Here is an 81651-nt window from a genome sequence, read left to right as displayed (position 1 = left end):
AAGCACGCCGCCAGCGTTCGTCCTGAGCCAGGATCAAACTCTCCGTTGAAGACTCACAACCACACCCCCGAAAGGGTGCAATCAAAAGTATTTGAACCAGAGTCCGAAAACCCAGCAAAACAAAACGCCAACACAAAACATGTTGACTAMAATGTCCGACCTTCCAACCGGGGGGAAAGAAAGGCCGGAACCAAAATAAATTTGGCACTGACATTCATCGACACACTATTGAGTTCTCAAAGAACACACGCACACACATCCAGACCGAAACAATTCGGACTTTCCGTAAGGCAACYTATCAAGCTTAGCTCAACCGTTCACCCGATCAAAATCGGGACTCGATCGAACCAGTGTGAGCGTCAGGCGCTCCTCGTCCTACCTCGTTTCCCTAGCCTCTCGCTCAGCGTTTCCGCTCAGCTCCTCGGCCCCGGGTCGGTGTCCGTGTCGCTCTGACCTGGATAAAGTTACGTGTCTGTGTGAACGATGTCAAATCGCCTGGTCAGAAAGCATTTTCGGGAATGCTTTCGGAAAGCGGCACGCACTCGAGATCAATCCGCCGCGCCGACACGCTCCACCTGACCGCCCAAGGACTGCAACTGCTCGACGAAATTCGGGTATCCGCGGTCGATATGGAAGACGTCGTGCACTTCCGTAGTTCCGTCGGCGACCAGACCCGCAAGGACCAGACCGGCGCCGGCCCGGATATCGGACGACCACACCGGCGCGCTCGACAACCGAGGAATACCGCGCACCACCGCGTGGTGCCCATCGGTCCGTGCGTCGGCACCGAGCCGGATCATCTCCTCCACGAACCGGAAACGCGCCTCGAAGATGTTCTCGGTGATCATCGAGGTGCCGTCGGCGATGGCCGCCAAGCCGATCGCCATCGGCTGGAGGTCGGTCGGAAAACCCGGGAACGGCAGCGTCGAGAAGTTCACCGCGCGTGGGCGCTCGGCCTGGATCACACGGAATCCGTCCTGTTCGAACGAGATCCGCGCACCCGCGGAACGCAACTTGTCCAGCACCAGCGAAAGATGCTTGGGATTCACTCCGGTCACGCGTACGTCACCCATCGTCATCGCCGCGGCGATGCCCCAGGTCGCGGCCACGATGCGGTCACCGATTACGCGGTGGGTCGTCGGCGAGAGCCGCTTGACGCCCTGGATGGTGAGCACCGAGGTGCCCGCGCCGCTGATCCGCGCGCCCATCTGAACGAGCATGTGGCACAGGTCGACGATGTCGGGTTCGCGCGCGGCGTTGTCGATCACCGTCTCGCCCTCGGCGAGCACCGCCGCCATGAGGATGTTCTCGGTCGCGCCGACGGAGGGGAAGTCCAGCCGGATTTTGGCACCCTGCAGTTCGTCGGCGCGCGCGACCACGCAACCGTGCTCGATCTCGCTGGTCGCGCCGAGCAACCGCAGGCCTGCCTGATGCATGTCGAGCGGGCGCGAACCGATCGCGTCACCGCCGGGGAGTGCGACGACGGCGCGCTTACACCGCGCCATCAGCGGACCGAGCACGCACACCGACGCGCGGAACTGGGTGACCGCGGGGAAATCCGCATGGTACTTCGGCTCGGCGGGAGTGGTGATGGTGACCACCCCGCCGTCGATCCCGACGTCACAGCCGAGACCGCGCAACACATCGCCCATCAGCGGCACATCGAGGATGTCCGGACAGTTCGTGATCGTGGTGGTGCCCTCGGCCAGCAACGCAGCGGCCATCAGCTTGAGGACGCTGTTCTTGGCGCCCCCCACCGTGACCTCACCGACGAGTCGATTCCCGCCAGTAATCAAAAACCGTTCCATGCCGCCTCTCCGCGTATTCGGCGCACTGTTGGTGCAAGGATAGTTGCGGCGGCCCGCTATGGTGCCGCCTCCTCGCGACTCCTCTCGCCTCTCCGCATTATTTGCCGAGCGACAGGTGCCGCGAGGTGGGCATCTTTGTGGGCGACGGTTCGATCCCGTCACATTTCCGGCATACCCGGTGGGTTGTTCGTGTACTCGCGTGTCTTCACTGCACGATCAGGTGCCCGTCCGGTCTCCGCCGGGCTTCCACAGGATATCGCCGCCGGGATTGGCCGCTCGGCTCAGGATGAACAGCAGGTCGGAAAGGCGATTGAGGTACTTGGCCGGCAGAACGCTGGTGTCCTCCCGGTGCGCTTCGATCGCGGCCCATGCGGAACGTTCCGCGCGGCGGGCAACGGTGCGCGCCGTGTGCAGCAGTGCCGCAAGGGGCGTCCCGCCGGGCAGAATGAACGAATTCAGCGTCGGCAGTCCGGCATTGAACTCGTCACACCAAGCTTCGAGACGATCGACGTACGGCTGGGTGACGCGCAGCGGTGGGTATTTCGGCTCCGACACCACAGGTGTGGAGAGGTCCGCGCCCGCGTCGAACAGATCGTTCTGTATCTGCAGCAGCACCGCGAGCATCGCCTTCTCCGGCTGCCCGAGTGCGATCGCCACACCGATGGCGGCGTTGGTCTCGTCGCAGTCCGCGTAGGCGACCAAGCGCGCGTCGGTCTTGGCGACCCTGGAGAAGTCGCTCAACCCCGTGGTTCCGTCATCGCCGGTCCGCGTATAGATCCGCGTCAAATGCACGCTCACGACTGCACCTCGCTGACACTCGGCTCCGTCGTGCGCGGGTGCGCGCTGTGTTTCCGGTTCACTCGCTGACGCTCCCTCACGACTGCACCTCACTGACACTCGGCTCCGTCGTGCGCGGGTGCGCGCTGTGTTTCCGGTTCACTCGCTGACGCTCCCTCACGACTGCACCTCACTGACGCTCGGCTCCGTCATGCCCGAGCGATACTCGGCTGTGCCCATGATTTGCTCGCTCCGCTCGCTCACAGGACAACCTTATGCGTTCAGAGACCAGGCATCCGGCGGGTGCGATCGGAGGGGCGGGATTCCACCCAGGAAAGAAAAGCGGTCAAGGAGTCGCGGTCGAGGGCCAACTCGAAGCCACCGGTTCGATCCGACACCCCGATCACCGCGATGGCGTCGGTCATGATGTCGTACTCGTCGCCGCGTGGACTGCGGCGATCACCGATTTCGATGCCCTGGCGCCGAATCGTGGAATCGGGACCGAGTTTTAGGCTGGTGAGCTTGAAGAAGACGAGCCGGTCCTCGTCATAACGGATCAACCCGTGCCGCCAACCCTGACCACCGCGAGCGGGCAGCACCCGCAGAATCGCGGCAGTTCCGCCGCGGCGCAACATGATCAGGCGATAGGTCGAGGCAAGCGCGAGGAAAACGAGCGTCAGCACCAGAATGATCAGGAGAACCATCCCGGTCTGCAATGCAGTTCGTCCCTTCGCTCCGCCGCTGTGTCGTCGACACCTCGCGGTCATTCAACCACGGCCCCGAGTTTACAAATGGCCCGGCCGTGTCCGACCGCTGCGGCGCGATCCGGCAGTACCTCGACAAGTGCGATCACCGTGCGTCTACAAAGACGCTGTCGGCGGTGAAGAAGTCTCCACCGCCGACAGCCGTCGTGCTCAATGACAGATTGTTGCTTACGCGTTCGCGTTCTGCTCGACCGCGCGCACCCGGGCCTGAGCAGCCTTCTGCTGCTCTTGGCTGGCCTCCGAGTCGGCCAGCACCCGGCGAGCCGCCTCCACATCCACCTCGTCGGCGAACTCCGCGGACTCGGCCAGAACCCGGACCGAGCTCGCGGTCACCGAGAAGAAGCCACCGTGCACCGCGGCGACGATCCGCTCACCGTCGGTGTCCACGATGGCGACGGTGCCGCCCTCGACCAGCTGGCCGAGCAGCGGCTCGTGCCCCGGCATGATGCCGATCTGGCCCTCGGTGGTCTGCGCGCTGACGAACGACGCCTGGCCGGACCAGAGCAGTCGCTCGACGGCGACGAGATCAACTGACATTTCCGCCATCGACGACTACTTTCCGGCGATCTTCTTCGCGGCCGCCTCGACATCGTCGAGACCACCGCAGCTGTTGAACGCCTGCTCCGGGAAGTGGTCGAACTCACCCTTGCAGACACGGTCGAAGTCATCGATGGTCTGCTCCAGCGGCACGACCGAGCCCACCTGCCCGGTGAACTTTTCGGCCACGATGAAGTTCTGGCCGAGAAACTTCTCCAGTCGACGGGCGCGGCCCACGAGAACCTTGTCCTCCTCGGAGAGTTCGTCCATACCGAGGATTGCGATGATGTCCTGCAACTCCTTGTACTTCTGCAGGATCCGCTTCACCTCGTTGGCCACCGCGAAGTGCCGATCGCCGACGATCGAAGCCTCCAGGATGCGGGAGGTCGAGGTCAGCGGGTCGACGGCCGGGTAGATGCCCTTCTGCGAGATCGGGCGGGAGAGCTCCGTCGTCGCGTCCAAGTGGGCGAAGGTGGTCGCCGGCGCCGGGTCGGTGTAGTCGTCGGCGGGCACGTAGATGGCCTGCAGCGAGGTGATGGACCGACCACGGGTCGAGGTGATGCGCTCCTGCAGCTCACCCATCTCGTCGGCCAGCGTCGGCTGGTAACCGACGGCCGAGGGCATGCGGCCGAGCAGGGTCGACACCTCGGAACCGGCCTGGGTGAACCGGAAGATGTTGTCGATGAACAGCAGCACGTCCTGGTGCTGCACGTCGCGGAAGTACTCGGCCATGGTCAAGGCCGAGAGAGCGACGCGCATACGGGTGCCCGGCGGCTCGTCCATCTGGCCGAAGACGAGGGCGGTGTCCGGGAGGACGCCCATCTCTTCCATCTCCAGCCGGAGGTCGGTGCCCTCACGGGTGCGCTCGCCGACGCCGGCGAACACGGAGGTGCCGGAGAACTCCCGCGCGATACGGGTGATCATCTCCTGGATCAGAACGGTCTTGCCGACACCGGCGCCACCGAACAGACCGATCTTGCCGCCCTTCACGTACGGGGTGAGCAGGTCGATGACCTTGATGCCCGTCTCCAGGATCTCGGTCTTGCCCTCGAGCTGGTCGAACGACGGCGGCTTGCGGTGGATGCCCCACTGCTCGCCCTCGCGTCCGAGGCCGGGAGTGTCCAGGCAGTCGCCGAGGGCGTTGAAGACGTGTCCCTTGACGACGTCACCGACCGGCACCGAGATCGGCTTGCCGGTGTCGGTGACAGTGGCGCCACGGACCAGGCCGTCGGTCGGCTGCATCGAGATGGTGCGCACGATGTTGTCGCCGAGGTGCTGGGCGACCTCAAGGGTCAGGGTCTTGGCCACCGAGGTCAGCGTGATCTCGGCGTGCAGAGCGTTGAACAGCTCGGGGATGGCTCCCCGCGGGAACTCGACGTCCACGACGGGGCCGATGACCCGGACGACGCGGCCTGCGGCGGCGCCCGTCCGGCTCGTGTTGTCTCGAGTAACAGCTGCGGTCATTGGTTGGTTCTCTTCCGTGTCGATTGGCGGCATTCGCGGGGCTCTTCGTGGTTACGCATGCTTCCGCCTCCGTGCCCGTCTCTCATGCCGTGTCGATTGGCGGCATTCGCGGGGCTCTTCGTGGTTACGCACGCTTCCGCCTCCGTACCCGTCTCATGCCGCGGCGCTTAGTCGCGGTCCGAGTTCGACGCCAGCGCGTTCACGCCGCCGACGATTTCGCTGATTTCCTGCGTGATCTGGGCCTGACGCACCGAGTTGGCCTGGCGTGTGAGCACACTGGCCAGTTCGTTGGCGTTGTCGGTGGCGGCCTTCATTGCGGTGCGCCGAGCCGCAGACTCGGATGCCGCTGCCTCGAGCAACGACGCGTAGATACGCGTATTGACGTACTTCGGCAGCAGCGCCGCCAGCAGTACATCGGCGTCGGGCTCGAATTCATACTGCGCGTGGACGTCCGCGGTCGCGGAATCCGAGAGGCTGTCCTCGCCCAAGTCGAAGTTCTCGTCGACGAAGCTCACCTGGATCGGCGCAAGACGGCGCACCTCCGGGTTCTGGGTCAGCATCGACACGAAACGGGTGTACACGATGTGCAGTTCGTCGACACCTGCGATAGTGCCTGTCCCGTTCGGTGCGGGGACCTCGCCGTCCGCACCGGCCATGAAGGCGTCCACCAGGTGGTGGCAGGCGGCCGAAGCATCGGTGTACTTCGGCTGCTGCGAGAACCCGGTCCAGGCCGACACGAACGGGCGATTGCGGAAGGTGTAGTACGTCAGGCCTTTGTTGCCCATGACGTAGAGCACCGGCTCCTTGCCCTCGTCCCGCAAGGTGGTCATCAGCTCTTCGGCGCGCTTGAGCACGTTCGAGTTGTAGCCACCGCACATGCCGCTGTCGCTGGTGATCACCAGCACCGCGGCACGACGGGCGTTGGGCCGCTCGGTCAGCAGCGGGTGCGCGAGGTTCTTCGACGCACCAGCCAGCTCGCTGAGAACCTTGGTGATCTCCTCCGCGTACGGCTTCGCAGCGGCAACCCTGGCCTGGGCCTTGGAGATTCGCGAGGTCGCGATCAGCTCTTGGGCCTTGGTGATCTTCTTGATCGAATTCACACCACGAATGCGGGAGCGCAATTCACGCAAGCTTGCCATCAGCGGTTCACACTCCCTTCCTTCGCGGCAGCAGATTGGCAGCATTCACGGGGCACTTCGTGGTGACGGACGCTTCCGCCTCCGTGCCCGTCGCTCCTGCCGCGGATCGAATAGCACATTGCAGGCCCGCGTTACTTCTCGATGTGCTTGCGGGTTACCGACAGCGACTCGACCTCTTCGTGGTCGAGCTCACCACCATCCTCCTCAACCACGCGACTACCGTCGGAGGCGAGGAAGCCCTGCTTGAACTTGTCGGTCGCCGCCTTGATCGCGTCGGCCGCGTCACCGGCGAGCACCTTGCCGCCCGCGATGGCCTTGAACGCGTCGGCCGCGGTGCGGTGCAGGTCCTCCAGCAGCTCGGTGTTGAACCGGCGGATGTCGGCGACCGGAACCGAGTCGTAGTAGCCGCCGTCGACCAGGTAGATCGAGACGATCTGGTCCTCGACCGCGACCGGCGAGTACTGGTCCTGCTTGAGCAGCTCCACCCAGCGGGCACCGCGCTCGAGCTGCGCCAGCGACGCGGCGTCGAGGTCGGAGGCGAAGGCGGAGAACGCCTCCAGCTCGCGGTACTGGGCCATCTCCAGACGCAGCGAACCGGCGACCTTCTTCATGCCCTTGGTCTGAGCGGCGCCACCGACGCGGGAGACCGAGGTACCGACGTTGATCGCCGGGCGGACGCCCTTGTTGAACAGGTCGGACTCCAGGAAGACCTGGCCGTCGGTAATGGAGATGACGTTGGTCGGAATGAACGCCGAGATGTCGTTGGCTTTGGTCTCGATGATCGGCAGACCGGTCATCGAGCCCGCGCCCATCTCGTCGGACAGCTTCGCGCAACGCTCCAGCAGACGCGAGTGCAGGTAGAAGACGTCACCCGGGTATGCCTCGCGGCCTGGCGGGCGACGCAGCAGCAGCGAGATGGCGCGGTAGGCCTCGGCCTGCTTGGTCAGGTCGTCGAACACGATCAGGACGTGCTTGCCCTGATACATCCAGTGCTGGCCGATGGCCGAACCGGTGTACGGAGCCAGCCACTTGAAGCCGGCGGAGTCCGACGCGGGGGCCGCGACGATGGTGGTGTACTCCATCGCGCCGTGCTGCTCCAGCGCGGTCTTGACGCCCGCGATGGTAGAACCCTTCTGGCCGATCGCGACGTAGATGCAGCGCACCTGCTTATTCGAGTCGCCCGTCTCCCAGTTCGCCTTCTGCGCCAGGATGGCGTCGATGCAGACCGCGGTCTTGCCGGTCTTGCGGTCGCCGATGATCAGCTGACGCTGGCCGCGACCGATCGCGGTCAGGGCGTCGATGGCGGTGATGCCGGTGGCCAGCGGCTCCTCGACCGGCTGGCGCTCCAGTACGGTCGCGGCCTGCAGCTCGAGCACGCGCTGCTCTTCGGCCTCGATCTCGCCGAGACCGTCGATCGGCTGGCCGAGCGGGTTCACGACGCGGCCGAGGAACTTGTCGCCGACCGGAACCGAGAGCACGTCACCGGTCCGGCGAACCTCCTGGCCCTCCTCGATCTCGGCGAACTCGCCGAGGATGACCGCACCGATCGCACGGTCCTCGAGGTTCAGCGCGACGCCGAGCACACCGCCCGGGAATTCGAGCAGCTCGTTGGCCATCGCCGAGGGCAGGCCGCTGACATGCGCGATGCCGTCGCTGGTATCGGTGACCACACCGACTTCTTCGATGGAGGTCTCGGGGGTGTAGCTCTGGGTGTAGCTCTCGATCGCGCTACGGATCTCGTCGGAGGAGATCGTCAGCTCCGCCATGTTCTTCCTGCTCTCGCTGTCTGGGTCTGGAATGTCGGTGGGTGGTGGTAGCGCGCTAGGTCAGGGCCCTGCGCAGCTTTTCCAGTCGGCCGATGGCGCTTCCGTCGATCACATCGTCGCCGATGTGCACGACGAGTCCGCTCAGCAAACTCGGGTCGACCTGAACGTGCACCGTGATCGCCTTGTTGTAGATGCGCCGCAGCGACGCAGCCAGCCGCTCGCGCTGCCGCTGGGTAAGCGCGATCGTGGCGCGGACATGCGCGACGATCTGCTCGCGACGACCCGCTGCCAGGTCGGACAGCTCGTCGAAGGCGGCGCCGATGCTCGACCGCTGCCTGGTCACCACCTGCTCCGCCAGGGTGAGGGTGATGGGCTCCGTCTTGCCCGTCAGCAGACGGGCGACCAGATCGCGCTTGGCCGAGGCCGACTTCGCCCGATCCGACAGTGCCTGCTCCAAATCGGGGTTGTCGCTGATGATCCGGCCGAGCCGGAACAGCTCGTCCTCGACCGCGTCGAGCCGACCGCTGTCGGCCGCCGACTCCAGCAATGCCTCCTGACCGAGCAGCACCAAGGTGTCGACCAAGTCCGAGGTGCGCGACCAGTTCTGGGCCACCGCAGTGGTCAGCACCGCCAGCGTGGCAGCGCTGACCTTGCCGCCGAAGACCCGCTCGCACAGCTCCGCGCGCACGGACCCCGGCACCGACACGTCCGCGAGCGCCACACGCAGCGAACGCTGGTCGTCCAGCACGGCGACAACGGCGAACAGTTCCGACCCCGTCGTGGCCGCAACACTGTCGCTTCCGGTCAGAGCGGCCCGAAGCGCCTCCCGGGACCGGGAGCTGGCCTCGCGGCTCGCTGCGTACATGCTTCTCACTTTCGCGTCGTTACCTTCCGACCCCGATGCCTGCATCCGACTCGTCGAGTTCGTCGAGGAACCGCTCGATCGATGCCGCCTGCTTGGCTTCGTCCGAAACCGACTGCCCGATAATCTTTTCGGCCAGATCGACGGCCGTGCGGCCGACCTCGGAGCGCAGCTCGGTCAGGATCTGCTGGCGCTGGGCTTCCAGCTGGGTGTGGCCCGCCGCGACGATGCGGTCGCTTTCGGCCTGGGCCTCGGCGCGCATCTGCGCGAGGATCTGCTGGCCTTGGGTGCGCGCGTCCTCACGGATGCGCGCGGCCTCTAGCCGGGCCTCGGCCAGCTGCTGCTGGTACTGCTGCAGGGTGAGCTGAGCTTCTTCCTGCGCGGCCTCGGCACGAGCGATGCCGCCCTCGATCTTGTCGGAGCGCTCATCGAGCGTCTTCATCAGGCGCGGGATCACGTACTTGTAGAACAGGATCCCGATGATGACGACGCAGACGACCGACCAGACGATGTCATACGTTTCGGGGATGAGAGGATTCACTTCCTCTCCCTCCACCGCCGCGAGCAAAGCTGACTCGTACATCGGAATCAGAAAATGAAGCCGGCGACGAGGCCGATCAGGGCCAGCGCCTCGGTGAACGCGATACCGAGGAACATGTTGGTCCGGATGGTGCCCTGCAGCTCAGGCTGGCGAGCAATACCCTCGATCGCCTTGCCGACGACGATACCGACGCCGATGCCGGGGCCGATCGCGGCGAGACCGTACCCGATGGCACCGAAACCCTTGAACTTGTCGGGGGTCGTCGCGGCTTCCTGGGCCAGGTAAGCGAGGCTCATGAGTCTTCCATTCCCTTTCTGTTGCTCACCCGCCGGTCGGCGTGGTGTAGCAGGTTTCCGGTAGTTGTGTCGGTCAGGTCAGTGATCGTCGGCGTGCTGCGCGAGCCCGATGTAGACGGCGGTCAGCAACGCAAACACGTAAGCCTGCAGGAAGATGACCAACAGCTCGAACAGCGTGAATCCGAGCCCGGCGAGCAGCGAGAACGGTGAGAACACCTTCATCCACGCCGCAGCGTCGAACAGGAAGAACCAGGTCGCGCTGAAGAACAGCACCAGCATGATGTGGCCGGCCAACATATTGGCCAGGAGTCGGACGGTCAGCGTGAACGGGCGCAGGATGAAGGTCGAGACGAACTCGATCGGAATCAGCAAGCCGTGCAACGCGAGGGGGACATTCGGAACCACGATGCTGCTGCGCATGTAGGTGAGGAATCCGTACTTCCGGATACCGACGTAGTTGAACGTCAGGTATGCGACAACGGCCAGCACCAGCGGCATGCCGACTCGGGCGTTCGACGAGATGTTCAATCCAGGAATGACGCCGGAGAAGTTCAGAAAGAGGACCGTGAAGAAGATCGTCGCGATCAGTGGGAAGAATTTGCGACCCGATTCCTTACCCAATACCTCGTCGCAGATCTGCTCCTTGACGAAGACCAGGCCGATTTCCGCGACATTCTGCAGACCGCGCGGAACGATCCTGGGCGAGCGGAATGCCAGCGCCATGACCAGGACCAGGGCACCCGTCATCAGGATGCGAATCAGCATCAATCGATCGAGTTCGAACGGCGTCCCCTCGAACAGCACGGCTGGAGGGAAGAAGTCGGTAATCGACGGCGCGTGGAACTCGGCCGCCAGAGTGGTGACGCTCAGCGTTCTCTCCCGTGTTCGGGCCGCGGGTACGGTCATTCCCGCGGTTCGATCGGACATTGACGATCAAATTGGGTCGACTCAGGTCGGCTCGAAGTTCGTCAGCAGCTGTGCGGCGGTTTGGACTCCACCCGGCGTCTGTACGTGTGTCGGCGACATCGTCGACATGCAGAACCGGGACCCTCGGAGCCCGGCACGGCAGTAAGCATAGCGGCACTCGCAGGGATCTGGGCGATCCCCCCTCGCTTGGCTGCTTGCTTACCAACACTTTACCAAGCTATCTACGACAGCGTGTAGGTGGGTGGGGTTTGTTACTCGCCGGTACCCGGCGCATCTTCCGTGTCGGTAGTCGTCACGTACGGAACCTTCTGGCGCAGAACGCCATATGTCTCCGCTCCCAGCACGATGACCAGGGCTCCGACCACCGTGAGGAACAGGACGACCCGGTCGTAGAACTCGAACCGGTTCAGGATCGCGATAACCACCAAGGCCACCAGCACTTTGCCGACCCAACTGGCCAGCATGACCAGCCCCGCAGTGCTCGGCGGCAGCTTCGCGCCGAACAGCACCACGGCCGCGGTGGTCAGGATGAAGCCGCCGCCGATCGCGGCGCCGAGCAGCGCACCCCACACTCCGGACATCCCCGCGACGGCGGAGCCGAGCGCGACGGCCAGGACCACCAGCACACCGAGCCCGATCAGGCCGTAGCGCAGCGCTGCCCGCAGCGGCGCATCAGGACCTGGTATCGGGGTGGGAGTGAAGCTCACGACGTCACCTCGCCGGCGCTCGGCGCCGCCGTGCGCTTGGCGCACTGTGTTGATGGTTCGCTCGCAAGCTCGCTCACAGTCGTCGACTTTACCCGGACGGCGTGCGGTCGCCCGCGGGATCCCCACGTCGCAGCCCCGGAATCGCGGTGATGACCAAGGCGAAAACGAGCCCACCTGCCATCAGCAGAACAACCAGCCTGCGGTCCATCAGCGAGGTACCGACGGCGCCGAACGCGAGCACCCCGACCCACAAATAGATCACCAGCACGACGCGACGGTGCGAATGTCCGATCTGCAACAAACGATGATGCAAGTGCATTTTGTCCGGGGTCGAGAAACTTACGCCGGCGCGCACCCGCCGCACGATGGCCAGCAGCATGTCGAGCACCGGAATGAACATCACCGCACCCACCAGCAACAGCGGCGAGAGCAGACCCACGATGTCGCGCGGCCCGTATCCCTGCAACGGGATTCGACCGGATGCGCCGGTCGATACCGCGGCAAGCATCAGGCCGATCAGCATCGAGCCGGAGTCTCCCATGAATATTCGCGCGGGTTGAAAATTGTGGGGCAGAAATCCGAGGCAGGCGCCCGCGAGCGCGGCGGCGAGCAGCGAGGGCGGATAAGTGTCGACCGATCCGCCCTGTTCGTTCATCAATCCCAGACAGAACACGAAAACGGCGAGCGCCGCGATCAGGCCGAGGCCCGCGGCGAGCCCGTCGAGCCCGTCGACGAAGTTCATGGCGTTGATCAGGGTGACGGTCACCGCAACCGTGACCAGACCACCTTGCAACCCATCCAAGACCACCGTGGTGTTGCTGAACGGGTTGTAGATGACGTACCAGCCCAGGCCCATCACGGCCATCACGCCTGCCGCCGTCACCTGCCCGGCGAACTTGGTGAGCGCATCAAGTCCCCAGCGATCGTCGACGATCCCGACCAGCACGATCAGCGTGCTCGCCACGAGCACCGCGACCGGGATGTTCGGCTTGTAATCGAAACCGCTCCGCAGCGCGGGTAGCTGGTGTGCGAACAGTACGGCCGCGACGACCCCGATGTACATCCCGACGCCGCCCATGCGAGGAATCGGTTTGACATGCACGTCCCGATCGCGCGGCACGGCGACCGCGCCGAACCCGATCGCAAGTACCCGAACTCCGCCGGTGGCCAGGAACGTCACGACCGAGGAGATGAGAAGAACGACCAGCAGCTCACGAAGCGGAACGACAGCGCTCGAACCGATCATCCGAGATTCGGCCCGATCATCCGAGCCGCTGCTGGGCCGCGGCGCCGGTCAGTGCCTCCGGCGGCATCCCGAGCACCTCGGCGATCTCGGCGATAGGGACCGCACCCTCGCGCAGGATCCGCGGCTGGTCGGCGGTCAGATCGACGATGGTGGACGCGACGGCGTGCGCGGCGGGGCCGCCGTCGAGGTAGACGCCGACCAGCTCGCCGAGCTGGTCGCGGGCTTCCGCCGCGGTGCGCGCCGGTGCCTGTCCGGACACATTGGCGCTGGACACCGCGAGCGGGCCGACCTCGCGCAGCAGCTCCAGCGCAACCGGGTGCAGCGGCATCCGCAACATCACTGTCCCCCGCGTGTCGCCGAGATCCCAGGCCAGCGAAGGAGCTTGCTGCACAACGAGACTCAGACCGCCGGGCCAGAACGCCCGGATCAACTCACGCGCCTGCGGGCGCACCGAGAACACCAGGCCGTCGATAGTGTGCCAGGAACCGACCAGAACCGGTACCGGCATGTCCCTGCCGCGGCGCTTGGCCGCGAGCAGCGAGCTCACCGCGGTGGAATCGAACGCATCGGCGGCCAGGCCATACAGGGTGTCGGTGGGCAGCACCACTAATCGCCCGGACTTCAGGGCGCTGGTGGCTGCGGATAGTCCGGCGGCACGCGAGTCGGGATCCGCGCAGTCGTAGACGGTACTCACAGCACCCATCCTGGCACCTGTGCCGCCTCTCCGAGAATTCAGGCCGTACCAGTCGGGTAGCGCAGGATTTGCGTTCAGGTCCTGCGTCGAGTGCTGAGCAAGGTTTTGGGCGTGAGACGGCACCAAACGCAGGACCTGAACGCGAATCACGCGTCACCCGACTGGTACGGCCTGAATTCTCGGAGAGGCGGCACAGTGCGGGTGGCGGCTACGAAGCGGGGTCTGCCTGCCAGGTCCGGGTGTTCGATGACATCGGTGAATGCGCCGGTGGCGGTGAGGAGGGCTGCTACCCCGGAGCCGTTGGTGTCGTCGTGTTCGATGGCGGTGGTGCCGCCCGGGCGAAGGACCCGGGTGATGTTCGGGAGCATCGCGCGGATGATGTCCAACCCGTCCGGACCGCCGAACAGGGCGATGTGCGGGTCGTGCTCGGCCACCTCTGGATCGAGGCGGGCACCCTCGGGTATGTAGGGCGGGTTGGACACCACGACGTCCACCCGGCCGTCGAAATCGGCGAGCAGCGCGGGATCGGTGACGTCGTCGGCGTAGAGGGTGATCGGGGTGTCGCCGGCCGCGATGCGGTCGTCGGCGTTGCGCCGCGCCCACAGCAGCGCGGCGGGATCGAGCTCGATCGCGTGCACATCGGCGTCAGGACGCGCGTGCGCGATAGCCAGCGCAAGCGCTCCGGACCCGGCGCACAGGTCGACGACGATCGGGGTGTGGTCGTGCGGCAGCGCCTCCAGCTGGGCCAGCGCCCATGCGAACAGCAGCTCCGTCTCGGGGCGGGGCACGAAGACGCCAGGCCCGACCGCGAGATCGATCGCGCCCATCGCGGCCGTCCCGGTCAAGTGCTGCAACGGAATACGCTGCGCGCGGCGGGCGACCAGCTCACGGTACTCGGCCAACTTGTCCGGCGACACGAGCGGAGTCAGCGCCAGCCTGGTGCGCGCGACGCCGAGAACGTGCGCCGCCAGTTGCTCGGCGTCGGCCTGCGGGCTGTGCACACCCGCCGTCCGCAACGTCTCGACGGCGTCGTTGATGGCGGGGCGCAGCGCGACTCGAGTCGTAGACATGGCACCGACTCTGCCCGAAACGGGTTTACTCCGCGGCCATACGCGCTTCGCGATCCGCTTTCCCCAAAGCATCCAATAGCGCGTCCATGTCACCATCGAGCACGGAGTCCAGGTTGTGCGCCTTGAAACCGATCCGATGATCGGTGATCCGGTTCTCCGGGAAGTTGTAGGTGCGAATCCGCTCGGAGCGGTCCACGGTGCGGATTTGGCTGGCCCGGCCCGCGGCCGCCTCCTGGTCGGCCTGCTCTTCGGCCAGCGCTTGCAGTCTGGCCGCGAGCACCTGCATGGCGCGGGCCTTGTTCTGCAGCTGCGAGCGCTCGTTCTGGCAGGTCACCACGATGCCCGAGGGCAGATGGGTGATGCGCACCGCGGAGTCGGTGGTGTTGACGCCTTGACCACCCTTGCCGGAGGAGCGGTAGACATCGATGCGCAGATCGGACTCGTCGATCTGCACCGCCTCGACCTCGTCGGGCTCCGGGTAGATCAGCACACCCGCCGCCGACGTGTGGATGCGCCCCTGCGACTCGGTCACCGGGACGCGCTGCACACGGTGCACGCCGCCCTCGAACTTGAATCGCGACCACACGCCGTCGCGCGCGGCATCACGACTCTTGATCGACAGCGTCGCCTCTTTGTACCCGCCCAGATCGGACAGGGTGACGTCGAGAATCTCGACCTTCCAGCCGTGCCGTTCGGCATAGCGCACGTACATACGCGCCAGATCGGAGGCGAACAGCGCGGACTCCTCGCCGCCCTCACCGGACTTCACCTCCAGCACGACATCGTCCCCGTCGTGCGGGTCGCGCGGGGCGAGCAGGTCGGCGAGCGTCAGCTCCAACTCCTGGACCTCTCGCGCCAAATCGGGAACCTCGGCGGCGAAGGCCGTATCGTCTGCGGCGAGCTCGCGCGCGGCGGACAGATCGTCACGTGCCGCCGCCAGCTTGTTATAGGTGGCCATGATCGGGGCCAACTCGGCGAACCGCTTGCCGACCCGACGCGCGGCGCCCGCATCGTTGTGCAGCGACGGATCGGCCAGCTGCGTCTCCAAGCCCGCATACTCGGCCAGAATGTCGTCGATGGCGGACGGTTGCGTCACGGTGCTTCCTTCTCCTGATACCTGTCCATACAAAACACCGACGCCCGGCCTGCACAGCAGGACCGGGCGTCGGCGAGGAAGCTACTTGGCGTCGGCTTTCTTGCCGGCACGCTTGCCGTAGCGCGCTTCGAAGCGAGCCACGCGCCCACCGGTATCGAGGATCTTCTGTTTGCCGGTGTAGAACGGGTGGCACTGCGAGCAGACCTCGACGGTGATGTGCCCCGACTCCTTGGTGCTGCGAGTCTGGAAGGTGTTGCCGCAACCACAGACGACCGTGGTCTCGACATACGCCGGGTGAATTCCTGCCTTCATGGATGTCCTCTCGGGTTTGGTCGCCGGGTCGCTCGAGCGCGGATTCGCCAGAACGTGAACCGGAACCGACTAGGCGGGAGGTCTGCTCAACTGAGCAGACGCAACGACCGTTCAGTATGCCAGAACCGCCGTTACGCTCCCAAAACGCCCCGGGCACGTGGTTTGTTCCCGTCCCAAGGTAACTCCCCCATCGTCGTCGTCCTGAAAGCTCGGGCACGCGAATCGCGTGCCGTGTCAGGAACCCCTGAAGTCGGGTAGTTCGCTACTCGCGAATGCGAACAGCTCCGTTCATAGGGTTTGCATACCTGATGCACATCGGCGTGCCGTGACAGGACGGAGACCCTGTGAACATCCGAATCGCGTCCACGATTTTCGCTCTGCTGATTCTCGCTGTCGCGGTGGGCTGGTACGCACTCCCGGCGCCCTCAGACTCCGCGACACTTGCGAACGCTGTGCATACCGAAACGTCCGACACCACCACGGCGGACTCCTCGATCGCTGCCTGCGCGGTTATTTTCGGCTTCCTGATCAGCGGCGCGGCTGCGATCGGAATCATGTTCTTCGGCCCATGCATGCCGAAAGGGTCCCGCACAAGCGGGACCCTTTCGGCCATTGCCACAGCGACAACTGATTTCACGAGCACATGGGTAACTCGTCGGGCACGCCCAGAGCGGAACCGGCCACACACCGCAGGCCCTGTGCGCGACCTCCGCCGCACCGAACCTGTACGGCCTGAATACCCGGAAAGGCGGCTCAGCCTATTCGTCGAGCGCGCCCGGCGCGGTCTTGCTGACCGACATCAGGAACTCGAGGTTGTTCTTGGACTTCTTCAGACGGTCGATCAGCAGATCGATCGCCTGATGCGAGTCGAGGCCGGACAGTACGCGACGCAGCTTGTGCAGCACAGCCGCCTCGTCGGGGCTGAGCAGTAGCTCGTCCTTGCGGGTACCGGACGGGTTGACGTCCACCGCGGGGAACACCCGTCGCTCCGCGATCTTGCGGTCCAGCTTGAGCTCGGCGTTGCCGGTGCCCTTGAACTCCTCGAAGATCACGGTGTCACCGGTCGAACCGGTCTCCACCATTGCGGTGGCCATGATCGTCAGCGAGCCGCCGTTCTCGATGTTGCGCGCCGCGCCGAGGAACCGCTTGGGCGGGTACAGCGCGGTGGAATCGACACCACCGGAAAGGATTCGACCCGACGCGGGCGAGGAGTTGTTGTATGCGCGACCCAGTCGGGTGATCGAGTCGAGCAGCACTACGACGTCCCTGCCCATCTCCACCAGGCGCTTGGCGCGCTCGATGGCGAGCTCGGCAACCGAGGTGTGGTCCGACGGCGGGCGGTCGAAGGTCGAGGCGATGACCTCGCCCTTCACCGAACGCTGCATGTCGGTGACCTCTTCCGGACGCTCGTCGACCAGCACGACCATCAGGTAGCACTCGGGATTGTTCGTCGCGATCGCGTTCGCGATGTCCTGCATGATCGTCGTCTTACCCGCCTTCGGTGGCGAGACGATCAGCGCGCGCTGGCCCTTGCCGATCGGCATGATCAGGTCGATCACCCGGGTGGTCAGCTTGTTCTGCTGGGTCTCCAAGCGCAGCCGCTCATTGGGGTACAGCGGGGTCAGCTTGCTGAAGTCGGGACGACGCCTGGCCGCCTCGACGTCGCCGCCGTTGACCGTGTCCAGCCGCACCAGCGGATCGAACTTCTGCCGCTGATTGCTCTGCTCGCCGTCGCGCGGGGCCCGCACCGCGCCGGTGATCGCGTCACCACGGCGCAGGCCGTTCTTGCGGACCAGGTTCATCGACACGTAGACGTCGTTCGGCCCGGCCAGGTAACCCGAGGTGCGGACGAAGGCGTAATTGTCCAGCACATCGAGGATGCCTGCGACCGGCTGCAGCACGTCGTCTTCACGGATCTCCAGCTCGCGGGCCTCGCCGCCACCGCCACCGCCATCACGATCACGTCCCCGACGACGTTCACGGAAGCGGCGCCCGCGCCGACCACGACCGCCTTCCTCCTCGTCGCCGCCACGGCTGTCTCCGCCACGGCTACCGTCCCCGCGGCTACCGTTCTGATTCTGGCCGCGCTCGCCCTGGCCGCGCTCGCCCTGGCTACGCTCCCGACGACGCTCGCCGCCCTGTTCGGCCTCCTGTTTCGGCTCGTCACCACGCGTCTCGGCGTTCGTGGTCTCGCCGCCGGATCGCGCCTGGTCACGGCCGCGCCGCTGCCGACCGCGACCACGCTGGCCGCCCTCGCGACCAGAATCCTCGGTGGGCTCGGTGGCGGTCGATGACGCCTGATCGGCCGCGTTCGTGGAAGCGGGCGCGGACTCGGCGGGGGCCGCCTTCGCCGGGGCGGGAGCCTCGGTATCCGTGGCCGAAGCCGCGGGCGTCACCTCGAGGGTCGCCTGCACGGCCTTGGCCGGCGCCGACTTGGTAGCCGCCGACGCGGCGGGGGCATCGGCCTCGGTGGCAACCGCGGACTTGGCCTCGCCCTTGGCGGGCTTTTCCACCTTCGCCGGTTTTCCGGCCTGATTTTCCTTGATGGCGGCGATCAAATCGCCCTTGCGCATTCCGGAGGTGCCTCGGATACCGAGCTCCCCCGCGAGCGCGCGCAACTGCGGCAACAACATTCCAGTCAGCCCCGATCGTGCGACGTCGGTTTTTTCGCTCATCTTCGAAATCTGTCCGGATTCACTTTCGCGGTCGCCCATCGGGTTGGAATCCACCCCGGGTGTCGCGAGCAGGTCCGTATCTGTCACGGAAATCCTTTCCTTCCCTCGATTGCCGTGTGCTGTTTCGAGGGTTCGTCCCGCAGCCCGGGCATTCTGCCGGACTCGGATGCGTCCGTCCGGGCGCTATGTGCCGTATCACCTGCCCCGCCGGACCGGCGGCTTCTCCACCGATGGTGAAAGGTGGGGAGAGATCATTCCAGTTGCGCAGCTACGCAGCACCCCCATGGCCTGGAGGCTCGAGCCTGGAGCCTGCTGGAGCGATTGCCCTGATGAAGCACCGGCGTCTGATGCGCACGATGTACGGACTCGCTCAGGATAGCTGCCTATTGTGAATCTCGGCAAGGCGGACGCGCCATCAGTCGACCAGGACGCCCTCGGCAAGTCCCGGCTCCACCACGCGCAGGCCGTCCGCGGCCGCGAGTTCACGGAGCTCCGCCGGGAATTCGCTGGTCCCCAGGGCCAGGACAGTCGGTCCCGCGCCGGAAACGGTGGCTGCGATCCCCGCAGCGCGCAGGCGGGCGATCCAGGTGGTGGTCAGCGGTAGCGCGGGGGCACGCTGGGTCTGGTGCAGGCGGTCCGCGGTAGCGGGCATCAACAGGTCGGGCCGCTGGGTCAGCGCCACCACCGCGAGCGCGGCCCGGCTGACGTTGAACGCGGCGTCGCCGTGCGGCACGACTTCGGGCAGCAGGCCGCGGGTGTGCGCGGTGGACGAGCGCTCCTCGGGGATCAGGACGACCGGATGCAGCGCGGGATGCGGTTCGAGACGCACGGCGCGGTAGACCCGGCCGTGGAACTCGGCCATTGCAGCGCTGTCGCGTCCCAGGTCCGCGACGCGATCGGTCTCGGTCCATGACACGACGATCCCACCGAGCACGCTGGCCGCCGCGTTGTCCGGGTGGCCCTCGAATTCCGAGGCGAGCTGCACCAATTGATCGGCCGAGGTGGCCGACTCCGGGTCCAGTTTCGCCGCGAGGGCGCACCCGGCGGCCAAGCCGCCGACCACGGCGGACGCCGACGAACCGAGACCACGCGAATGTGGAATCACGTTGCGGCACACCACATCGAGGCCATCAGCCCACACACCCGCCGCTTCCAGTCCGCGCTCGATCGCGCGGACCACGAGATGCGAAGGGCCCCATGGCACGTCGTCGGCGCCCTCACCTTCGACCCGGATAGTGAGCCCGGAATCGGTGGTGTGCACCTCGATCTCGTCGTAGATCCCCAATGCCATACCGAGCGAATCGAACCCGGGACCGAGATTCGCGGTGGACGCGGGTACCCGTGCGGTCACCGTGAGTCCGACGGGCAGCGTAGTGCTCATCAGCTGACTGTCGCGCGAATTCAACTCAGGCCAGCTCGAGTTCGGCGGCGACCGCGACCGGGTCGACCGGAATCGCCTGCACCTGCGGCATTCCCGACAGCGCGGTGTCGGGATCCTTGAGGCCGTTGCCGGTCACAGTACAGACCACGGTGAGACCGGAATCCAGCCAGCCCTCCTTACGCGCGGCGAGCACGCCGGCCACGCTGGCGGCCGACGCGGGCTCGACGAACACGCCCTCGGTGGCCGCGACCAGGCGGTACGCCTCCAGGATCGCCTCGTCGGTGGCGGCACGGAATGCGCCGCCGGACTGCTCCTTGGCCGCCACCGCGCCGTTCCAGGACGCGGGCGCGCCGATCCGGATGGCGGTCGCGATGGTCTCCGGGTCCTTCACCGGGGCACCGTTGACCAGCGGCGCGGCGCCGGCGGCCTGTACACCGAGCATGCGAGGCAGCTGGGTGGTGACACCGTCGGCGTAGTACTCGCGGTAGCCGCGCCAGTACGCGGTGATGTTGCCCGCGTTTCCGACCGGGAGCGCGTGCACGTCGGGCGCCTTACCGAGCACGTCGCAGATCTCGAAGGACGCGGTCTTCTGGCCCTCGATACGTGCCGGATTCACCGAGTTCACCAGGCCGATGCTGGGGAAGTCCGCGGTGACCTTGCGGGCGAGCTCGAGGCAGTCGTCGAAGTTGCCCTGCACCTGGATGATCTTCGCGCCGAGCATGACGGCCTGGGCCAGCTTGCCCATCGCGATCTTTCCCTGCGGGATCAGCACCGCACAGCTCATGCCCGCACGCGTGGCGTACGCCGCGGCGGATGCCGAGGTGTTGCCGGTGGACGCGCACAGCACCGCCTGCTGGCCGCGGTACTTGGCATCGGTCATCGCCATGGTCATGCCGCGGTCCTTGAACGAACCGGTCGGGTTCAGGCCCTCGACCTTCAAGTAGACCTCGCACCCGGTCAGCTCGGACAGGTGCGGCGCGGGCACCAGCGGCGTACCACCCTCGTACAGGGTGACCGGCTCCCAGTCGGCTGCGCCCGCGAGCCGGTCGCGGTAGGCCGCGATCAGGCCCGGCCAGCGGGAGTGCACTCCGTTCTGCGGCGCGACGCCAGTCATAGGTCCGCCCGTCTCCCGGCCACCGCCCCTCATGGCGTCGCTGCGCGACACAATACTCATTCTTCGGTGCCTTCCAATCTCAGAACGCTGGTCACGGATGTGACGGATGCCATTTTCGCCAAGGCGGCCACGGTGTCCGCGAGCGCCGATTCCACCGCGTGGTGCGTTACCACGACCAGGCGTGCTCCCGAGCCGTGCCCTTGTTGACGGACGGTCGAGATGCTCACCCCGTGGTTGGCGAATTCGCCGGCCACCTTGGCCAGAACTCCAGGACGGTCCTCGACCTGCAGGTTCACGTGGTAGCGGGTGGGCGTATCACCGATCGGCGCGATCGGTAGCTCAGCATAAACCGATTCGCCCGGTGCGCGACCGCCGTAGAACTTGTTGCGCGCCGCCATCACCAGATCGCCCAGCACCGCGGAGGCGGTCGGCGCGCCACCTGCTCCCTGGCCATAGAACATCAGCCGTCCGGCGTTCTCCGCCTCGACGACGACCGCGTTGAAGGCGCCGGTCACCGCGGCGAGCGGATGCTTGCGCGGGATGAGGGCTGGGTAGACCCGCACCGAGACGCGTTCCTTGCCCCCCTCGTCGGGACTCGGCTCGCCAGGGCCCGCGTCGACGCGTTCGCAGATGGCCAGCAGCTTCACGGTGCAGTCCAGCGCGGATGCGGTCTCCAGATCCTCCGCGGAGATCCGCGAGATGCCTTCGCGGTACACGTCTGCGGCGGTAACCCGGGTGTGGAAGGCCAGCGACGCGAGGATCGCGGCCTTGGCCGCGGCGTCGTAGCCCTCCACGTCGGCGGTCGGGTCGGCCTCCGCGTAACCGAGCCGGGTGGCCTCGGCCAGCGTGGCTGAGTAGTCGGCGCCGGTCTCGTCCATCGCGGAGAGGATGAAGTTGGTGGTGCCGTTGACTATGCCGACGACCCGGTTCACCCGGTCACCTGCCAAAGACTGGATCAGCGGACGCACCACCGGGATGGCACCGGCGACGGCGGCCTCGAAATACAGGTCGGCTCGGCTGCGCTCGGCGGCCGCGGCGAGTTCGCCGGTGTAGTCGGCCAGCAACGCCTTATTGGCGGTCACCACGGATTTGCCCGCGTTCAACGCGGCCAGGATCAGCCTGCGCGGCGGATCGATGCCACCGATCACCTCGACGACCAGGTCTATGTCGTCGCGGGCGACGAGAGCGTCGGCGTCGGTGGTCAGCAGCTCCGCGGGGATGCCGCGGTCGGTGTCGAGGTTGCGTACGGCGACGCCGCGCAGCACCACCGGGACGCCGACCCGGGAACGCAGGTCCTCGGCGTGGTCGCGCAGGATGCGCACGACCTCGGTGCCGACGTTGCCCATGCCGAGCACCGCGACGCCGATCGGACGATCGATCCCCCAGACACCGTTCTTCGCGTTCTCCGTCACGATTCCACCTCCAAGCTCAGCAGGTCCGCCACCGTCTCCCGGCGCAGAATGAGTCGTGGCTGTCCGTCACGCACCGCGACCACCGCAGGGCGGGTCAGCTGGTTGTACCGGCTGGACATCGAATAGCAGTAGGCGCCGGTCGCGGCAACGGCCACCAGGTCGCCAGGGCCGACGTCGGCGGGCAACCAAGTGTCGCGGATGACAATATCGCCGCTCTCGCAGTGCTTTCCGACGACACGCGCGACCACCGGCCCGGCCTCCGAAGACCGCGAGACCAGACGACAGTCGTAGTCGGCCTGGTACAGCGCGGGGCGGATGTTGTCGCTCATGCCACCGTCGACGCTCACGTAGCGCCTGCGCAGACCTCCGTCCAGTGAGACGTCCTTGGTGGTGCCCACCTCGTACAGCGTGACCGTTCCCGGGCCCGCTATGGCGCGGCCGGGCTCCACGGCGATGGTCGGCTCGGGCAGACCTGCGCGGGCCGCCTCCGCCGCGACCAGCTTGCGCAGGTTCGCGGCGAACTCGTCCAACGGCGGCGGATCGTCCGACGGCAGATACGAAATGCCAAGTCCGCCACCGAGATCCAGCGTGGCGATCTGTGCGGTGCGTTCGACGCCGAACTTGTCGATGGCCTCCCGCAGCAGGCCGAGCATGCGACGCGCGGCAATCTCGAAGCCGTCGATCTCGAAGATCTGCGAGCCGATATGGCTGTGCAGGCCCACCAGACGCAGGTTGTCGGCGTCGAAGACACGCGCGAGCGCTTCCATCGCGTCACCGCCCGCGATCGAGAAACCGAACTTCTGGTCCTCGTGCGCGGTCGAAATGTATTCGTGGGTATGCGCTTCCACGCCGACCGTGACCCGGACCAGCACGTCCTGCACCACCCCGGCACGACCCGCGATGGCTTCCAGGCGCTCGATCTCGATCAGCGAGTCGACCACGACATGGCCGACACCGGCGGATACCGCGGCATCCAGCTCAGCCACGGATTTGTTGTTGCCATGCAACGCGATTCGCTCGGCGGGAAAACCCGCGTGCAGCGCCACGGCGAGTTCGCCGCCGGAGCACACGTCCAGCGACAGACCCTCGTCGCGGATCCAGCGGGCGATCTCACCGCACAGGAACGCTTTGGACGCGTAGTGGACTCGCGCGTTCGGACCGAAGGCGCGGACCATGTCGCGGCAGCGGGAACGGAAGTCGTCCTCGTCGACCACGAACAGCGGCGTGCCGAACCGAGCCGCCAGATCGTGCACCGGCACGCCGGCCAGCCGGACCACACCGTCGTCGTCGCGCGCGGCGTTGCGCGGCCACACGTTCGCGGGCAGGTCGATCATCTGCTTCGGATCGCTTGGACGCTCCGGCAGATTCGGGGCATGTGGGATCTCGGCGTGCCGGGGACCAGCGGGATGCGCGGTCATACCTTCGCCTCGCTGACGCTCGACTCCGGCACGACCGCCAACGCGGCTGCGCCCACAATTCGCTCGCTCACTGGTGTTTCCTTCCGCACGCTGCTCGACTGGGACACCTTCGGCCCGTTCACATGCGCTCCGGCGCGCCGACGCCGAGCAGGCCGAGACCGTTGGCCAGGACCTGACGCGTGGCGTTGACCAGGACCAGCCGGGCGGCGTTCGTCGTCGAGACGGGCTCGTCACCCAGCGGAAGGACACGCAGGTTCTTGTTGGTCTGGAAACGGTGATAGGCGCCGGCCAACTCCTCCAGGTAGCGGGACACCCGGTGCGGCTCGCGCAGGCTCGCCGCGCTGACCACGACGCGCGGGTACTCACCAAGGGTGCGGATCAGCTCGCCCTCCTCCTCGGCGGTCAGCAGCGCGAGATCCGGTGTGACCGAGTGGTATTCGAACTCGGCGGCGTTACGTGCGATGGACGCGGTCCGCGCGTGCGCGTACTGCACGTAGTAGACCGGGTTCTCGTTGCTCTGGCTGGTCCACAGGTTCAGGTCGATGTCGATGCTCGAGTTCACCGACGAGCGCACCAGCGAGTACCGCGCCGCGTCCACGCCGATCGCCTCGACCAAGTCGTCGAGCGTCACCACCGTGCCCGCCCGCTTGCTCATCTTCACCGCGACGCCGTCTTTGAGCAGATTCACCATCTGCCCGATGAGCACCTCGACAGTGTCCGGGTCGTCGCCGAACGCGGCGGCAGCGGCCTTCAGCCTGCCGATGTAGCCGTGGTGATCGGCGCCGAGCATGTAGATGCACAGATCGAAGCCGCGTGCACGCTTGTTCTGGAAGTAGGCGATGTCGCCCGCGATATAGGCGGCCTTGCCGTCACTTTTGATGACCACCCGGTCCTGGTCGTCACCGTATTCGGAGCTGGCGATCCACCAGGCTCCGTCCTTCTCGTAGAGGTCGCCGGAGTTCTTCAAGTTCTCCACGGCCTGCTCGACCGCGCCGGACTCGAACAGCGAGCTCTCGTTGAAGTAGACGTCGAAGTCGGTGCCGAACTCGTGCAGCGACTCCTTGATGTGGGCGAACATCAGCTCGACGCCCTCGGCACGGAACAGCTCGAGCCACTCGGCCTCCGGCTTGTTCAGCACGTCAGGGTATGTGGCCACGATCTTCTCGGCGATCTCGCCGATGTAGGCGCCCGCATAACCGTTGTCCGGGGTCGGCGCGCCGGTCGCCGCGGCGACCAGCGAGGCCGCGAACCGGTCGATCTGCGCGCCGTGGTCGTTGAAGTAGTACTCGCGGACCACGTCGGCGCCCTGCGCGGCCAGGATCCGGCCCAGCGCGTCGCCCACCGAGGCCCAGCGGGTGCCACCGAGATGCACCGGGCCGGTCGGGTTGGCCGACACGAACTCGAGATTGATTCGGGTGCCCTTCAGCGTCTCCCCGGTGCCGTACGCGGCGCCCGCGGCGAGCACCTGCTCGAGGATCGCGCCCTGTGCGGACGCGGCGAGGCGGATGTTCAGGAAGCCCGGCCCGGCGACCTCGGCGGTCGCAACACCGTCCGCGTCGGCCAGCGCGTCGGCCAGCCAGGCCGCCAGCTCACGCGAGTTCGTTCCGGCCCGCTTGGCCACCTGCAGCGCCACATTCGTGGCATAGTCGCCGTGTTCCGGGTTACGGGGACGCTCCACCTTGACCTCGTCGGGCAGGACCGCAGGGTCCAGGCCACGTTCGACAAGCACCTTCGCCGCAGTCGCGCGAAGGAGATCTGCAAGGTCAGCTGGAGTCACGAGTCTCTATCCTATGGTCTGAGCGGGTGTACACCTCGGGTGGGCACTGCGCAGCCAGTGGATCCATCACGTCGAAAGAGCACAACGAGCGATGCCGAGCAGTCCCAGCGCCAAATCGGCCAAGGCCGCCAAGGCCGCGGCGAAGTTGTCGGCTCCCCGCAAAGGCGGCGGACGTGGGCAACTTCCGAAGAAGAATCGCCAGATCCCCTGGCCGGCCATCGGTGCGGCCGTAGTCATCATCGCATTGATCGGTGCGCTGGCTTACAACCTGGTCCCCAAGTACCAGGAGAAGGCCGACCTGGACAAGTTCACGCCGAGCGCACAGAAGAAAGACCCCTCGGACGACATCTCGGGCGTGGTGAAGAAGGAGTACCCGGCCGGTCTGCACATCGGCCCGACCCAGCGTGTGGCCTACGACCAGTCGCCACCGTTCGGCGGTCCACACGACCAGTCCTGGGCAACGTGCACCGGCGTGGTCTACAGCAAGCCGATCCGGGTGGAGAACGCGGTGCATTCGCTCGAGCACGGCGCCATCTGGATCACGTACAACCCGGACAAGGTGAACGCCGAGGGGATCGAAACGCTGAAGGCGAAGGTCCAGGGCAAGCCGTACACGTTGATGTCGCCCTACCCCGGGCAGGACTCCCCGGTGTCACTGCAGGCATGGGGTCACCAGTTGAAGTTGGACAGCCCCGACGACAAGCGCGTCGGCCAGTTCATCACCGCGCTGCGGCTGAACTCCTACACCTACCCGGAGGTCGGGGCGGACTGCTCGACGATCGTCTTCGATACCGACAACCCGCCGCCATTCGACCCGACGCCGCCCGGACCCGACGCGGTGCCGATGGACGGCAAGGGCCTGCAGCCCGACCCGTCCGAGCTCGGCGGCGGTATGCCCGGTGGCCTGCCGGGTGTGCCCGGCGTCCCCGGTCTCCCCGGGCTGCCTGGCGCTCCGGCGCCGACGCAGTCCGCACCGGGGGCGGGACAGTAGTGGCCTCCGACCTCGATATCCCCGATGCCGCGGCGAAGCCCGCATCCGGTCCCGGCGGACAGGTCCGCCACCAGCGCACCGCGCTGGTGATCCTCGGCACGATCGGTGCCATCCTGATCGGCTTCGCGGTCGGCGTGCTGGCACGGATCCCACTGGACACCTCGTCCGAGCCGGACCCCGGCATCGTCGACGTCGGTTTCAGCCAGGACATGTCGGCGCATCACGCTCAGGCCGTGGAAATGGCGGGCGTTGTGCTGGTGCGTTCCACCGGCACCGACGTGCGCCGCCTCGCCTACGACATCCTCACCACCCAGCAGAGCCAGATCGGCCGCATGCAGGGCTGGCTGCAGCTGTGGGGCAAGTCGGCGCAGAGCGTGGACGGATACATGGGCTGGATGACCGAACCGTCGAGCAGTCACGACCATTCCGGTGCGAGCTCGCCCGGCCACAGCATGCCCGGCCCGATGGCCACCATGCCCGGCATGGCAACGTCCGCCGAACTCGCCGCACTGCGCCAAGCCACCGGGCCCGAGCTCGACACGATGTTCCTGCATCTGATGCTGCGCCACCACCAGGGTGGGCTCCCGATGATCGACTATGCCGCCCAGCACGCCGAGACAACCGCGGTACGCACGCTCGCCGAGACCATGTCGGAGACTCAGCGCGGCGAATCCGACCTGCTGACGACGATGCTCAGCGCGCGGGGCGCCGCTCCCCTCCCAGCGGGCTGAGCCCGAAGTCCCCGGCCCAGCGCACTTTTTGGCGGACGGCGACCGATACGATAGGCTGACCCAGCCCGATCGGAACCGCCATCCCGGCCCCGACCGAGTCCTATCCCGCCCTCGTAGCTCAGGGGATAGAGCGTCTGCCTCCGGAGCAGAAGGCCGCAGGTTCGAATCCTGCCGAGGGCACCAAAGGCCACCTACCGAAATCACTGGTAGGCGGCCTTTTTCGTGCCCGATCCGGGTGCTGCGCAGTTACCGTGAGTACCCGCGATTTGCCGCCTTCATCCTGTGTGTGTCACACGTATGTCGCACGTCGGACACACGGGACGTTAGGGTGAGGTATGGCCTCTCCCTCACCACTGCCCGAACCAGTGATGGGTGTCCCCGCGGCTGAACCGGCGGCGATCCGCGCGGCACTGACCCGCACAATGCTCGCTGAGTTCGACCGCGAGTGGGAGATCGTGCTGGATCAAGCCAAGAACAGCAAAGAACTTTCCGGCGTCCTCGAACTGCTCACCAAATGGCGGCACATCGCCGCCACCGAGGCGCGCGAGCCGGGAGCCTACTTTCGGTTGCAAGCCAAAGCCGAGCAGATCCAGCGTGCCGGCGCGAACCTGGGCGCGGGTTCTATCGAGGACATGCGGGCATTGATCGCGCGGCGGCAGGCCAGCTGAGGTTGTACCGAATCATCCCAGACCCGGAAACGTTCGAGCAGGTCGCGGCCCTTCCGGCTGAAGCGCTGGCGGACTATGCGGAAGTGTTGACTGTGCTCGAGGTCCAGCCGTGGGCGGGGCAGCCGCAGCACACAGCCAATCCCGACGGTGCCGTCCGCTACTGATTGTTCGGCACCGACTCTGCCGGGCAGGTCGTCTACCTCGTGCTCGAGCAGCAACGCGAGGTTCATTTGCTGCTGGTGCAATGGCTGGGCTGACCGGCATCGACACTTTTCGCTGAGCTGGCCTGCCCGTCGCGCAGCAGGAATGCCGCGTCTTCGGATTGCGAATTGACGGTTTGTCTCGCAGCTGTCCCGAAGACGTTTAGAGGTCACGCAGTCGACCACGAATCTGCTCGCCCCCGGCCCGGACAACTGCTTGCGGTCCCGGCTGTCCGCCTCCACCGACCGGACGTAAGTCTCACCCAGACCGCGCCGAAACGGTTGTCGCAGAAGTCTGTCCATCCGATTTAGTAATCCCCGGCCATGGAGTAGCTCAGAAGGTAGAGCACCCATACGACTGGATTGGTCGCGGGTTCGATCCCCGCCTCCATGGCCGATGGCTCCACTTCGTGTGGTCCGAACCCTGCTGAGGCACATCGCGCGAAGGCCCCCGACCAGCGGTCGGGGGCCTTCTTGGGTGGAGTGGACGGATTGCGGGTTACGGCAGGGGCTCGGTCGACTTGGGGGTGCCGGCGAGGACCCCGGCGCGCGAAAGGTAGGCGAAGGCGGAGGCGGTCAGGTCCGGGTGGAGGAAGTAGAGGTGGGCGTTGGTGACGGTTCCGGTCTCGGTGGCGTCACACAGGGCGTTGAGGGCGCTGGGGTCGACAGTGAGAGCAGTCAGCTTGCCTGCCTCGTAGTCCATCTCTACCCACTTCGCGTGAATCGCCGCGCTCATGATGCCCCCGGCGAAGCCTTCGCGGTCGGCCGCGGCGCTCAGACTCATCTCGAGGCCGTCGTCGAGATCCGTTGAAGTGTGCTGCCAGCGACCGTCTTCCCACCAGCGCACGAAGGTGATCGGACGGTCGCCGGGACGGTTCGCCGTCAAGTCCACCGCGTGCACCCAGGTGGGCGCTGCGGCCAGCGGATCGTAGGCCGTACCCGCGACCTCGTTGTCCTCGTCCGTACCGAACAACAGCGCGCGGTCACCGGAGTACCTGATCAGCGTGTACCAATTACCCGCGCCGTCGTCGTTGATCAGCCGAGCACCCTCCACTCTGGCCGATTGCCCGATCTCCTCTCCGCTCGCGACCCGATAGTCGTCGTCGGCATGGGTCGCGGAAGTGATCACGTCGAAGACGGTCACCCGCGCCCACAGCACCTCGGGATGCGGCAACTGAAATCCCATGCCCGGCAACGTATCACCGGCCCCCCACCGCGACAACCGGACCGGCAACAGGCGGGACGGCGCTCCCGGTAGCGGCCGCACCTCAGAGCAAACCGAATTGGCCGGGCCCACTCAGGGGACTCCGAAAAGACGGCAGGTCAGGCAAATTAACAGCTACAGTTCATGGCAACGTTTCCATGCACCGACTTCCGCGAGTCACGTCGATCGACGCTCGGATTCCCGGGCGCGTCGCGGGCGCAGGGCGTAGGCGGGGACCAATTGGTCCCGCAGGTGGAGATCTGGGCGACCATCGGCGAACTGGACGCTGTAGGTCACCCGGCCCATCCAGTCGCCGTCGACGGTGGGCAGCCAATGCGTCAGCGTGCCGGGGCGCTCGCCACGCATGATGACCCCCGCGCCGTTCACATGTCGCGGGATTCCCGGATCGCGGATCAGGATCGCGTCCAGCCGTACCCACACCGGCCGCGGCGGGTAGGTCAGCGTCCGGTAGTAGTGGCCGACTTTGTTCGGGTAGACCAGCTCCGGTTGCGTGCCATCGGTCCGCGGCGGCCCCTCGCTTGTCGAACTCATGTTCGAATGGTAGCTCGCATCCATGGCAAGCAACAGGCAACCGGGTCCGCGAGCGCTCGGACACAAACTTTCCTCGAGAGGGCGACCACGGTCGATGGTCAACGCAGGGATCGTTCTAATATGATTATTCTAGAATGAGCATATTAGAAGGAGTGTGCGATGTCCGCGAAGTTCGAGGTTGTCAGAGGTTTCTACGAGGCCACACAGGCAGGCGACGGTCGGGCCATACTGTCGCTGTTGCATCCGGAGTTCCAGGCGCGGACCGCACCGGGCATGCCATGCGGGGCGGGCGGCACCTTCCATGGCCCGCATGAGGCGATGACCAGGATCTGGGGCGCGGTCGCCCAGGAATTCGACACCGCACCGTACGACGAGAGCTGGCAGGAGACCAGCGACGGCACGGTGGTGGTGACCGGCCACTATCGCGGATCGGCACGCGCCACCAAGCGCGCATACGACGCCGAGTTCGTCCACCTCTGGCAGGTCGTCGACGGCCGCATCACGCGACTGCACCAATACACCGATACCGCCCGGTGGCACGCTGCGCTCGAGATGTGAGCCGCGGTGCCGGGTTCAGCGGAACTCGAACCGCGGCTCGAGCACAACGTCGAGGTGGGCGATGGCGCGGCGTGCCTGCGTAGGGGTGGATTGTTCCCCGACCTGCGACGACACGCCGGTGTCGGTGTTTCGTTTCCGGTCACCCGGGCGCGCCGTTGCCGTAACGTGCCAATACCGGGGGTAGACCGGAGGCGAGACGATGACTTATCCGCCGGGCGGGCAGCCGCCGCAAGATCGACCGCACTACCCACAACAGCAGCCCACCAGCGACCCGCCGCCTATAGGTCAGGGCAGCCCGCTGCTCGGCCAGGGGCATGCGCCGCCGGGCCAGGGCTATCCGCCGCCGGGCTATCCGCCGCCCGTGGGCTTACCCGGCGGATACCCACCGCGGCCGAAGAAGAGCTGGGCCGGTCTGATCGCCGGATTGGTCGCGATCGTGGCGCTCGGCATCGCGGGCGCGGCGATCGTGGGTGCTTTGCTGACCTCACAGGGCAAAGGCCCGCTCAGCTCGGACCAGAAGAAGATCGAGTTGGCCATCCGCGACTTCTACGAAGTGCTCGGCGCGCAGGGCTTCCGCGCGGCGGCCGAGAAGGCGTGCGCGGCCGACCGCGCCGAGTTCGACGCGATGACCGAGGAGCAGAAGAAGGAGTTCGATGCGGCGACGGTCTCGGTCACCATCGAGAAGATCGAGGGCATCGCAGTCACCGGCCGCAGCGCGACCGCGAAGATCACCGGCAAGCTCACGGTCGTGATTCCCGGTGAGACGCCCGATTCCGATACCAGCACCACCGAGCACCTGAGGAAGGAAGACGGCCAGTGGAAGGTCTGCTCCGCGCCGGGATCGACCTGACCGAATACATCCACACATGAGTTGCTGCGGATCGTCTCGCCGGACCGCGCTCGGAGCCCTCGCCAACGACGTGCACTGCGGCGAGCAGATCAGCGGCCTGATCGTCGGCGAGCTGCGGCCGGCTCCGGCATTACCTCGGGCTTCCGCCCTACTCCTAGGTGATGTCGGCCGCGGCGCTGGGCGATCTGCGCCGCCCGACCGCGGTGCCCAGCGCCCGCTCCGCACGGACGACCTCACCGCGGAAGCGTCCGAGCGCGACACCCGCACGGTGCACGCGATCGACGCATGGGCTCGGTCGGCCGGATTACCTCGCGGTGCGCGCAATCACGTTGTGTTGCACGACTTCTCGGATCCAACCTGACGAGCCGGAGAATCCCCGGGTATCGCCGCGGGACCGAGACCGTTCGGGCACGTCGGACGCGGTATGTTACTTAGGTAAGCCTCAACATACGCACAGGGATATCGGCGCGTCGGAAGGATCAGGATGAAGCCGGTCAGATGGAAATCGCTCGCCGCGGGACTGGCGGTCGCGGTGGCGGCGCTCGGCTCGACGGCCTGCTCGAATTCCTCGGACGACGCGAACGAGATCACGGTCTACAACGCGCAGCACGAATCGCTCACCAAGGAGTGGGCGGACGCGTTCACCAAGCAGACCGGTATCAAGGTGACGTTGCGTCAAGGCGGTGACACCGCATTGGGCAACCAGCTCGTCGCCGAGGGCGCGGCGTCGCCTGCCGACGTCTTCCTGACCGAGAACTCCCCCGCCATGGCCCTGGTGGAGAACGCGGGACTCTTCGCCGACCTGGACAAGCAGACCCTGGACCAGGTACCCGCGCAATTCCGCCCCTCCACCGGCAAGTGGACCGGCATCGCGGCGCGCTCAACGGTTTTCGTCTACAACAAGAACAAGGTATCGGCCGACCAGCTGCCCACCTCGCTGCTCGACCTCGCCCAGCCGCAGTGGAAGGGCCGCTGGGGTGCGGGTGTGTCCGGCGCCGACTTCCAGGCCATCGTGGCGGGACTGCTCGCGCTGAAGGGCGAGGACGCCACCCGTGCGTGGCTGAAGGGCATGAAGGAGAACGCGACCGCCTTCCCGAACAACGTGGCCACTATGAAGGCGGTCAACTCCGGTAGCCCGGACGGCGGCGTCATCTACCACTACTACTGGTACCGCGACCAGGCCAACACCAAGGAGAGTAGCGCAGACACCGCGCTGCACTACTTCAAGAACCAGGACCCAGGCGCCTTCGTCAGCATCTCCGGCGGCGGCGTGCTGAAGTCGAGCAAGAAGCAGGAGGCGGCGCAGAAGTTCTTGGCGTTCGTCACAGGCAAGGCCGGGCAAGAGGTGCTGCGTGACGGCACCTCGATGGAATATCCGGTCGCGAGCGATGTCGCCGCCAACCCGGCGCTTCCGCCGCTGGCCGATCTGAAGGCGCCGGCGATCGACCCGTCCCAGCTCGACGCCAAGAAGGTCACGGCGCTGATGACCGAGACTGGTCTGCTGTAATCGTGGCGCTCCGGACCGTTGTCGCTGCGTCCCGGATCGGCAGGCCGGGGCCCCTGGTCACGATCGTCGCCCTGCTGCTGGTCGCGGCGACGTTCGTGCCGCTGGGCTATATCGTGTCGACGGTCTTCTCCACCGGCCTCGATCAGACTGCCGAGCTGGTGTTCCGCCCGAGAGTCGGTGAGCTGCTGCGCAATACGGTCGGCCTGGTGGTGTGCACCGTGCCGATCTGCGTGGTGCTCGGTGTCGGGCTGGCCTGGGTTGTCGAACGCACCGACGTTCCCGGGAAGTCCTGGTGGGGGCCGGTTTTCGCGGCGCCGCTCGCGGTGCCCGCGTTCGTCAACAGCTACGCCTGGGTCAGCGCCTTCCCCACCATGCACGGCCTCTGGGCCGGCGTGGTGATCGCCACCATGTCCTATTTTCCCCTGGTGTACCTGCCCGCGGCGGCCACGCTGCGCCGCCTGGATCCCGCGGTGGAGGAATCGGCGCGGTCGCTGGGCTCCGGTCCGGTCGCGGTGTTCGCGCGAATCGTGCTGCCGCAGTTGCGATTGGCCGTTCTCGGCGGCGGCCTGCTGATCGCGCTGCATCTGCTCGCCGAGTACGGCGCCTTCGTGATGGTCCGGTTCGACACCTTCACCACCGCCATCTTCGAGCAGTACCAGTCCAGCTTCGCCGGTGCGGCCGGCAGCATGCTCGCCGGAGTTCTCGTGCTGTGCTGCCTGGCACTCCTGGCAGCCGAGGCCACACTGCGCGGCCGCGCCCGCTATGCGCGCGTCGGCGGCGGAGCGCCGCGCGCCGCGACCCGGATCCGATTGGGAATCGGCGCGATACCGGTCCTCGCCGGGCTCGTCGCGGTGACCGCTGCCGCACTCGGCGTCCCGCTGTGGACCATCGGACGCTGGTTGCGCATCGGCGGCGCGACCGTCTGGGATTTCACCGAGATCGGCACGTCGCTGGCGCAGACGACCGGGCTCGCGCTGATCGCCGCGCTGCTCACCACGCTGTGCGCGTTTCCGGTCGCCTGGATCGCGGTTCGCTCCACCTGGGCGTTCGCGCGGATCATCGAGGGCGCCAACTACATCACCAGTTCGCTGCCCGGCATCGTGATCGCACTGGCCATGGTGACGGTGACCATCCGCTGGGCGCCGCCGCTCTACCAGACAGTAAGCATGGTGGTCGCGGCGTACGTACTGCTATTCCTGCCCCGGGCACTGGTCAGTGTGCGGGCCGGGCTCGCCCAGGTGCCGGTGGGCCTGGAGGAGGCCTCCCACGCGCTGGGTAAGTCGGGACCCGCCACCTTCTTTCTGGTCACCGTTCGGCTCACCGCACCCGCCGCGTCCGCCGCGTCCGCACTGGTGTTCGTCGCCGTGGCGACCGAGTTGACCGCGACACTGCTGCTCGCGCCCAACGGAACTCGCACGCTGGCGATGCGGTTCTGGGCGCTGTCGGGCGAATTGGACTACGCGGCCGCCGCGCCGTACGCCCTGATCATGATCGTCGCCGCGGTGCCGGTGACGTATCTGCTGTTCACCCACTCTCGGAAGGCGGCTGGGGTATGAGTCGGCTTGTCGTCGCCGATGTGTCGAAGACGTTCGGCCACACCCGGGTGCTCGGCGGGATCACCCTCGATGTGCCCGACCGCAGCGCGACCGCCGTGGTCGGCTCGTCCGGCTGCGGCAAGACCACGCTGCTGCGGGTCATCGCCGGATTCGAGTCCCCGGATGCGGGTTCGGTCTCGATCGGATCCGAAACCGTTGTCGGCGAACACTTCTCGGTGCCACCACAGCGCCGGAACATCGGCTACGTCGCGCAGGACGGCGCGCTGTTCCCGCATCTGACCGTCGGCCAGAACGTCGCCTATGGTCTGCGCGGCCTGCGTCGTCGCCGCGGCCACCATCGGGTGCACGAACTGCTGGAGATGGTGTCGCTCGACCCGTCCTACGCCGACCGGCGGCCACACCAGCTCTCCGGAGGCCAGCAGCAGCGCGTCGCGCTGGCCCGCGCACTGGCCCGCAAGCCGGACGTGATGCTGCTGGACGAGCCGTTCAGCGCGCTCGACGCGGGCCTGCGCGCGGCGACCCGGCAGACCGTGGCCGACACTCTGCGCGCGGCAGGGATGACCAGCATCCTGGTGACCCACGACCAGGAGGAAGCGCTGAGTTTCGCCCAGCAAGTCGCCGTGATGCGCGAGGGACGATTCACCCAGGTCGGCACGCCGGAGGAGGTCTACGCCGCGCCGCAAGACCTGTTCACCGCTCGGTTCCTCGGCGACTGCGTACTGCTCGACGCAGTGGTCGAGGCCGACGTAGCCAAGTGCGTACTCGGACGGATCCCGGTGCAGAAGTCCGCCCCCTCCGGGCCGGCGACCATCATGATGCGACCGGAACAGCTTGTCGCACATACGCTCTCGAATGGCGAGCCGGACAGCGGCATAGTTCGCGACGTCGAGTTCCGCGGCGCTGATGTGATGCTGACGATCGATCTGGACGGCCATGGCGCCCCGGTGCGGGTGCGCAGGGCAAGTGTCGCCGCGCCCACCGCAGGACAGCGGGTGCGTCTCGAGGTGCTCGGCTCGGCGGTGGCGTACACCGAGCCGAGCGCGGCCGTGTAAGGGGCGCAGCCGGTCGAAGTCCGTCCACAGCCCCGCGCCGGGCCGAGCGAAGGCGAGGCAGCCGCCTGGCTAGCCCGGCCTTACCCGACACACCTTTGAGCGAGCGGCGGGAATCGAACCCGCGTAAACGGCTTTGCAGACCGTTGCCTCAACCACTCAGCCACGCCCGCCTCGACATATATAGTGCCGGCGGCGTCCGGCGGCGCATACCCTTGTGCTCACGGTGATCCGAAGCCGCGCTGGATGTCCCCGACCGGTGCGCAGTCGACATGGAATGATCGAAACATGTCTCGGCCACGCCCGCTTCCGCTCGACCCGATCGAGGAGGCCCACCGTCAGTGGGTCGGCCACGGCTGGGGGGATGTCGCCGACGGCATGGCCGCGGTGACGTCCCTCGTGCGGGCTCAGCAAATCGTGATGGCGCGGGTCGACGAGGCGCTGAAACCGACCGGTCTGACCTTCTCCCGCTACGAATTGCTCATGCTGCTCGCCTTCAGCAAGGCCGGCGCGCTGCCGATGGCAAAGGCCAGCGCGCGATTGCAGGTGCACCCCACCAGCGTGACCAACACCGTCGACCGCTTGGAGGGCGCGAAGCTCGTCGAGCGGGTGCCACACCCCAGCGACCGGCGCACGACCTTGATCGAGATCACCGATGCCGGAAGGGAATTGGTCGCGAGGGCGACCGAGGATCTCAACGCCAAAGTCTTCGCGGTGCCCGGGCTCCCACCGAATCGGCTGCACACCCTACTGCAGTTGCTAGCGGAATTCCGCCACGCCGCAGGCGATTTCGACACTGGAGAGGGGACGGCGCGCTGGTCGACGACCGGCGCGGAATGAGATGCCATACCGGTCGGTTGCATAGTGGGCCCAGCCGGAAGAACTCCGTCCATTGCCCGCGCCGGGCCGAGCGAAGGCCGAAACAGCCGCACCTCCAACACAGCCGGACGAAGTCCCTCCACAGCCCCGCGCCGGGCCGAGCGAAGGCGAGGCAGCCGCACAATAGGCGCAGCCGGACGAAGTCCCTCCACAGCCTCGCGCCGGGCCGAGCGAAGGCGAGGAAGCCGCATACTGCGAATGGCGCGACTGAAGAGTGACGGCCGGGCATACAACTAGCGAATTGCCGGGCCCGGCGTCTTGGCAGCGGGAGCGAAAGGGTCCACCATGTAATTCATGGTGCTGGTCTTGGGGGTATCGGCGGGCGCTGGTGGCGCTCGCGCGGTGCTGACGCATTCCGATCAGCCCCATCTACCTCCGATCGATCACTGTCAGGTGCCTCGACGCGCGGGCGGCGGCGTCGAGGAGCCGGTGTTCGAAGCGATCCGCCAGATGAACGGAGCCGCCGACCGGCGCGACGAGTTGATCTCCGTAATGGCCGTGACCTGCCGTTGTCCGCTGCATGCTGACACGATCCGGGCGGGCGCGGGTGGCCGGCGGGTGACCATCGTCGACGAACCGCTCGCCCAGCTGCGCTATCTGCGCTTCACCGGGCAACTCCCGGACAGCGGTTCGGTGATCCTCTACGACCTGGGCAGCTCCGGACTGACCATCACCCACGCCCACTGTCGCACCGACACCATCCTGTCCAGCAAGCGGAGCACGGTGCTCGGCGGCGACGGCTACGACGCGCTGCTGCGCTGGCGGCTCGCCCGCGGCGGCGTGCTGACCGACAAGCCGACGAGTCGACACCACCGTGAGGAGCTGAGCAGCGCCAGGGTGGTCACTGCCATCGACACCAGCACCGGCGGCCGGGTTGTGGTGACCCGCAGCGACCTTGCCGAACTGTGCGCGGCGGGCATCCATCACTCGGCGTCCTTCGTCCGCCAGATCATCGAGGAGGCCGGGGTCCGGCCCGAGGCCATGGTGCTGCTCGGCGGCTGCAGCCGAAACCCCAGCATCCGCGAGGAACTGGCCGAGCTGGTCGATCTCCCGATCATCTACGACCCGGAGCCGGACTACGTCTCGGCGCGTGGCGCTGTCCTGTTGGCCGCCGAACGACCAGGCGGCGATGTCCGAATGGCCAGAGCCCGTTGCGGCGCAACGCTGGTTCCGACCACCGTCGACCGCCGCAAACTCGTCGCGGCCGTCGCGGTCACCGTCGCCCTCGGCGCCACCATCGCCGGGCTGCTCGCCACGAACAAGGGCTCGACCAAACCGGAGGAGGGCGCGCCGACGCCGGTCGAAATCATCGCCCCCTTTCGCGGACCCTTCAGATAGCTGCGAGCCGATACAGCTCAGCACATGCGACTCAGCGGTGGGTGAACTTCGCGGGACGCTTCTCCACGAAGGCGCTCATGCCTTCCTTCTGGTCTTCGATCGCGAAGAGCGAGTGGAAGACCCGGCGTTCGAAGCGCAGTCCCTCGGCCAGGGTGGTCTCGAAGGAGCGGTTCACCGCTTCCTTCGCGATCATCGTGACCGGTAGCGACATCGACGAGATCGTCTCGGCGACCTCGAGCGCGGTGTCGAGCAACTCGGCTGCGGGCACGACGCGCGAGACCAGCCCGGCGCGCTCCGCTTCCTCGGCGTCCATATTGCGCCCGGTGAGCACCAGATCCATCGCCTTGGCTTTGCCGATCGCGCGAGTCAGGCGCTGTGAGCCGCCGATGCCGGGGATGACGCCGAGCTTGATTTCCGGCTGCCCGAACTTCGCGGTGTCCGCCGCGAGCAGGATGTCGCAGATCATGGCCAGTTCACAGCCGCCGCCGAGCGCGTAGCCCGCGACCGCGGCGATGGTCGGCTTACGGAACTGCACCAGCCGGTCCCAGCGGGCGAAGTAGTCGTTCAGGAACATGTCCATGTACGACTTGGGCTGCATCTCCTTGATATCGGCGCCCGCCGCGAAGGCCCGCTCCGACCCGGTGATCACGATGGCGCCGATCTCGTCGTCGTGCTCCAGTTCGTCGAGCGCGGCGATGACGTCGTCGAGGACCTGCGCGTTCAGTGCGTTCAGCGCCTCGGGGCGGTTCAGCGTGATCCAGCCGACCCGGCCCTTGCGCTCCAGCAGAATCGTCTCGAAGTCGGGTTCTCCCGTCACCCGGCCGCCACCCCCTGCGGAATCGCTTCGCGATGCGTCCATCTTCAGGCACCCTCCTCGTCGGAACGGTTACGGATATCGGTGACGATAGCCGAGAAGTCCCGCCCGGCGTCCGTCTGATTGAACCGGGTGTAGATCTCGGCGGCGAGCGATCCGAGCTGACCATCGATGTTGTTCTCCCGCAATGCATTCGCCGCCAGGCCAAGGTCCTTTGTCATCAGCGCGGTGGCGAAACCGGGCTGGTAGTCGTTGTTGGCTGGGCTGGTCGGCACCGGTCCGGGAACCGGACAGTAGCTGGTCAGCGCCCAGCTCTGACCAGAGGCGGTGGAGACCACGTCGAAGAAGGACTGATGGCTCAGCCCCAGCTTCTCGCCGAGCACCAGCGACTCCGACAACGCGATCATCGAGATGCCCAGCAGCATGTTGTTGCAGATCTTCGCTGCCTGGCCGACACCGGAGCCGCCGCAGTGCACCACCTTGCCGCCCATCACCTCGAGCACCGGCAGCGCGTCGGCGAAGTCCTCGGCGCTGCCGCCGACCATGAAAGTCAGCGTGCCCGCCGCGGCGCCCGCGACACCGCCGGATACCGGGGCGTCCAGCGCGCGATGGCCGGCACCGACGGTGAGTTCGGCCGCGGACTTGGCGTCGGCCACATCAATGGTGGAGCAGTCGATGAACAGTGTGCCCGGCTTCGCGGCCGGGAGCAGTTCGGCGTACACATCGAGGACGAGTGTGCCGTTGGGCAGCATGGTGATCACGATGTCGGCGGCGGCCGCCTCGGAGACCGCGCCGACCACGGTGGCTCCGTCCCGCTCGGCCTGGTCCCGCGCGGCAGGCACTGGATCGAAGGCGAGTACCTCGTAGCCGGCCCGCACCAGGTTGGCCGCCATCGGAGCGCCCATGTGGCCGAGGCCGAGGAAACCGATCTTTGCGCTCATTGCGCCACCTCCGGGGCCACCAGACCCAGTTCCAGCTCGCCCAGTCCGGCGAAGTATGTGTCTACCTGCGCGTCTGTTACCTCGGCAACGGTAGGGGGCGACCATCGCGGGTTACGGTCCTTGTCGATCACCTGGGCGCGGATGCCCTCGACCAGATCATGCGACGACAGCGATGCGATGGACACGCGGTACTCCTCGTTCAGGACCACCTCCAGGCTCGGCGCGGTCCGCGCCGCCCGCAATGACCGCAGCGTGACCTTCAGGGCGACCGGCGATTTCGACAGGATCTCGGCGGCCGCTGCCTGCGCCTCGGGTGCTTCATGAGCTTGCAGGCGCGCGACGATCTCCTCGACCGAGTCGGTGTGGTAGCAGGCGTCGATCCAATCCGATCTCGCTACCAGCGCGGATTCCGGTGCGTCCGTGGCGAATTTGGCGATCGCGATATCGGCGCTCTCGGTGCGCAGAGTCTCCAGTAGGGCGGGGAGATGTTCGGAGGCGACGAAATAATCGGCGAAGCCCGCCGCGATGGCATCGCCCGCGGTCATCCGCGCGGTGGTCAGCGCCACGTGCGTGCCGATCTCGCCTGGGGTACGGGCGAGCAGATAGGTGCCGCCGACGTCCGGGACGAAGCCGATGCCCACCTCCGGCATGCCGATCTTGGATCGTTCGGTGACGATTCGGTGGCTGCCGTGCCCGGAGAGGCCGACGCCGCCGCCCATCACGATGCCGTCCATCACCACTACGTAGGGCTTCGGATAGCGGCCGATCAGCGCGTTGAGTACATACTCGTCGCGCCAGAACCTGCCGGTCGCCGAATCAGCGGTGGTGGCACCGCTTTTCGCGTCGCCGTGAATGGCGACGATGTCGCCGCCCGCGCACAGACCGCGTTCGCCCGCTCCGGTGACGACTACGGTGCGCACTTCGTCGTCGTCCGCCCAGACCCGCAGGGCTTCCGTAATGGTAAGGGCCATGGAATGATTCAGAGCGTTGATGGCCTTCGGTCGGTTCAGCGTGACGAGGCCGAGCCCGTCGCGCCGCTCGATCAGAACTTCCGGTTCGGTCATGCTGTTTCCCTTTCCGGTGTGAGCAGAGCCCTCCGTGGTCACGCTGCGCTGCCGCCTCCTGGCCTGACCACTCATGACCGCGTCTCGCCGGCGCTCGGCTCCGTCATGCGCGATGTGCGCTGTGTCGACGACTCGCTCATGCCGCTCCTACCACCGAGCGGGCGACAACCACCCGCATGATTTCGTTGGTGCCCTCGAGGATCTGGTGCACCCGTAGATCCCGGACGATCTTCTCCAGGCCGTACTCGGCCAGGTAGCCGTAGCCGCCGTGCAGCTGAAGTGCCTTGTTGGCCACCTCGAAACCGGCGTCGGTGGCGAATCGCTTCGCCATGGCGCACAGCTCGACCTTGTCCGGCGCGTCGGCGTCCAGCGCCGACGCGGCCCGCCACAGCAGGGTCCGAGCGGCCTCCAATTCGGTACGCATATCGGCGAGTTCGAATTGCAGCGCCTGATTCTTCAGCAGCGGCGTCCCGAACGCGTGCCGCTCGGCCAGATACGGCACCGTTTTCTCCAGCGCCGCCTGGGCACCGCCGACCGAGCAGGCGGCGATGTTGAGCCGACCGCCGTTGAGCCCGTTCATGGCGATGCGGAACCCGTCGCCCTCCGCGCCGAGCAGATTTGCCGCCGGAATCCTGGCGTCGGTGAAGATCACCTGGCGGGTCGGCTGGGCATTCCAACCCATCTTCTTCTCGTTGGCGCCGAAGGTGACGCCCGGGGTGTCGGCGGGCACGATGAACGCCGAGATCCCCCGCGCCCCCGCATTCCCGGTGCGCGCCATGACGACGTAGACGTCGGTGGCGCCCGCCCCGGAGATGAACTGCTTGGCGCCGTTGAAGATGTAGTCGTCACCGTCGCGAACGGCCTTGGTGCTCAAGGCTGCCGCGTCCGAGCCGACGCCCGGCTCGGTCAGCGCGTAGCTGGCCAGCAGTTCCATCGTGGTCAGCCGCGGTAGCCAGCGGTTGCGCTGTTCGTCGTTGCCGTAGCTGTCGATCATCCACGCCGCCATGTTGTGGATGGAGATGTAGGCGGCGATGGCCGGGCAGCCGGTAGCAAGCTGCTCGAAGATCCGCACGGCGTCGAGCCTGCGCAGACCCGAGCCGCCCACATCCTCACGCACGTAGATGCCGCCGAGACCGAGTGGGCCCGCCTTGCGCAGCACGTCGACCGGGAAGTGCTTCTGCTCGTCCCATTCCAGCGCGTTCGGGGCGAGGAACTCGTCGGCGAAGCCGCGCGCGGCGTCGCGGATCGCCTTCTCGTCGTCGTCTAGAAAGAACATTCGTCAGTCCATCGTCGGTATGACAAAGGCGTTGGGCGCGGAGCCTGCAAAGCGCTCTACCGGCACGCCCCTCCGCACGCTTGACGGCCAACGCTGGGTCACCGTCTTGGTCTTGGTGTAGAAACGGATCGAGTCCGGTCCGTGCTGGTTCAGATCGCCGAATCCGGAACGCTTCCAGCCGCCGAAGGTGTAGTACGCGATCGGAACCGGGATCGGGACGTTGATGCCGACCATGCCGACCTGTACGCGCGCCGCGAAGTCACGGGCAGTGTCGCCATCCCTGGTGAAGATCGCGACACCGTTGCCGTATTCGTGCTCGTTGGCCAGCCGCAACCCCTCCTCGTAGTCCTTGGCGCGGACCACGGTGAGCACCGGACCGAAGATCTCCTCGCGGTAGATCCGCATCTCGGGGGTCACCTTGTCGAACAGCGTCGCACCGACGAAGTAGCCGTCCTCGGCGCCCTGCACCACCAGTCCGCGTCCGTCTACCACCAGCTCGGCACCCTCATCGATGCCGACCTGGACGTAGTTGTTCACCCGGTGCACGCCGTCCTGGCCGACCAGCGGGCCGTAGTCGGCACCGGGGTCGTCGGAACGACCGACGTTCAGCTTGTGCACCCGCTCGGTCAGCTTGGCCACCAGGCGGTCCGCGGTCTCCTCGCCGACCGGGACGGCCACCGAGATGGCCATGCAGCGCTCGCCCGCGGAACCGTAACCGGCGCCGATCAGCTGATCGGCGACGTCGTCGAGGTCGGCGTCCGGCATCACGATCGCGTGGTTCTTCGCGCCGCCGAAGCACTGGGCGCGCTTGCCGTTCGCGGTCGCGGTCTCGTAGATGTACTGCGCGATCGGGGTGGAGCCGACGAAGCCGACGGCCTTGATCCGTGGATCGTTCAGCAGCGTGTCGACGGCTTCCTTGTCCCCGTTGATCACGTTGAACACACCATCAGGCAGACCGGCCTCGAGGAACAGCTCGGCCAGTCGCAGCGGCACCGAGGGGTCTCGCTCGGACGGCTTGAGCACGAATGCGTTGCCGGTGGCCAGCGCGGGACCGGCCTTCCACAGCGGGATCATCGCCGGAAAGTTGAACGGGGTGATGCCCGCGACGACGCCGAGCGGCTGGCGCATCGAGTAGACGTCGATGCCGGTGCCCGCTCCCTCGGTGTACTCGCCCTTGAGCAGGTGTGGGATGCCGGTGGCGAATTCGACGACTTCGAGACCGCGTTGGATGTCACCTTTGGCGTCGGCGATGGTCTTGCCGTGCTCCGAGGACAGCAGGGCGGCGAGCGAATCCATTTCGTCCTGCACCAGGGTCAGGAACTTCATCAGCACGCGCGCCCGCTTCTGCGGGTTGAACGCGGCCCACTCCGGCTGGGCTGCCTCGGCGTTGGCGATGACCGCCTCCACCTCGGACTTGCTCGCCAGCGGCACTCGCGCCTGCACCTGACCGAGGTTGGGGTCGAAGACGTCGCCGAAGTTGCCGGACGTGCCCGGCACATGCTGTCCACCGATGAAATGAGTGAGCTCGCGAACCATGCCAGTCCTGTTCTGTAGCGGATCGGATCACCGCCATGCGGTATACGGTCATCCTATAGTTGGATGTCCAAGCATTAACAGAGTCTTCACTGCGATGTGATTCATCCCACGACTCGGAGCGTCTCCGAGAGCCACACGGCTGCGATAAAGGGGAGAAGATCTCCGCCGCGAGCCACACGGCAGGCGCTTGACGAACGCAGCCGGACAAAGTGTGCCCGCAGCCCCGCGCAAGGCCGACCGAAGGCGAGGCAGCCTCAGCTGGGCCTTTTGTGCGATCGAGTGAGCTGGAACGCGCCGATAGCGAGCATGATCGCACCGATCGCCACGACCACAGCCGCCGCGCCGAGCGCGTCGTCTGTCCATTCGGAGACCGCCTCACCCGAGGCCAGGGCGATCGACACCCCACCACCGATGACGAGCACCGCCGACCGCTCGGTCGCATACAGCGCGAAACAGACGACCGCGACCAGCGCCGTGAGCCCATACGCCCAGGTCCGGCCTCCGACGTCGATGCTCTGCGCGGCCGCGACAGAAGTGACGATCGCGATCAGGTATCCGGCCCGGTTTTCGAGCAGAGCGCCGATTCTGGTCAGCGCGAACCACGCGCCACCGAGCACCAGTACGGCTACGCTGCCCCACGCGTCGTCGAGGTCGAACACATCAGTGAGCATCCCCGCGACGGCCGCAGGCACGAAGCACGCGCAGACGAGCATGCCGAGCACCGAGGGCAGCGCGAGGTAGCCGAGCACCGCAATCACCGCTCCCGCTGCGCACGCGAAAACCCAAGCGGCGTCGAAATTTCCGCCCTCGAGCGCGGTGCCGACGGCCGCGGCGAGCGCGATGGAAGCGAGGGCGAACAGCACCGTCGCAAGCCTGGCGCGCGGGCTGTGCACGCTCGGCCGGGTGAACAACGCACCCGCGAGCAGGACTCCGCCGAACAGGAGACCGGCCGCGACGACGGCGAGCACACCCACCCGGACCGGCCGGCCGAGGTCCTCCCAGGACGAGGCCAGCACCAGGAAGATCCCGCCGAATAGCAGACCGGCGCCGAGATAAGCGGCGATCTCGGCGAGCACCTTCCCACGGGTCAGCACCGACGCGCGTTCGACAGCGAGCGCCGCGAGCACGGCGTCGGCCTGCTCGCGAGACAGCACACCGTCCGCAACCAGCCGCCCTACCGCGGCCCCCGCCCTGTCGTCGCTCACCACTCGCCCAGTATGCGGGGTTATGGCAGCGCTTGCGGCGCTGCGTGTTCACGGCCCCGGGAAGCCTCGCGCTGTGTTGGTTTTGCCGGCGACTGCCGGGTGTCCACGAAGCGGGGCGCAGCCACCTCGCCTGGCGCTGTGATTGCCGTCACCGTACGATTAGTTTGACGTCCTATTATCAGGCGGCATTGAACTCGCCGGAGGAATCCCGTGGCCGACCGCAGCGCGCTCTACACGCCTACCCACCCCGTTCGCTTCGTCACCTCCGCAGCTCTGTTCGACGGGCACGACGCGGCGATCAACATCATGCGCCGCATCCTGCAGAACCAAGGCGCGGAGGTGATTCACCTCGGCCACAATCGCGCGGTCAGCGAAGTGGTCGATGCGGTGCTCACCGAAGATGTGCAGGGCGTCGCGGTCAGCTCCTACCAGGGCGGGCACGTCGAATACTTCGAATATCTGGCCGACGCGCTGAAAAAGGCCGGAGCGGAACATGTCCGGATATTCGGCGGTGGCGGTGGCGTGATCGTCGCCGAGGAGATCGCGCGACTGGCGGAATCCGGCGTGACCATCTTCTCCCCCGAGGACGGACAGCGGCTCGGCTTGCCCGGCATGATCAATCGGCTGATCCGCGCCTGCGATGTCGATCCGGCCGCCGACCCACCGGTGCTGGACGCGGTGCTCGCCGGTGAGCGTGCCGCCCTGGCCCGTGCCATTACCTGCCTGCAACAGGACACGCTGCCGGAAGCCGACCGGCAGACACTGACTGCCGCGGCGGCGGCGCGCACCGTACCGGTGCTCGGCATCACCGGTACCGGCGGGTCCGGAAAGTCGTCGCTCACCGACGAATTGGTGCGCAGGCTGCGCTCGGACCAACAGGACGAACTGCGGGTCGCGATCCTCGCGGTGGATCCGACCCGGCGGCGCGGCGGCGGCGCGCTGCTCGGCGACCGCATCCGGATGAACGCACTCGACGGCGAGCATATCTTCTTCCGCTCGCTGGCCACCCGCGGTGGACGGGAACTGCCGGACAACATCGATCTGATCGTGACCGCCTGCAAGGCAGCGGGATACGACTTGGTCATCCTGGAGACGCCCGGTATCGGCCAGGGCGATGTCGCCGTGACCGATCACGTCGACGTGTCGATGTACGTCATGACGCCCGAGTTCGGCGCCGCCTCCCAGCTCGAGAAGATCGACATGCTCGATTACGCGGACGTCGTGGCGATCAACAAATTCGAGCGCCGCGGGGCCGCGGACGCGCTGCGTGATGTCGCCCGGCAGCTGATCCGCAATCGAGAAGAGTTCGGCGCGCACCCGGAGGACATGCCTGTCTTCGGCACCAGCGCGGCAACGTTCAACGACGACGGAGTGACGGCCCTCTACCAGCACCTGACCGGCTTGCTCGCGGGCCGCGGCCTGCGACTGGAGGCTGGTGTGCTGCCCAGGGTGAACACCCGCACCTCCACCCGCTTCGCCCAGATCATCCCGCCAGCGCGCGTGCGCTACCTGGCCGAGATCGCGGAGACCGTCCGCGCCTACCATGCCGAGACGGCCACGCAGATCCTCGCCGCGCAACGCCTGCAACGATTCGAACAGGTGGCGGCGGAATTGCCCGACGACACCGCCGTCGCCGAACTGGCCGAACGCGCCCGCGCCGATCTCACCCCGGAGAATGCCGCGCTGCTGGCCGAGTGGCCCACGCTGGCCGAGGCCTACCGCGGCAACGAGCAGGTGGTGCGTGTGCGCCTTCGCGAGATCCACACCCCGCTGCGCAGGGAGACACTGTCCGGCAATTCGATTCCGCGAGTCGCGTTGCCCCGCTACACCGATCACGGTGAACTGCTGCGATTTCTCCGCGCCGAGCACCTGCCCGGCCGATTCCCGTTCACGGCGGGGGTGTTCCCGTTCAAGCGGGACAACGAGGATCCGGCGCGGATGTTCGCGGGCGAGGGTGATCCGTTCCGAACCAATCGCCGCTTCAAGGTGCTCAGTGAACATTCCGACGCGAAAAGGCTGTCCACCGCGTTCGACTCGGTGACGCTCTACGGTCACGATCCCGCCGAGCGCCCTGATATCTACGGCAAGGTCGGCACGTCCGGGGTGTCGATCGCCTCGCTCGACGACATGAAGGCCCTCTACGACGGCTTCGATCTGACCTCGCCGACCACTTCGGTGTCGATGACCATCAACGGACCGGCGCCGACCATCCTGGCGTACTTCCTCAACACCGCCATCGACCAGGCGCTGGACCGCTTCGTGGTCGCCCAGGGAAGACAGCCGACCGATGTCGAAGCGGCGGACATCCGCGCGCAGACGCTCGCCACGGTGCGCGGCACGGTGCAGGCCGACATCCTCAAAGAGGACCAGGGCCAGAACACCTGCATCTTCTCCACGGAATTCAGTCTGCGCATGATGGCCGACATCCAGGAATGGTTCGTACGCAACGGCGTTCGCAACTTCTACTCGGTGTCGATTTCCGGCTACCACATCGCCGAGGCCGGCGCGAACCCGATCAGTCAGCTGGCATTCACCTTGGCCAATGGATTCACCTATGTGGAGGCGTATCTCGCGCGCGGCATGGGAATCGACGACTTCGCGCCCAACCTGTCGTTCTTCTTCTCCAACGGCATGGACCCGGAGTACTCGGTCATCGGCCGGGTGGCCCGGCGCATCTGGTCTGTCGCCATGCGCGATCACTACGGCGCCAACGAGCGGTCACAGAAGCTGAAGTACCACATCCAGACCTCCGGCCGCTCGCTGCACGCGCAGGAGATGAGCTTCAACGACATCCGCACTACCTTGCAGGCGCTGATCGCGATCTACGACAACTGCAACAGCCTGCACACCAACGCCTACGACGAGGCGGTGACCACCCCGACCGAGGAATCGGTGCGCCGCGCGCTGGCCATCCAACTCATCATCAACCGCGAGTGGGGCGTCGCGATGAACGAGAATCCGCTGCAAGGCAGCTTTCTCGTCGACGAGCTCACCGACCTGGTCGAGGAGGCCGTGCTGGCCGAGTTCGACCGGATCAGCGAACGCGGTGGCGTGCTCGGCGCCATGGAGACCGGCTACCAGCGCGGCAAGATCCAGGACGAGTCGATGCGCTACGAACAGCGCAAGCACGACGGCTCGCTGCCGATCATCGGCGTCAACATCTTCCGCAATCCGCGCGGCGAGCCGCATCGGGAGATGGAGTTGGCGCGCGGCACCGAGGCGGAGAAGCAATCCCAGCGTGCGCGGGTCCGCGAGTTCCAGGATCGGCACCACGATGCCGCCGATGCCGCCCTTGCCCGCCTCGATGCCGTCGCCCGCACCGACGACAACATCTTCGATGTGCTGATGGACGCCGCCCGCGTGTGCACGCTGCAGCAGATCACCGACGCATTCTTCACTGTCGGCGGGCAGTACCGCCGCAACGTATGAGGCCCGAGAGCGGCTGAGTCGTCAGAAGATCCGTACCTCAGGGATGGCGTCCATCAGCCGGGCCAACTCCGGGTACGCGGCGAGCTTCGCCTCGTGCAACGCCATGATCTTGTCGCGCAGCTCGGGATCGGACTCGTCGGCGACGTCGGGACCGATCGCGAGCTTCGCGAAGTGCGGGACGATCCGTGGATCGCCGTCCAGATGGACCGGGTCGTGCAGGTAACGCTCCAGCGCCGCCAAATCTTCGATGCCGACGCAGTAGGCGTGGGTCAGCCCTTCGGACGCGTCGCCCAGGTTTTGGCCGACCGTCGAGAACGACACCGAGTCGACCGACGCGGTGCGCCGCATCGTCGCGAGTACCTCGGCCTTCTGCTCCTCGGTCGTCTCCTCGCGGAAGCCGAAGCGCAACAGGTGAACGATCATGAACTCCTCCTTGAATTGAACTAGCAAGTTCAATCTAGAGAACTGAATAGTAAATACGCAAGATTGAACTCATCAGTTCATTTCTGGTACGAAGGCGCTAACATGCAGGGGTGACGGGAACAACGGCGGCGCGGGGCCGCATCGATAAGCGGCAGGCGATCTTGGATGTCGCGTTCACCGTCTTCGCCCGGCGCGGCTACGACAAGGCCTGCGTGCAGGAGATCGCCGACGAAGCGGGTGTCGCCAAGCCGACGGTCTACAACCACCTCACCGACAAGCAGACGCTCTTCGAGCACGCGGTACTCGCCGCGGCCGACGCGGTGGCCGCGCAAACCCTCGCGATCGTGGACGAATTGCGCGACCCAGGCGACGATCTCGCGCCGATCCTGACCGACGTGGCGTACCGACTACTCGAGGTGTGCGCGTGCGATCGCTCCCGCGCGCTGCGCGCCCTCACCTATGCCCAGCTCGCGACATTCCCCGACGTCGTCGACGCCGTTCTCACCCGCACCTCGCGGAACATCGCCGAGTCGATGGCCGATCGGCTGGCCCGGCTCGCGCTCGCGGGCAAGCTGCGCGTCACCGAACCGGCCGAGGCCGCCGAGCAACTGCTCGCCCTGCTCACCGCCCCGCTGGAGGCACGCTCGCGCCTCGGCACCCGCGCCGTACCCGATGCCGAACTCCGTGACATCGCCGAATCCGCGATCCGCATCTTCCTGTCCGCGTACGGGTGCCGCTGATTTTCGGACCCGGCCCCACACCGAGCGTGTGACAATCGCCGGGCAGACCGTCGGCGCGGTTGGGTCGGTCGAAGGAGGGCTCGGACCGACCGAGGCGGGCGCGGCGGACGCTTCCACCTGGGCGACTACCGCCAGCTCGGCGGAACGCGCCGCAGCAACCGATGTTGTCGGTGTCCGCCGTTACGATCCAGCGTATGAGAGCGACCGGCACCTTTTCCGTGACATCTTTCGTTCCGACCGAGGTGGTGCCAGATCCGACGATCAGCACAGCGCTGCCGGTCGGCGTGGCGATCATCACCAAGGAGTTCGGCGGCGAGATCACCGGTCGCTCCTCGACGGTGTTCACCGCCGCATTCGACCAGGGCACCGGTGTGGGTACCTACGTGGCGATGGAGTCGTTCGAGGGCACACTCAACGGCGCGCAGGGGACCTTCAACTTCTCCCACCTCGCGACCACCACGGGCTCGGATCGCACGGACGAGTTCTTCACCATCGTCCCGAGCAGCGGCACCCGCGCCCTCGCGGGTATCACCGGCACCGGGGGGCTGCGGGCGGACGGCGACGGGACCCACCACATCTGGTTCGACTACGAACTCGGCTGATCCGGTCGGCGTGCGCGGGCCAAGTGCGCGGCAAGAACAGCGCGGGCCGTGGCCAGCGACGGCCCGTACCAGGTGAGGGCACGACCCTCCACCAGGGCGACCGGGATGTCCGGGAACGCTTCAGGGCCGTCGGATTCGGTGAAGACATAGGGCTCGTCGGGGAGCACGGCGATGTGGACGCCCTTGATCAGTTCGGCCTCGGTGACGTGGGGATAACGGTCCGGGAGGTCGGCGTGCACCAGACGCAGGCCGAGACGGCGTGCGAGATCGCCGGTGAAGGTGTCCCGGCCGACCACCATCCACGGGTTGCGCCAGATCGGGATGACGGCCGCGCGGGACGGTTCGGGTGGCGGTGGCGCCCAGGAGGATTCGGCCTCGATGAGCCAAGACGGGATGTCGACTCCGAGCGCCACCGTGCAGAGCCTGGCGAGTGAGACCATGGCCTCGTCGATGGATTCGATCTTGGTGACCCACACCGGGATTCCCGCGTCACGTAGGCGTTCGACGTCGACACGGCGGTTTTCCTCCTTGTTGCACAGCACCAGGTCCGGGGCCAGCTCGATAATGCGCCGCACATTCGGATTCTTGGTTCCGCGGACGCGTTCGACCTGCAGATCCGCGGGGTGGGTACACCACTTCGTGGCCGCGACAAGGACTTCCGGGCAGGTGAGCGCCACCGTCTCGGTCAGCGAGGGGACGAGGGAAACCACGCGGCGCGGGGGTGTGCGAAGCGCCACTGGGGTCGCGAGGTCGTCGCGTGGTAGGGTCGCCGACCCGGTCGGATCGCTCATGACACCACCCGCCTGCGCTGATCGCCGGAGATTCGGCGCGCCTGGGCGCTGCCCGAAGTTCGGTGAAAGGGCAGCGGGCGGGCGATCTTGGGGCAGTTCCGCAGCTGGCTCGGCGGCGGGAGACTTAGAAAGGCACTCGGCGTCGGGAAGTTCCGGTCCCATTTGCTTCGCCGGACTCGATCCCGCCCCGAAAGTCCGGACGCAGCGGCCGGCCCCGATGCCGGGTGCCATCCAAGCCATTCACGACCGCGCACTGTTCGCTCGCCGATGCTCGGCTCCGGCGTGACGGAGCAGCACTCGACTGTGCCCCTGGTTCCCTCGCTCACGAGTCGAACAGGCGATAGACCGTGGTGAGTTCACGCAGGCCGGTCGCGGCGATCGACTCCTCGGCCGCGGTCATCCGCAGCGCCCTGCGCAGCAGCACCGGATCCAGATCCTCGATGGCCGCGCGGAATTCGACTTTCGGCAGGCCCGGCAAGTCGGCATGGTCGCCGTACGGGTCATCGGATTCGGCGGACCGCGTCTCGCGTTCGATACCGCCGATCAGCGTGTCCAAGTCGAGGCCGCGCAGGGTGAGGATCTCGCGTGGGCGTTCGTCCAGCCGCTCGGCCAGCAGATAGCAGACAGCGGCCACATGCTTGCACGGCCAGCCCGGGTCCGGGCAGGTGCAGGTGAAGTCCAGATCCGCCGCGGTGGTCGGCAACAGCAGCGGCCCGAGACCGGTGGGCAATGCGCCCGAAGCGATTTCGGCGAGCATGCCCGGCGCCGACCGGATGGTCTCGATGATCAGCTCCAGCTCGTCGTCGCGCACACGGCGGACGGTGAACACCGCGGTGAACGGACGCGGTTGGCTGCCCTGGACTTCCGCGGTTACGGCGCCCGGCTCGATCCGGTAGCTCACGACCTGACCGGACCGCGCGTAATTGCGTCCGCGTGCCAGACGTCCCGGCTCTGCCATCCGCTCCACCGATTCGATCAGGGCCCTGCCCCACCAGGTACGCCCGAACGCGCCGCGACGGCTGCGTGCCTCGACCCCGCCGCGCACCGGCAGCTTCTTGCCGAACTCGCTGTAATCGATGAAAGGACTCATTCGCCCACCGCCGCGGCACCGAGGGCGAACAGGTCGCGCAGTTCGTCGGTGCTCAGCTCCGTGATCCAGTTCTCCCCTGCACCGACGGCCAAGTCGGCGAGCTGCCGCTTACCGTTGATCATTTCGTCGATTCGCTCCTCGATGGTGTCGACGCAGACCAGTTTGCGCACCTGGACGTTGCGCTGCTGCCCGATCCGGAAGGCGCGATCGGTGGCCTGGTTCTCGACCGCCGGATTCCACCAGCGGTCCAAGTGGACGACGTGGTTGGCGGCGGTGAGATTGAGCCCGGTGCCACCGGCCTTGAGCGACAACAGCATCAGCGGCGGACCGTCCGGCTGCTGGAACCGGGTGACCATGCTGTCGCGTTTCTTCTTCGGCACACCGCCGTGCAGGAAAGGGATGCCGGTGCCGAACCGCTCGGCGAGATAGGGCGCGACGAACTCACCGAACTCGCGGAACTGGGTGAACAGCAGCGCCTTCTCACCGTCGGCGAGCACCGCGTCCAGCACGTCTTCGACGAGGGCGAGTTTGCCGGATCGGTGGGCGCCACGATGCAGCACGCCAGACCCGTCGCCGAGGAAGTGCGCCGGATGATTGCACACCTGCTTGAGCCTGGTGAGCGCGCCGAGGACGGCGCCTTTGCGTGCCATCCCCTTCGCGTCCCTGATCTTGGCGAGCATGTCGTCGACCACGGCCTGGTACAGCGCGGCCTGCTCGACGGTGAGGTTGGCCCGCACCGTCATCTCCAATTTCTCCGGCAGATCGCTGATCACCGCGGGATCGGTCTTCACCCGGCGCAGCACGAACGGCTGGGTGAGCCAGCGCAGGCGACTGATCGCGTTCGGATCGCGCTCGCGTTCGATGGGCACCGCGAAGCGCGCTCGGAACGACTGCGGGCTGCCGAGCACCTTGGGCATCGCGAAATCCATGATCGAGCGCAGCTCTTCCAACCGGTTCTCGACCGGAGTCCCGGTGAGCGCCAGCCGATGCCGCGCGGGCAGCGTCCGCGCCGCCCGAGCCTGCCTGGTCCCCGCGTTCTTGATGTGCTGCGCCTCGTCCAGCACGATCCGATCCCACTGCTGCCTACCGAGCTCCTCGACGTCGCGGGCGAGCAGCGCGTAGGTCGTGATCACCAGATCGGCCGCGGCGACCATCTCGTCGAGTTCGACGCCCACCCGCCGTCCCGCGCCGTGATGCACCCACACATGCAGATCCGGCGCGAACCGCTCCGCCTCTCGCTGCCAGTTGCCGACCACCGACATGGGGCACACCAGCAGTGTCGGTCCCTCCGCGCGCGCCTGCTCGGCCGCTGGTCGCGGACCGGGCAGTGCGGACTTGCCACGGCGCGCCTCGTCGAGCGAGACCACCACGCCATCGGAGGCCGAGCGCGCCTCCCGCTCGTGCATCAGCAGGGCCAGCACCTGGACGGTCTTGCCGAGTCCCATGTCGTCGGCCAGGATCGCGCCCAGACCCATGCGGCTCATGGTGGCAAGCCAAGCGAGGCCGCGTTCCTGGTAGGGCCGCAGCTGAGCCTTCAATCCGATCGGCGGGGCGACCGGTTCGGGCTCGCGGGTATGGTCGAGCAGGTCGGCAGCCCAGCCCGAGGCGGTCACCTCGGCGATCGGCACCTGCTCCACGCGCCCGCTCGCGATCTCGCCGAGCAGGTCGGCGAAGGTGATCGGGGAATCGTCGGTGTGCGCCGCGACATAGCGGGCCGCGGCGGCAAGCACCTTGTGGTCCGCCTGCACCCATTCTCCGCGCAACTGGACCAGATCTGATTTGCCGCGCACGAGTAGGTCCATCTCCGCCGCGGTCAGCACGGTGCCGCCGAGCGCGAGCTCCCACCGGTAGGAGACGAGACCGCGCATCCCGACGGTGCTCTCGGCGGCCGGCACCGAGCTGTCCACCCGCAGTCGCATGGTCGGCTCCGCGATGCTCCACGCGCGCGGAAGCAGCAGCCGGACGCCCGCGGCCTGCAGGGCGTGTGCGCCGTGCGCCACCAGGTCGACGACCACCTCGGTCGGCAGCAGTAGATCCATGCTGCGCGGATCGCTCGGCAGATCGCGCAGCCTCGGATAGGCCCGCTGCGCCTCGCCGAGCTTCTCCACCGCGATCCGGACGAGGTTCGGATCACCGTGCAGCGGAACGGTTTTCGGTGCCTCACCGGTGATGCGCAGGCATACCTCCAGCCGCCACAACGCCACCGAATCGTCGACGGTGCCGAATTCGCCGTCCGGCTCGAGCAAGCGCAGCACCAGATCCGGTTCGTCGCCGGTGAGGCTGGCCCGCCAGCGCTCCAGGACCTCGGCCAGCTGGTAGCTGCCACCCTCCAACGGAACGTCGCCGACCAAGGCGGCAAGCAGGGGATGCGACGAATCGGGAAGGCCTACCAGCACCCGCGCGATCGGGTCGGTGAGTTCGGTGACCATATCGTCCAGCAGCGCGCCCGGACGTCCGGCCACCCGCAGGGCCTGGGGCATGGCGGCCGCCAGTTCGGCCAGCCAGGCGCGTTGCCGCTCCCCGCCGACCAGCCGCCAGCGCACCCACCACTGGCCGTCCTCCCTGCGCAGTTCCGGCACCACCCGTCCGGCGCGTACCCAGCGTTCGACGCCGTGCGCCACCTGGGCGAGGAAGCGGAGATCCCCCGACACCACGTCGGCGGGCAGCCGCTGCCGCAAGGCCACCGCGGCCGCGGACGGCGCCATCGCATGTGCGCGGACCTGCTCGGTCGCGGAAACCCCCGACCCGGCGATCAGGACCTCGGCTCGATGCCGGAATTTCGAGGACCGCAGCACGCCGCCGAGCGGGTCGGGCAGCACGGTGACCGGCGAGTCGTGCCAGAGCAACAACCCGGATCCCGGCGACCACAGACCGTGCAGCATCAGCCCATCCAATCAAACGGGTCCGACATCGTCGCTGCTCCGTCCGTCTGGATTTCTGGGCGTTAGCGGGACATACTGGAATATCCGCTGGTCATCGCAGAAGAATCGCAGCTTGCTGTCAACGGAAGCGGAGGAAGCAGCATGACGATTCTGCTCCAGGTTCTCGAGCAAAGCTTCACGCCGACGACGCCGTGGGAGCGGCGCAAATTCACCTTTGTGCACGCCGACAAGATCGTCGGTATGCGGCTCGACGGGCAGTCCGGTGTGTGGCTGGACCTGTCGCGGCCCGGTGAATCCCAGCGTCTGGCTCGAACCATCGATCCGCGTGACGCGATCACCTTCCTGCTCACCACCTTCGCGAAGATCGCCGAGTGCGAGGAGCGCGGCGGCTCGTGGCTGATCGGGCACGATGGTGCGCACACCGAATCGATCTCGGCCACGCGGTTCCCACCCAGGGCGAGCCAGGTCGCCGACGACGATCTACTGGCCCGCGCCTGGTTGTGAGGTCGAGGGCGCTTCTCTCCTGATACCCCGGGTTCCTCGAATGTCGGTCCTTGCCGGTACATCTGGCGTCATGGGTGCGGACATTCGTCGATAGCTCGTGGGCGCGCTGGTGGCGGCGCTCGCGCTCGGTGGGTGCGCGGAACTCGACACGGGTGCGGTGACCCCGCCCCGGGCAGCCCGACACGTGTCGAAGTCGAGCGACTGCTCGCCACCGTCCGGATGATCCCGGAACGGCCGCACCCCGGCGGCTACGACCGTGGCTGCAAGGCCGGCCAGGGATGCGTGTTCGGCCCGACCTGGACCGACGACAACGACGGGTCGGGTGGGCACGACGGCTGCGACACCCGCAACAACGTGTTGAGCAGGCAGCTCACCGAGGTGGGTTACCGACCACGCACCGGCGAATGCGTTGTGGTCAGCGGCACCTCACACGACCCGTACACCGGCCGGCGGATCGCCTTCGCGAAGGCCGAGGCGAGCGCGGTGCAAGTCGACCATGTGTACCCAGTGGCCGCCGCATGGGACATGGGCGCCGCGTTCTGGCCGCTCGAGCGCCGGGTGCGCTTCGCCAACGACCTTGACGTCACCCTGCTGGCCACCGACGGACCGACCAATCAGGCCAAGGGCGACAAGACACCGTCGGAATGGCTGCCACCGTCCCGTGCGAGCCACTGCTCCTACACGAGCCGGTATCTCACCGCGGTCGCGCGGTACGACCTGCCGCTGATCGCCGCCGATTACGCGGTGCTGCAGGACCGCTGCCCGTGACGCGCGGGCCTCAGCTGCCCGTCGCCACCGGCCGTTTCGGGTCGTTCGACCACTGTGACCACGAACCCGGATACAGCGCCGCCTCGACTCCCGCCACAGCGAGCGCAGCGACCTGGTGCGCGGCGGTCACGCCCGACCCGCAATACACCGCGACCGGCCCCGACCCGAATCCGGCGAACCGGTCACGCAGTTCGTCCGCGCCACGGAATCGCCCTTCGGCGTCGAGGTTCTCGGCGGTCGGCGCGCTGAGCGCACCGGGAATATGTCCGGCACGCGGATCGACCGGCTCCACCTCACCGCGGTAGCGCTCGCCCGCCCTTGCGTCGAGCAGCACGCCGTCCCAGCGGGCCGCGGCGTCCGCTTCGATCACCGGAAGATGACCGGGACTCAATTCGACATCGCCGGGCTCGGGATCCGGTTCTGCGCCGGTCGCGATGGTGCCGACCTCGTCTACCCAGGCGGGCAGGCCGCCGTCGAGGATGCGCACGTCCGCGATGCCCGCCCAGCGCAACAGCCACCAGGCGCGGGCCGCGGCCATGCCGCCGGTGGCGTCGTAGACGACCACCGGATCGCCGTCGCACACGCCCCAACTGCGCGCGCACTTCTCCAATTGCGCGGTATCGGGCAACGGGTGCCTGCCACGCGCGGGCGAAGGCGGCGCGGCCAGTTCGCTTTCCAGATCGACGAACACCGCGCCGGGAATGTGGCCGTCGAGATAGTGCTGCGGCCCGTCCGGGTCACCCAGCGCCCAGCGTACGTCCAGCAGACGAAGCCGCTTGTCCACCAAGGCTTCCCGAAGCTCTCCTGGTGAGATCAGTACCGCGCTCAACTCAGCTCCTCGTCCCGAATCCTCGCGCACCGACTCCCCCACCCTACGCATCCGAGACTGCGATGTCGTCGTATCGCGCAGTGGCGGCGCGGAGAACGGCACGACGGGCGGGAACGCAATTCAGGCCAGTTTCGGGGCACTGGCTGGCGACACAACGCTGTGACCAGGGGCAATATCCGGCAGATGGCGAACGTTTCCGCGGCAGCAACCCCTGCCACCGCAGCGCACGGACCCGTCGCGCCGAAGACCGGGCTCACCCAGCCGCTCGGCGCAGGTGCGGTCACGGCGCTGGTGGGTTTCACCAGCTCGTTCGCGGTGGTGCTGAGCGGGCTCACCGCGGTCGGGGCGGACTCCGCGCAAGCCGCGTCGGGCCTGCTCGCGCTGTGCGTGACCCAGGCGATCGGCATGATGCTGCTCAGTTACCGGTATCGGATGCCGATCACGCTGGCCTGGTCCACGCCCGGCGCGGCCCTGCTCGCGGGCACCGGCGCAGTGGCCGGCGGGTGGCCCGCGGCGATCGGCGCTTTCGTGCTGGCCGGCGTGCTGATCGTGATCACCGGGCTGTGGCAGCGACTCGGCAACCTGGTGGCCGCGATTCCGGTGCAGATCGCGCAGGCCATGCTGGCCGGTGTGCTGCTGCCGCTGTGCCTGGCGCCGGTGCGGGCGGTGCAGACCAGTCCCGCGGTGGTGATTCCGGTGATCCTGGTCTGGGTCGTCCTGCAACGGTACGCGCAGCGCTGGGCCGTGATCGCGGCCTTCGGCACCGCGGCGGTCGGTGGGGGCATCAGCATTGTGGTGCAGCACAGGCACCTCGACGTCGGCGCCATGGCACCGTCGCTCGAACTGACGCTGCCGCACTGGAATTGGCAGGCGATGATCGGTGTCGCGATCCCGCTGTATATCGTCACCATGGCGTCCCAGAACATTCCGGGCACGGCGGTGATGAAGTCGTTCGATTACCACGTACCCTGGCGGGCCGCCATGACCGTCACCGGCCTCGGCACCATTCTCGGCGCACCGGCGGGCGGACACGCGATCAATCTGGCCGCGATCAGCGCCGCCCTCTCGGCCGCACCGGCCGCGCATCCCGATCCGAAACGGCGCTGGATCGCAGCGTTCACGACAGGCGGGACGTACCTGCTGCTCGCGCTCGGCTCGGCGGCCCTCGTGACGCTGGTCGCGACCGCACCGACGGGCACCCTGGAGACCGTCGCCGGCCTGGCTCTTCTGGCGACCCTCGGCACGGCCCTCAGCGGAGCGCTCCGCTCCGACGAGCACCGCCAGGCAGGCATCGTCACCTTCTTGATCGCGGCGTCCGGCGTCGGCTTCGGCGGAATCGGCGCGGCCTTCTGGGCCCTGCTCGCCGGTCTCGTGGCCCGCAAGGTCCTACGCTGAAGCGCTGGGCCGACTACCCCTGCAAGGCGGCTTGGAAGCGGCGCATGCCGTCGAGCCAGCGATCGTAGTCGGAGCCCTTGTGGCGGTACATCTTCAGTACCTCGGGGTGCGGGAGGATCAGGAAATGCTCGTCCACGACTCCGGCGAGGACGACCTCGGCAACCTCGTCCGGGGACAGCACCGCGCCCGCCGTGGTCACCGCCTTCACGGCGAGTTCGGCCGCGGCGGCGTGTTCGGGCGGGACGAGGCCGGTGTGCAGCAGCCGGGTGTCCACGCCCATCGGGCACACGCAACTCACGCGAATCCCATGATCGCCGTAGGTGACCGACAGCCATTCGGCGAACCCGACGGCCGCGTGCTTGGACACCGCGTACGGTGCCGAACCGAGCTGCGTGAGCAGACCCGCCGCCGACGCCGTGGACACAAAGTAACCGCCGCCGCGCTCCTGCCATCCGGGAACCAGCAGCCGCGCGGCGCGGACGTGGGCCATGACATTGACCTCGAGTGCGGCCGCCCACTGCTGGTCGGTGCTGTCCAGTCCGGCGCCACCGCCGATGCCTGCATTGGCGAAATACAGGTCGACCAGCCCGAATTCGGCCTCTGCGCGCTCGATCAGTCCGCGGATCACCTGTTCGTCGGCGACGTCGCCACCGACCGCGACGGCACCGGAGCCGAGGGACTCGGCAACCCGCCCAGCGCCCTCGGAGTCGAGGTCTGCGAGCACCACCCGGGCGCCACCTGCGACGAGCCGACGAGCCAGCGCCGCCCCGATCCCCGCAGCTGCCCCCGTGACGATCGCGACCTTGCCCGAAATCTCCATCCCCGCACCCTAGCGGGATGTCAGCGTCCCGCCGCCGAGAACTCCGCGACCACCTCGTACGGCTGCGGGCGCGCGGTCGCATAGGCCGACGCGGCGGCAAGCCGCCGCTGGAAGGCCGGATTCTCGCCCACGCCAGGCCACACCGCGGTTCAGCTCGAGTTCGCCAGCCGATCCAGCAGCGGAGCCGTGCGTGGCCCGACCAGCTCGCGCATCACCAGCGCCATGTTGGTCCGCTCCACGCCGGGGATCTTGAGGATCTGTCCGGCGATGCGATACAGGTCATCGGCGTCCCGCGCGACCACGCGCACCGTGAGGTCGGTAAGTCCGGTCATGCCACACACCTCGGTCACCTCGGGAACCTCGGCGAGTTCGTCCACCACCGAATCCAATTGGTGCTGGTCGACGACGACTGCGACAAACGCCGACAGCGGATAGCCGAGGGCGCGTGGTCGCACGCGGCGTTCGAAACTGCCCAGCACGCCGCCCGCCTCCCAGCGGGACAACCGGGCCTGCACAGTGTTGCGGGACAGCCCGAGCCGCGCAGCCAGCTCGACCCCCGTCGCCCTGGGGTTGGCGACCAGTTCCAGCAACAGCCGGGCATCGGTGGCATCCAGGGCCACATCGGCGGTTTCTCTGGGCATACAACGCAGTATGACATCACGGGTCCGGTCGGAATTGAGCATTCTGCTCATTCGCATGGCGGTCACTTGCGCAGTCCGCGTTCCGGTGGATGCTGTGAGTTAGAGCACATAGTTAACTGCGGCGCCCCGTGGTGAGGAGGCGGTCACGATGCCAGCCAAGCCCGACTATCCCGTGCAGTTGGTGCAGCCCGACGGTCGTCGAGTCCTCGATCCCGAGCATGCGGCGCTGGTCGCCGACGTCGGACCAGAGCAGCTGCGCGCGCTGTACGAGGACATGGTGGTCACCCGGCGGATCGACATCGAGGGCACCGCGCTCCAGCGGCAGGGCCAGCTCGGACTGTGGGCGCCGTTGCTCGGGCAGGAAGCCGCCCAGGTCGGTTCGGCGCACGCCCTGCATCCCGACGACTACGTGTTCTGCAGCTATCGCGAGGCCGCCGTCGCCTACTGCCGTGGCGTTCCTCCCACCGAGCTGACCCGCCTGTGGCGCGGAGTCGCGCACCACTGCTGGGACCCGCACGCGGTGAACATGACCAATCCGAACATCGTTGTCGGCTCCCAGGGCCTGCACGCGACGGGCTACGCCTTCGCCGCGCACCTGGACGGCGCCGAAATCGCCACCATCGCCTACTTCGGCGACGGCGCCAGCAGCCAGGGTGACATCGCCGAGGCGCTCGGCTTCGCCGCGAGCTGGAGCGCGCCTGTGGTGTTCTTCTGCCAGAACAACCACTGGGCGATCAGTGAACCGGTCCGCGTGCAGAGCCCGACCCCGATCGCGCGCCGCGCCTACGGATACGGCATGCCCGGCATTCAGGTCGACGGCAACGACGTGCTCGCCGTGCTCGCGGTGACCAGGCAGGCAGTAGCGAGGGCACGGTCCGGTGGTGGACCTTCCTTCATCGAGGCGCTCACCTACCGGATGGGTCCGCACACCACCGCGGACGATCCCACCCGCTACCGCTCCGCGGCCGAGACCGAACAATGGGCGCGGCGCGATCCGATCGACCGGGTACACAGGCTGCTGGAGCGCGAGGGCCACTGGGACGACGCGTTCGAGCTCCGGGTCACCGAGCACGCCGACGAGGTCGCACGCCAGGTGCGCACGGCGACCATCGACCTGCCCGATCCCGCACCGACGGAGCTGTTCGACCACGTCTACGCCACCCCGCACCCGCTGATCACCGAACAGCGGCGGGAGTACACGGAGTACATGACCGGCGATCCCGGCGAGTCCTCCGCGCGACCGGAAGGAGTCCCGCAATGATCACCACGTTCGCCGCCGCGCTCAATATCGGGTTGCGCCGCGCGCTGGAGGACGACCCGAAGGTTTTGCTGATGGGCGAGGACATCGGGCGCCTGGGCGGGGTGTTCCGGGTGACCGACACGCTGCAGAAGGACTTCGGGGACAATCGCGTCATCGACACTCCGCTAGCGGAGTCGGGCATTGTCGGAACGGCCTTCGGCATGGCGCTGCGCGGCTATCGGCCGGTGTGCGAGATCCAGTTCGACGGCTTCGTCTATCCGGCATTCGATCAGATCGTGTCCCACGTGGCGAAGATCAACTTCCGCACGCAGGGAAAGGTGCACGCTCCCCTGACGATTCGCATCCCGTTCGGCGGCGGCATCGGCTCGGTGGAGCACCATTCCGAATCACCCGAGGCCTATTTCGCGCACACCGCGGGTCTGCGCGTCGTCACGCCGAGCAATCCGGCGGACGCGTATTCGATGATCCGCCAGGCGATAGCGCTGGACGACCCGGTGATCTTCTTCGAGCCCAAGCGCCGGTACTGGGACAAGGCCGACGTCGATTTCGACGCCCTCGACCGCGACTCCGGGCTGCCGCTGGACCGCGCCAGGGTGTGCACCACCGGCACCGACGCGACCGTCGTCGCATACGGCGGCACCGTGGCCACCGCGCTGTCAGCGGCGAAAATCGCCGCGGAAGAAGGGCATTCGCTCGAGGTGATCGACCTGCGCAGCCTCTCGCCGATCGACTTCGACACCGTCGAGGAGTCGGTCGACAAAACCGGACGGCTGATCGTCACGCACGAAGCGCCGGTGTTCGCCGGCCTCGGCGCCGAGATCGCCGCCCGGATCACCGAGCGCTGCTTCTACCATCTCGAGGCACCCGTCCTGCGCGTCGGCGGCTTCGACATCCCCTATCCCCCGGCTAAACTCGAGAAGCACCACCTGCCCGACCCTGACCGCATTCTCGCCGCGGTCGACCGTTCACTCGCCGCTTGACGCGGATTCGCCGTAGTGAGAGGTGCCCACGTGGAAGATCGCCAGGATGCCCCAGGGGCAGTGCTGGAATTCCGGCTTCCCGACCTCGGAGAAGGACTCACCGACGCCGAGCTGGTGTCCTGGGCGGTGGCCGTCGGCGACACGGTGCAGCTGAACCAGACCATCGCGGAGGTGGAGACGGCCAAAGCAGTGGTGTCGCTACCGTGCCCGTTCGCGGGACGGGTGGTCGAGTTGCTGGCGCAGCCGGGCGACACCGTTCCGGTCGGCGCGCCGCTGATTCGGGTGGAGCACGCGCAGGTGGCCGGGCCGGACGCCGCCACGGCCGGACGCACCTCGGTACTGGTGGGCTACGGCCCGGAGGGGGAGGTGGTAACCCGGCGACGCAGGCCGGCCATTGCCCCGCAAGATGTTTCACACCCCGGCGGCAACGGCGCTGCGGAAACCGCCGCACCCGATCCGGTCTCGGGGCCGTCCGACGACACGATCCAGGAGCCGGAACGCATGCGCCCGAAGATCGGCGTGACGCGGGCGCCGGCCACGCCGGGCGCGCGGAAACTGGCTCGCGAACTCGGCATCGATCTGTGGTTCGTCGCGGGGTCCGGGCCGGGCGGCGCGGTGACCGTCGACGATGTACGCGGTGCAGTGCCCGTCTCCCAGCCGCGCCCGGCCGAGCAAGCCGAGGCCGCGCCGCCCCCCGTCACCGACCCGGACGCGGGCGTCGTCCGTCCGACCACCCGCGAGGCCCGCACCCCGATCAGCGGCATCCGCAAGCGCACCGCCGCAGCGATGCTGACCAGCGCCCGCACCATTCCGCAGGCCGGCACGTTCGTCACCCTCGACTGCACCGCGTCGATGGAGCTGCTCGACCACCTGCGCAGCACCACATCCTTTGCCGGCCTGACCCTCACGCCGCTCGCGCTGGTTGCCAAGGCGGTGCTGGCCGCGCTCACGGAATTCCCCGGCATGAACAGCTGCTGGGACGAGGCCAACCAAGAGATCGTCACCAAGCACTACGTGAATCTGGGCATCGCAGTGGCCACCGGCCGCGGGCTGCTGGTGCCGAACATCAAAGAGGCGCAGACCCTGAGCCTGCGGGACCTGACCCGCGAGATCAGCTGGGTGGCGGACACCGCCCGTTCCGGTGCCGCCACGCCCACCGACCTGCGCGGCGGCACGTTCACCATCACCAACGTCGGGGTGTTCGGCGTCGACGCCGGGATGCCACTGGTCAATCCCGGCGAGGCCGCGATCCTGTGCCTCGGATCGATCCGCAAGCAGCCGTGGGTATTCCGTGACGAAGTCGCCGTCCGCTGGGTGACCACCCTCGGCGTGAGCTTCGACCACCGGATGATCGACGGCGAACTGGCCGCCCGCTTCCTCGCCACCACCGCCGGGTTCTTGGAGGACCCGCTCACCCTGCTCAGTCGCGTATGAATCACAAGGCGGTGCGTGGGTCCTATTCGGTGACGAGCGCTGCCGCGACGGTGCGGATGACCTCCGGGATCTCGACCGGCTTGCGGGTCTCCGCGTCCACGTAGACGTGGACGAAGGTGCCGGTGGCAACCAGTTCCGGTGCGTTGTCGGCCTCGCGGAAGATGGCCAGATCGTAGGTGATACTGGAGCGGCCGAGCCGCGCGATGCGCAGGCCGACCTGCAGCTGGTCCGGGAAGCTGATCGAGCCGAGATACCGGCAGGAAGTCTGCGCGACCACCCCGAGCGCCGGCAGCGTGCGGATGTCGGTGCCCGTGGCGTGCATCAGCCATGCGTTGACCGCGGTATCGAAGTACGAGTAGTACGTCACGTTGTTCACGTGCCCGTAGTGGTCGTTGTCGGCCCACCGCGTGGGTACCGGCCAGAGCACTGGATACTGCTGCGTCACCCGGCCGACGTTAGCTCAGCCGGGGGTCGCGAGGTATCTCTGCGCCGCGCGCCGGGCCCTCCGTGGCTACGCGAGCTCCCCAGGCCTGACCGCACGCGGCCGTATCTATGCGCCGCGCGCGGGGCCCTCCGTGGCTACGCGAGCCCCCTCCTCCAGGCCTGACCGCACGCGGCCGTGGCGGTGGTCGCGCGGGGAGACACCGAAGTGGCGTTTGAACGCGGTGCTCAGCGCGAACGCGCTGCCGTACCCGACCTGACGGGCGATCGCCTCGATCGTGGCGTCGGACTCCTGCAACAGGTCGGCGGCCAGCGCCAGCCGCCATTCGGTGAGGAACGCCATTGGTGGCTCGCCGACCAGGTCGGTGAATCGGCGGGCCAGCGCGGCCCGCGACACACCCACCGCTTCGGCCAAGCCTGCGACCGTCCACCCGTGCGCCGGATTGTGTTGCAACAGCCGCAAGGCCTTGCCGACCAGCGGGTCGCCGTACGCGTGGTACCAGGCGGGCGCCTCATTGCGGGCGAACCAGGCGCGCAGCGCGGCAATCAGCACCAGATCGAGCAGCCGGTCGAGCACCGCTCCCTGCGCGGGTTCATCCTTGGTCGCCTCGTCGACCAGGATGTCGAGCACCCTGCTGTCGAAGTCGCCGCGCCGCAACACGATGACGGGCGGGAGCGCGCGCAGCAGGCGCTGGCTGGCCGCGCCCGCGGACTCGTAGGTCCCGGTGACCATCATGGTGGCACCATCCGGATCAGTCCCCCACTGCCGAACCCCGAGGCTGAGTGTCTCGCAGAGAATTTCGCCGTCCGGCGTCTTCGTCACCTGGCCGGGATGGATGACGATCTGCGGTTCGGTCGCCGGATCGTCGGCCACGGTGTACGGATCGAGCCCGCGGAAGATGGCGACGTCGCCTGCGCTCAGCTGCCGCGGCGCACCCTGCTCGGTGCGAATCCACGCACCGCCGCGAATCATCGATACCACGGTCAGCGGGGCCCCGTCCTGGATGCGCAACGACCACGGCGGATCCAGCAGCGAACACATCAGGAACGCACCCCGGGCGCGTGGACCTTCGAGCAGACTGGCGAGCACATCCACGCATCGACAGTAGACGATTGCGCATGCTCATGAGCCGATGAGCCGTGTTCCGTCTCATCCGTCGCCGAGGTACCGGAACCATGACACACCACCGCTCACCAGCACCTCGTCCTCGTCACCGGCGGCACCCGCACGGCCGGCAGCCGCATCGTCGCCGGCTCCGGGCGGGCAACCACTCCGCAGCGGGGCTCCTGCGCCGCCGACATCCGTTCGGCTGGGCATACCCACATAACCTGGCCAGCGGCGCCGACCGGTGTGCACACGGCGGCTACCGGAATCTGGAATGTCTCCGCGCAGTGACGCGTTGAATTAGAAAAAGCAGGACCTACCCGCGAGCACGGCGCTCAACGAAGCGCGCCTCGAGCCGGGTGCCACCAGGTCGACGTTGCCCTGGACCGGTTCCGCGGGTGGGCCGGGTATCCCGTTGTTCGGGCATACCGGACCGTTCCTCGGTACCGTCGAAATGGTGTTGAGCCCGACGGTCGACCGTTCGATCCGCGTCGCGCGTGCCGCGGTATTCACGGTGTTCGCGTTGAGCGGTTTCCTGCTCGCTATGTGGGTGGTGCACATCCCGGTCATCACCGACCGCACGGGCGTCGCGAAGTCGACGCTGGGGATGTTCATCCTGCTGATGGCCGGCGCTGGCATCGTCGGCATGCGGCTGGCGGGTCCGCTGGCCGACCGGTTCGGCAGCAGGGCCCTGGTCGGCGCGGCGGCGTGCACCGCCTCGGTCGCCGTGCTCGGGCCCGGCTTCGCGACCGGACCCGTCAGCCTCGCGTTGGCGCTGGTCTGCTTCGGCTTCGGCAACGGCGCGCTGGACGTCTCGATGAATACCCAAGCGGTGCATGTTGAACGGGCGTATCACCGCCCGATCATGGCCGCGTTCCACGCGCTGTTCTCCGGCGGTGGCCTGCTCGGTTCGCTGGTGGGTGCCGCGACGCTAGGTGTGGACTGGGATGTGCGCCTGACCCTGACGCTGGCCGCGATCTGCTGCGTCGCGCTGACCCTCGCTCTGGTGCCGCGGCTACTGCGCGACGCGACGCCCGAAGCGGGAACGGCGGAGGCGGCGACCCACGGCGTCCAGGCCGTGCACGCGACCAAGCACGACACCACACCGCCTCGGCGCGACCCAGCATTCCCCGATCACAACCCCGCACTACCCGATACGGCACTGCCCCGGCACGCCGCGGCACCGGTCGAGTATCACGCCGCGCCGACCGCACAGTCGCTCGACGAGCAGCCGGACGCGGCGACACACGCCACGATCGCGCGTGCCGAGGTCCGCGGTCGCAGCCGAAAGGTGCTGGCGCTGGCCGCGATCGCGTTCGCGCTGCTGCTGGCCGAAGGCGTAGCCGCGGATTGGAGCACGCTACAGATGCGCGAGCATCTCGGGGCGGACGCGGCGACGGCCGCGCTCGCCTTCGGCGCCTTCTCCACGACGATGACCGTCGGCCGTCTGGCCACCGACCGGGTCAGCGGTGCGTTCGGCCCGGTCGCGGTGGTCCGTTACGGCACGCTGATCGCCGCGATCGGACTTGCTCTGATCATGGTGTCGCCGTGGATCGCGCTGACGCTGCTCGGCTGGGCCATGGCGGGCCTCGGGCTCTCCGGCGGTGTCCCCCAGATCTTCACCGCCGCAGGAAATCTAGGCTCCGCCACGGCCGCGACCGACATGTCCCGGGTGTTCAGCGTCGGCTATCTGGGGCTGCTCGCCGGCCCCACGGTGATCGGCTGGCTCACAGCGGTGGCGCCGCTGACCACGGCCATGGTGGTACCGCTGATCGCCATGCTGCTGTGCTGCCGCTACGCGGGCGTCGTCGCCCCGGCGAAATAACCGGTCAAGACCGCAAGGTCAGCTCGACCAACGGCACCTGGCCGATGTCCGAGCCCGTGGCCTCCTCGATGAGCCTGCCCAGCTTTCGGTACGCCTTGGGGTGTTCGCGTCGATAGCCGTCGAGCACCGTGGTGGCCTCTTCGAGGGTGAGCACCCTGGCAGTTGCCGAAACACGATGGCGCGACGCGATACTCACCCAACAACGGGGATCGGCTACGAGATTACGGAACCACTCGGCCTGCCTGCCGAATCCGGACGCGATGACCACGCGATCTCGGCTCGGCCGCGCGACGGTCTCCAGCACGACGTAGCGCGGTCGGCCGGAGCTGCGCCCGGTGTGTTCCAGCAGCAAGAGCCGCCCGGCGAACAGGAAGCCCAACCGGGCACGGAACAAACCGATCGGCGCTCGCACGAATGACCTGGTCCGCAGCAATCGCGCGCCGACGCTCGCCATACTCGAGGTCAGCAATCCCATGCGTCCAGCCCTACTTGGGCGGCACCAGGCACAGTGTGATCGGATCCGGCTTCGGATAGACGATCGTTTCGTTCTCGGTCGCTCGCGACCCGCATGCGGACTTGTCCGCGGTGCCGCGTACCACCCGGCCGATCTTGAAGTCCGCCGTCGAGCCGCAGGCTACCTTTGTGCTCGCACCGAGGAAACCGGATTTGATGCAGTCGCCCTCTTTGGCGTTGAGTCGCAGGCAGAGCGTGTAGTCGTTCCTGCCGGTCTGGTAATAGCTGGCGTAGTCCTTGGTCGGGCAGTCCTTGTTCGCCCCGTCGATCCGTTGCGCCACCACGTAGTTGGCGTCCGGATCGGAGCATTCCTTCGTGGCGAACTCGGCCTTGACGGTGGTGCCCGACAGCTTCGCGCACTGGCCGATCTCGATCTTCTCACCGTCCGAGCGCAGCGCGGTGCGGGCGCCGAAGACCAGGAGACCGACCACCACCAGTGCGCCGATCGCGAGGAAGATCTTCCCGATTCCGCTGCCGCCGCCACTTTGCCGCGGCGGTTGCCCGGGCGGCGGGAAACCGCCGACGGGGCAGCCCGGCTGCTGGGGCGGCGGGAAACCGCCCTGCGGTGGATAACCGGGTTGCGGCTGCCCCGGATACCCCGGCTGCGGATAGCCCTGAGGCTGCCCCGGGTAGCCCTGCGGCACAGCGGCGGGCGCCTGCTGGTAGCCCTGCGGCACCGGCGCCTGCGGGTAGCCCGACTGGCCGCCATAGCCTGGACCGGCGGGCTGGCCTGGATACGGGTTGTTCGGTGGTGTGGTCATGGATCCCCTCCCCGGGTCTCGCGCAATTCCGTCCGCACTGGGGCGGCGGCGAACTCATGGAATCTAGCCGATGGACGCGCAACTCGCCGCCTGCAAGACCGTTTGGTCTGTTCAGCGGCCGCACCGAGTCGATGAATCCAGGTCTCGCCCGGCCGATCGTTCACAGATAGAGCCCCGGACTCACCGGATCCTGTGCGACCCTGGTGGCGACGGACCGGCCGGCTCGGCTCTCCGATCGTGGGCGGGTGGCATCCGGACCGGTTTCGCCGTGCGCAGGCGACATGACAGCGCCCCTGCACCGAATGCCTCGGTGCAGGGGCGCTTGCCGCGAAATATCCTGGCCGCTACAGCGCCTTCAGTTCTTCGGTGACCGAACCGACGGACTTTTTGGCGTCGCCGAAAAGCATGGAGGTGTGGTCGGCGTAGAAGAGGGGGTTGTCGATGCCGGCGAAACCGGAGTTCATCGAACGCTTCAGCACGATCACGGATTTCGCCTGGTCGACATTGAGGACGGGCATGCCGTAGATCGGGCTGGCGGCATCCTCGCGGGCGGCGGGATTGGTGACGTCGTTGGCGCCGATCACCAAGGCGACATCGGTACGGGAGAATTCACCGTTGATGTCGTCCATTTCCTTGAGCGCGTCATAGGAGACTTCGGCCTCGGCCAACAGCACGTTCATATGGCCGGGCATACGGCCCGCGACCGGGTGGATGGCGTATTTGACCTCGACACCCTTGGCCTCCAGCAGCGACGCCATTTCCTTGACCGCGTGCTGGGCCTGCGCGACGGCCATGCCGTAGCCAGGCACCACGATCACCTGGTTGGCATACGCCATCTGGATCGCGGCGTCCGCGGCGGAGGTGGCCTTGGCCTGCTTCTGCTCACCACCACCGGCGCCCGGCGCGGTACCGCCACCGCCGAATCCGCCCGCGACGATGGCGGGGATGGACCGGTTCATCGCCTTGGCCATCAGATTGGTGAGGATGGTGCCGGACGCGCCGACGATCATGCCTGCCACGATCATCGCGGTGTTGTTCAAGGCGAGACCGGCCGCCGCGGCGGACAATCCGGTCAGGGCGTTGAGCAGTGAGATGACCACCGGCATATCGGCGCCGCCGATGGGCAGCACGACCATCAGGCCGAGCACACCCGCGAGCACGAGCACGGCGACCATCCACACCTGCGGCACACCGTCGTCGGTCGCTCCGATACCGATTACCACGGCTGCGGCGATGGCGCCGACAAGCAGCAACAAATTCAACGGTTGCTGCAGCTTGCCGATCCCGATCGGGCGGCCGGGCAGGATCTCCTGCAGTTTACCGAACGCGATCAGTGACCCCCAGAACGACACCGAACCGATGATCGCCGCGAACAGCGAACCGATCACAATGTGCACAGTGGGCTCCTCGTCGAAGTGCGAGAAGCCCTGGGAGTTGATGAACTCCGACCACGCGATCAAAGCGACCGTGCCACCACCGACGCCGTTGAACGCGGCCACCAGCTGCGGCATCGCGGTCATCTTGGTGAACTTGGCCGGCGGAACACCCAGCGCGACACCGACCACCAAGCCGGCGACGATCAGAATCCAGTTGCTGGTGTGCCGGATCGAGATCAAGGTGGCCACCACCGCCAGCACCATGCCCGCCGCCGCGATGAGGTTACCGCGCACCGCGGTCTTCGGACCGGTCAAACCCATCAGACCGTAGATGAACATGCCGAACGCGACGATGTAGAGACCGTTGACCAGGTAGGTCACATTGTCGAAGGTATGCATCACTGATCCGCCTTCACCGGCGCGGCCGCCTTCTTGGTCTTGAACATGCCCAGCATGCGGTCGGTGACCACGAAACCACCGATGACGTTCAGGGTTCCGAACACGACGGCGACGAACAGGATGATCTGGGTCAGGATCGACGGATCCTGCACGTTTCCGAGCGTGACCAGCGCGCCGAGCACGACGATGCCATGGATGGCGTTGGTGCCCGACATCAGCGGGGTATGCAAGGTGTTGGGCACCTTGGAGATGACGGCGAATCCGACGAACCCGGACAGCACCAGGATCGCGATATTCGCCAGCAGTTCGGTATACATCAGGAGGCTTCCTTCCCCGCGGTTTCGAGGTCCCCGACCGCACGGGTCACGCAGGAGTCGGCGAGGACCTGATCGTCGAAGTCGGGCGCGAGCTTCCCGTCGACCAGCATCAACTCCAGCAGTGCCGCGATGTTCTTGGAGTACAGCTCCGAGGCGTGCTCAGGCATGGTGGCTGGCAGGTTCAACGGGGAGGCGATGGTCACCTCGTGCTTGACAACGGTTTGCCCGGGCTCGGTGAGTTCGCAGTTCCCGCCGGTCTCACCGGCCAGGTCTACGATCACGCTGCCCGGCTTCATACCCTGCACCGCAGCGGCGGTCACCAGTCGCGGCGCGGGACGACCCGGCACCAGCGCGGTGGTGATCACCACGTCGAAACCCTTGATCGCGTCCTCCAAAGCCTGCTGCTGGGTGGCCTTCTCCGCATCGGTGAGTTCGCGGGCATACCCACCTTCACCGGCGGCATCGATACCCAGATCCAGCCACTGCGCACCCACCGAACGCACCTGATCAGCCACCTCCGGCCGCACGTCATAACCGGTGGTCCGCCCACCGAGACGCTTCGCGGTCGCCAACGCCTGCAAGCCGGCGACACCCACACCCAACACCAGCACCGTCGCCGGCTTCACCGTGCCCGCCGCAGTAGTCAGCATCGGGAAGAACCGAGTCGACTCCGACGCGGCCAACAGCACCGCCTTATACCCGGCCACGTTCGCCTGCGACGACAACGCATCCATCACCTGAGCACGCGAAATCCGCGGAATCGCCTCCACCGCGAACGCCTGCACGCCAGCCGACTTCAACGCACCGATCTGGTTCTCGGCGTTACGCGGAGCCAGAAACCCGATCAAAGTCTGCCCCGACGACAGCTTCGCCACCTCACCGTCACTGGGCGGGGCTACTTTGACGATGACCTCGGCCGACCAGGGATCGCCGATCGTCGCGCCCGCTTCTTGATAGGCGCTGTCGGGGATCAGCGCGCCGCGCCCTGCTCCGGACTCGACGACGACCTCGACGCCCCGCTTCAGCAGGCTCGGAATAATCTTCGGCACCAATGCGACACGTCGCTCGCCCGCGTTGGACTCGCGAACGACTCCGACACGCGCGCCACGCAGCGACGGATCGCCTACGCTCTGCGTTGTCTCCACTTGTCAGACTTCCTTCTCGTGCTGAGCTTCCAGGCAACGGGTAGACGGCCGGACGATGCTACTTCAGAGTAAGTTCGCCCAAATCCTCGCCACTGTACCCGGCTCGCCGTGAGCCTAGCTGAGATGCCAGTCACACGTGTCGGCCGGATTCCGTCGGTTTGCCGGATTTCTCCGCGGTCTACGCGGACCCTACCGCCGCCTCCTGAGCTGCACTTTGTTCGGTCCCGCAGCAGACGATGGCCGCTCGCTGCGGACGACCACGACAAGACCGTACGTCGAAGTCCCTTACTTACCCAGGGTTCGAGAACTGGTCACGCGGTCGGCGCGTCGCGGAACGGTCGCGTGTGTCATGCCGGATCACCCTCCGGGGTGCTCCGCTCCGCTCGTACGCCGTATGGTCCAGCATGTGAACGACTGCGTCTTCTGCCGCATCGTCGCAGGCGAGGCCCCTGCGACAAAGGTGTACGAGGACGACACACTGTGCGCGTTCCTCGATATCCGGCCGATCACCCGCGGGCACACGCTGGTGATCCCCAAGCGGCACGCCGCCGAACTGGAGAACCTCGACGCCGAGCTCGGCGCGCACGTCTTCCGGGCCGGGCATCGGCTCGCACTGGCCATCCGGCGCAGTAGTCTCGCCGCGGACGGCGCCAACCTGGTACTCAACGACGGCACCGCCGCTTTCCAGACCGTTTCACACGTCCACCTGCACGTTATCCCCCGTAGACACGGCGACAGACTGAGTTTCGCCAAGGGCTTCCTCCTGCGGCGTCCACACGACCCGGTCGCCACCGCCGCCGCCATCCGGGGTGGAATCGCGGCGCTGGACAACGAGGGCGCAGGCCCGGAAAAAGGAGCCGACGGATGACCGAGACGCCAGACCGGACCGAGCAAACCGCCCTGCTGTCGCAGCAGTGGGAAGCGATCGAGAGGCTCGTCGCCGCACTCGACGAGGACCGCTGGCGCGTCCCCTCGCCACTGCCCGGCTGGACCGTGTTCGACGTCGTCGCCCATGTCATCGGCACCGAGTCGTGGCTGCTCGGCGAGCGCCCGCCCGCACACGACCCGAACAGGGTCAAGACCGATGTGCGCACACTTCCGTACGTCCGCAACGAGACCGCGGTGCTCAACGAGATCTGGGTGGACCGGCTCCGCCCGCTGCCCGGCGCCCGGCTGGCCGAGCTCTACCACGACGTTGTCGACCGCAGACGTCAGGCGCTCGCGGCGATGGGCGAGGCCGAATGGGAGAAGGAAACCGTGTCGCCGATCGGTCCGGTGAGCTACAGCCGGTTCATGCGAGTGCGACTGCTCGACTGCTGGATGCACGAACTCGATATCGCCGACGCGCTCGGCGTCCGGGTCGCGGAGGGCGGGCCGCGCGGCGAGCTGGCCTTCGCCGAGTTCGCGGGCAGCATCCCGCGTGTGGTGGTCAAGAAGGGCGGGGCACCGGACGGCTCGCGGATCACCTTCGCGCTGACCGGTCCGCTGGCCAGAACACTGCACATCGAGATGGCGGGCCGGGCGAGCTACGTCGACGCCTTCGACGAACCGGCCAGTGTCGAGATCGGCATGGACTCCGGGCTGTTCGTCCGGCTGGGCGGCGGGCGCACGACCGCCGAAAAGCACCTCGAGGAGATCACCGTCGACGGCGATACCGAGCTCGGTCAGCGGCTGGTGCGCCACCTCGCCTTCACCCTCTGAAAACCATGCGGCTCTTCCTGTCCAGCTACCGCTTCGGGGCGCATTTCGACCGGCTGATCGCGCTCGCGGGCCCGCCGGGCCGGGTCGCGGTGATCGGCAACGCCTGTGACGCATGGCCGTCGATGCGGGCGTCGGCTGTTACCAGCGACCTCGTGCCGCTGCGAAGGCTCGGGTACGCGCCGGAGGAGATCGATCTGCGCGACTTCGTCGGGCGTGCCGCGGAACTGGAGCGCCGCCTGGCCGAATTCCCACTGGTGTGGGTGCGTGGCGGGAACACCTTCGTACTGCGTGCCCAATTCGCCCGCAGCGGAGCGGATCTCGCGCTGGCGCGGCTGCTTGCCGACGACGCGCTGGTATACGCGGGCTACAGCGCGGGCGCCTGTGTGCTCACGCCAGACCTGCACGGCCTGGACGCACTCGACAACCCGACCGAGGTCGAACCCGCCTGTGGTATCGAGCCCCGCTGGGACGGACTGGGCTTGGTCGACCGCCGGATCGTGCCGCACATCGACTCGGCCACCGATCCGGACGGTGGTAGCAGCCGGCTGGCCGCCAGGTACCGGGCCGACCGCGTGGCGCATTGGGCGCTCACCGACGACGACGCGATCGTCGTCGACGGACCAGACATCGAGGAGCTGATCAGTCCAGCGGCGAAATGAACGTCCACAGCCGGACCAGTCGGCGCGCGGCACATGGCTGCGACCGAACGCGAGAAGTCTCATCGGTCTGCCACTCAGCGGATAGGTTCCCTCGCACGGCGGCGGAAGACCATCCACCGCATCGCGTTGTACATGTAGACGGCCTCGCAGGCGCCCGCCAGCAGGCGGGACAGGTGGTACTCCAAGCCGAGCGCGGTCAGCCCGCTGCCGATGCCCAGGATGAACGCAAGGTAGTTGCTCGCGACGACCACGACGTATACCGCGGCCTGCTTGCCGACCGGGGCGTGCGAATGGAAGTTGAAGGTCCGATTGAGCGCGAAGCTCAGGCCGAACGCGCACACGTACGCCGCGGTCACCGACAGCCAGACCGGCAGCCCCCACCAGCCGTGGCAGACGGTGAGCAAGGCGAGGTCGACGGCGAAGGTGCCGCTGTTGATCAGTGCGAAGCCCAAGAAGGTCGGGGCAACAAGACGATTCAGCCCGCAGGGCAGCCGGGCCACCACCGCCTCGCACCAGGTGGTGAATCGGTCGGCGATCGGGTCGGCGCTTTTCGTCGGCTGGTGCACGCGGCCAGCGTGCCAGCGGCAGGTTTCCGCCGGATGAGCAGTGGGAGGCCAGCCGGTGGCTCAGCTGATCCGGGCGTGCGTTGTCGTCGCAGTCCGGGCCTTCCACCCCGCCGCGTCCGGCGGCCTACCGGCACGTCTCGGACGCGGGCGGCTAGCGTGAATGTCGTGGACCTGCATGAGCTGATCACGAGCCTGCCAGAGGGCGCGGTGCTCACCGACCCCGACCTGCTCGCGGGCTACCGACAAGACTGGGCGCGCGATCCCGGGGCGGGCACCGCGCTCGCGGTGGTGCGTGCCACCAGCACCGATGACGTCGCCACCACGGTGCGATGGGCCGCGTCGAACCGCATCCCCGTGATCCCGCGCGGCGCCGGCTCCGGTCTGTCCGGCGGTGCGACGGCGGTCGACGGCGGCATTGTGCTCAGCACCGAACGGATGCGCGCGATAACGGTGGATCCGGTCACCCGGACCGCGGTAGTGCAGCCGGGTCTCCTCAACGGGGAAGTGAAGCACGCGGTCGCCGAACACGGACTGTGGTACCCGCCGGACCCTTCATCGTTCGAGATCTGCTCCATCGGCGGCAATGCCGCGACCAATGCGGGCGGCCTGTGCTGTGTGAAGTACGGCGTGACAACCGACTACGTGCTCGGCATGGAAGTGGTGCTGGCCGACGGGGCCGTCGTGCGATTGGGCGGGCCCCGGCTGAAGGACTCGGCGGGCCTGTCGCTGACCAAGCTGTTCGTCGGCAGCGAGGGCACGCTCGGCGTGATCACCGAACTGACCCTTCGGCTGCTGCCCGCGCAGCCGCCGCAGAGCACGGTCGTCGCGACGTTCGGCACACTCACCGCGGCTACCGAGGCGATCCTGGCGATCACCGGGGAGCTGCGGCCCTCGATGCTCGAGTTCATGGACTCGGTGTCGATCAATGCCGTCGAGAACGAGATGCGGATGGGCTTGGACCGCGCTGCCGCGGCTCTACTGGTCGCGCGGTCGGACGCGCCAGGCGAATTCGCACGACGTGAGGCCGAGATCATGGTGGCCGCTTGCGAAAAGGCAGGCGCGACCGAGGTTTTCCACACCGAGGACCTCGAAGAGGGCGAAGCATTCACCGCGGCACGGCGTTTCGCGATTCCCGCCGTGGAGAAGCTGGGCACACTGCTGCTGGAAGACGTCGGCGTTCCGCTGCCACGGCTCGGCGATCTGGTGACCGGCATCGCCGCGATCGCCGAACGCAACGCGGTCACGGTGTCGGTGATCGCGCACGCCGGAGACGGCAACACCCATCCGCTGATCGTGCACGACCCGTCCGACGCGGACTTGACCGCGCGAGCACACCGGGCCTTCGGCGAGATCATGGACTTGGCCCTCACGCTCGGCGGCACCATCACCGGCGAGCACGGCGTGGGCCGGTTGAAAAAGGCATGGCTGCCTGATCAGCTCGGCCCGGATGTCATGGCCTTGACCCGGCGTATCAAAGACGCGCTCGACCCGAACGGCATCCTCAACCCCGGCGCGGTCCTGTGACCGCCACCACGGAACATTCCCGTCCGTCAAGGAGTTCCACCCGATCATGACGACCAGGCTCGAGCACAACGCCGCCGACACCCGTTTCGAGATCTACGTCGACGACACCCTCGCCGGGTACGCCGACTACGCCGAACGCGATGACACCAAGGTCCGCGACCTGCACCACACCATGACCTTCCCGGAATTCCGCGGCAGAGGCATCGCCGCCAAGGTGGTCGAGTTCGCCCTGAAAGACTCCCGCGACGCGGGCTTCTCCATCATCCCCACCTGCTGGTATGTCGAGAAGTACATTACCGAACACCGGGAGTACGCCGACCTGGTCGTCTGACGTCGCCCGCCTCCAAATGCTTCCTGTCAATTGAACGGGGCCACCATGTCAACTGATGCGAACCGGACCATCGTCGCAAACGCCTTCGCGGCGTGGTCGAATGGCAGTGCCTACATCAGCGACATCTTCGCCGACGACATGAGGTGGGAGATCACCGGCCGGTCGAAGGTGGCGAAGGTCTATCCCAGCAAGCAGGCCTTCGTTGACGAGGTGCTCGCACCGTTCGGCGCCCGATTCGACCCCACCTCGCCGTTTCGGCCAGTGACGGTCCGCGGCACGTACGCCGACGGCGACACGGTGATGATCGTGTGGGATGGGGAGGGAACAACCCGCGCCGGGACCACCTACCGCAACACCTACGCGTGGTTCATGACGCTGCGCGACGGCCTGGTTGTCGATGCCACCGCGTTCTTCGACAGCATCGCCTTCGACGAGTTGTGGGACGACGTCGCGCCGCGTCCCTGATCGGTGAGTTCAGTCGGGTAATAGACCGTTTCGGGCGGGCCGGCCCGACAGTGTCGCCGAATACCGCTCGGATCGTGTCCGCCGAACGTTTGTCCAGCATCCGCTGACAGAGACCCGCGCGGCGGTCTCCCATGCGGCGATCCGAAGTCCCGCCGGAAGTCCGGAACGAAGTACCGGCCGTGGCGACGGCCTGAGATGCGTTTTCGGCCGTACCCGAACATCCCGCGATCCGGCGACATCAGTCCTCGAGCAACGCGCGGGACATGACCACACACTGGATCTGAATGGCGCCCTCGTAAATCTGGTTGCGGGGAGATCGGTGGTGTGTTCATCGGGCTGCCTGCCTGGTATGCCGGTGTATGGCGACCGGGATCCTGGTGGTGCGGGTGTGCCGAGATCGACGTGGATCTGGTGGCCGAACTCGGCGTGACGCCACCTGTGCTGACATCGGTGTGAATCCTTTGGTGATGTCTGGTCCTCTCATAGTTGTGCAGGCAATCGGGTCGGCACAGATCGAGGAGGTCGTTGTGATCGTTGCCGCTATCGCCGTCGTTGCCGTGCTGGTCGGCTGGTGCAGCGTTACCCTGGTTCGCCGCTGGAGTCGTTCCCGTGACTGACCAGACCTGGCCTGATGAGTGGTTGGTCACGGCCGCTCGGGAAGGTGACAGCGCGGCGATCACCGCACTGGTATCGGGCTCCTATCCGCATGTGCGGCGGTTCGCTCACACGCTGTGCGCCTCCGCCGAAGACGCGGAGGACGCCGCGCAGGAGGCGCTGATCATCCTCTATCGGAAGATCGGAACATTGCGGGCCTCCGGCGCGCTGGCGTCGTGGATGTTCCGCATCGTCCGCAACGAATGCTTGCGGCAGTGGCGAATGGTGACACGGCAGCTCGAACCGATACCGGATTCCGCTGTGGCGTCGGCCGAGGACGAGGCCGTGCAGCGGCTCGAAGCCGGCCGGGTGGCGGCGGTGATCGCCGCGCTGCCCGCCGACCAGCGGCGGGTGCTGATCATGCGAGACGTTCAGGGATACAGCGGCCGGATGGTCGCCGGAATGCTCGGCCTCAGCGTCGCGGCGATGAAGTCGCGGCTACACCGCGCCCGAGCGACGGTCCACCACCAGCTGCGGGACACATCGCACCCAACTCCAGAAAGGAGCGGACAAAATGACTGACGATCGGAACTTCGCCAGCGCCTCGGTGCCCCGACACCTGGTACGCGGACTCGTGGGATTCGGCACGCTGATCGGCGCAATTGCGCTCATGCCGGTATTCGGGGCGTTCAGCTTGCTGCTCGCACCGGCCGGCCTGCTCGCGCTGCGCGGGTGCCCGACCTGCTGGGCGATCGGACTGATGCAAACCGTCTCGAGGGGCCGGCTGCAGCGTTCGTGTGTCACCGGTCAGTGTCAACTGACCGGTGCCGGGCACGTTCGGTCCGGACACGGCGATACGCAATCGGGCACCTGCCTCGGCCGGTAGCGTCTTCCGCTGGTTACGCACCTACACCCCAGTGCCGCCGTCGGGCAACGAGCGGGCAGGATGTTCGGGCGGCCTGTGCATCTCAACGGCCTGAGATGCGTCTCCAGGCGCGCCCGAACATCCCGCGATCGGCGGAATCAGTCGTTGAGCAGGGCGCGGGACATGACCAGACGCTGGATCTGGTTGGTGCCTTCGTAGATCTGGGTGATCTTCGCGTCGCGCATCATGCGCTCCACCGGGAAATCGGTGGTGTAGCCGGCGCCGCCGAAGAGCTGGACGGCGTTGGTGGTGACCTCCATGGCGACGTCGGAGGCGAAGCACTTGGCGGCGGCGGAGATGAAGCCGAGATTCTTCTCGCCGCGCTCGGCGCGGGCGGCCGAGGTGTAGACCATGAGGCGAGCCGCCTCGATCTTCATCGCCATGTCGGCGAGCATGAACTGGGTGTTCTGGAAGTCGGCGATCGACTTGCCGAACTGCTTGCGGTCCTTGGTGTAGTCGATGGCCGCGTCCAGCGCACCCTGGGCCAATCCGACGGCCTGCGCGCCGATGGTCGGCCGGGTGTGGTCGAGGGTCTGCAGCGCGGTCTTGAAACCGGTGCCCGGCTCGCCGACGATGCGGTCCCCCGGCACTCGGCAGTGTTCGAAGTACAGCTCGGCGGTGGGCGAACCCTTGATGCCGAGCTTGTGCTCCAGCGGGCCGACTACGAAGCCCTCGTCGTCCTTGTGCACCAGGAACGCCGAAATGCCGTTGGCACCCTTGTCCGCGTCGGTCACCGCCATGACGGTGTACCAGGAGGACTTACCGCCGTTGGTGATCCAACATTTGGAGCCGTTGATGATCCAGTCGTCACCCTCCCGCTTGGCCCGGGTGCGCATACCCGCCGCGTCGGAACCGGCCTCGCGCTCGGACAGCGCGTAGGAGGCCATCTCGCCGTTGACGATGTCGGGTAGGACCTTCTGCTTCAGCTCCTCGGAGCCGTTCAGGATCAGGCCCATGGTGCCGAGCTTGTTGACCGCGGGGATCAGCGAGGAAGAACCGCAGACCCGGGCGACCTCTTCGATCACGATGCAGGTCGCGACCGAGTCCGCACCCTGGCCGCCGTATGCCTCTGGCACGTGCACCGCGTTGAAGCCGGAGGCGTTGAGTGCGGTCAACGCCTCCTCGGGGAAGCGGGAGTTGCCATCGACGTCCCTGGCGTGCGGGGCGATTTCTTTCTCCCCGAGACCGCGGATGGCGGCACGCAGCTCATCGTGGAAGTCCGCGAGCTTGAACAGGTCGAAATCGGGGTTTCCCGCCATTGGGCTCACTCCTGGTCGTCGGTCGTGATCGCTGGTTCCGCGGAGCGGGAGTCAGCTACTCGGCACTCAGTGCCATGTTCACATGAAGTATACGCGAACAGGCACCACTTACTAGGGGAGACACAATGGCACTAAGTGTCAGATTGGTCGCACTTTCCTCTGATCACAACGTTCTCAGCTTGCGGGCGAGCAGATCGGCGATCTGTCGAGGCGCGATGTCGCGGGGGAACACCGCGACGACCAGCTCGTCGGTGTTCGATTCGCGCCGTGCGCCGCGCGGAATCGCGGCCAGCTCCAGGCGCAGATCCGCGGTGCCCGCGGCCGACTCGCCGCGCACCATCCGGCGCAGCAGGTAATTGTGCGTCGTCGTGACGGCCGCGGCGAACTGCACCCGCGCCAGATCCGGCACCTCGGGCAGCCGCTCGCGCAAATAGTCGGTGAACAACCGCTCATAGCGGAAGACGGTGACGATCTCCCGCTCGCGCAGCGCCGGCGCCTGGCGCACCACCCGATAGCGGCGCGCCGCGATCTCCCGCCACTGGGTGAACCGCTCGAATACCTGCACCACCGCGTCGCACACCGCTTCCCACGGATCTGCGCGCGACGCCGCGAGGAACTCCGCCGCCTGCGCCAACTGCGACTCGTGATCGGCGAAGATCACGTCTTCTTTCGACCGGAACTGCCGGAAGAATGTCCGCCGGGAAATTCCCGCCGCCTCCGCGATCTCGTCCACCGTCGTCGCTTCGTACCCCTTCTCCGCGAACAATCGCAATGCCTGATCCACAACGGTGAGCCGGAACTGTGCAGGGTCGCCGCCCCGCGGCCGGGCGATGTCGCCAATAGTCACGAACTCACCGTAGCCAGCCGGCAAGGGGGCGGATTCCCCACAGTGAAGTTCACCCGGTGGCGCTCAGCCCAGAAGTTTTGTGCGGAGGGCGTCGTCCTTTTCCAGGACCATCTGTTCGAGTCCGGCCTGGAACTGTTCCATTCGTATGCGCACAGCCGGGTCGTAGGTGGCGAGGATGCGGGCGGCGAGCAAGCCCGCGTTGCGTGCGCCGCCGATGGAGACCGTGGCGACGGGCACGCCCGCGGGCATCTGGACGATCGACAGCAGCGAGTCCATGCCGTCGAGGTACTTCAGCGGGACGGGCACGCCGATCACCGGCAGCGGGGTGACCGCGGCGACCATGCCGGGCAGGTGAGCGGCACCGCCCGCGCCCGCGATGATGACTTTCAGTCCGCGGCCCACGGCGTCCCGCGCGTAATCGAGCATGCGTTGCGGGGTGCGGTGTGCCGAGACGACGCCCACCTCGAAGCGAATGCCGAACTCCGCCAACGCTTCCGCGGCGGCCTCCATGGTCGGCCAGTCGGAGTCGCTGCCCATGATCAGGCCGACCGCCGGAGTCACTGCCACTGCTTCACTCATGCGGATCCCATCCGTCGGTCCAAACAGCGTGCGACATCCAGTGCGCCGCACGCTCGGCCTTCTCCCGAACCTCGGCCACATCGTCGCCGAGGATGTTGACGTGCCCGATCTTGCGGTCGGGCCGCTCGACCTTGCCATACAGGTGCACCTTGGCATCGGGCATCCTGGCGAACAGGTGGTGCAGCCGCTCGTCCATCGACATGGCCGGAGACTGCGGCGCGCCGAGGATGTTGACCATCACGGTCACCGGCGCCAGCGGGCTGGTGTCGCCGAGCGGGTAGTCCAGCACGGCCCGCAGATGCTGCTCGAACTGACTGGTGCGCGCGCCGTCCATCCCCCAGTGCCCCGAATTGTGCGGGCGCATGGCCAGCTCGTTCACCAGTAGCGCGCCGTCGTCGGTCTCGAACAACTCCACCGCCATGGCCCCGACGACACCCAGCTCCTCGGCGAGGTTCAGTGCCATGGTCTCCGCCTCGGCGGCGCGGTGCTCCGGAAGGCCGGGCGCAGGCGCGATCACCACGACGCACTGACCGTTGCGCTGTACGGTCTCCACCACCGGCCAGGTCGCCGCCTGCCCGAACGGCGAACGCGCCACCATCGCCGACAGCTCCCGCTTCAGGTCGACCTTCACCTCCGCGAGCAGCTGCACGCCGTATGCGAGCTGGTCGGTGACGATCGTCTCGGCCGCCGCGGCGGAATCGGGCAGCCAGACGCCGCGCCCGTCGTAGCCGCCGCGCACCGCCTTCAGCACGATCCGCCAGTCGTGTTCCGCCCCGAACCGCACCGCGTCGGCCACCGAAGTCACCGGCGTGAACGCGGGCACGGGGAGCCCGAGTTCGGTGAGCTTGGTGCGCATGGCCAACTTGTCCTGTGCGTAAACCAGGGCCTGCGGCGGCGGCTGGACATTCACGCCCTCGGCGACCAGCGCCTCCAGATGCTCGGTCAGCACGTGCTCGTGGTCGAAGGTCAGCGCGTGCGAGCCGACCGCGGCCTTTCGCAGCGCGGTCAGATCGGTGTGGCTGCCGAGC

Annotated in this window: 83 protein-coding genes and 3 tRNA genes (1 of these 86 cut by a window edge); 34 read left to right on the top strand and 52 right to left on the bottom strand. The window is 67.2% G+C overall.

Going from position 1 to position 81651, the window contains the following annotated elements:
* Nucleotides 1-548 precede the first annotated feature (548 nt).
* From murA to argS, 23 genes are all read right to left on the bottom strand, one after another.
* On the bottom strand, nt 549-1808 hold the full coding sequence (gene murA, locus AB4Z47_RS10825) for a UDP-N-acetylglucosamine 1-carboxyvinyltransferase (protein ID WP_441949969.1): 1260 nt from the start codon (nt 1806-1808) through the stop codon (nt 549-551).
* A 216-nt stretch (nt 1809-2024) separates the two neighbouring features.
* Nucleotides 2025-2606: a cob(I)yrinic acid a,c-diamide adenosyltransferase gene (locus tag AB4Z47_RS10820; RefSeq protein ID WP_441949967.1), complete on the bottom strand. Its 582-nt coding sequence runs from the start codon at nt 2604-2606 to the stop codon at nt 2025-2027.
* 260 nt (nt 2607-2866) lie between these two features.
* Complete coding sequence (locus AB4Z47_RS10815) at nt 2867-3289, bottom strand: DUF2550 domain-containing protein (RefSeq protein WP_441949966.1); 423 nt, start codon at nt 3287-3289, stop codon at nt 2867-2869.
* Nucleotides 3290-3517: 228 nt separating this feature from the next.
* Nucleotides 3518-3895, bottom strand: a complete 378-nt coding sequence (locus AB4Z47_RS10810) for a F0F1 ATP synthase subunit epsilon (RefSeq protein WP_441949965.1) — start codon at nt 3893-3895, stop codon at nt 3518-3520.
* Between the two features lie 6 nt (nt 3896-3901).
* Nucleotides 3902-5350, bottom strand: coding sequence for a F0F1 ATP synthase subunit beta (atpD, locus tag AB4Z47_RS10805; RefSeq protein WP_327113161.1), 1449 nt, complete (start codon nt 5348-5350; stop codon nt 3902-3904).
* Between the two features lie 167 nt (nt 5351-5517).
* A complete protein-coding gene (locus AB4Z47_RS10800) occupies nt 5518-6489 on the bottom strand; it encodes a F0F1 ATP synthase subunit gamma (protein WP_441949963.1) in 972 nt (323 codons plus the stop codon).
* A 131-nt stretch (nt 6490-6620) separates the two neighbouring features.
* Complete coding sequence (atpA, locus tag AB4Z47_RS10795) at nt 6621-8255, bottom strand: F0F1 ATP synthase subunit alpha (protein WP_441949961.1); 1635 nt, start codon at nt 8253-8255, stop codon at nt 6621-6623.
* Between the two features lie 55 nt (nt 8256-8310).
* Nucleotides 8311-9120, bottom strand: coding sequence for a F0F1 ATP synthase subunit delta (locus AB4Z47_RS10790; RefSeq protein ID WP_441949960.1), 810 nt, complete (start codon nt 9118-9120; stop codon nt 8311-8313).
* A 19-nt stretch (nt 9121-9139) separates the two neighbouring features.
* Nucleotides 9140-9700, bottom strand: coding sequence for a F0F1 ATP synthase subunit B (locus tag AB4Z47_RS10785; protein ID WP_441949958.1), 561 nt, complete (start codon nt 9698-9700; stop codon nt 9140-9142).
* Between the two features lie 5 nt (nt 9701-9705).
* Nucleotides 9706-9954, bottom strand: a complete 249-nt coding sequence (locus AB4Z47_RS10780; RefSeq protein ID WP_327113151.1) for an ATP synthase F0 subunit C — start codon at nt 9952-9954, stop codon at nt 9706-9708.
* Between the two features lie 78 nt (nt 9955-10032).
* Entirely contained in the window at nt 10033-10881 is an 849-nt protein-coding gene (gene atpB / locus AB4Z47_RS10775; RefSeq protein ID WP_441949955.1) for a F0F1 ATP synthase subunit A, read from the bottom strand.
* Between the two features lie 251 nt (nt 10882-11132).
* Nucleotides 11133-11588, bottom strand: a complete 456-nt coding sequence (locus AB4Z47_RS10770) for a hypothetical protein (RefSeq protein WP_441949953.1) — start codon at nt 11586-11588, stop codon at nt 11133-11135.
* Between the two features lie 88 nt (nt 11589-11676).
* Nucleotides 11677-12834: a glycosyltransferase family 4 protein gene (locus AB4Z47_RS10765; protein WP_441949952.1), complete on the bottom strand. Its 1158-nt coding sequence runs from the start codon at nt 12832-12834 to the stop codon at nt 11677-11679.
* A gap of 16 nt (nt 12835-12850) precedes the next feature.
* Entirely contained in the window at nt 12851-13528 is a 678-nt protein-coding gene (locus AB4Z47_RS10760; protein ID WP_441949982.1) for an L-threonylcarbamoyladenylate synthase, read from the bottom strand.
* Nucleotides 13529-13674: 146 nt separating this feature from the next.
* Nucleotides 13675-14598, bottom strand: coding sequence for a peptide chain release factor N(5)-glutamine methyltransferase (gene prmC, locus AB4Z47_RS10755; RefSeq protein WP_441949950.1), 924 nt, complete (start codon nt 14596-14598; stop codon nt 13675-13677).
* 25 nt (nt 14599-14623) lie between these two features.
* Complete coding sequence (prfA, locus tag AB4Z47_RS10750; RefSeq protein ID WP_441949949.1) at nt 14624-15694, bottom strand: peptide chain release factor 1; 1071 nt, start codon at nt 15692-15694, stop codon at nt 14624-14626.
* An 81-nt stretch (nt 15695-15775) separates the two neighbouring features.
* A complete protein-coding gene (gene rpmE, locus AB4Z47_RS10745; protein WP_062982643.1) occupies nt 15776-16006 on the bottom strand; it encodes a 50S ribosomal protein L31 in 231 nt (76 codons plus the stop codon).
* Between the two features lie 758 nt (nt 16007-16764).
* On the bottom strand, nt 16765-18768 hold the full coding sequence (gene rho, locus AB4Z47_RS10740) for a transcription termination factor Rho (RefSeq protein ID WP_441949947.1): 2004 nt from the start codon (nt 18766-18768) through the stop codon (nt 16765-16767).
* 328 nt (nt 18769-19096) lie between these two features.
* On the bottom strand, nt 19097-20062 hold the full coding sequence (thrB, locus tag AB4Z47_RS10735; protein ID WP_441949946.1) for a homoserine kinase: 966 nt from the start codon (nt 20060-20062) through the stop codon (nt 19097-19099).
* A gap of 25 nt (nt 20063-20087) precedes the next feature.
* Entirely contained in the window at nt 20088-21176 is a 1089-nt protein-coding gene (gene thrC, locus AB4Z47_RS10730; protein WP_441949944.1) for a threonine synthase, read from the bottom strand.
* Between the two features lie 56 nt (nt 21177-21232).
* Nucleotides 21233-22588, bottom strand: a complete 1356-nt coding sequence (locus tag AB4Z47_RS10725; protein WP_441949942.1) for a homoserine dehydrogenase — start codon at nt 22586-22588, stop codon at nt 21233-21235.
* Complete coding sequence (lysA, locus tag AB4Z47_RS10720) at nt 22585-24006, bottom strand: diaminopimelate decarboxylase (RefSeq protein WP_441949941.1); 1422 nt, start codon at nt 24004-24006, stop codon at nt 22585-22587. The genes AB4Z47_RS10725 and lysA overlap by 4 nt, the downstream gene beginning before the upstream one ends.
* A gap of 118 nt (nt 24007-24124) precedes the next feature.
* Entirely contained in the window at nt 24125-25783 is a 1659-nt protein-coding gene (gene argS / locus AB4Z47_RS10715) for an arginine--tRNA ligase (protein ID WP_441949939.1), read from the bottom strand.
* 91 nt (nt 25784-25874) lie between these two features.
* Here argS and AB4Z47_RS10710 point away from each other — a divergent pair, with 91 nt between their 5' ends.
* The 6 genes from AB4Z47_RS10710 (at nt 25875) to AB4Z47_RS10685 (ending at nt 28767) form a co-directional block, all read left to right on the top strand.
* On the top strand, nt 25875-26774 hold the full coding sequence (locus AB4Z47_RS10710) for a DUF3105 domain-containing protein (protein ID WP_441949938.1): 900 nt from the start codon (nt 25875-25877) through the stop codon (nt 26772-26774).
* On the top strand, nt 26774-27505 hold the full coding sequence (locus AB4Z47_RS10705) for a DUF305 domain-containing protein (protein WP_441949936.1): 732 nt from the start codon (nt 26774-26776) through the stop codon (nt 27503-27505). Before AB4Z47_RS10710 ends, AB4Z47_RS10705 begins: the two co-directional genes overlap by 1 nt.
* Before the next feature lie 107 nt (nt 27506-27612).
* Nucleotides 27613-27688, top strand: a tRNA-Arg gene (locus tag AB4Z47_RS10700).
* A gap of 152 nt (nt 27689-27840) precedes the next feature.
* Nucleotides 27841-28173: a DUF6247 family protein gene (locus AB4Z47_RS10695; protein ID WP_441949935.1), complete on the top strand. Its 333-nt coding sequence runs from the start codon at nt 27841-27843 to the stop codon at nt 28171-28173.
* 2 nt (nt 28174-28175) lie between these two features.
* A complete protein-coding gene (locus AB4Z47_RS10690) occupies nt 28176-28337 on the top strand; it encodes a hypothetical protein (protein WP_441949934.1) in 162 nt (53 codons plus the stop codon).
* A gap of 359 nt (nt 28338-28696) precedes the next feature.
* Nucleotides 28697-28767, top strand: a tRNA-OTHER gene (locus AB4Z47_RS10685).
* A 105-nt stretch (nt 28768-28872) separates the two neighbouring features.
* Here the strand turns inward: AB4Z47_RS10685 and AB4Z47_RS10680 are convergent.
* On the bottom strand, nt 28873-29559 hold the full coding sequence (locus AB4Z47_RS10680) for a hypothetical protein (RefSeq protein ID WP_441949933.1): 687 nt from the start codon (nt 29557-29559) through the stop codon (nt 28873-28875).
* Between the two features lie 195 nt (nt 29560-29754).
* Nucleotides 29755-30129 carry a hypothetical protein gene (locus AB4Z47_RS10675; protein WP_441949931.1) on the bottom strand — a complete coding sequence of 125 codons (375 nt, stop codon included), beginning with the start codon at nt 30127-30129 and terminating at the stop codon, nt 29755-29757.
* A 159-nt stretch (nt 30130-30288) separates the two neighbouring features.
* Between AB4Z47_RS10675 and AB4Z47_RS10670 the strand changes: the two genes are divergently transcribed.
* From AB4Z47_RS10670 to AB4Z47_RS10645, 6 genes are all read left to right on the top strand, one after another.
* A complete protein-coding gene (locus tag AB4Z47_RS10670) occupies nt 30289-30687 on the top strand; it encodes a nuclear transport factor 2 family protein (RefSeq protein ID WP_441949930.1) in 399 nt (132 codons plus the stop codon).
* Between the two features lie 199 nt (nt 30688-30886).
* Nucleotides 30887-31537: an Rv0361 family membrane protein gene (locus AB4Z47_RS10665; RefSeq protein WP_441949928.1), complete on the top strand. Its 651-nt coding sequence runs from the start codon at nt 30887-30889 to the stop codon at nt 31535-31537.
* Between the two features lie 16 nt (nt 31538-31553).
* A complete protein-coding gene (locus AB4Z47_RS10660) occupies nt 31554-31898 on the top strand; it encodes a hypothetical protein (RefSeq protein WP_441949926.1) in 345 nt (114 codons plus the stop codon).
* A gap of 123 nt (nt 31899-32021) precedes the next feature.
* Nucleotides 32022-33044 (top strand): iron ABC transporter substrate-binding protein, encoded by a 1023-nt coding sequence (locus AB4Z47_RS10655; protein WP_441949924.1) that lies wholly within the window; start codon nt 32022-32024, stop codon nt 33042-33044.
* Nucleotides 33044-34600, top strand: a complete 1557-nt coding sequence (locus tag AB4Z47_RS10650) for an ABC transporter permease (RefSeq protein ID WP_441949980.1) — start codon at nt 33044-33046, stop codon at nt 34598-34600. Before AB4Z47_RS10655 ends, AB4Z47_RS10650 begins: the two co-directional genes overlap by 1 nt.
* The gene (locus tag AB4Z47_RS10645; RefSeq protein WP_441949923.1) at nt 34597-35652 is read left to right on the top strand and encodes an ABC transporter ATP-binding protein; all 1056 of its coding nucleotides are present in this window, start codon (nt 34597-34599) and stop codon (nt 35650-35652) included. Before AB4Z47_RS10650 ends, AB4Z47_RS10645 begins: the two co-directional genes overlap by 4 nt.
* A 98-nt stretch (nt 35653-35750) precedes the next feature.
* Here the strand turns inward: AB4Z47_RS10645 and AB4Z47_RS10640 are convergent.
* Nucleotides 35751-35822: transfer RNA gene (locus AB4Z47_RS10640), tRNA-Cys, on the bottom strand.
* A gap of 115 nt (nt 35823-35937) precedes the next feature.
* Between AB4Z47_RS10640 and AB4Z47_RS10635 the strand changes: the two genes are divergently transcribed.
* The gene (locus AB4Z47_RS10635; RefSeq protein WP_441949921.1) at nt 35938-36489 is read left to right on the top strand and encodes a MarR family winged helix-turn-helix transcriptional regulator; all 552 of its coding nucleotides are present in this window, start codon (nt 35938-35940) and stop codon (nt 36487-36489) included.
* A gap of 333 nt (nt 36490-36822) precedes the next feature.
* Entirely contained in the window at nt 36823-37866 is a 1044-nt protein-coding gene (locus AB4Z47_RS10630) for an Hsp70 family protein (RefSeq protein ID WP_441949919.1), read from the top strand.
* A 31-nt stretch (nt 37867-37897) separates the two neighbouring features.
* On the opposite strand, the gene AB4Z47_RS10625 is transcribed toward AB4Z47_RS10630, so the two are convergent.
* From AB4Z47_RS10625 to AB4Z47_RS10600, 6 genes are all read right to left on the bottom strand, one after another.
* Nucleotides 37898-38683, bottom strand: a complete 786-nt coding sequence (locus AB4Z47_RS10625; RefSeq protein WP_441949918.1) for an enoyl-CoA hydratase — start codon at nt 38681-38683, stop codon at nt 37898-37900.
* Between the two features lie 44 nt (nt 38684-38727).
* Nucleotides 38728-39621, bottom strand: a complete 894-nt coding sequence (gene mmsB, locus AB4Z47_RS10620) for a 3-hydroxyisobutyrate dehydrogenase (protein ID WP_441949916.1) — start codon at nt 39619-39621, stop codon at nt 38728-38730.
* On the bottom strand, nt 39618-40685 hold the full coding sequence (locus AB4Z47_RS10615) for an enoyl-CoA hydratase/isomerase family protein (protein WP_441949915.1): 1068 nt from the start codon (nt 40683-40685) through the stop codon (nt 39618-39620). The genes mmsB and AB4Z47_RS10615 overlap by 4 nt, the downstream gene beginning before the upstream one ends.
* Before the next feature lie 136 nt (nt 40686-40821).
* Entirely contained in the window at nt 40822-41961 is a 1140-nt protein-coding gene (locus tag AB4Z47_RS10610) for an isobutyryl-CoA dehydrogenase (RefSeq protein ID WP_441949913.1), read from the bottom strand.
* A 3-nt stretch (nt 41962-41964) separates the two neighbouring features.
* On the bottom strand, nt 41965-43497 hold the full coding sequence (locus AB4Z47_RS10605) for a CoA-acylating methylmalonate-semialdehyde dehydrogenase (RefSeq protein ID WP_441949911.1): 1533 nt from the start codon (nt 43495-43497) through the stop codon (nt 41965-41967).
* Between the two features lie 254 nt (nt 43498-43751).
* A complete protein-coding gene (locus AB4Z47_RS10600; RefSeq protein ID WP_441949909.1) occupies nt 43752-44705 on the bottom strand; it encodes a DUF2157 domain-containing protein in 954 nt (317 codons plus the stop codon).
* Between the two features lie 207 nt (nt 44706-44912).
* Between AB4Z47_RS10600 and icmF the strand changes: the two genes are divergently transcribed.
* On the top strand, nt 44913-48131 hold the full coding sequence (gene icmF / locus AB4Z47_RS10595; protein WP_441949907.1) for a fused isobutyryl-CoA mutase/GTPase IcmF: 3219 nt from the start codon (nt 44913-44915) through the stop codon (nt 48129-48131).
* 21 nt (nt 48132-48152) lie between these two features.
* Here icmF and AB4Z47_RS10590 read toward each other — a convergent pair whose 3' ends face one another.
* The gene (locus AB4Z47_RS10590; protein WP_441949906.1) at nt 48153-48554 is read right to left on the bottom strand and encodes a Dabb family protein; all 402 of its coding nucleotides are present in this window, start codon (nt 48552-48554) and stop codon (nt 48153-48155) included.
* Nucleotides 48555-48664: 110 nt separating this feature from the next.
* Between AB4Z47_RS10590 and AB4Z47_RS10585 the strand changes: the two genes are divergently transcribed.
* Together AB4Z47_RS10585 and AB4Z47_RS10580 are read left to right on the top strand one after the other, a co-directional pair.
* A complete protein-coding gene (locus tag AB4Z47_RS10585; RefSeq protein WP_441949904.1) occupies nt 48665-49294 on the top strand; it encodes a TetR/AcrR family transcriptional regulator in 630 nt (209 codons plus the stop codon).
* 194 nt (nt 49295-49488) lie between these two features.
* Nucleotides 49489-49896 (top strand): DUF3224 domain-containing protein, encoded by a 408-nt coding sequence (locus AB4Z47_RS10580; protein WP_441949902.1) that lies wholly within the window; start codon nt 49489-49491, stop codon nt 49894-49896.
* Here AB4Z47_RS10580 and AB4Z47_RS10575 read toward each other — a convergent pair.
* The 3 genes from AB4Z47_RS10575 to AB4Z47_RS10565 all read right to left on the bottom strand — a co-directional run bounded on the left by AB4Z47_RS10575 (nt 49881) and on the right by AB4Z47_RS10565 (nt 54659).
* Nucleotides 49881-50687: a helical backbone metal receptor gene (locus tag AB4Z47_RS10575; protein WP_441949901.1), complete on the bottom strand. Its 807-nt coding sequence runs from the start codon at nt 50685-50687 to the stop codon at nt 49881-49883. The two genes, AB4Z47_RS10580 and AB4Z47_RS10575, sit on opposite strands and share 16 nt — an antisense overlap.
* Before the next feature lie 322 nt (nt 50688-51009).
* Complete coding sequence (locus tag AB4Z47_RS10570) at nt 51010-51777, bottom strand: SWIM zinc finger family protein (RefSeq protein ID WP_441949900.1); 768 nt, start codon at nt 51775-51777, stop codon at nt 51010-51012.
* A complete protein-coding gene (locus tag AB4Z47_RS10565; RefSeq protein ID WP_441949898.1) occupies nt 51774-54659 on the bottom strand; it encodes a DEAD/DEAH box helicase in 2886 nt (961 codons plus the stop codon). The genes AB4Z47_RS10570 and AB4Z47_RS10565 overlap by 4 nt, the downstream gene beginning before the upstream one ends.
* A gap of 141 nt (nt 54660-54800) precedes the next feature.
* Between AB4Z47_RS10565 and AB4Z47_RS10560 the strand changes: the two genes are divergently transcribed.
* On the top strand, nt 54801-55163 hold the full coding sequence (locus AB4Z47_RS10560; protein ID WP_327113074.1) for a hypothetical protein: 363 nt from the start codon (nt 54801-54803) through the stop codon (nt 55161-55163).
* 132 nt (nt 55164-55295) lie between these two features.
* Nucleotides 55296-55931 carry an HNH endonuclease family protein gene (locus tag AB4Z47_RS10555; protein WP_441949897.1) on the top strand — a complete coding sequence of 212 codons (636 nt, stop codon included), beginning with the start codon at nt 55296-55298 and terminating at the stop codon, nt 55929-55931.
* 10 nt (nt 55932-55941) lie between these two features.
* Here the strand turns inward: AB4Z47_RS10555 and AB4Z47_RS10550 are convergent, their stop codons facing one another.
* The gene (locus tag AB4Z47_RS10550; RefSeq protein ID WP_441949978.1) at nt 55942-56748 is read right to left on the bottom strand and encodes a sulfurtransferase; all 807 of its coding nucleotides are present in this window, start codon (nt 56746-56748) and stop codon (nt 55942-55944) included.
* A 195-nt stretch (nt 56749-56943) separates the two neighbouring features.
* Here AB4Z47_RS10550 and AB4Z47_RS10545 point away from each other — a divergent pair, with 195 nt between their 5' ends.
* A complete protein-coding gene (locus AB4Z47_RS10545; protein WP_441949895.1) occupies nt 56944-58155 on the top strand; it encodes a benzoate/H(+) symporter BenE family transporter in 1212 nt (403 codons plus the stop codon).
* Between the two features lie 13 nt (nt 58156-58168).
* Here AB4Z47_RS10545 and AB4Z47_RS10540 read toward each other — a convergent pair whose 3' ends face one another.
* Nucleotides 58169-58975 (bottom strand): SDR family oxidoreductase, encoded by an 807-nt coding sequence (locus tag AB4Z47_RS10540; protein ID WP_441949893.1) that lies wholly within the window; start codon nt 58973-58975, stop codon nt 58169-58171.
* A 149-nt stretch (nt 58976-59124) separates the two neighbouring features.
* Nucleotides 59125-59616 carry an Lrp/AsnC family transcriptional regulator gene (locus AB4Z47_RS10535; protein WP_441949891.1) on the bottom strand — a complete coding sequence of 164 codons (492 nt, stop codon included), beginning with the start codon at nt 59614-59616 and terminating at the stop codon, nt 59125-59127.
* 148 nt (nt 59617-59764) lie between these two features.
* On the opposite strand from AB4Z47_RS10535, the gene pdhA reads away from it, so the two are divergent.
* Genes pdhA through AB4Z47_RS10520 form a run of 3 tightly spaced genes read left to right on the top strand, consistent with a single transcriptional unit; the run spans nt 59765 to nt 63291 of the window.
* The gene (gene pdhA, locus AB4Z47_RS10530) at nt 59765-60877 is read left to right on the top strand and encodes a pyruvate dehydrogenase (acetyl-transferring) E1 component subunit alpha (protein WP_441949889.1); all 1113 of its coding nucleotides are present in this window, start codon (nt 59765-59767) and stop codon (nt 60875-60877) included.
* Nucleotides 60874-61857, top strand: coding sequence for an alpha-ketoacid dehydrogenase subunit beta (locus AB4Z47_RS10525; RefSeq protein ID WP_441949887.1), 984 nt, complete (start codon nt 60874-60876; stop codon nt 61855-61857). The genes pdhA and AB4Z47_RS10525 overlap by 4 nt, the downstream gene beginning before the upstream one ends.
* A 30-nt stretch (nt 61858-61887) precedes the next feature.
* On the top strand, nt 61888-63291 hold the full coding sequence (locus AB4Z47_RS10520; protein WP_441949886.1) for a dihydrolipoamide acetyltransferase family protein: 1404 nt from the start codon (nt 61888-61890) through the stop codon (nt 63289-63291).
* 22 nt (nt 63292-63313) lie between these two features.
* On the opposite strand, the gene AB4Z47_RS10515 is transcribed toward AB4Z47_RS10520, so the two are convergent.
* The 3 genes from AB4Z47_RS10515 to AB4Z47_RS10505 form a co-directional block, all read right to left on the bottom strand.
* Nucleotides 63314-63736: an acyl-CoA thioesterase gene (locus AB4Z47_RS10515; protein WP_441949884.1), complete on the bottom strand. Its 423-nt coding sequence runs from the start codon at nt 63734-63736 to the stop codon at nt 63314-63316.
* Between the two features lie 105 nt (nt 63737-63841).
* Complete coding sequence (locus tag AB4Z47_RS10510) at nt 63842-64828, bottom strand: AraC family transcriptional regulator (protein WP_441949882.1); 987 nt, start codon at nt 64826-64828, stop codon at nt 63842-63844.
* A 54-nt stretch (nt 64829-64882) separates the two neighbouring features.
* Nucleotides 64883-65050, bottom strand: a complete 168-nt coding sequence (locus AB4Z47_RS10505; protein ID WP_441949881.1) for a hypothetical protein — start codon at nt 65048-65050, stop codon at nt 64883-64885.
* Between the two features lie 163 nt (nt 65051-65213).
* On the opposite strand from AB4Z47_RS10505, the gene AB4Z47_RS10500 reads away from it, so the two are divergent.
* Nucleotides 65214-66662, top strand: a complete 1449-nt coding sequence (locus AB4Z47_RS10500; RefSeq protein WP_441949880.1) for an MFS transporter — start codon at nt 65214-65216, stop codon at nt 66660-66662.
* Nucleotides 66663-66666: 4 nt separating this feature from the next.
* Here AB4Z47_RS10500 and AB4Z47_RS10495 read toward each other — a convergent pair whose 3' ends face one another.
* From AB4Z47_RS10495 to AB4Z47_RS10475, 5 genes are all read right to left on the bottom strand, one after another.
* Entirely contained in the window at nt 66667-67137 is a 471-nt protein-coding gene (locus tag AB4Z47_RS10495) for a nitroreductase family deazaflavin-dependent oxidoreductase (protein ID WP_441949879.1), read from the bottom strand.
* A gap of 10 nt (nt 67138-67147) precedes the next feature.
* Nucleotides 67148-67936 carry an LppU/SCO3897 family protein gene (locus AB4Z47_RS10490; protein WP_441949877.1) on the bottom strand — a complete coding sequence of 263 codons (789 nt, stop codon included), beginning with the start codon at nt 67934-67936 and terminating at the stop codon, nt 67148-67150.
* Between the two features lie 344 nt (nt 67937-68280).
* Nucleotides 68281-69693: an NAD(P)(+) transhydrogenase (Re/Si-specific) subunit beta gene (locus tag AB4Z47_RS10485; RefSeq protein ID WP_441949977.1), complete on the bottom strand. Its 1413-nt coding sequence runs from the start codon at nt 69691-69693 to the stop codon at nt 68281-68283.
* A gap of 17 nt (nt 69694-69710) precedes the next feature.
* The gene (locus AB4Z47_RS10480; RefSeq protein ID WP_327113044.1) at nt 69711-70028 is read right to left on the bottom strand and encodes an NAD(P) transhydrogenase subunit alpha; all 318 of its coding nucleotides are present in this window, start codon (nt 70026-70028) and stop codon (nt 69711-69713) included.
* Nucleotides 70028-71173 (bottom strand): Re/Si-specific NAD(P)(+) transhydrogenase subunit alpha, encoded by a 1146-nt coding sequence (locus AB4Z47_RS10475; protein ID WP_441949875.1) that lies wholly within the window; start codon nt 71171-71173, stop codon nt 70028-70030. The genes AB4Z47_RS10480 and AB4Z47_RS10475 overlap by 1 nt, the downstream gene beginning before the upstream one ends.
* Before the next feature lie 406 nt (nt 71174-71579).
* Between AB4Z47_RS10475 and AB4Z47_RS10470 the strand changes: the two genes are divergently transcribed.
* The 3 genes from AB4Z47_RS10470 to AB4Z47_RS10460 are packed head-to-tail and all read left to right on the top strand — an operon-like array spanning nt 71580 to nt 73533.
* Nucleotides 71580-72041, top strand: coding sequence for an HIT family protein (locus AB4Z47_RS10470; protein ID WP_441949874.1), 462 nt, complete (start codon nt 71580-71582; stop codon nt 72039-72041).
* Nucleotides 72038-72874 (top strand): maleylpyruvate isomerase family mycothiol-dependent enzyme, encoded by an 837-nt coding sequence (locus tag AB4Z47_RS10465; protein WP_441949873.1) that lies wholly within the window; start codon nt 72038-72040, stop codon nt 72872-72874. The genes AB4Z47_RS10470 and AB4Z47_RS10465 overlap by 4 nt, the downstream gene beginning before the upstream one ends.
* 5 nt (nt 72875-72879) lie before the next feature.
* Complete coding sequence (locus tag AB4Z47_RS10460) at nt 72880-73533, top strand: Type 1 glutamine amidotransferase-like domain-containing protein (RefSeq protein ID WP_441949872.1); 654 nt, start codon at nt 72880-72882, stop codon at nt 73531-73533.
* A gap of 74 nt (nt 73534-73607) precedes the next feature.
* On the opposite strand, the gene AB4Z47_RS10455 is transcribed toward AB4Z47_RS10460, so the two are convergent.
* A complete protein-coding gene (locus tag AB4Z47_RS10455) occupies nt 73608-74099 on the bottom strand; it encodes a GtrA family protein (protein WP_441949871.1) in 492 nt (163 codons plus the stop codon).
* A 165-nt stretch (nt 74100-74264) separates the two neighbouring features.
* On the opposite strand from AB4Z47_RS10455, the gene AB4Z47_RS10450 reads away from it, so the two are divergent.
* The 7 genes from AB4Z47_RS10450 to AB4Z47_RS10420 all read left to right on the top strand — a co-directional run bounded on the left by AB4Z47_RS10450 (nt 74265) and on the right by AB4Z47_RS10420 (nt 77899).
* The gene (locus AB4Z47_RS10450; protein WP_441949870.1) at nt 74265-75623 is read left to right on the top strand and encodes an FAD-binding oxidoreductase; all 1359 of its coding nucleotides are present in this window, start codon (nt 74265-74267) and stop codon (nt 75621-75623) included.
* 46 nt (nt 75624-75669) lie between these two features.
* Complete coding sequence (locus AB4Z47_RS10445) at nt 75670-75954, top strand: GNAT family N-acetyltransferase (RefSeq protein WP_441949868.1); 285 nt, start codon at nt 75670-75672, stop codon at nt 75952-75954.
* 45 nt (nt 75955-75999) lie between these two features.
* Nucleotides 76000-76419, top strand: coding sequence for a nuclear transport factor 2 family protein (locus AB4Z47_RS10440; protein ID WP_441949866.1), 420 nt, complete (start codon nt 76000-76002; stop codon nt 76417-76419).
* A gap of 324 nt (nt 76420-76743) precedes the next feature.
* Complete coding sequence (locus AB4Z47_RS10435; RefSeq protein WP_441949864.1) at nt 76744-76875, top strand: hypothetical protein; 132 nt, start codon at nt 76744-76746, stop codon at nt 76873-76875.
* An 11-nt stretch (nt 76876-76886) separates the two neighbouring features.
* A complete protein-coding gene (locus AB4Z47_RS10430) occupies nt 76887-77036 on the top strand; it encodes a hypothetical protein (RefSeq protein WP_441949862.1) in 150 nt (49 codons plus the stop codon).
* The gene (locus AB4Z47_RS10425; protein ID WP_441949861.1) at nt 77029-77595 is read left to right on the top strand and encodes an RNA polymerase sigma factor; all 567 of its coding nucleotides are present in this window, start codon (nt 77029-77031) and stop codon (nt 77593-77595) included. The genes AB4Z47_RS10430 and AB4Z47_RS10425 overlap by 8 nt, the downstream gene beginning before the upstream one ends.
* Nucleotides 77588-77899, top strand: a complete 312-nt coding sequence (locus AB4Z47_RS10420) for a hypothetical protein (protein WP_441949859.1) — start codon at nt 77588-77590, stop codon at nt 77897-77899. Before AB4Z47_RS10425 ends, AB4Z47_RS10420 begins: the two co-directional genes overlap by 8 nt.
* Nucleotides 77900-78036: 137 nt before the next feature.
* Here AB4Z47_RS10420 and AB4Z47_RS10415 read toward each other — a convergent pair whose 3' ends face one another.
* From AB4Z47_RS10415 to AB4Z47_RS10400, 4 genes are all read right to left on the bottom strand, one after another.
* Nucleotides 78037-79197: an acyl-CoA dehydrogenase gene (locus AB4Z47_RS10415; protein ID WP_441949857.1), complete on the bottom strand. Its 1161-nt coding sequence runs from the start codon at nt 79195-79197 to the stop codon at nt 78037-78039.
* A 163-nt stretch (nt 79198-79360) separates the two neighbouring features.
* Nucleotides 79361-80044 (bottom strand): TetR family transcriptional regulator, encoded by a 684-nt coding sequence (locus AB4Z47_RS10410; RefSeq protein ID WP_441949855.1) that lies wholly within the window; start codon nt 80042-80044, stop codon nt 79361-79363.
* A 63-nt stretch (nt 80045-80107) separates the two neighbouring features.
* The gene (gene purE, locus AB4Z47_RS10405; protein WP_441949853.1) at nt 80108-80623 is read right to left on the bottom strand and encodes a 5-(carboxyamino)imidazole ribonucleotide mutase; all 516 of its coding nucleotides are present in this window, start codon (nt 80621-80623) and stop codon (nt 80108-80110) included.
* Nucleotides 80616-81651 carry the 3' portion of a 5-(carboxyamino)imidazole ribonucleotide synthase gene (locus AB4Z47_RS10400; RefSeq protein ID WP_441949851.1) on the bottom strand. 185 nt of this gene lie beyond the right edge of the window, so 1036 of the gene's 1221 nt are visible here — the last part of the coding sequence; its start codon lies off the right edge, out of view; it ends in the stop codon at nt 80616-80618. Before AB4Z47_RS10400 ends, purE begins: the two co-directional genes overlap by 8 nt.

It is taken from the genome of Nocardia sp. 2TAF39 (assembly GCF_052114905.1).
Taxonomy (GTDB): domain Bacteria; phylum Actinomycetota; class Actinomycetes; order Mycobacteriales; family Mycobacteriaceae; genus Nocardia.
The sequence above is the reverse complement of the archived record's forward strand: the minus strand, read 5'-3'. Positions and strand labels throughout refer to the sequence as shown.

Excerpts from the sequence above, each read along its gene's own strand:
- AB4Z47_RS10495 (WP_441949879.1), bottom strand. The coding sequence starts at position 67,137 with ATGGGATTGCTGACCTCGAGTATGGCGAGCGTCGGCGCGCGATTGCTG.
- AB4Z47_RS10525 (WP_441949887.1), top strand. The coding sequence starts at position 60,874 with ATGATCACCACGTTCGCCGCCGCGCTCAATATCGGGTTGCGCCGCGCG.
- thrC (WP_441949944.1), bottom strand. The coding sequence starts at position 21,176 with ATGACTGGCGTCGCGCCGCAGAACGGAGTGCACTCCCGCTGGCCGGGC.
- AB4Z47_RS10535 (WP_441949891.1), bottom strand. The coding sequence starts at position 59,616 with ATGCCCAGAGAAACCGCCGATGTGGCCCTGGATGCCACCGATGCCCGG.
- AB4Z47_RS10630 (WP_441949919.1), top strand. The coding sequence starts at position 36,823 with ATGGTGCTGGTCTTGGGGGTATCGGCGGGCGCTGGTGGCGCTCGCGCG.
- thrB (WP_441949946.1), bottom strand. The coding sequence starts at position 20,062 with ATGAGCACTACGCTGCCCGTCGGACTCACGGTGACCGCACGGGTACCC.
- AB4Z47_RS10810 (WP_441949965.1), bottom strand. The coding sequence starts at position 3,895 with ATGGCGGAAATGTCAGTTGATCTCGTCGCCGTCGAGCGACTGCTCTGG.
- AB4Z47_RS10785 (WP_441949958.1), bottom strand. The coding sequence starts at position 9,700 with ATGTACGAGTCAGCTTTGCTCGCGGCGGTGGAGGGAGAGGAAGTGAAT.
- AB4Z47_RS10675 (WP_441949931.1), bottom strand. The coding sequence starts at position 30,129 with ATGAGTTCGACAAGCGAGGGGCCGCCGCGGACCGATGGCACGCAACCG.
- prmC (WP_441949950.1), bottom strand. The coding sequence starts at position 14,598 with ATGTCTACGACTCGAGTCGCGCTGCGCCCCGCCATCAACGACGCCGTC.
- rpmE (WP_062982643.1), bottom strand. The coding sequence starts at position 16,006 with ATGAAGGCAGGAATTCACCCGGCGTATGTCGAGACCACGGTCGTCTGT.
- AB4Z47_RS10445 (WP_441949868.1), top strand. The coding sequence starts at position 75,670 with ATGACGACCAGGCTCGAGCACAACGCCGCCGACACCCGTTTCGAGATC.
- AB4Z47_RS10670 (WP_441949930.1), top strand. The coding sequence starts at position 30,289 with ATGTCCGCGAAGTTCGAGGTTGTCAGAGGTTTCTACGAGGCCACACAG.
- AB4Z47_RS10465 (WP_441949873.1), top strand. The coding sequence starts at position 72,038 with ATGACCGAGACGCCAGACCGGACCGAGCAAACCGCCCTGCTGTCGCAG.
- AB4Z47_RS10430 (WP_441949862.1), top strand. The coding sequence starts at position 76,887 with ATGTCTGGTCCTCTCATAGTTGTGCAGGCAATCGGGTCGGCACAGATC.
- AB4Z47_RS10580 (WP_441949902.1), top strand. The coding sequence starts at position 49,489 with ATGAGAGCGACCGGCACCTTTTCCGTGACATCTTTCGTTCCGACCGAG.
- AB4Z47_RS10660 (WP_441949926.1), top strand. The coding sequence starts at position 31,554 with ATGAGTTGCTGCGGATCGTCTCGCCGGACCGCGCTCGGAGCCCTCGCC.
- AB4Z47_RS10575 (WP_441949901.1), bottom strand. The coding sequence starts at position 50,687 with ATGAGCGATCCGACCGGGTCGGCGACCCTACCACGCGACGACCTCGCG.
- AB4Z47_RS10540 (WP_441949893.1), bottom strand. The coding sequence starts at position 58,975 with ATGGAGATTTCGGGCAAGGTCGCGATCGTCACGGGGGCAGCTGCGGGG.
- AB4Z47_RS10635 (WP_441949921.1), top strand. The coding sequence starts at position 35,938 with ATGTCTCGGCCACGCCCGCTTCCGCTCGACCCGATCGAGGAGGCCCAC.
- atpB (WP_441949955.1), bottom strand. The coding sequence starts at position 10,881 with ATGTCCGATCGAACCGCGGGAATGACCGTACCCGCGGCCCGAACACGG.
- atpA (WP_441949961.1), bottom strand. The coding sequence starts at position 8,255 with ATGGCGGAGCTGACGATCTCCTCCGACGAGATCCGTAGCGCGATCGAG.
- AB4Z47_RS10655 (WP_441949924.1), top strand. The coding sequence starts at position 32,022 with ATGAAGCCGGTCAGATGGAAATCGCTCGCCGCGGGACTGGCGGTCGCG.
- AB4Z47_RS10505 (WP_441949881.1), bottom strand. The coding sequence starts at position 65,050 with ATGCCCAGCCGAACGGATGTCGGCGGCGCAGGAGCCCCGCTGCGGAGT.
- AB4Z47_RS10710 (WP_441949938.1), top strand. The coding sequence starts at position 25,875 with ATGCCGAGCAGTCCCAGCGCCAAATCGGCCAAGGCCGCCAAGGCCGCG.
- AB4Z47_RS10415 (WP_441949857.1), bottom strand. The coding sequence starts at position 79,197 with ATGGCGGGAAACCCCGATTTCGACCTGTTCAAGCTCGCGGACTTCCAC.
- AB4Z47_RS10545 (WP_441949895.1), top strand. The coding sequence starts at position 56,944 with ATGGCGAACGTTTCCGCGGCAGCAACCCCTGCCACCGCAGCGCACGGA.
- lysA (WP_441949941.1), bottom strand. The coding sequence starts at position 24,006 with ATGACCGCGCATCCCGCTGGTCCCCGGCACGCCGAGATCCCACATGCC.
- AB4Z47_RS10610 (WP_441949913.1), bottom strand. The coding sequence starts at position 41,961 with ATGTTCTTTCTAGACGACGACGAGAAGGCGATCCGCGACGCCGCGCGC.
- AB4Z47_RS10560 (WP_327113074.1), top strand. The coding sequence starts at position 54,801 with ATGACGATTCTGCTCCAGGTTCTCGAGCAAAGCTTCACGCCGACGACG.
- atpD (WP_327113161.1), bottom strand. The coding sequence starts at position 5,350 with ATGACCGCAGCTGTTACTCGAGACAACACGAGCCGGACGGGCGCCGCC.
- pdhA (WP_441949889.1), top strand. The coding sequence starts at position 59,765 with ATGCCAGCCAAGCCCGACTATCCCGTGCAGTTGGTGCAGCCCGACGGT.
- AB4Z47_RS10565 (WP_441949898.1), bottom strand. The coding sequence starts at position 54,659 with ATGCTGCACGGTCTGTGGTCGCCGGGATCCGGGTTGTTGCTCTGGCAC.
- AB4Z47_RS10590 (WP_441949906.1), bottom strand. The coding sequence starts at position 48,554 with ATGATCGTTCACCTGTTGCGCTTCGGCTTCCGCGAGGAGACGACCGAG.
- AB4Z47_RS10765 (WP_441949952.1), bottom strand. The coding sequence starts at position 12,834 with ATGATCGGTTCGAGCGCTGTCGTTCCGCTTCGTGAGCTGCTGGTCGTT.
- AB4Z47_RS10480 (WP_327113044.1), bottom strand. The coding sequence starts at position 70,028 with ATGTATACCGAACTGCTGGCGAATATCGCGATCCTGGTGCTGTCCGGG.
- AB4Z47_RS10460 (WP_441949872.1), top strand. The coding sequence starts at position 72,880 with ATGCGGCTCTTCCTGTCCAGCTACCGCTTCGGGGCGCATTTCGACCGG.
- AB4Z47_RS10780 (WP_327113151.1), bottom strand. The coding sequence starts at position 9,954 with ATGAGCCTCGCTTACCTGGCCCAGGAAGCCGCGACGACCCCCGACAAG.
- AB4Z47_RS10605 (WP_441949911.1), bottom strand. The coding sequence starts at position 43,497 with ATGGTTCGCGAGCTCACTCATTTCATCGGTGGACAGCATGTGCCGGGC.
- AB4Z47_RS10665 (WP_441949928.1), top strand. The coding sequence starts at position 30,887 with ATGACTTATCCGCCGGGCGGGCAGCCGCCGCAAGATCGACCGCACTAC.
- mmsB (WP_441949916.1), bottom strand. The coding sequence starts at position 39,621 with ATGAGCGCAAAGATCGGTTTCCTCGGCCTCGGCCACATGGGCGCTCCG.
- AB4Z47_RS10645 (WP_441949923.1), top strand. The coding sequence starts at position 34,597 with ATGAGTCGGCTTGTCGTCGCCGATGTGTCGAAGACGTTCGGCCACACC.
- AB4Z47_RS10440 (WP_441949866.1), top strand. The coding sequence starts at position 76,000 with ATGTCAACTGATGCGAACCGGACCATCGTCGCAAACGCCTTCGCGGCG.
- purE (WP_441949853.1), bottom strand. The coding sequence starts at position 80,623 with ATGAGTGAAGCAGTGGCAGTGACTCCGGCGGTCGGCCTGATCATGGGC.
- AB4Z47_RS10615 (WP_441949915.1), bottom strand. The coding sequence starts at position 40,685 with ATGACCGAACCGGAAGTTCTGATCGAGCGGCGCGACGGGCTCGGCCTC.
- murA (WP_441949969.1), bottom strand. The coding sequence starts at position 1,808 with ATGGAACGGTTTTTGATTACTGGCGGGAATCGACTCGTCGGTGAGGTC.
- AB4Z47_RS10815 (WP_441949966.1), bottom strand. The coding sequence starts at position 3,289 with ATGGTTCTCCTGATCATTCTGGTGCTGACGCTCGTTTTCCTCGCGCTT.
- AB4Z47_RS10420 (WP_441949859.1), top strand. The coding sequence starts at position 77,588 with ATGACTGACGATCGGAACTTCGCCAGCGCCTCGGTGCCCCGACACCTG.
- AB4Z47_RS10790 (WP_441949960.1), bottom strand. The coding sequence starts at position 9,120 with ATGTACGCAGCGAGCCGCGAGGCCAGCTCCCGGTCCCGGGAGGCGCTT.
- AB4Z47_RS10680 (WP_441949933.1), bottom strand. The coding sequence starts at position 29,559 with ATGGGATTTCAGTTGCCGCATCCCGAGGTGCTGTGGGCGCGGGTGACC.
- AB4Z47_RS10800 (WP_441949963.1), bottom strand. The coding sequence starts at position 6,489 with ATGGCAAGCTTGCGTGAATTGCGCTCCCGCATTCGTGGTGTGAATTCG.
- AB4Z47_RS10570 (WP_441949900.1), bottom strand. The coding sequence starts at position 51,777 with ATGAGTCCTTTCATCGATTACAGCGAGTTCGGCAAGAAGCTGCCGGTG.
- AB4Z47_RS10695 (WP_441949935.1), top strand. The coding sequence starts at position 27,841 with ATGGCCTCTCCCTCACCACTGCCCGAACCAGTGATGGGTGTCCCCGCG.
- AB4Z47_RS10490 (WP_441949877.1), bottom strand. The coding sequence starts at position 67,936 with ATGACCACACCACCGAACAACCCGTATCCAGGCCAGCCCGCCGGTCCA.